This window comes from Deinococcus aestuarii, assembly GCF_018863415.1.
In the GTDB taxonomy this organism is placed as follows: domain Bacteria; phylum Deinococcota; class Deinococci; order Deinococcales; family Deinococcaceae; genus Deinococcus; species Deinococcus aestuarii.
Window position 1 is genome coordinate 137,501 of sequence record NZ_JAHKSN010000004.1, and the last position, 111,046, is coordinate 248,546.

Annotated in this window: 108 protein-coding genes, 3 tRNA genes and 1 pseudogene (2 of these 112 cut by a window edge); 56 read left to right on the forward strand and 56 right to left on the reverse strand. The window is 71.5% G+C overall.

What is annotated here, in order from left to right:
• Positions 1-407, forward strand: the final stretch of a protein-coding gene (locus tag IC605_RS07970) for an asparaginase (protein ID WP_216321422.1). 616 nt of this gene lie to the left of the window's left edge; 407 of the gene's 1,023 nt are visible here — the last part of the coding sequence; its start codon lies beyond the left edge, outside the window; its stop codon occupies positions 405-407.
• Between the two features lie 60 nt (positions 408-467).
• Here IC605_RS07970 and IC605_RS07975 read toward each other — a convergent pair whose 3' ends face one another.
• On the reverse strand, positions 468-2,573 hold the full coding sequence (locus tag IC605_RS07975) for a S9 family peptidase (RefSeq protein WP_216321425.1): 2,106 nt from the start codon (positions 2,571-2,573) through the stop codon (positions 468-470).
• A gap of 34 nt (positions 2,574-2,607) precedes the next feature.
• Between IC605_RS07975 and IC605_RS07980 the strand changes: the two genes are divergently transcribed.
• Positions 2,608-3,651, forward strand: coding sequence for a serine hydrolase domain-containing protein (locus IC605_RS07980; RefSeq protein WP_216321428.1), 1,044 nt, complete (start codon positions 2,608-2,610; stop codon positions 3,649-3,651).
• A 28-nt stretch (positions 3,652-3,679) separates the two neighbouring features.
• Here IC605_RS07980 and IC605_RS07985 read toward each other — a convergent pair whose 3' ends face one another.
• Genes IC605_RS07985 through IC605_RS07995 form a run of 3 tightly spaced genes read right to left on the reverse strand, consistent with a single transcriptional unit; the run spans position 3,680 to position 8,838 of the window.
• Positions 3,680-4,762, reverse strand: a complete 1,083-nt coding sequence (locus IC605_RS07985) for a hypothetical protein (protein WP_216321431.1) — start codon at positions 4,760-4,762, stop codon at positions 3,680-3,682.
• Between the two features lie 40 nt (positions 4,763-4,802).
• Positions 4,803-7,619, reverse strand: a complete 2,817-nt coding sequence (locus IC605_RS07990; RefSeq protein ID WP_216321434.1) for an LPS-assembly protein LptD — start codon at positions 7,617-7,619, stop codon at positions 4,803-4,805.
• Positions 7,609-8,838 (reverse strand): SpoIID/LytB domain-containing protein, encoded by a 1,230-nt coding sequence (locus IC605_RS07995; RefSeq protein WP_216321464.1) that lies wholly within the window; start codon positions 8,836-8,838, stop codon positions 7,609-7,611. Before IC605_RS07995 ends, IC605_RS07990 begins: the two co-directional genes overlap by 11 nt.
• A gap of 121 nt (positions 8,839-8,959) precedes the next feature.
• On the opposite strand from IC605_RS07995, the gene IC605_RS08000 reads away from it, so the two are divergent.
• Positions 8,960-10,126 carry an FAD-dependent oxidoreductase gene (locus IC605_RS08000; RefSeq protein ID WP_425514221.1) on the forward strand — a complete coding sequence of 389 codons (1,167 nt, stop codon included), beginning with the start codon at positions 8,960-8,962 and terminating at the stop codon, positions 10,124-10,126.
• Between the two features lie 13 nt (positions 10,127-10,139).
• Here IC605_RS08000 and IC605_RS08005 read toward each other — a convergent pair whose 3' ends face one another.
• Complete coding sequence (locus tag IC605_RS08005) at positions 10,140-10,664, reverse strand: GNAT family N-acetyltransferase (RefSeq protein WP_216321470.1); 525 nt, start codon at positions 10,662-10,664, stop codon at positions 10,140-10,142.
• A 130-nt stretch (positions 10,665-10,794) separates the two neighbouring features.
• Between IC605_RS08005 and lipB the strand changes: the two genes are divergently transcribed.
• Together lipB and lipA are read left to right on the forward strand one after the other, a co-directional pair.
• Positions 10,795-11,514, forward strand: a complete 720-nt coding sequence (gene lipB, locus IC605_RS08010) for a lipoyl(octanoyl) transferase LipB (RefSeq protein WP_343216541.1) — start codon at positions 10,795-10,797, stop codon at positions 11,512-11,514.
• On the forward strand, positions 11,511-12,491 hold the full coding sequence (gene lipA / locus IC605_RS08015; protein ID WP_216321475.1) for a lipoyl synthase: 981 nt from the start codon (positions 11,511-11,513) through the stop codon (positions 12,489-12,491). The genes lipB and lipA overlap by 4 nt, the downstream gene beginning before the upstream one ends.
• Before the next feature lie 49 nt (positions 12,492-12,540).
• Here lipA and IC605_RS08020 read toward each other — a convergent pair whose 3' ends face one another.
• Positions 12,541-13,095 carry a chloramphenicol phosphotransferase CPT family protein gene (locus tag IC605_RS08020; RefSeq protein WP_216321478.1) on the reverse strand — a complete coding sequence of 185 codons (555 nt, stop codon included), beginning with the start codon at positions 13,093-13,095 and terminating at the stop codon, positions 12,541-12,543.
• Between the two features lie 125 nt (positions 13,096-13,220).
• Here IC605_RS08020 and IC605_RS08025 point away from each other — a divergent pair, with 125 nt between their 5' ends.
• Positions 13,221-14,102, forward strand: coding sequence for an N-acetylglucosamine kinase (locus tag IC605_RS08025; protein ID WP_216321482.1), 882 nt, complete (start codon positions 13,221-13,223; stop codon positions 14,100-14,102).
• A gap of 38 nt (positions 14,103-14,140) precedes the next feature.
• On the opposite strand, the gene zapE is transcribed toward IC605_RS08025, so the two are convergent.
• Both zapE and IC605_RS08035 read right to left on the reverse strand, forming a co-directional pair.
• A complete protein-coding gene (gene zapE, locus IC605_RS08030) occupies positions 14,141-15,148 on the reverse strand; it encodes a cell division protein ZapE (RefSeq protein ID WP_216321485.1) in 1,008 nt (335 codons plus the stop codon).
• 48 nt (positions 15,149-15,196) lie between these two features.
• Entirely contained in the window at positions 15,197-15,898 is a 702-nt protein-coding gene (locus tag IC605_RS08035) for a S4 domain-containing protein (RefSeq protein ID WP_216321488.1), read from the reverse strand.
• Positions 15,899-16,053: 155 nt separating this feature from the next.
• Here IC605_RS08035 and IC605_RS08040 point away from each other — a divergent pair, with 155 nt between their 5' ends.
• From IC605_RS08040 to IC605_RS08055, 4 genes are all read left to right on the forward strand, one after another.
• Positions 16,054-16,488, forward strand: a complete 435-nt coding sequence (locus IC605_RS08040; protein ID WP_216321490.1) for a DUF3197 domain-containing protein — start codon at positions 16,054-16,056, stop codon at positions 16,486-16,488.
• A gap of 209 nt (positions 16,489-16,697) precedes the next feature.
• Positions 16,698-19,364, forward strand: coding sequence for a sensor domain-containing protein (locus tag IC605_RS25030; RefSeq protein WP_281416235.1), 2,667 nt, complete (start codon positions 16,698-16,700; stop codon positions 19,362-19,364).
• 28 nt (positions 19,365-19,392) lie between these two features.
• On the forward strand, positions 19,393-20,109 hold the full coding sequence (gene rlmB / locus IC605_RS08050) for a 23S rRNA (guanosine(2251)-2'-O)-methyltransferase RlmB (protein WP_216321494.1): 717 nt from the start codon (positions 19,393-19,395) through the stop codon (positions 20,107-20,109).
• Positions 20,106-21,008, forward strand: coding sequence for an aldose 1-epimerase (locus IC605_RS08055; protein ID WP_216321497.1), 903 nt, complete (start codon positions 20,106-20,108; stop codon positions 21,006-21,008). Before rlmB ends, IC605_RS08055 begins: the two co-directional genes overlap by 4 nt.
• 11 nt (positions 21,009-21,019) lie before the next feature.
• Here IC605_RS08055 and IC605_RS08060 read toward each other — a convergent pair whose 3' ends face one another.
• Positions 21,020-21,232 (reverse strand): hypothetical protein, encoded by a 213-nt coding sequence (locus IC605_RS08060; protein ID WP_216321499.1) that lies wholly within the window; start codon positions 21,230-21,232, stop codon positions 21,020-21,022.
• Between the two features lie 74 nt (positions 21,233-21,306).
• Entirely contained in the window at positions 21,307-22,389 is a 1,083-nt protein-coding gene (locus IC605_RS08065) for a S1C family serine protease (protein ID WP_343216542.1), read from the reverse strand.
• Between the two features lie 81 nt (positions 22,390-22,470).
• On the opposite strand from IC605_RS08065, the gene IC605_RS08070 reads away from it, so the two are divergent.
• From IC605_RS08070 to thyX, 3 genes are all read left to right on the forward strand, one after another.
• Complete coding sequence (locus IC605_RS08070) at positions 22,471-22,956, forward strand: EVE domain-containing protein (RefSeq protein ID WP_216321869.1); 486 nt, start codon at positions 22,471-22,473, stop codon at positions 22,954-22,956.
• Positions 22,940-23,434, forward strand: a complete 495-nt coding sequence (locus IC605_RS08075; protein WP_216321506.1) for a GNAT family N-acetyltransferase — start codon at positions 22,940-22,942, stop codon at positions 23,432-23,434. Before IC605_RS08070 ends, IC605_RS08075 begins: the two co-directional genes overlap by 17 nt.
• Positions 23,435-23,655: 221 nt before the next feature.
• Positions 23,656-24,360 carry an FAD-dependent thymidylate synthase gene (thyX, locus tag IC605_RS08080; RefSeq protein WP_216321510.1) on the forward strand — a complete coding sequence of 235 codons (705 nt, stop codon included), beginning with the start codon at positions 23,656-23,658 and terminating at the stop codon, positions 24,358-24,360.
• Here the strand turns inward: thyX and IC605_RS08085 are convergent.
• Positions 24,357-24,890, reverse strand: coding sequence for a 2'-5' RNA ligase family protein (locus IC605_RS08085; RefSeq protein WP_216321513.1), 534 nt, complete (start codon positions 24,888-24,890; stop codon positions 24,357-24,359). The two genes, thyX and IC605_RS08085, sit on opposite strands and share 4 nt — an antisense overlap.
• A 138-nt stretch (positions 24,891-25,028) precedes the next feature.
• On the opposite strand from IC605_RS08085, the gene gcvT reads away from it, so the two are divergent.
• The 3 genes from gcvT to gcvP all read left to right on the forward strand — a co-directional run bounded on the left by gcvT (position 25,029) and on the right by gcvP (position 29,591).
• Positions 25,029-26,099: a glycine cleavage system aminomethyltransferase GcvT gene (gene gcvT, locus IC605_RS08090; RefSeq protein WP_216321515.1), complete on the forward strand. Its 1,071-nt coding sequence runs from the start codon at positions 25,029-25,031 to the stop codon at positions 26,097-26,099.
• Between the two features lie 114 nt (positions 26,100-26,213).
• Positions 26,214-26,576 (forward strand): glycine cleavage system protein GcvH, encoded by a 363-nt coding sequence (gcvH, locus tag IC605_RS08095; protein WP_216321517.1) that lies wholly within the window; start codon positions 26,214-26,216, stop codon positions 26,574-26,576.
• A gap of 162 nt (positions 26,577-26,738) precedes the next feature.
• On the forward strand, positions 26,739-29,591 hold the full coding sequence (gene gcvP / locus IC605_RS08100; RefSeq protein WP_216321519.1) for an aminomethyl-transferring glycine dehydrogenase: 2,853 nt from the start codon (positions 26,739-26,741) through the stop codon (positions 29,589-29,591).
• 68 nt (positions 29,592-29,659) lie between these two features.
• Here gcvP and IC605_RS08105 read toward each other — a convergent pair whose 3' ends face one another.
• The 6 genes from IC605_RS08105 to IC605_RS08130 form a co-directional block, all read right to left on the reverse strand.
• Positions 29,660-30,472 carry a phospholipase D-like domain-containing protein gene (locus tag IC605_RS08105; protein WP_216321521.1) on the reverse strand — a complete coding sequence of 271 codons (813 nt, stop codon included), beginning with the start codon at positions 30,470-30,472 and terminating at the stop codon, positions 29,660-29,662.
• A 286-nt stretch (positions 30,473-30,758) separates the two neighbouring features.
• Entirely contained in the window at positions 30,759-31,169 is a 411-nt protein-coding gene (vapC, locus tag IC605_RS08110) for a type II toxin-antitoxin system tRNA(fMet)-specific endonuclease VapC (protein ID WP_343216543.1), read from the reverse strand.
• Positions 31,170-31,171: 2 nt separating this feature from the next.
• Complete coding sequence (locus IC605_RS08115) at positions 31,172-31,417, reverse strand: antitoxin (protein WP_216321523.1); 246 nt, start codon at positions 31,415-31,417, stop codon at positions 31,172-31,174.
• 104 nt (positions 31,418-31,521) lie between these two features.
• A complete protein-coding gene (locus tag IC605_RS08120) occupies positions 31,522-31,761 on the reverse strand; it encodes a YlcI/YnfO family protein (protein WP_216321525.1) in 240 nt (79 codons plus the stop codon).
• 32 nt (positions 31,762-31,793) lie between these two features.
• Complete coding sequence (locus IC605_RS08125; protein WP_216321527.1) at positions 31,794-32,243, reverse strand: nucleotidyltransferase; 450 nt, start codon at positions 32,241-32,243, stop codon at positions 31,794-31,796.
• A 243-nt stretch (positions 32,244-32,486) separates the two neighbouring features.
• Positions 32,487-32,966 carry a hypothetical protein gene (locus IC605_RS08130; protein WP_216321530.1) on the reverse strand — a complete coding sequence of 160 codons (480 nt, stop codon included), beginning with the start codon at positions 32,964-32,966 and terminating at the stop codon, positions 32,487-32,489.
• Positions 32,967-33,123: 157 nt separating this feature from the next.
• Here IC605_RS08130 and IC605_RS08135 point away from each other — a divergent pair, with 157 nt between their 5' ends.
• Positions 33,124-33,381, forward strand: a complete 258-nt coding sequence (locus IC605_RS08135; protein WP_216321533.1) for a hypothetical protein — start codon at positions 33,124-33,126, stop codon at positions 33,379-33,381.
• Here IC605_RS08135 and IC605_RS08140 read toward each other — a convergent pair.
• Positions 33,378-33,812 (reverse strand): hypothetical protein, encoded by a 435-nt coding sequence (locus tag IC605_RS08140; protein ID WP_216321536.1) that lies wholly within the window; start codon positions 33,810-33,812, stop codon positions 33,378-33,380. The two genes, IC605_RS08135 and IC605_RS08140, sit on opposite strands and share 4 nt — an antisense overlap.
• Before the next feature lie 393 nt (positions 33,813-34,205).
• Here IC605_RS08140 and rnr point away from each other — a divergent pair, with 393 nt between their 5' ends.
• Positions 34,206-38,099, forward strand: coding sequence for a ribonuclease R (gene rnr, locus IC605_RS08145; RefSeq protein ID WP_246580564.1), 3,894 nt, complete (start codon positions 34,206-34,208; stop codon positions 38,097-38,099).
• Positions 38,100-38,360: 261 nt separating this feature from the next.
• On the opposite strand, the gene IC605_RS08150 is transcribed toward rnr, so the two are convergent.
• The 3 genes from IC605_RS08150 to IC605_RS08160 all read right to left on the reverse strand — a co-directional run bounded on the left by IC605_RS08150 (position 38,361) and on the right by IC605_RS08160 (position 41,574).
• The gene (locus IC605_RS08150) at positions 38,361-39,464 is read right to left on the reverse strand and encodes an App1 family protein phosphatidate phosphatase (RefSeq protein WP_216321539.1); all 1,104 of its coding nucleotides are present in this window, start codon (positions 39,462-39,464) and stop codon (positions 38,361-38,363) included.
• Positions 39,465-39,565: 101 nt separating this feature from the next.
• Entirely contained in the window at positions 39,566-40,894 is a 1,329-nt protein-coding gene (locus IC605_RS08155) for a sensor histidine kinase (RefSeq protein WP_246580565.1), read from the reverse strand.
• Entirely contained in the window at positions 40,891-41,574 is a 684-nt protein-coding gene (locus IC605_RS08160) for a response regulator transcription factor (protein ID WP_216321542.1), read from the reverse strand. Before IC605_RS08160 ends, IC605_RS08155 begins: the two co-directional genes overlap by 4 nt.
• Positions 41,575-41,738: 164 nt before the next feature.
• On the opposite strand from IC605_RS08160, the gene IC605_RS08165 reads away from it, so the two are divergent.
• A complete protein-coding gene (locus IC605_RS08165; RefSeq protein WP_216321545.1) occupies positions 41,739-43,160 on the forward strand; it encodes a TolC family protein in 1,422 nt (473 codons plus the stop codon).
• Positions 43,157-44,188 carry a TolC family protein gene (locus IC605_RS08170; protein ID WP_216321548.1) on the forward strand — a complete coding sequence of 344 codons (1,032 nt, stop codon included), beginning with the start codon at positions 43,157-43,159 and terminating at the stop codon, positions 44,186-44,188. Before IC605_RS08165 ends, IC605_RS08170 begins: the two co-directional genes overlap by 4 nt.
• A 55-nt stretch (positions 44,189-44,243) precedes the next feature.
• Here the strand turns inward: IC605_RS08170 and IC605_RS08175 are convergent, their stop codons facing one another.
• From IC605_RS08175 to dnaJ, 3 genes are all read right to left on the reverse strand, one after another.
• Positions 44,244-44,399, reverse strand: a complete 156-nt coding sequence (locus tag IC605_RS08175) for a hypothetical protein (protein WP_216321551.1) — start codon at positions 44,397-44,399, stop codon at positions 44,244-44,246.
• Positions 44,400-44,409: 10 nt separating this feature from the next.
• Positions 44,410-45,408: a ribose-phosphate diphosphokinase gene (locus IC605_RS08180; RefSeq protein WP_216321554.1), complete on the reverse strand. Its 999-nt coding sequence runs from the start codon at positions 45,406-45,408 to the stop codon at positions 44,410-44,412.
• A 209-nt stretch (positions 45,409-45,617) separates the two neighbouring features.
• On the reverse strand, positions 45,618-46,742 hold the full coding sequence (gene dnaJ / locus IC605_RS08185) for a molecular chaperone DnaJ (protein ID WP_216321830.1): 1,125 nt from the start codon (positions 46,740-46,742) through the stop codon (positions 45,618-45,620).
• 140 nt (positions 46,743-46,882) lie between these two features.
• On the opposite strand from dnaJ, the gene IC605_RS08190 reads away from it, so the two are divergent.
• Positions 46,883-47,020 carry a hypothetical protein gene (locus IC605_RS08190; protein WP_216321557.1) on the forward strand — a complete coding sequence of 46 codons (138 nt, stop codon included), beginning with the start codon at positions 46,883-46,885 and terminating at the stop codon, positions 47,018-47,020.
• Between the two features lie 13 nt (positions 47,021-47,033).
• Positions 47,034-47,450, forward strand: a complete 417-nt coding sequence (locus IC605_RS08195; RefSeq protein WP_216321561.1) for a uracil-DNA glycosylase — start codon at positions 47,034-47,036, stop codon at positions 47,448-47,450.
• A gap of 4 nt (positions 47,451-47,454) precedes the next feature.
• Here the strand turns inward: IC605_RS08195 and IC605_RS08200 are convergent, their stop codons facing one another.
• The gene (locus IC605_RS08200) at positions 47,455-48,615 is read right to left on the reverse strand and encodes a S8 family serine peptidase (RefSeq protein WP_216321833.1); all 1,161 of its coding nucleotides are present in this window, start codon (positions 48,613-48,615) and stop codon (positions 47,455-47,457) included.
• Between the two features lie 146 nt (positions 48,616-48,761).
• Here IC605_RS08200 and IC605_RS08205 point away from each other — a divergent pair, with 146 nt between their 5' ends.
• Complete coding sequence (locus IC605_RS08205; protein ID WP_216321563.1) at positions 48,762-49,535, forward strand: SDR family NAD(P)-dependent oxidoreductase; 774 nt, start codon at positions 48,762-48,764, stop codon at positions 49,533-49,535.
• A gap of 351 nt (positions 49,536-49,886) precedes the next feature.
• Here the strand turns inward: IC605_RS08205 and IC605_RS08210 are convergent, their stop codons facing one another.
• On the reverse strand, positions 49,887-51,353 hold the full coding sequence (locus IC605_RS08210) for a hypothetical protein (RefSeq protein WP_216321566.1): 1,467 nt from the start codon (positions 51,351-51,353) through the stop codon (positions 49,887-49,889).
• Between the two features lie 145 nt (positions 51,354-51,498).
• Between IC605_RS08210 and IC605_RS08215 the strand changes: the two genes are divergently transcribed.
• Both IC605_RS08215 and IC605_RS08220 read left to right on the forward strand, forming a co-directional pair.
• Positions 51,499-51,810, forward strand: coding sequence for a non-heme iron oxygenase ferredoxin subunit (locus tag IC605_RS08215; RefSeq protein WP_216321567.1), 312 nt, complete (start codon positions 51,499-51,501; stop codon positions 51,808-51,810).
• 5 nt (positions 51,811-51,815) lie between these two features.
• Positions 51,816-52,667: a hypothetical protein gene (locus IC605_RS08220; RefSeq protein WP_246580566.1), complete on the forward strand. Its 852-nt coding sequence runs from the start codon at positions 51,816-51,818 to the stop codon at positions 52,665-52,667.
• Positions 52,668-52,684: 17 nt separating this feature from the next.
• On the opposite strand, the gene IC605_RS08225 is transcribed toward IC605_RS08220, so the two are convergent.
• The 4 genes from IC605_RS08225 to IC605_RS08240 all read right to left on the reverse strand — a co-directional run bounded on the left by IC605_RS08225 (position 52,685) and on the right by IC605_RS08240 (position 55,069).
• Positions 52,685-52,855 (reverse strand): hypothetical protein, encoded by a 171-nt coding sequence (locus IC605_RS08225; protein ID WP_180970016.1) that lies wholly within the window; start codon positions 52,853-52,855, stop codon positions 52,685-52,687.
• Between the two features lie 83 nt (positions 52,856-52,938).
• On the reverse strand, positions 52,939-53,565 hold the full coding sequence (gene mqnB, locus IC605_RS08230; protein ID WP_216321568.1) for a futalosine hydrolase: 627 nt from the start codon (positions 53,563-53,565) through the stop codon (positions 52,939-52,941).
• 26 nt (positions 53,566-53,591) lie between these two features.
• Entirely contained in the window at positions 53,592-54,236 is a 645-nt protein-coding gene (pdxH, locus tag IC605_RS08235) for a pyridoxamine 5'-phosphate oxidase (protein ID WP_216321570.1), read from the reverse strand.
• Complete coding sequence (locus IC605_RS08240; RefSeq protein WP_216321572.1) at positions 54,233-55,069, reverse strand: DNA-formamidopyrimidine glycosylase; 837 nt, start codon at positions 55,067-55,069, stop codon at positions 54,233-54,235. Before IC605_RS08240 ends, pdxH begins: the two co-directional genes overlap by 4 nt.
• Positions 55,070-55,145: 76 nt before the next feature.
• On the opposite strand from IC605_RS08240, the gene IC605_RS08245 reads away from it, so the two are divergent.
• Positions 55,146-55,781 carry a pyroglutamyl-peptidase I gene (locus IC605_RS08245; protein ID WP_216321574.1) on the forward strand — a complete coding sequence of 212 codons (636 nt, stop codon included), beginning with the start codon at positions 55,146-55,148 and terminating at the stop codon, positions 55,779-55,781.
• A 177-nt stretch (positions 55,782-55,958) separates the two neighbouring features.
• Here the strand turns inward: IC605_RS08245 and IC605_RS08250 are convergent, their stop codons facing one another.
• From IC605_RS08250 to IC605_RS08305, 12 genes and pseudogenes are all read right to left on the reverse strand, one after another.
• Positions 55,959-56,216 carry a hypothetical protein gene (locus IC605_RS08250; RefSeq protein ID WP_216321576.1) on the reverse strand — a complete coding sequence of 86 codons (258 nt, stop codon included), beginning with the start codon at positions 56,214-56,216 and terminating at the stop codon, positions 55,959-55,961.
• Positions 56,213-58,345: a polyphosphate kinase 1 gene (ppk1, locus tag IC605_RS08255; RefSeq protein ID WP_216321578.1), complete on the reverse strand. Its 2,133-nt coding sequence runs from the start codon at positions 58,343-58,345 to the stop codon at positions 56,213-56,215. The genes IC605_RS08250 and ppk1 overlap by 4 nt, the downstream gene beginning before the upstream one ends.
• 146 nt (positions 58,346-58,491) lie before the next feature.
• Entirely contained in the window at positions 58,492-59,736 is a 1,245-nt protein-coding gene (gene fabF / locus IC605_RS08260) for a beta-ketoacyl-ACP synthase II (protein WP_216321580.1), read from the reverse strand.
• 107 nt (positions 59,737-59,843) lie between these two features.
• Positions 59,844-60,074, reverse strand: coding sequence for an acyl carrier protein (acpP, locus tag IC605_RS08265; RefSeq protein WP_216321582.1), 231 nt, complete (start codon positions 60,072-60,074; stop codon positions 59,844-59,846).
• Positions 60,075-60,529: 455 nt separating this feature from the next.
• Positions 60,530-60,727, reverse strand: coding sequence for a DUF3027 domain-containing protein (locus IC605_RS25540; RefSeq protein ID WP_216321584.1), 198 nt, complete (start codon positions 60,725-60,727; stop codon positions 60,530-60,532).
• Between the two features lie 70 nt (positions 60,728-60,797).
• Positions 60,798-61,544 carry a 3-oxoacyl-[acyl-carrier-protein] reductase gene (gene fabG, locus IC605_RS08275; protein WP_216321586.1) on the reverse strand — a complete coding sequence of 249 codons (747 nt, stop codon included), beginning with the start codon at positions 61,542-61,544 and terminating at the stop codon, positions 60,798-60,800.
• A complete protein-coding gene (locus IC605_RS08280) occupies positions 61,541-62,083 on the reverse strand; it encodes a DinB family protein (RefSeq protein ID WP_216321587.1) in 543 nt (180 codons plus the stop codon). Before IC605_RS08280 ends, fabG begins: the two co-directional genes overlap by 4 nt.
• A complete protein-coding gene (gene fabD, locus IC605_RS08285) occupies positions 62,080-62,976 on the reverse strand; it encodes an ACP S-malonyltransferase (RefSeq protein WP_216321589.1) in 897 nt (298 codons plus the stop codon). Before fabD ends, IC605_RS08280 begins: the two co-directional genes overlap by 4 nt.
• Complete coding sequence (locus IC605_RS08290; RefSeq protein ID WP_216321592.1) at positions 62,973-64,022, reverse strand: beta-ketoacyl-ACP synthase III; 1,050 nt, start codon at positions 64,020-64,022, stop codon at positions 62,973-62,975. Before IC605_RS08290 ends, fabD begins: the two co-directional genes overlap by 4 nt.
• Positions 64,023-64,499: 477 nt before the next feature.
• Positions 64,500-65,745, reverse strand: a pseudogene (tig, locus tag IC605_RS08295) (trigger factor); the annotation flags it as partial.
• Between the two features lie 234 nt (positions 65,746-65,979).
• A tRNA-Leu gene (locus IC605_RS08300) sits at positions 65,980-66,065 on the reverse strand.
• Positions 66,066-66,127: 62 nt separating this feature from the next.
• Positions 66,128-66,204: transfer RNA gene (locus IC605_RS08305), tRNA-His, on the reverse strand.
• Positions 66,205-66,342: 138 nt separating this feature from the next.
• Between IC605_RS08305 and IC605_RS08310 the strand changes: the two genes are divergently transcribed.
• From IC605_RS08310 to IC605_RS08325, 4 genes are all read left to right on the forward strand, one after another.
• On the forward strand, positions 66,343-67,485 hold the full coding sequence (locus tag IC605_RS08310; protein WP_216321596.1) for an acyl-CoA dehydrogenase family protein: 1,143 nt from the start codon (positions 66,343-66,345) through the stop codon (positions 67,483-67,485).
• Between the two features lie 506 nt (positions 67,486-67,991).
• Complete coding sequence (gene lon, locus IC605_RS08315; protein ID WP_216321598.1) at positions 67,992-70,457, forward strand: endopeptidase La; 2,466 nt, start codon at positions 67,992-67,994, stop codon at positions 70,455-70,457.
• Positions 70,458-70,576: 119 nt separating this feature from the next.
• Positions 70,577-71,104 carry a YqgE/AlgH family protein gene (locus tag IC605_RS08320; protein WP_216321600.1) on the forward strand — a complete coding sequence of 176 codons (528 nt, stop codon included), beginning with the start codon at positions 70,577-70,579 and terminating at the stop codon, positions 71,102-71,104.
• Positions 71,105-71,184: 80 nt separating this feature from the next.
• A tRNA-Asn gene (locus tag IC605_RS08325) sits at positions 71,185-71,259 on the forward strand.
• Between the two features lie 144 nt (positions 71,260-71,403).
• Here the strand turns inward: IC605_RS08325 and IC605_RS08330 are convergent.
• Positions 71,404-71,634 carry a hypothetical protein gene (locus IC605_RS08330; RefSeq protein ID WP_216321602.1) on the reverse strand — a complete coding sequence of 77 codons (231 nt, stop codon included), beginning with the start codon at positions 71,632-71,634 and terminating at the stop codon, positions 71,404-71,406.
• A gap of 138 nt (positions 71,635-71,772) precedes the next feature.
• Here IC605_RS08330 and IC605_RS08335 point away from each other — a divergent pair, with 138 nt between their 5' ends.
• On the forward strand, positions 71,773-72,948 hold the full coding sequence (locus IC605_RS08335) for an aminotransferase class I/II-fold pyridoxal phosphate-dependent enzyme (protein WP_216321604.1): 1,176 nt from the start codon (positions 71,773-71,775) through the stop codon (positions 72,946-72,948).
• Between the two features lie 90 nt (positions 72,949-73,038).
• Here IC605_RS08335 and acs read toward each other — a convergent pair whose 3' ends face one another.
• The 3 genes from acs to IC605_RS08350 form a co-directional block, all read right to left on the reverse strand.
• Entirely contained in the window at positions 73,039-75,006 is a 1,968-nt protein-coding gene (gene acs / locus IC605_RS08340) for an acetate--CoA ligase (RefSeq protein ID WP_216321607.1), read from the reverse strand.
• A 216-nt stretch (positions 75,007-75,222) separates the two neighbouring features.
• A complete protein-coding gene (locus IC605_RS08345; RefSeq protein WP_216321609.1) occupies positions 75,223-76,815 on the reverse strand; it encodes a solute symporter family protein in 1,593 nt (530 codons plus the stop codon).
• The gene (locus tag IC605_RS08350; RefSeq protein ID WP_216321611.1) at positions 76,812-77,111 is read right to left on the reverse strand and encodes a DUF485 domain-containing protein; all 300 of its coding nucleotides are present in this window, start codon (positions 77,109-77,111) and stop codon (positions 76,812-76,814) included. The genes IC605_RS08345 and IC605_RS08350 overlap by 4 nt, the downstream gene beginning before the upstream one ends.
• A 233-nt stretch (positions 77,112-77,344) precedes the next feature.
• Here IC605_RS08350 and moaA point away from each other — a divergent pair, with 233 nt between their 5' ends.
• The 4 genes from moaA to IC605_RS08370 all read left to right on the forward strand — a co-directional run bounded on the left by moaA (position 77,345) and on the right by IC605_RS08370 (position 81,609).
• The gene (moaA, locus tag IC605_RS08355) at positions 77,345-78,364 is read left to right on the forward strand and encodes a GTP 3',8-cyclase MoaA (RefSeq protein WP_246580568.1); all 1,020 of its coding nucleotides are present in this window, start codon (positions 77,345-77,347) and stop codon (positions 78,362-78,364) included.
• A 148-nt stretch (positions 78,365-78,512) separates the two neighbouring features.
• Positions 78,513-79,205 carry a GntR family transcriptional regulator gene (locus IC605_RS08360; protein WP_216321614.1) on the forward strand — a complete coding sequence of 231 codons (693 nt, stop codon included), beginning with the start codon at positions 78,513-78,515 and terminating at the stop codon, positions 79,203-79,205.
• Positions 79,206-79,370: 165 nt separating this feature from the next.
• A complete protein-coding gene (locus tag IC605_RS08365; RefSeq protein ID WP_216321618.1) occupies positions 79,371-79,994 on the forward strand; it encodes a TetR/AcrR family transcriptional regulator in 624 nt (207 codons plus the stop codon).
• Between the two features lie 136 nt (positions 79,995-80,130).
• Positions 80,131-81,609 (forward strand): ATP cone domain-containing protein, encoded by a 1,479-nt coding sequence (locus tag IC605_RS08370; RefSeq protein WP_246580569.1) that lies wholly within the window; start codon positions 80,131-80,133, stop codon positions 81,607-81,609.
• A gap of 10 nt (positions 81,610-81,619) precedes the next feature.
• Here IC605_RS08370 and IC605_RS08375 read toward each other — a convergent pair whose 3' ends face one another.
• The 5 genes from IC605_RS08375 to IC605_RS08395 form a co-directional block, all read right to left on the reverse strand.
• On the reverse strand, positions 81,620-84,481 hold the full coding sequence (locus IC605_RS08375) for a transglutaminaseTgpA domain-containing protein (protein WP_343216545.1): 2,862 nt from the start codon (positions 84,479-84,481) through the stop codon (positions 81,620-81,622).
• A gap of 6 nt (positions 84,482-84,487) precedes the next feature.
• A complete protein-coding gene (locus IC605_RS08380) occupies positions 84,488-85,456 on the reverse strand; it encodes an AAA family ATPase (protein ID WP_216321625.1) in 969 nt (322 codons plus the stop codon).
• A 10-nt stretch (positions 85,457-85,466) separates the two neighbouring features.
• On the reverse strand, positions 85,467-85,799 hold the full coding sequence (locus IC605_RS08385; RefSeq protein WP_216321854.1) for a VanZ family protein: 333 nt from the start codon (positions 85,797-85,799) through the stop codon (positions 85,467-85,469).
• Between the two features lie 44 nt (positions 85,800-85,843).
• Entirely contained in the window at positions 85,844-86,275 is a 432-nt protein-coding gene (locus tag IC605_RS08390) for a VOC family protein (protein WP_216321628.1), read from the reverse strand.
• A 93-nt stretch (positions 86,276-86,368) separates the two neighbouring features.
• On the reverse strand, positions 86,369-87,874 hold the full coding sequence (locus tag IC605_RS08395; RefSeq protein ID WP_216321648.1) for a sensor domain-containing diguanylate cyclase: 1,506 nt from the start codon (positions 87,872-87,874) through the stop codon (positions 86,369-86,371).
• Positions 87,875-87,981: 107 nt separating this feature from the next.
• Between IC605_RS08395 and plsY the strand changes: the two genes are divergently transcribed.
• The 4 genes from plsY to IC605_RS08415 all read left to right on the forward strand — a co-directional run bounded on the left by plsY (position 87,982) and on the right by IC605_RS08415 (position 91,205).
• On the forward strand, positions 87,982-88,575 hold the full coding sequence (plsY, locus tag IC605_RS08400; RefSeq protein ID WP_216321651.1) for a glycerol-3-phosphate 1-O-acyltransferase PlsY: 594 nt from the start codon (positions 87,982-87,984) through the stop codon (positions 88,573-88,575).
• A 113-nt stretch (positions 88,576-88,688) separates the two neighbouring features.
• Complete coding sequence (locus IC605_RS08405; RefSeq protein WP_216321655.1) at positions 88,689-88,991, forward strand: hypothetical protein; 303 nt, start codon at positions 88,689-88,691, stop codon at positions 88,989-88,991.
• A gap of 476 nt (positions 88,992-89,467) precedes the next feature.
• Complete coding sequence (locus IC605_RS08410) at positions 89,468-90,487, forward strand: aspartate-semialdehyde dehydrogenase (RefSeq protein ID WP_216321665.1); 1,020 nt, start codon at positions 89,468-89,470, stop codon at positions 90,485-90,487.
• Between the two features lie 70 nt (positions 90,488-90,557).
• Positions 90,558-91,205 (forward strand): rhomboid family intramembrane serine protease, encoded by a 648-nt coding sequence (locus IC605_RS08415; RefSeq protein ID WP_343216546.1) that lies wholly within the window; start codon positions 90,558-90,560, stop codon positions 91,203-91,205.
• 4 nt (positions 91,206-91,209) lie between these two features.
• Here the strand turns inward: IC605_RS08415 and IC605_RS08420 are convergent, their stop codons facing one another.
• The 4 genes from IC605_RS08420 to IC605_RS08435 form a co-directional block, all read right to left on the reverse strand.
• Positions 91,210-91,833 carry a VOC family protein gene (locus tag IC605_RS08420; RefSeq protein WP_216321670.1) on the reverse strand — a complete coding sequence of 208 codons (624 nt, stop codon included), beginning with the start codon at positions 91,831-91,833 and terminating at the stop codon, positions 91,210-91,212.
• Between the two features lie 22 nt (positions 91,834-91,855).
• Entirely contained in the window at positions 91,856-93,121 is a 1,266-nt protein-coding gene (locus IC605_RS08425) for an NAD(P)/FAD-dependent oxidoreductase (RefSeq protein WP_216321672.1), read from the reverse strand.
• A 30-nt stretch (positions 93,122-93,151) separates the two neighbouring features.
• Positions 93,152-93,541, reverse strand: coding sequence for a hypothetical protein (locus tag IC605_RS08430; protein WP_216321676.1), 390 nt, complete (start codon positions 93,539-93,541; stop codon positions 93,152-93,154).
• Positions 93,542-93,904: 363 nt separating this feature from the next.
• A complete protein-coding gene (locus IC605_RS08435; protein WP_216321679.1) occupies positions 93,905-95,137 on the reverse strand; it encodes a class I SAM-dependent RNA methyltransferase in 1,233 nt (410 codons plus the stop codon).
• 139 nt (positions 95,138-95,276) lie between these two features.
• On the opposite strand from IC605_RS08435, the gene IC605_RS08440 reads away from it, so the two are divergent.
• The 12 genes from IC605_RS08440 to IC605_RS08495 all read left to right on the forward strand — a co-directional run bounded on the left by IC605_RS08440 (position 95,277) and on the right by IC605_RS08495 (position 104,672).
• Positions 95,277-96,434: an AI-2E family transporter gene (locus IC605_RS08440; protein WP_216321682.1), complete on the forward strand. Its 1,158-nt coding sequence runs from the start codon at positions 95,277-95,279 to the stop codon at positions 96,432-96,434.
• A 79-nt stretch (positions 96,435-96,513) separates the two neighbouring features.
• Positions 96,514-97,203 carry an SMI1/KNR4 family protein gene (locus IC605_RS08445; RefSeq protein ID WP_216321685.1) on the forward strand — a complete coding sequence of 230 codons (690 nt, stop codon included), beginning with the start codon at positions 96,514-96,516 and terminating at the stop codon, positions 97,201-97,203.
• Between the two features lie 107 nt (positions 97,204-97,310).
• Positions 97,311-97,979, forward strand: a complete 669-nt coding sequence (locus IC605_RS08450; protein WP_216321688.1) for an SMI1/KNR4 family protein — start codon at positions 97,311-97,313, stop codon at positions 97,977-97,979.
• Positions 97,980-98,030: 51 nt separating this feature from the next.
• A complete protein-coding gene (mqnE, locus tag IC605_RS08455) occupies positions 98,031-99,161 on the forward strand; it encodes an aminofutalosine synthase MqnE (protein WP_216321692.1) in 1,131 nt (376 codons plus the stop codon).
• A gap of 14 nt (positions 99,162-99,175) precedes the next feature.
• Complete coding sequence (locus tag IC605_RS08460) at positions 99,176-99,493, forward strand: nuclear transport factor 2 family protein (RefSeq protein WP_216321695.1); 318 nt, start codon at positions 99,176-99,178, stop codon at positions 99,491-99,493.
• 52 nt (positions 99,494-99,545) lie between these two features.
• Positions 99,546-99,962 (forward strand): OsmC family protein, encoded by a 417-nt coding sequence (locus IC605_RS08465; RefSeq protein ID WP_216321698.1) that lies wholly within the window; start codon positions 99,546-99,548, stop codon positions 99,960-99,962.
• Between the two features lie 37 nt (positions 99,963-99,999).
• Entirely contained in the window at positions 100,000-100,470 is a 471-nt protein-coding gene (locus IC605_RS08470; protein WP_216321701.1) for a hypothetical protein, read from the forward strand.
• Positions 100,471-100,475: 5 nt separating this feature from the next.
• Complete coding sequence (locus IC605_RS08475) at positions 100,476-101,339, forward strand: menaquinone biosynthetic enzyme MqnA/MqnD family protein (RefSeq protein WP_216321704.1); 864 nt, start codon at positions 100,476-100,478, stop codon at positions 101,337-101,339.
• A 46-nt stretch (positions 101,340-101,385) separates the two neighbouring features.
• Positions 101,386-102,621 (forward strand): NupC/NupG family nucleoside CNT transporter, encoded by a 1,236-nt coding sequence (locus IC605_RS08480; RefSeq protein WP_216321706.1) that lies wholly within the window; start codon positions 101,386-101,388, stop codon positions 102,619-102,621.
• A 48-nt stretch (positions 102,622-102,669) separates the two neighbouring features.
• A complete protein-coding gene (locus tag IC605_RS08485) occupies positions 102,670-103,029 on the forward strand; it encodes a hypothetical protein (RefSeq protein WP_216321708.1) in 360 nt (119 codons plus the stop codon).
• Positions 103,019-103,414: an MGMT family protein gene (locus IC605_RS08490; protein ID WP_343216547.1), complete on the forward strand. Its 396-nt coding sequence runs from the start codon at positions 103,019-103,021 to the stop codon at positions 103,412-103,414. The genes IC605_RS08485 and IC605_RS08490 overlap by 11 nt, the downstream gene beginning before the upstream one ends.
• A gap of 436 nt (positions 103,415-103,850) precedes the next feature.
• Entirely contained in the window at positions 103,851-104,672 is an 822-nt protein-coding gene (locus IC605_RS08495) for a hypothetical protein (RefSeq protein ID WP_216321710.1), read from the forward strand.
• A gap of 339 nt (positions 104,673-105,011) precedes the next feature.
• On the opposite strand, the gene IC605_RS08500 is transcribed toward IC605_RS08495, so the two are convergent.
• Positions 105,012-105,797: an enoyl-CoA hydratase-related protein gene (locus IC605_RS08500; RefSeq protein ID WP_216321712.1), complete on the reverse strand. Its 786-nt coding sequence runs from the start codon at positions 105,795-105,797 to the stop codon at positions 105,012-105,014.
• A gap of 49 nt (positions 105,798-105,846) precedes the next feature.
• Between IC605_RS08500 and IC605_RS08505 the strand changes: the two genes are divergently transcribed.
• The 5 genes from IC605_RS08505 to IC605_RS08525 all read left to right on the forward strand — a co-directional run.
• Complete coding sequence (locus IC605_RS08505; protein ID WP_216321714.1) at positions 105,847-106,269, forward strand: RuvX/YqgF family protein; 423 nt, start codon at positions 105,847-105,849, stop codon at positions 106,267-106,269.
• A 298-nt stretch (positions 106,270-106,567) separates the two neighbouring features.
• Positions 106,568-108,256 carry a long-chain fatty acid--CoA ligase gene (locus IC605_RS08510; protein WP_216321715.1) on the forward strand — a complete coding sequence of 563 codons (1,689 nt, stop codon included), beginning with the start codon at positions 106,568-106,570 and terminating at the stop codon, positions 108,254-108,256.
• A 128-nt stretch (positions 108,257-108,384) separates the two neighbouring features.
• Complete coding sequence (locus IC605_RS08515; RefSeq protein ID WP_216321718.1) at positions 108,385-109,395, forward strand: alpha/beta hydrolase; 1,011 nt, start codon at positions 108,385-108,387, stop codon at positions 109,393-109,395.
• A gap of 53 nt (positions 109,396-109,448) precedes the next feature.
• A complete protein-coding gene (locus IC605_RS08520) occupies positions 109,449-110,516 on the forward strand; it encodes a peptidase C39 family protein (RefSeq protein WP_216321722.1) in 1,068 nt (355 codons plus the stop codon).
• A 4-nt stretch (positions 110,517-110,520) separates the two neighbouring features.
• Positions 110,521-111,046: the 5' portion of a hypothetical protein gene (locus tag IC605_RS08525; RefSeq protein WP_216321725.1), read on the forward strand. Its footprint extends 260 nt past the window's final position; 526 of the gene's 786 nt are visible here — the first part of the coding sequence; it begins with the start codon at positions 110,521-110,523; its stop codon lies off the right edge, out of view.

Consider the following 111,046-nt stretch of genomic DNA (forward strand, 5'->3'; position numbering starts at 1 on the left):
TCGCGCGGCTGGCGGCTCCCACGGGTGACCTCGCCCCCGCCCTGGAGCGCGTCTTTCAGGCCATGCGGTCGCATCCCTTCCTGATCGCGGGCACCGGGCGGCTCGACACCACCCTGATGCCCCTCGTCCCCGGTCTCGCCGCCAAGATGGGCGCGGAGGCGTTCTACGGGCTGGCGCTGCGGGAGACGCCACGCGGGCCCCTGGGCATCGCCTTCAAGATCATGGACGGCGGCGAACGGGCCCGCCCCCACGTCACGCTCGCCGTGCTGCGGGAGTTGGGCGTGCCCGTCACGGAGGAGCTGCGCGCCCTCGCCCCCACCACCCTGCATAACTGGGCGGGGCGGGAGGTGGGGGCGGTGGGAGTGGAGCTGGGCCTGGAGTGGGCGGAGCGGAACCCGGCTGGATAATTTGACACGGACCGTATAAGACGCTATCTTCTTTCCATCACCGCCCGAGAGGCGGCTTTTTTATTGCCTCTCCTCCCCCACGTCCTGCGTCCCTCGCCCCACCTCCCCCAACCTCCCCTCCACCGCCGCCAGCGCGAAGGCGTATTCCTCGGCCTCCTCGTTCAGGGCGTCGTAGCGCCCGCTGGAGCCGCCGTGTCCGGCGCCGAAGTTGGTCTTGAGGACCAGGACGCCGCTGCCGGGGGCGGCCAGGTCGCGCAACCGGGCGACGTACTTGGCGGGCTCCCAGTAGGCGACGCGGGGGTCGTTCAGGCCGGTCGAGACGAAGAGGTGGGGGTAGGTTCCGGGCACGAGGTTGTCGTAGGGGCTGTATCCCCGCATGGTGGCGTAGGCGTCCGGATCCCCCGGGTTGCCCCACTCGTCGTACTCGCCCGTCGTGAGGGGGATGGAGGCGTCGAGCATGGTGGAGAGCACGTCCACGAAGGGCACCCCCACGAAGGCGGCGCGGAAGAGCCCCGGGCGCAGGTTGACGGCGGCGGCGGTGAGCAGTCCCCCCGCGCTGCTGCCCATCGCCACGAGGTCGCTCGCCACGCCCTCCGCCTTCAGGTGTTCGGCGGCGGCCAGAAAATCGGTGAAGGTGTTCATCTTGTGTCCCAGCCGCCCGGCGTCGTACCAGCGGCGACCCAGCTCGGACCCGCCCCGGATGTGCGCGATGGCCCAGACCCAGCCCCGGTCGAGCAGCGGGAGGCGCGTCGGGCGGAACTCGGGGTCGGTGGGGTAGCCGTAGCTGCCGTAGCCGTACAGCAGCGTGGGAGCGGGCAGGCCGGTGTCGCGGCGCCGCACGAGGCTGACGGGCACGCGCTCGCCGTCGGGTGCGGTCCCCCAGCTCTGCTCGGCCACGTACCGCGCCGGGTCGTAGTTCGGGACGGGCGTCGCCTTGACGAGCGTGGTCTCCAGGGTGTTCAGGTCGAGGTCGCGGTCTTCGGCGGGCCGGGTCAGGCTGGTGTAGGCGATGCGAGCCGCAGCCGTGCCGAAGACGTGGTTCGGGCCGATGCGGACGGTGTAGCTCGCCTCAGAGAACTCCACGCGGCGGGCCTCGCCGTACCCTCCGGCCATCCTGGGCAGCACCCACAGCCGCGTGAAGCCGCTCTGACGACCCGACACGAGCAGGTGCGAGGCGAACAGATGCATCCCGGTCAGGTAACGCGCCGGGTCGTGGGACAGCACGCCCCCGGCGTCCTCCCAGGTCAGGCCCTCCCTCTTCGGCAACCGCACCAGCCGGAACTCGGTCGCGCCCCCCTGGTTGGTGAGGGCGAGCCAGTGATCGCCGCCGTCCGTCACCGCGTATTCGACGCCGCGCTCGCGGGGCAGGATCACCCGTGGTCGTCCCCCAGGCTCGCGCACGTCCAGGTCGTGCCACTCGGCCGTGACCCCGGCCCCGCTGACGACGAGCAGGGTTTCGCCGTTCTCGGAGAGGTGGGCCACCGCGCGGAAGGTGGGGTCGTTCTCCTGATACAGCAGCTCGTCGGCGTCCTGGGGCCCGCCGAGGGTGTGTCTCCAGAGTTCGGAGGGCCGCTGCGTCCCGTCGTCCCGGCCATAGAAGAGGTGCGAGCCGTCCGCGCCCCAGTCGAGCGTCCAGCCGTTCACGCCGGTCAGCGGCGGCTCGGCCAGTTCACCCGTCTGGGTGTCCAGCACGCGCAGCTCGAACACCTCCTGCCCGGTCACGTCGAGGAGGTAGGCCCAGAGGCGCCCGTCGGGGCTGGGGCGGGCCGCGTACACCCAGACGTTGGCGTGGCCCTCGCGCTCGGCGAGGAGGTTGAGGTCGAGGAGGACCTTTGCCCCACCCCCGGACACGGGGCGGCGCAGGAGGAGGGGGTGGGCCCGGCCCTCCTCGGTGCGGGTGAGGTAGAGCCAGTCGCCCTCGCGCACGGGGGCGCCCTCGTCGCGCTCCTGCACGTGCGAGAGGAGGTCCTGGGAGAGGGCCCGCTGCATCTCCCGCAGGGGCGCCATCACCTCACCCAGATGGGCGTTCTCGGCGTTCAGGTACGCCCGCACCTCGGGGTCGGCCCTGCCCTGGGTCTTGAGCCAGTGGTAGCTGTCCGGGCGGTCCTCGCCGTGCAGGGAATGCGTGACGGGCTTCTTCGCGGCGCGGGGCGGGGTGGGGGCCATGCCCGAGCGTATCAGGGGGCGCTACCCTGACCCCATGTTCCGCCGAGACCCCGTGCGCCAGGCCCTGCGAGAGGTGGGAGACGTGCTCGGGAGGGACCTGCACAGACCGCTTCCCCTCGTGCGCGCGGCCCTGCGGCGGGGCGGGGTGATCGGCGCGGCGCGGGGCGGGCGGGCCGTCCTGGTCGGTCTCGGCGGTGTGCCCCGGGAGGGCGTCTTCGAGCTGGCGAGCGTGACCAAGCCCTTTACCGCCGCGCTGGCGGACGCGCTCGCGGGCTCGGGGCGGGTGGAGTGGGACGCGCCCCTCGCCCGGCTGGGCGGTCCCTTTCGCCCCTTCCCCGCCTTCGTGACCCCGCGCGCCCTGGCGACCCACACGGCGGGACTCCCCCCCCACCCGGCCCGCGCGGTGGTCACGACCTTCACCCGCTTTCAGGACCCCTACGGCGGCATGAGCGCCGCGGGCGCCCTGGCGAGCGCGCGGCGCTGGGCGAACCGGCGGGCGGCGGGCCGCTTCGCCTACTCGAACCTGGGGGTGGGCGTGCTCGCCCTCGCCCTCGCGCACGCCGCGGGCGAGGATGTGGACGCCCCGGGCTTCGGTCGTGCCCTGGCAAGGCACGTCACCGGGCCGCTGGGGCTGGCGGACGTGTCCCTCACGCCCACCCCCACCCGGCTCGTCACGCCGACCGCCACCCTCTTCGGCGAGGGGGTCACGGGCTTCGGGCCGCTGGCCGGGGCTGGGGGCCTGTTCGGGACGGCGGCGGACCTGCTCTCTTTTGCGGCGGCACACCTGGAGGGTCGGGCGGGGGAGGCGTGGCAGGCCGTCATCCACCCCCCCGGCCTCCCCCCCCACCGGACGGGCGTGGCCCCCGGCTGGTTCGAGACGCGCGGCGTGTGGTGGCACGACGGGGTGGCGCGCGGCACCCGCACGGCCCTGGGAATGCGGGCCGCCGACGGGGCGGCTGTCGTCCTCCTGGCGAGGGGCGGCCTGCCGCTGGTCGGCCTGCGGGGGGCGGTTCCGGCGGCGCTGCTGGCGCTGCTGGGAGCAGGGGATGAGGCGTCAGGTCTCGGGGGTGAGAAATGAGGCCTCGGCGTTTGCCAATTCCCGGTCCCTAGTTCCCGACCCCTCCCTCCGGCGGCACCAGCCACGTCACCGCCCGCGCGTCGCTTAGCCCGCCGAGGAGCCCGGTGGGGTTCCAGTTGCCCTGCTGGAGGCCGAACACCGTGTCGTAGCGCGTCAGGTCGGTGCGGGTCAGGGCGTAGAGGTTGCCGTCGATGCCGAAGGACACGTCGCGCAGCTCGGCGACGCTCGCGACGACGGCGGCGCTCGTGCGGGTGCCGTCCCACAGGCGCAGGGGCTCGCTGCTGTTGCCGCTGAGGGTGGTGTCGCGCCACGCGGCGATCAGGTTGGCCGCGCCGCCCGTGCTCGCACTCGTCCAGAGGCGGTCCACCCGCCCCGCCCCGAAAGCGCCCAGGGTCGCCGCCGCGTTGGGCACGCCCACGTCGGTCAGCGGCTGGATGCCCGTGTCGGTCGCGGCGTAGAGCACCCCCCCGAAGGGCGCGAGGTCGCGGATGACGGGGGTGGTGAGGGGGGTGCTGGCGACCGCGACGAGATCCCCGGTGTTCTCCTGAGCGACGCGGATCGTCTCGCTGCCGCCGCCGAGCGCGGGCCGGGCGACGACGGCCCGGTCGCCGATCACGGCGATGCTGGTGCGGGGCGTCTCCGGGGTGAAGACCACGACGGTGAGCACGGGCAGGTTCGCCGTCCAGACGATTGAGCCGCCCTGGCGGTACAGGGCAAGTTGCTGCCGACCGTTGCAGTCGCTCAGGGTGAGCAGCCGGTCGCGGGCCGCGCTGACGGCCGTGCTCGTCAGGCAGACGGGCGTGAAGGGCGGGGGCGCGAAGGGCACCGGGTTGGCGAGGTTCACGTCGCGGCTCTCGATCCCCGCGCTGCGGGTGAGCGCCACCCGCGTGCCGCCGGGCAGCGTGTCGAGGGTGACGCCCCGGTTGTCACCTAGGGGAACGCTCACGTCGGCGGCGCTGCCGTCGGGGGTGACGGTGCGCAGGGTCGCGCCCCCGCCTTCGAGCACCGCGAGGCGCAGGGCGGGCGGCACCTCCTCGGTCCCGGTGCAGGCGGCGAGGAGACCGGGCAGGAGCAGGGCCAGGGCGAGCGGGCGCGGGGGGAGTGCAGTCATGGTCGGGGCCTCCTTGGGATGATGCTGGGGGGGGGACCGCTCAGGGCAGCAGCGGGAGGCTCAGGCCGTCCTCGCCGTAGTTGAAGAGGGGATAGGCGGTGCTGCCCGGCAGGCCGATGGCGAGGCGGTAGCGCCGGACGCTGAGGTCGATCTCCGCCTGGAGGGCCCAGCAGCAGCGGTCGATGGTCAGCCCGATCACGGGCGTGAAGTTCCAGGGGCCCACCCGCTCGCCCCCCTGCCACACGACCGTCTGGCGCAGGCTGGCCGTGAGGTAGGCCCCCGGCCTCGGCCCGTTGCCCAGCGCCACGCCGACGCGAACGGGGTCGAGGACGAGGGTGTCGGTCGCAACGTCGTCCGGAAAGGTTCCGCTGCGGGTGCGGGTGTACACCACCCGGCCCGAGAGCGCCGCCCGCGAGCCGAACTGCCACGCGGCGTTGAGGTCGGCGCGGGAGAACTCGGTGCGCGGCTGGTCGAGGCCCGGCGTGTTCAGCACGGCGGCCACGGCGAGGCTCTGGCCGGGGCGGGTGGCGCGCAGGGTGCCCGTCACGCCCGGGCGCGTCCAGCCCTGGCGCCGGAAGTCGTAGGGGCCGCCGTAGGTGAGCTGCCAGTTCGTCGCCCGCCCCGCCGCCGTGCCCACGCTGAAGGTGACCGTCCCGCTCTCGCGCGCCGTCTCCGGCTGGTCGAGCAGCAGGTCGTGGGCGGTCGAGAGGGTGTAGTCCCCGCGCCACGTCAGCGCGTAACTCCCGGTCAGGCGCGAGGTCAACAGGTCGAGGTTCTCGCGCGCCGTGACGCCGACCGGGTTGAGCACCGTGTCGAAGGTCGTCGCCGCGCTCGCCTCGAAGCCCACCGCGCGCAGGCGGGGCGTGGCGACGTCGTGGGTGGCGTACACGCTGAAGTTGTTCGTGCGGATGTCGCCCGTGACGGTCGCGCGCACGGTGAAGGGGTCGTAGCCCCCGGTGCGGGTGTAGCTCCCGTTCGCCGTGAGGGTGAGGTTCGGCGCGGGCCAGCGGCTGGAGCGCGTCGCCGTCTCCGGGCGGGCGGGCACGGCCGGGCCCGTGGGGGTGGCGGGCCGGGCGGGTGCCGCGGGCGTGACCGTCACCCGGCCCGAGTTCGGGTCGCCCAGGGTGACGTTGAAGTTCGTGCTCTCCAGCTCGCCCGTGCCGAAGTGGTACGCGAGGTTGTAGGTCAGGCTCACGGGCGGGCGGTTCACCCCGAGGCGAAAGGTGGCCGGAAGCTGCCCCGACGAGTCCGGCGGCAGGATCAGGTCGCGGGTGTACGTCGCGCTGAAGGTCGTGTCCCTCACCGGCACGGTGTTCAGCAGGAGGGTCAGGGGCGCGCTCAGGCGGCGGCCCGCCACCGCGTCGAAGGCGAAGGGGCTCGTCCCCTCGATGCGGATGTAGGCGTAGCTCACCCCGAAGGTGTTCGTCTCGTTGAAGCGCTGGGTGATGGTCCCGCCCGCCTCCAGGTTCACCGTCCGCGCGCCCGTGCCGTAGTAGCGCCCGGTGAAGGTGTTGCGCAGGCTGAGGTCGGCATTGCGCCACGGGCTCGCCGTGAAGCTGATCGCGTGCGTCTCCTCCAGCCGGGTGGTCGAGATGTTGATTCCCTGCGAGGTCGCGCTGCGCGAGAGGGGGTTGCTCTGCCCGGTGTAGCGCCCCGCCGAGACCCGGAAGTCCGCGCTCAGGCCCCCCAGCGTGACCGGCTTGGGGTCGACCACGAGTTCGGGCTGCCGCAGCGGCGTGGTGAGTGCCGTGGTGGGCTCCGGGCCGTAGCGGTCCACGTAGTTGAGCTGGGCCGAGAAGAGGGGGTACTCGACCTGCGCCCCGAAGTTCACCCGCGTCACGCCGCGCTCGGGGTCGGTCTCACTGCGCCCGATGTCGCGCCGCACGACGTTGAGCGAGTAGTCGAGGTCGCGCACCGCCAGGGTGAGGGGCACCCGGCCCCGCGCGGTGAGGTCGAGGTCGAGGTCGTAGCCGACCCGCTGGGTGCCGTCCGCCGCGAAGGGCCTGGGCAGGGCGAGGGTGTAGAGGTTGATCCGGTCCACGAAGGGCAGCGGCGCGTAGGAGCGCAGGCTCACCCCGGCGCCGATGCTGGGGTCGCGGTTCTCGTAGTAGCGCAGCAGGGTGGTGCCCAGGGTGCTGGTGCCCACGCTGAAGGGGAGGTCGGCCTCGATGCTCAGCCCGTCCGGGGCGCCGTTGCCGACGACGAGCCGGGGCTGGCGCTCGGGATCGTTCAGGGGCAGCACCACGACGGGGAGATACAGCACCGGGAAGTCGGCGAGGAGGAGCTGCGCCCGGTAGGCGACGAGGCGGTCTCCCGGGTACACGATCAGCCGCTCGGCGCGGAAGGCGTAGTCGTTGGGCGTCCGCCCGCACTTGGCGCAGGGGGTGAAGTACCCCTGGGTGGCCCGCAGTTGGCCGGGCACCCGCTCGACCTGCCCGCCGCGAATCTCCAGGTCCGCGTCGCTGATGATGACGTCCTCGCCCGTGAGCTGCTCCTGCCCGAGGTCCACCACGAGGTCCTCGCCCGTGAGGGTCTGCCCGTCGCTCGCGGTGCGGTACATCGCCGCCCCGACGAGGGTCAGGGTGCGCCGGGTGCGGTTGTACTCCACGCGCGTGGCCCGCACCACGTCGTCGTCCACCCGCAGCTCGACCGGGTTGCCCTCGCCCCCGCCGATGATCACGATCTCCTGGTCGTCCAGGCGGCGCAGTTCGAGCGTCTGCGCCTGCACGATCCGCACGGTGCGCGCCTCGGCACTCCCCAGCGCAGCCGCCCCGGCGAGCGCGGTGAGAAGGCCGAGGGCCCCGCGCCGCAGCCGTCTCCCTCCGCGCCGGACGAGGTGCTGGGCCCTACTCGACATGGGCCACGTTCAGCGCGAACACCCCGGTCGAGGGCCGGGGGTCAATCCCGGCGAGGACGGGCCGCGTCTCCCGCCCACCCGCGAGCAGGCCCAGGGTCGTGCCGGGGTAGTAGAAGCCCAGAATCTGCGGGTGGGTCATCCCCTGGCGCGCGAGGCCCAGCGCCCCGTACTGCGAGAGGCCCACCCCGTGCCCGGCCCCGAAGCCCTCGACGACGAGGGGCGTGCCGGGGCCGACCGGGCCGCCGAGGGTCGCCCGGCTGCTCGTCCCTCCGAGCGCGCGGACGAAGCCCCCCGCGTTCGCCCCGGAGAGCAGGGCCGTGCCCCCCGTGCCCGTGAGGGTGATCTCCTGTGCCCGGCCCGACACGCTCGCGCGGGTGACCCGCACCGAGGTCAGGGCGCCCACCTGCACCCCGTAGCGGGCGGCGACCTCCTGCACGCGGGCGGCGGCGACCTCTAGCCGCCAGCGCGAGCGCGGCCCGCCCGCCGAGTAGGGGTCGGCGCGGGCGATCAGGTACGGCAGGTCGCGGCCCCAGACCTCCGCGCTCGACGCGGTGAAGCCCCCCGAGTCGCTGGAGAAGTAGGTGCTCGCGGGCCGGCCGTCAAAGGCGACGACCTCCCCGGCGGTCGCCCGGATCGCCGCGTCGGTGTTCGCGCGCTCGGCGCCCACGCCCCGGTAGACCTGGCAGCTCTCGGTGGCGCAGGTGTCGTAAGGCAGGGCCGGGTTCACCCGCGCGGCCACGTAGGTGCGCGCGATCACCGCCTGGGCGGCGAGGGCGGCGGCGGGCCAGGAAGGGGGCATCTCGGCGGGGACGACCCCGCGCAGGTAGTCCTCCACGTCGAGGACGTTGATCCCCTGCACCGCGCCGCGCTCGGCCCGCAGCAGCACCCCGCCCCGGTACGCCCGCCCGCCGATCTCCACGACGCTGCCCGGCGCGGGCGGCAGGTAGAGGGACGCGCTGCCCGCGTCCGCCCCGTTGAGGGTGAGGCTCGCGCCCCGCACGCCGACGGTCCACACGCTCGGGGAAGGCGCCGGGGCGGCGACCTCGGGCGCGGGCACCGGGGAGACGGGGGTCAGGCCCAGGCCGGGGGGGGTGACCGGGGGAGCCGGGGCCGGGGTGGGCACGCGCACGTCAAGCTGCGGGCCGCTCGAGACCAGCACCCTCACATTCAGCGCCCCCGCGCCCGAACCGAGCGCCAGCGCAAGCATCAAAAACCGCATCTGCCCCGCGAGTATAAGCGGCCTCCTCTGTACCCGGTCTGACAGGACCGTGAGAGGCGGCACATCTTCCGAAACGGCCCAGGACGGCACGGTCGGGCGCCGCCGGGGCATCATGAGGGCCATGAGCACGGGACGGGGGGGGGCGGGGCGCGTGTGGGCCCACGTCGGGCAGGCCTTCGCGGAGACGGACTACGACGTGGTGGTTCTCGGCGCGGGGCGGATGGGCACGGCCTGCGCCCTGTTCCTGCGGCGGCTCGCCCCGGGCCTGCGCCTCCTGCTCGTCGAGCGCGGCGGCCTTCCCAACGAGGAGGGGGCGACAATCCTCGCGCCGGGGGTCTGGACCACCCTGGGCGTGCCGCCGGGCCGGGGGGGCGAGGCGCGGTGGGGGCGGGCCTTCCTCGCGGGCGGACTCGGGGACGCGCCCTTCCAGCCCCGGCCGCTGCTCGACCTCCACGCCCACGCGGTCCCGGGCGCAAGGTCCACCACCGGCACCCTGACCCGCTTCCCGGAAGCCGCCGCCCTGGTCCTCCCCACCGCCCTCCCCTTCGCGCGGGTGGACGAGGAGGCCGCGACCTACCGCCCCGGCCCGGTCGCCCTCGCCTGCGGGCAGGGCGCCGTGCGGGCGGGGGCCGACCTGCTGCTCAACACCCACGCGCACCTGATCCCCGGCGGTGTCCGCCTCGACCGCCTGACCGTGACGAATACGCACGAGGTCGTCACCCACGAGACGCGCGAGGTGCGGGCGGGCGGGGTGGTCGTGGCGCTGGGCGCCGACGGTCCGCCCGCCGTCGAGCATGACCTCGGGGCGCACACCGCGCACGGGCGCGCGTACCGGCAGACGCCCCGGCTGAACGTCCCCAGCGATGACCGGACCCCCACCCTGCGCGCGGGCGGGCTGACCCTGCGCCCGGTGGGCGGCGGCTTCACCCTGATCCCGCCGGTCCACCACCGCGACCCGCAGGGCTACAGCCCGGCCGGGGGGCGGCTGACCGGCGTGCCCGTCGGCGTGCGGCGCGAGACGCTGGAGGACCTGATCGCCCTGATGGACGCGCTGCCGCCCCTCGCCACGGGGGCGCTGGAGGTGGGCCGCAGCCTCGCCGACGTGCCCGGAGCGTGGCTCGCGCTGCCGGGGGGACGGGCCGACGCTCCCCCCCTGCACGAGGAGGTCGCGCCCGGCGTCCACCTTCTCCTGGGCGGCCCGCTCGCGGACACGCTGGGGCTGGCGGTGGCCTACGACCTCGCGGCGCAGGTGGCGGGGGTGGAGGGGCGGCCGTGGGAGGGGGGGTGAGCTGGCCTTCCCGTCACAGCTCGATCCAGTACCGCCGGATGGGCTTGTCGTGGAAGTCCAGCACGAACTCCCCCTCCAGCGCCCCACCGTTCGCCTCGATGACGCGGCGGGAGGCGAGGTTGTCGGCGTCACAGGTGACGAGTACCCGGGTCAGGCCCAGCTCGCGGGCGCGGTCCAGCGCGAGCCGCAGCATCAGGGTGGCGTGCCCCTGCCGCCGCGCGGAGGGGCGCACCTCGTAGCCGATATGCCCGCCGAACTCCCGCAGCCGCCCGCCCAGGCGGTGGCGGATGCTGAGGCGGCCCAGGTACGTCTCCCCCTCCACCAGCCAGAGGACTTCCGAGTTCACGAACCCCTCCGGCGGGACGTTCGGCGGCTCGAAGCGGCGCAGGTGGGTCAGGAAGGTGCCGAAGTCGGCCTCCAGATCGTCTACCGACCAGGTGAGGGTGTCTCCCAAGCCGCTCCCGCTCGCCTGGGCTTCCCTTACCGCCTGGGTGAAGCTGGTTTTGTACCTCTCCGATGGGCGGACGAGTTCAGGCATGGCCCAGGGTAATCAGCCGCGCCCGCTTCAACTCCGCACATCCACATTCACCACCCACCGTGGTCAATCCCCCCGCCAATCTCGCCTCCGGGCACCTTGGCTCCCCAAGGGGGGGCGTACAATCCGGGGCGTGAGAGACGTTCCCTTCGACGTGCTGGACCTGGGGGTGCTTCCCTACCGGGAGGCGTGGGACGTGCAGCATGACGTTCACGCGCGGGTGGCAGGAGGCGGGCGGCCCACCCTGCTCCTCGTCGAGCATCCGCCCGTGCTCACCCTGGGCCGCAAGGCGAAGGAGGGCACCAACATCGTTGTGACGCGCGACTACCTCGCCGCGCAGGGGATCGAGGTGCTGGAGGTCGAGCGCGGCGGCGACGTGACGTACCACGGGCCCGGCCAGCTTGTCGCCTACGCGATCTTCCCGGTGGGGAGGCGGGTGCAGGACTTCCTGCGGCTCCTCGAACGGGCGGTGATCGTGACGCTGCACGACCTCGGCCTGCCCGACGCGCGGCCCAACCCCGGTTACGCGGGCGTGTACGTGGACCCTAGAACGGTCAACGGGCGCGAGTACGAGCAGAAGATCGCCTCCTTCGGGGTGGCGGTGCAGCGGAACGTGGCCCTGCACGGTCTGGCGCTGAACGTCACCACCAACCTCGGGCACTTCGACCTGATCGTGCCCTGCGGCCTGAGCGGAACCCAGATGACGAGCGTGGAGCGGGAGTACGAGCTGCGCGGCATCGAGCGGACGGCGAGCATGGCTGAGGCGAGAAAGGCCCTTACTCGCGCCTTCCACACTACCTTCGAGAATTACGACTGGACGCTGCCGGAGCTGGCGGCGGGGAGAGGGACATGACCCAGCAGGAACCCAGGTTCATCAAGAACGGCATCTACCGCAAGGACTCCGTGCCCGTGCGCGAGAAGAAGCCCGAGTGGTTGAAAGTCACCATCCCCACCGGGCAGGTCTTCGGCGAGGTCCGCAAGATCGTCAAGGAACACCGCCTGCACACCGTCTGCGAGGAGGCGATGTGCCCCAACATCGGCGAGTGCTGGTCGCGCGGCACCGCCACCTTCATGCTGATGGGCCACATCTGCACCCGCGCCTGCCGCTTCTGCGCGGTGGATACGGGTAATCCGATGGGCAAGCTCGATCTGGACGAACCCGCGGGCGTGGCCGACTCGGTGCGCCTGATGGGCCTGAAGTACGTCGTGCTGACGAGTGTGGACCGCGACGACCTGCCCGACGGCGGCGCGTACCACTTCGCCAAGACGGTGCAGGCGATCAAGCGGGTGAACCCGGAAACGCGCGTGGAGGCCCTGACCCCCGACTTCGGCGGCAATGGGCACTGCGTGGACCTCGTGCTGGAGAGCGGCGTGGACGTGTACGCGCAGAACCTGGAGACGGTGCGGCGCCTGACCCACCCGGTGCGCGACATCCGCGCGGGCTACGACCGGACGCTGGGGGTCCTCGCGCACGCCAAGAAGAGCCGCCCCGACGTGATCACCAAGACCTCGATCATGCTGGGCCTGGGCGAGACGCGCGAGGAGATTCGGGAGGCGATGGAGGACTGCCGGGCGCACGGGGTGGACGTGATCACCTTCGGGCAGTACCTCCGCCCGACCATGCATCACCTCCCCGTCGAACGGTACGTCACCCCCGCCGAGTTCGATGAAATCCGGGAGGAGGGCCTGAGCCTGGGCTTCCTGGAGGTCGTCTCCGGCCCGCTCGTCCGCTCCTCGTACAAAGCCGAGCAGATCGTGATGGACAAGCCGAGCGGGTTGCCCGAGCATCTGGCGCACCTGGACGGGAGCGAGCAGCTCAGCCTGATCTGAGGGGGAGGCATTGAAGGGGCCGGGGCGTGGAGCTTCGGCCCTTCGCCGTTTACCGCTGCGTCATCCGGTCAAAAGCGCTGGGCCGCCGCCTTTCCTGCCAGGCGTGGACCACCCTTCGCACGTTCCGGTCGAGCGGGTCGGTCGAGTCGATCTCCAGGTCGTACTCCCCGAAGGTGTGGACGGTCTCGAAGTCGCGCCGGGTATCGCCCACGCGGCGGTCTCCACGGGCGAGTTCGCGCCGTTCCAGTTCGGGCAGCGGGCAGTGCAGGCCCACGAAGAACACGTCGAAGGGCGAGAGCAATTCCAGCAGGCGGTCCATCTGCTCACGCGACTCGACAATGAGGTCGACGACGAGGTTGTTTCCCGCCGACAGCAGCGCGGGGAGGCAGCGGTAAAACCCCTCGAAGACCTGAGGACGCAGGGTCGCCCAGGCGAACACGCCGCCAGCGTCGGGGCGTCTCGGCAAAACGTCTGTGGTGAACAGAAAGAAGTCGAGGGAGAAGAACAGGAACGGCACGTCCAGCCTCTCCCGCACGTCGCGGCAGAGGGTCGACTTTCCGGCGCTCGATGCTCCGCCCACGAGGATCAGTTGACCTGCCGACATGCGCCCTCCCAATCGGGAGAGAATCGCGCAGTTCGTCCGCCCCGACAAGGGGCACGGAACCCCGGTTTTGCGCCTAAGCTTGGGGGGAAGATGCAGCTCCCCGTTCCACCTCCCGAAGGCCGCCCGTGATCCTCAGCATCGACATGGGGGCGAGCGGCACCAAGTGGGCGCTGTACACCGGGAGCGGGACGGCGGTTGCGGACGGTCGCCTGCGGCCCCTGACCGGCCACCTCTCGGCCCCGGAGGCGCGGCGGGAGATGACGGCGGCCCTCGCCGAGCTGCGCGCCGCCCTGCCGGTGGAGCCGTGTGCCGTGGTCGCGGGGGTGACAGGCCTCCAGACCGAGTTCCGACCCGGGCTGCAACAGGAATTGGGAAGCCTCTTTCGCCTGCCCCCCGAGCGGCTCCTCGTGACCGACGACCTGCACCTCGCCTACGCGGCCCACTTCACGCCGGGGGCGGGCACGCTCGTCTATGCCGGGACGGGCGCCGTCGCCTACCACCGCACCGAGGGGGGGGAGGTCGTGCGCGCGGGCGGGTACGGCTACCTGATCGACGACCTCGGCGGCGCCTTCTGGCAGGGGCAGGTCGGTCTGCGGCGGGTGCTGCGCCAGCGCGAGGCCGGGCAGCCCGAGACCCGGCTCGCCCGACACGTCTTCGGGGCGCTCGGCACCCGCGAGTGGGGGGAGATCCGCTCGCTGATCTACGGGGAAGGTCGCGCCGCCGTCGCCCGCCTCGCCCCCGCCGTGTACGAGGCCGCCCGGCAGGAGGACCCCGACGCCCTCGCCATCCAGCGCCGCGCGGGGCAGGAACTCGCCCGGCTCGCCGAGGTGGTCCTGGGCCGCACCGGGCGGAACGCGCTCGCCACGGCGGGAGGGGCCTTCAATCCCCTCGTGCGGGAGGCCTTTCACGCCGGGCTCGCGCCGGGTGCGGTCACCGTCGTTCCCAGCGTGCCGCCCGTCTCCGGCGGCTTCACCCTGGGCCTGCCGCTGCTCGCCCCGCGCCCCTGACCCTCACAGCGGTGGCCGGACAGAGCGAGCAACCGCGATCAGAGCGCGGCCCGCGCCTCGCGCAGCAGCTCGGAGAGGCGGCTGAGGCAGCGGCTGTACTTCTTGGCGTAGGCGCCGTGGCGGTACGTCTCGCTGAAGAGACTTCCCAGCGGCGCCCCCGTGAAGGCGGCGGGCAGCCCGAGGTCGTAGAGCTTGTCGACGAAGTGCACGAAGCGCAGGGCGACGTTCTGGTCGGGCATGGGGGCGAGGTCGGTGACGCCGAGGGCGCCCACCCCCGCGAGCAGCTTGGCGAAGCGGCTGGGGTGCACGTCGAGGAGGTGGCGGTTGAGGTCCCGGTGCGAGGCGACGGCGAGGGTCGCCCCGGGCTGCCGCGCCCGCCACGCGGCGAACTCGCCGGGAGTGAGGGGCCCTTCCGGGGCCGTGCCGCGCTGGCGGTAGTCGGGGCCGTCTACCCGGTGCGTCTCGAAGCGGTCGGCGATCCCCTGAATCTGGCGCTGGAAGTCGGCGGCGTTGAAGCGGCCCTGCCCGAGCGCGCCGGGCTCGGTGTTGCTCGTGGCGACCACGCTCGTGCCCCCCGGCATGAGCTGGCCCAGGAAGGTGTTCGCCATGTGCGTGTTGCCGGGGTCGTCAAGCTCGAACTCGTCGATCAGCAGCAGGTCGTGCCCCCCGAAGGCCTCGACGGCGCGGCCCATCCCGAGCGACCCGATCACGTACATCAGGTCCTGGAAGCTCATCAGGGCGCGCGTGCCCTCGGCGGCGTGATAGGCGCTGGCGAGCAGGTGCGTCTTCCCCACCCCGAAGCCCCCGTCGAGGTAGATGCCCCGCCCCTCGGGCTTGGCACGCCGGAAGAGGCGGAAGCCGCCGGGCCGCACCTGCGCCCCCTTGAGAAACGCCTGAAGGCTCGCGCGCGCCTGCGCCTGGCTGGCGTACTCGGGGTTGGGGCGGTAGGTCTCGAAGCGCACGTCCTGAAAGCGGGCGCTGGGAGCGAGGCCCGCCGTGAGTTCCTCGGGCGTGAGGGTGGGTTTGCGGGCGAGGAGGTCGATCACGGGGCAGGGTCTCTCAGGGCGCGGGGGGAGGAGGGAAGCTGGCGGCGCCTAGCGGTGAATCTCCAGCTCCACCTTCACGTTGCCGCGCCGGGTCTCGTTCACCACGCGCTTGAAGTCGATGCGCCCGATGCCGTCGGCGCTGAGGCTGTCGCCCTCGCGGATCTCGCTGCTCGCGCGGGCCACCTGGCCGTTGAGGCGCACCTTGCCGCCGTCGATGCCCTGCTGGAAGTACGCGCGGCTCACCCCGAAGCCCTTGGCGCCCACCACGTCCACCCGCATCGACGGCACGACGACCTCGCGCGTCTTGCTGCCCCGGCCCGCCGTCTCACCCACCTCCTCGGCCTCGACCTCGCGGCCCCCGAGCTCGGTGAGGGCGGCGAGCGTCTGGGCCGCCTTGCCCGTCGCGGCGACGAGAAAGGAGCCGCCGCGTTCCTCGCGCAGGTCGCCGAGCTGGTCTTCCGGCAGTTCGAGTCGGCGCAGGTGCACGGCGAAGTCCTGAAGGTCCCAGGGGGGACCGCCCTCGCCCGGGGTCACCCGCAGGACGGTCACGCCCGAGTCCACCTCGGGGATGTGGGCGGGATGGAGGGTGAGGATCACCCGGCGGGCGTCGGGGAAGCCGCCCCCGATGACGTACCGCACCTCGTCGTCCTGGAGGGCGCGGCGGTCGAGGTCGTCGCCGTCGAGGAAGGGGGTGCGCACCACGCGCCCGCCGCGCGCCTGCGCCACCAGGGTGGGGAGCTTCTGCTTCATGGGGGGCAGGATAGCGCCCGGGGGAGGGTGACCTGTGGCTTGTCGCTCGGAGGAGCAGGGCGAGGGGCAGCCTCGGCGGGACCCATCTCGCCTGCCCCCACCTCCCCCACACGCCACAGGCGACAAGCCCCCTTCCCCGCCCTACACTGGCCCCCATGCAGATCGCTGACCCGCTCGGGGTGCCCGGGGCCCCGCTGGAGACGTTGCAGGCCGTCCTCACGCACCTGGAGGGGGCCAACCTGACGGGCGGGCGGCTGATTCTGGTGCGTGACCGCCAGGGCAACCGGGGGGAGGCGCGCTACGGCGCCGTGGTGACCCTCGGGGGGCAGGCGGTCGTGGCCGCCCCCGCCTTCGGGCCGCACTACGGCCGGGCGGGCGCGCAGGCCCTCGCCGAGCTGACCCGCTGGGCGGGCGAGCGGGGCCTCCCCGTGCGCGAGACGGCGGTGAATCCGGCGGACCTCGTGCGCGTCCTCGCCGAGCCGGGCGCGGACGAGATCGCGCGCATCGTCGCGGCGAGCAATCCCAGCGACCCCGCGATCTACACGGCCCTGCCCCCCCGGCGCCCCGCAGAGGACGACTGGGAGGCGTAGCCGGGTCTCCTCCACCCCACCCCCCACCTCCATGAAGGGTGGGGGGTTTTTGGCGCCGGGAGCGGGATTTTCTCCTTGGGGATGGGATTTGCACGGGGAACGTAAGAGTCGGCGTGGCACGCTGCGGGCACGACGAGCGAGGGCCGCCGCCAGGCCGCGCGCCCTCCGGACCTGCCCCAACCCACGCCCAGGAGACCCCACCCCTTCCCATGAACATGTCCAGCCACACCCGTCCGGCCCCGACCCCGACCCTTCACACCGCCCTGCGCGAGGTGCTGCGCCTGTACGCGCCCGGCGCGACACTGCTCACGGCGCTGGAGGGCGAGGTGCTGCGCGTGGGGGCGCAGGGCGTCGAGCGCGAGGCGGGCGGCGAACTCGTGCCGCCCGACGCGTGGCTGGAGGGGGGCGAGCTGACGTGGCTCACGCGGGGGGGCACCCTGCTGGGCCTGATGTGGTGCGAGGGGGCAGCGCCGCCCGCGGACGTGGCCGACCTCCTGACGCTGCTGCTCGGGGCGGCGCGCGGGGACGGGGCCGGGCGCGAGGCCGACGTGCTCGTCACCCAGTTCCCGCTGCCCGCCGCGTGGCTGCGCGCCGACCTCACCTTCCGGCAGGTGAGCCGCCCCTTCCTCGAACTGCTCGGCTTAAGCGACGCGCAGGTGCTGAGTCGCCCCCTCAAGGACCTGCTGCCGGGGATGCCCGCCCTCGCGGCGGGGCTCGCGCAGGCGGCGGCGGGCCGCACGGTGTGCCTGCCCGACGAGCCGCTGCCGGTGACGCCGGGGGACGGGCCCGTGTGGGTGCGCGGCGAGGCGCGGCCCTCCTTCGGCGGGGCGGGGGCGGGGGTGCTGTGGACCCTGCGCGACGTGACCGCCGAACACCGCCAGGCGGAGCTGCTGGGGGCCCTGCTGGGCGGTCACACCACCCCCGCCGCGCTCCTGACGACCGCGGGCACGGTGCTCCACGCGAGCCCCGGCTGGCACGACCTGTTGCCCGGCGCGGCCCTGCCCAGGTCGCCGCTGTGGGCCTGCTTCCCGGAAACGGCCCCCGAGACGCTGCAAGACCTCGTGCGTGAGGCGGCGCAGGGCGGCCCCGCCCGGGCGCGGGTGCCCCTGGGGGCGGGGGGCAGCGTCACCCTGAGCGTGCGGCCGGTCACGGCGCGGGAAGGCGCCGACCCCCTGCTCGTGGTGGAGGCCGGGACGGGGACGGGCCCCGGCGCCCCGGGGGACGGGTGGGGCGCCCCCGCCGCGCAGGTGCTGGCCCTCGGCGACCACGCGGCCCTGCTCGTGGACCCCGCGGGCCGCACCCAGCTCGTCAGCGAGCGGGCGGCGGACCTCCTCGGACTGGAGGCCTCCCGGCTGCTCGGCGTGCCCCTCTCGCGGGCGCTCCCCGACCTCGGGGTGCGGCTGCACACCCCGGCGGGCTCTCCCCTCGCCTTCCCCGACCTGCGCGCGGAGAGCCTGACTTTCCCGCTGGAGACCGAACTCCTGCTCGTGCGCCCGGACGGCGGCGGGCGGCACCTGGAGGTGCGCGGCACCCTCCTCCCGGGAGACGCCCCCGGCGGGCGGCCCGGCCTGCTCCTCACCCTGCGCGACGTGTCGGCGCTGCGCCACGCCCAGGCGCGGTTGCGGCACGGGGCCCGCCACGACCCCCTGACCGGGCTGCTCAACCGCGCCGGGCTGCGCGAGGCCCTGGTGCAGGGGGCGCCGGGCACCGTCTTGTGCCTCGACCTCGACGGCTTCGGGGCCCTGAACGCCGCGCTGGGCCGCACCGCCTGCGATCACCTCCTGATCGGGGTGTCGGCCCGGCTCGGCGACCTCGCCGACGCGCGCGGCGGGCGGGCGGCGCGGCTGGGCGACGACGCCTTCGCCCTCTTCCTGCCGCACTCGGGCCCCCCGGAGGCGGCCGGGGCGCTGACGGCGGCGGTGCGGGCGGCCTTCACGGCTCCCGTGCGCGCCGGGCGTCAGGCCGTGCCCCTCACCTTCGCGCTCGGCGTGGCCCCGGTGGGGCTGGGCACGGACGGCGCGGCCCTCGCGGACGCCGAGATCGCCCTCGCCCACGCCCGGGGCCGGGGCCGCGCCCAGGCGAGCACCTTCGGCCCCGGCCTGCGCGAGGAGGTCGCCGACCCCTTCCGGCTGGAGGAAGCCTTGAGGGGGGCGCTGAGCGGGGAGGGCGAGGGGCCCACCCTGCACTACCAGCCCGTCTTGCACCTCGCCAGCGGGCGGGTGATCGGCGCCGAGGCCCTGCTGCGCTGGACGCACCCCGCTCTGGGCGAGCTGCCCCCCGCCCAGGTCCTGCCGCTCGCCGCCCGCGCCGGGCTGATGGCCCCGCTCGCCGGGTGGGTGCTGCGCCGGGCGGTGGAGGAGGGCCGCGCGTGGCGGGAGGCCCATCCGGGGCTGCGCCTGAGCGTGAACCTCAGCCTGGGGGGCCGGTGGTGCCCGACCGACCCCGGCGAGCTGCTGCCCTTCCTGGCCGAGCACGGCTCACCCGACGTGGAGGTCGGCGCGGGGTGCCTCCTCGACCCCGGCGAGGGCACGCTCGACCTCCTCGGCGCCCTGCGGGCGCGCGGCGCGCGGCTGTGGGTGGACGACTTCGGCGAGGGCACGACCAGCCTGAGCGCCCTGAGCCGCCACCCGCTCACCGGGATCAAGCTCCACCCCAACCTTACCGCCCGGCTGCCTGACGACCCGCGCGGCGTCACCCTGGTGGAGGCGACCCTCGACCTCGCCCGGCGGCTGGGGTGGCAGGTCACGGCGGTGGGCGTGGAAACCGCCGCCGGGCTCGACCTGCTGCGGGGCCTCGGCTGCGACGCGGTGCAGGGGCACGCGGTCTGCCCGCCCCTCGACCCCGGGGCGTTCGGGGCGTGGCTGCAAGGCCGCTAGACCGGACCCCGCCCGCTAGACTGCGCCCATGTTGCTTTACGGGCGGAATCCGGTGCTGGAGGCCCTGCAAGGCGGGCGGGTGACGGAGGTGCTCGTGGCGCGCGGGGTCGAGGACGCGTTCGTGCGCGACCTCAAGGCCTTTGACGTGCGGGTGCGCTTCGCCCCGCGCATCGAACTCGACCAGATCGCGGGGACCACCCAGCATCAGGGCGTGATCGCCGAGGTCGAGGACCTCGCCTGGGCCACGGTGGACGACATCCTCGACCGGGCCGAGTCGCGCGGGGAAGACCTGCTGATCGTGCTGCTGGACGGCATCACCGATCCCCGCAACTTCGGGGCGATCATCCGCTCGGCGGAGGTGCTCGGCGCGCACGGGGTCGTCGTGGAGGAACGCCGCAGCGCCCCCCTGAGCCCGGTCGTCGCCAAGGCGGCGGCGGGGGCCACGAGTTACCTCCCCGTCGCCCAGACGAAGAACCTGCCGCGGCTGATCGACGGGCTCAAGGAGAGCGGCGTGTGGGTCTACGGCGCGGCGGGCGAGGCGGCCCAGGACCTCGGGCGCACCGACCTGCGCGGCAAGGTCGCCCTGGTGATCGGCGCGGAGGGCGAGGGCCTGCGCCGCCTGGTCCGCGAGAAGTGCGACGCCCTGGTCCGCATCCCCACCCGGGGCCGGGTGCAGAGCCTCAACGCCTCCGTCGCGGCGGGCATCCTGCTGTACGAGGTCGCGCGGGCGAGGGGGGAGTCGTGACACACCGAATCGAGACCGTCTCCAGCGAGGCGATGACCCTGGACATCCTCCCCAACCTCGGCGCGAGCGTGCTGGGGCTACGGGCCGCCTCGGGCCGTCCGGTGATGCGCGCGGTGGACCCGGAAAGCGTGGAGACGAGCAGCCAGTGCGCCTGCTTCACCCTCCTCCCCTATTCCAACCGCATCCGGGACGCGCGCTTCACCTTCGGGGGGCGAGAGGTCCAGCTCCGCGTCACGACGAAGGACGGCCTCACCCAGCACGGCGACGTGCGGAACCGTCCGTGGCAGGTCACCCGCGTCTCGGACGCTCAGCTCCGCTGCGACTTCGACAGCCGGGCCTTTCCCGACGTGAACTGGCCCTGGGCCTTTACCGCCCGCGTCGAGTACGTGCTCCACGGCCCTCACCTCGACCTGGGCGTGACGCTGACGAACGCCGATACCGCCGAGATGCCCGCCGGGCTGGGCCTGCACCCCTACTTCGCCCGGCGGCAGGACGGGGAGGACCCGCGGCTCACCTTCGACGCTCCACTCACCTACGAGACCGACGGGCGCAGCCTGCCCACCGGCCCCGCGCGCCCGGTGCGGCCCGGGGAGGACTACCGCATGGGAAGCGTCGTCGGCGAGCGGCAGGTGGACCGGGTGTATACCGCCTGGGACGGCGTGGCGCGGCTCGACTGGGCGGAGCGGTCGCTGATCCTCACCGCCGACGCCGTGTATTCACACCTCGTCGTGTTCACCGCGCCCGACGGCAGCCTCGCCCTGGAGCCCGTTTCACACGCGACGGACGCCTTCAACCTCGCCGCACGGGGGGTGGGCGGTACGGACATGCGGACGCTCGCCCCCGGGCAGAGTCTGGCGGGGGCGGCGAGGATCACGCTGGAGGGGGACTGGTCGTGCTGATGGCGCTGGGCCTACGCCGTGGCGAGCAGGGCGCCCGCGTGGTCGCGCAGCTCGAAGGCTCCCTGGGGACGGCCGGAGAGCCAGCGCAGGGCTTCGAGGAGGTCGTCGGACTCGTGGACGACCTCGGGGCCGCCCGCGCCCTGCCAGAGGACCCGGTAGGCGTGGGGGGTGGTGGGCGGCATCCAGCGCTCGCCGCCGTCTTCTTTCACGAAGGCGCGTGACATGGATGCAGGGTAAGGCGGGCAGGTGAGGCGACGGCTCCCGGCACGGCGCCGCCGCGCTTAGTCTCCCTTCAGGCTCATTCCCGCAGGTCGGGCACGCTGCGCTTGGCGACGAGGGTGATCGTGGTCTCGCGGGCCTCGCCGTCGCGGACGTAGCCCAGCGAGATGGTGTCTCCCACCTGCGCGCGGCGGATGGCGGTGATCACCTCGTCGGCGTTGCGGGTGCGCGCGCCGTCCACGGTGGTGATGATGTCGCCGAGCGCCGCGAGGTTCCCGTTCGTGTCGAGCGCCGAGCCGCGCAGCCCGGCGGCGGCGGCGGGGCTGCCCCGCGCCACCCGCGAGACGACGGCCCCGGCGGGGTTCGTGAAGCCGCTGTGGTTGAGGTCGAAGACCAGCCCCACCACCGGCACGTCGCGCTGCTCGCCCCTCCTGAGGGCCTCGATCAGCCGGTTGCCCTCGGTGACGGGCACGGCGTAGCTCGCGCGGGTCTGGTTGCTCTCGTCGAGCCGGATGTAGCTCACCACGCCAATGGCCTGCCCGTTGCCGTCGATCACCGGGCCGCCGCTGTCGCCGGGCGCCAGGGGCGCCGTCATCTCCAGCGTGCCCTGCGGGAAGTCGGCCCGCCCCGCCTGGGCCGAGAGGCTCAGCAGTTGCCCCCGGCGCGGTTGCAGGAAGTCGCCGCCGCTGTTGCCGATGGCGAGCACCGTCTCGCCGACGCGCGGCGGGCGGGTGGCGAGGTTGAGGACCGGGAAGGGCCCGCGCCCCTGCACCGTCAGCAGGGCCACGTCCGCCTGCGCGTCGTAGGCCGTGAGCCGGGCCCGGTACGTGCGGCCCGAGAGGGTGCGAATCTGGAAGAGTTGCCCGCTGGAGACCACGTGGTACGCGGTGAGCACCTGCCCGTCCGGGGAGATGAAAAAGCCCGTGCCCAGCCCCGCTTCCCGTGTGCTGGGGTCAACGCTCTCGACCTGCACGGTCGCGGGGCGCGAGCGCTCGAACAGCGCGCGGGTCTCCTCGGGCAGCGCGTTCGGCAGCGTCCGTGAGACGGCGGGCGGGGTGGACGGCGCGGCGGTCCCGACCCCCGGCAGGCTCAGGCGTTCCGGCAGCAGGTAGGCCGCCAGCGCGAGCAGCAGCAGCACGGGAAGCCAGGGCAGGGGGCGCACGGGCCCATGGTAGAGCGCCCCGGGCACGCACAGGGTGCGGGAAGGCACGGAAGGTGGGTGGCGGGCGTTACCCTTCTGTGCGTGCGGTACTGGCTGCTCAAATCCGAGCCGGATGTCTTCGGCTTCCATGACCTCCTGCGGGCGGGCCGCGAGCCCTGGAACGGCGTCCGCAATTACCAGGCACGCAACTTCCTGCGCGAGATGCGCCCCGGCGACCTCTGCCTCTTCTACCATTCGGGGGCGAAACCCACCGGCGTGGCGGGCGTCGCGCGGGTGGCGCGGGAGGCGTACCCGGACAATCTGCAATTCGACCCGGGAAGCCCCTCTTTCGATCCCGGATCGACCCCGGACAATCCGCGCTGGAGCATGGTGGACGTGGAGCCCGTCCTAGCCTTGCCCGGGGTCGTGACCCTCGACACGCTCCGCACGCTGCCCGAGTGGCAGGACTCGCCGCTCCTGCGCAGGGGCACGCGCCTGAGCGTCCTCCCGGTCACGCCCGAGCAGTTCGGGGCGGTGCTGACGGCGGCGGGGCGGGGCCCGGAGGACATCCATGCCCGTCACCTTTGAACCGCTCACGCCCGAGCACCTGCGGCTGCTCCACCGCTGGTTGCGAGAACCTCACGTCCGCGCGTTCTGGGACGACGGCGAGCGGACGGGAGAGGCGGTGCGGGCCCACTCCTTCCAACCGGGCCGGGACGTTCCGGGCTTCGTCTTCGGGGTGGACGGCCAGAGGGCAGGCTTCATCCAGCGCGAGCGCGTCACGCCAGACCACCCGTTCGGACCCTGGAGGCACCCGGAGGGCGAGACCTGGGGCGTCGATCTGTTCATCGGCGAGCCCGACCTGACCGGGCGGGGGCTGGGGCCCGAGATCATCTGGGCCTTCCTTGCTCACCTCCGGGCGGAGCGTCCGGAAACCCGGCGGGTGCTGATCGACCCCGATCCCGCCAACGTCCGGGCCGTCCGTGCCTATGCCCGGGTCGGCTTTCTCCCGCTGGGCGAGGTGGACGGCACGCGGCTCATGGGGTTGGGCCTGCCTGATCCCTGAGCGCGCGGCGTGTCCTGGGGAGTCACGCCCCAGTCACCCGCCCGCAAGCACACTGCGGGCATGGACCTCCCCCTCGCCGCCCTCGTGATCGTCCTCTCCCTGCTGCTCCTGAGCCGACGGGACGCGCCCCAGCCCGAGCGAATGGCCGCACGGGAACGGCGCCGCTGACCCGCCTGGACCGCGCTCTCCGAACCTCCGCGCAGGACGTTAAGCTGGCCGGGATGACCGTCTCCACCTCCACACCGCTGACCCTCTTCCCCCTCGGCGACGGCATAGGCAGCGTCAGCCTCGTGCAGCACGTCGGCGACGATAAAATGATCGTCAACGCGGCCAGGGTAAGTTTCGGTGGAGACAACAGCAAGCCGCTCGATGTCCGCGACGAGAAACTCATTCGCTATCTGCTCACTCATCACCACGGCAGCCCCTTCGAACATAACCTGATCACCTTCAAAGTCGTGTGCCCAATTTTTGTGGACAGGCAGATGGTACGCCATAGAGTCGGAGTTTCAAAAAATGAGGTGTCGGGAAGATATGTGGAGTTGCAGGAACGGAACTTCACGCCCCCCTCTTTCCGTAAGCAGGCCCCCAGCAACCGTCAGGCGTCGGTCGAGGATGACGGCACGCTCGATCAGGAGGCGGCGGCCCGTATCTGGGTGGAGGCGTGGAGGAACGCCTTCGGCGCCTATCAGGAGTTGCTGCATCTGGGCGTGACGCGGGAGCAGGCGCGCGGGGTGTTGCCGCTGTCGCTGTACACCGAATCGTATTACACCTTCAATGTGCGCTCCCTCCTGCACTTCCTCGAACTGCGGGACCACGAGGGTGCCCAGTATGAAACCCGCCTCTTCGCGCGGGCGATGGCGGAGCTGGCCGAGCCTTTCTTTCCCGTCACCTTCCGCGAGTGGAGGGAGTTGCACGCGCAGGGTTAATCTAAGAGCGGCCAAGCCTCCAACGGCACGTACAGCCCACCGGGTCCGGGCTTGCGCATCAGCCACACTTCCCGCGCGGTGAAGGTGAGGGGCGTCGTGTCCAGGTCGGCAAAGGTCGCCCGAGCCTCCTGCAACACGGTGGACACGTCCACCCCGCGCCGCCCCAGCACGAGGGTGAGGTGAGGCGTCATGTGCGGTCCCTCGTAGCCGAAACGGTAGGCCGGGCGCAGGGCGTCGAGAAGCCGGAGGTGCAGGGCGACCGCATCCGGCGAGTGGACCCGGAGGTAGACGGCGCCGCGGTTCGCAAAGACCCGCGCGCCCTCGATGCTCAGGGTGACGGGTGGGTGGGCCGCCACCGCCCCCCGCGCGGAGTCCGCCCAGGAAAGGTCGGGACTCAGGCCGCTCCGGGCTTTGACGGTGACATGTGGGGTGCTTTCTCGCATCCTCAACCCGGCGCGAAACTCCTCGACACGGGCCGCGAGGTCGGGCGGCGCAAGGAGGCCGACGAGGAAGGACGGCGAGTTAGCCACGGCGCCTCAGCACGCCGTCCCGCACCCGCAAAAAGCCTTGTGGGAAGGCACTTTCAGCCTGGACCATAGGTCAGCTTACCTCGCCTCGCGTCCAGCCCCACCGGACGCAGTGGCCTCATGGTCCAGTAAAGTTCAGGGGTGACCCAGGCCACCGAGACAGCGTTGAAGCGGACGCCCCTGCACGCCGCCCACCTGCGCGCGGGTGCCCGCATGGTGCCCTTCGGCGGGTGGGAGATGCCCGTGCAGTACGCGGGCGTCAAGGCCGAGCACGACGCGGTGAGAAGTCGCGCGGGCGTGTTCGACGTGTCGCACATGGGCGAGTTCCGCGTCTCCGGGCCCGATGCCGAACGGTTCCTCCAGCACGTCACCACGAACGACGTCATGAAACTCAAACCCGGACGTGCCCAGTACAACTGGCTGCCGAACGAGACGGGCGGGCTGGTGGACGACATCTACATCTACCGGGTCGGGGAGCAGGAGTTCCTGCTGGTGGTGAATGCGTCGAACATCGGCAAGGACTGGGCTCACCTGCAAACGCAGGCGGCGGGCTACGACGTGCGGCTCACCGACGAAAGCGACCGCTGGGGCCTCCTCGCCGTGCAGGGACCGCAGGCGGAGGCGCTGCTGCAACCGCACATCAGAGTAGACCTCGCCGCGAAGAAGAAGAACGCCTACTTCCCCGCCGAACTCTTCGGCTTCGATGTCCATCTCGCCCGTACCGGCTACACGGGCGAGGACGGCTTCGAGGTGTTCACCGACGCCAGCGAGGCCGAGACGATCTGGGACAAGCTGCTCGCGGTCGGCTTCACCCCGGCTGGCCTTGGCGCCCGCGACACCCTGCGGCTGGAGGCGGGCTTTCCCCTCTACGGCCACGAGTTCGCCGAGGACCTCCACCCCCTCGCCAGCACCTACTCCTGGGTGGTGAAGGACAAGGCGCACCTGGGCCGCGAGCACATCAGCCTCGCGCCGCCCGTTCGCCTGATCGGCCTCGCCCTGGAGCGGGTGCCCGTCCGCGAGGGCTACCCGGTCCTCCTGAACGGCGAGCCCGTCGGCCACGTCACCAGCGGCACGAGCAGCCCGACCCTCGGCCACCCCATCGCGATGGCGCTCGTGCGCGGGGACGCCAGCACCGCCGACGCCTACGAGGTGGAGGTGCGCGGGAAGGCGCATCCGGCGCGGCGGGTGGAGTTGCCCTTCTACCGGAGGTAGGCGGTACGCGGTGCGCAGGACGCGGGAAGAGACCCCGACACTGCGGACCGCGCACCACGTCCTGCGTCCCCAACCGCACACATCTCACCCCCCGAATCGAGGACAATACCCCCCATGCAGACGCCCACCGAACTGAAGTACGCCAAAACCCACGAGTGGCTGGGGGACGACGGCACCGTCGGCATCTCCGACTTCGCGCAGGACCAGCTCGGCGACGTGGTGTACGTCGAACTCCCCGAGGTGGGCCGCGCCGTGACGGCGGGCGAGTCGGTCGCCGTGGTCGAGAGCGTCAAGACCGCCTCCGACATCTACGCCCCGGCGAGCGGCACCATCGTCGCCGTCAACGACGCCCTGAGTGGCAGCCCCGAACTCGTCAACAGCGGTCCCTACGAGGACGGCTGGCTCTTCCGCATCGAGAACCCCGAACCCGCCGACGACCTGCTGAGCGCCGAAGAGTACGCGGCAAGCGCGCAGTAAGGGGAGGAGAGGGCGGGAGCGATTGCTTGGTCGCCCCCTCACCCCCAGCCCCTCTCCCACGGGGGGAGAGGGGAGTAAAACATCTTTTCTCCCTCTCCCCCCGTGGGAGAGGGCCGGGGTGAGGGGGCGTGTGACCAGCCCAACCGCCCCCAAGGAGCCCCCATGCGCCCCCTGACCGACCTCCTCCAGACGAACGACTTCACCACCCGCCACATCGGCCCCACCGACGCCGAACAGGCCGAGATGCTGGCCGAACTCGGCGTCTCCAGCCTCGACGAACTCACCGAGACGACGCTTCCCGAGTCCATCCGTTTCACGGGTGAGCTGAACGTGGGCGGCCCCGTGACGGAAGCGCAGGCCCTCGCCGACCTAAAGGCCGTCGCCTCCAAGAACAAGGTCTTCCGCTCGTACATCGGCATGGGCTACTACGGGACGAACGTGCCCGGCGTGATTGGGCGCAACATGCTGGAAAACCCCGGCTGGTACACCGCCTACACGCCCTACCAGGCCGAGATTTCGCAGGGCCGCCTGGAGATGCTGCTCAACTTCCAGCAGATGGTCATGGACCTGACGGGGATGCCCGTCTCCAACGCCTCCCTGCTGGACGAGGCCACCGCCGCCGCCGAGGCGATGACGCTGGCGAAGCGGCAGGCCAAGAGCAAGGGCAGCGTCTTCTTCGTGGCGCACGACGTTCACCCCCAGACCCTTGATGTGATCCGCACCCGCGCCGAGTATTTCGGGTACGAGGTCGTGGTGGGCGATCCGGCGGGCGAGTTGCCGGAGGGGACCTTCGGGGCGCTCGTGCAGTACCCGGGCACCTACGGCGACCTGCGCAACCTCTCCCCCATCGCCGAGAAGGTCCACGCGGCTCAGGGCGCCTTGATCGTGGCGACCGACCTGCTGGCCTGCGCACTGATCAAGCCGCCCGGCGAGCAGGGGGCGGATATCGTGATCGGCAGCGCCCAGCGGTTCGGGGTGCCGATGGGCTTTGGCGGGCCGCACGCGGCGTTCCTGGCCTGCCGCAGCGAGTACCAGCGGTCCATGCCGGGCCGCGTGGTCGGCGTCAGCAAGGATGCCCGGGGAAAGACCGCCCTGCGGATGGCGATGCAGACGCGCGAGCAGCACATCCGCCGTGAGAAGGCCACTTCCAACATCTGCACGGCGCAGGCGCTGCTGGCGAACATGGCCGCCGCCTATGCCGTGTACCACGGGCCGGAGGGGATTCGGACGATTGCGGAGCGGGTGCAGCGGTTGACGGGAATTCTGCACAAGGCGCTTAGCGAGGGCGGGTATTTCCTGCAAGAGACCTTCTTCGACACGATCCCCTTCCGTGGCGATATCGGCTTCATCCGCCCCCGCGCCGAAGCGAAGGGCCTCAACTTCCGGTACGAGGGCGAGGACTGCATCACGGTCAGCCTCGACGAGACCGTCACTGTGGACGACCTCGCGGATATTGTTGAGGTCATCACCGGGCAGCGGGTGGACGTGCTCGCCCTCGACGCCAAGGCGACCGACGGCATCCCCACCGACCTCAAGCGCACCTCCCCCTACCTCACGCACCCGGTCTTCAATACGCATCACAGCGAGTCGGCCATGCTGCGGTACCTCAAGGGGCTGGAGAACAAGGATTACAGCCTCGTCCACGGCATGATTCCGCTCGGCTCCTGCACGATGAAGCTGAACGCCACGACGGAGATGGTTCCGGTGACGTGGCCCGAGTTCGGCAACCTGCACCCCTTTGCGCCCGCCGACCAGACGCAGGGGTACGCGCAGATGCTCGCCGAGCTGGAGGCGTGGCTGGCCGACATCACCGGGTACGACGCCGTGAGCCTCCAGCCCAACAGCGGCGCGCAGGGCGAGTACGCGGGGCTGCTGACCATCCGCAAGTACCACGAGAGCCGGGGCGAGGCCCACCGCACCGTCTGCCTGATCCCCGCCTCCGCGCACGGCACCAACCCCGCCAGCGCCGCCATGCTGGGAATGCAGGTTGTGGTGGTGAAGACCGACGCGAGCGGCAACATCGACCTGGACGACCTCAAGGCGAAAGCGGAGCAGTACAGCGAGCGGCTGGGCGCCCTGATGATCACCTACCCCAGCACGCACGGCGTCTACGAGGAACACGTCACGGAAGTCTGCGAGCTGATCCACGCGCACGGCGGGCAGGTGTACCTGGACGGGGCGAACATGAACGCGATGGTGGGCCTTGCCAAGCCGGGGCTGATCGGTTCGGACGTGTCGCACCTCAACCTGCACAAGACCTTCGCCATCCCGCACGGCGGCGGCGGGCCGGGCATGGGGCCCATCGGGGTCAAGGCGCACCTCGCGCCGTTCCTGCCGAACCACGACGTTCGCCCGGTCAGCGAGAGCCACACCGGGGCCGTCAGCGCCGCGCCCTTCGGCAGCGCGAGCATCCTGCCCATCTCGTACCTGTACATCCGGCTGCTGGGGCCTGCTGGGCTGAAGAAGGCCACCCAGGTCGCGCTGCTGAACGCCAACTACATCGCGCACAAGCTGGGCGGCGCGTACCCCGTCCTGTACACGGGCATGAACGGGCGGGTGGCGCACGAGTGCATCCTCGACCTTCGCCCGCTGAAGGCGGCCACGGGCATCACCGAGGAGGACGTGGCGAAGCGGCTGATGGACTACGGCTTCCACGCCCCCACCATGAGCTTTCCCGTTCCCGGCACCCTGATGATCGAGCCCACCGAGAGCGAGCCGAAGGCCGAACTCGACCGCTTCGTGGCTGCCATGCTGGGCATCCGCCGCGAGATTCAGGAGGTCGAAGACGGCTTACTCACCGCCGAGGACAGCCCGCTGAGGCACGCGCCGCACACGCAGGAAGATCTCGTGAGCCCGGAGTGGGAGCGCGCCTACAGCCGCGAGACCGCTGCCTTCCCCACGCCCGCGCAGAAAGCCTGGAAATGCTGGCCCGCCGTGAACCGGGTGGACAACGTGTACGGCGACAGGAACTTCGTGTGCTCCTGCCCGCCGGTGGAGGAGTGGGTAGGGGTTTGAGGGGAAGATAGAAACGAAAGGACGTTCAATAGGGGCGTCCTCTTATTTTAAAACCAATTACTTGAAATCTAAAAGGGTAGTGGAAAACACTCGGAGGCCGTAGTACCTGTTTGATACTGTAACCAATTTGTGGAAAAGTACTGATTATTGTCCCTCATCACCTCATACGGTTGAAGTGATACCCGAGGCTTTTCAGACGGAGGCCTACCAACACCGGAGACCTTGTTAAAAGCGTTCATAGATAGGTTGGTCGAGCCCTCTATCATTACTATGCCGTCTATTATTATTATTTTTGAGTGGTTGTTGTCAATGGTCCCTCTATCATCCTGGACAATAATAGAGAAATTGTCTGATCTTGGCAGACTATCTACCAAAGCTCTAGTGTAGGAATCCAAGGGACGCCCTACAATCCCCCTTACCGCAGTCCTTTTAGAGGCTATATGCAGTGCGGTGATGAAAGTTGAATCTATATTATATGACATAAAGTGGATGAACTTTCTTGATGCCCCAATCAACTCTATGAGCAGAGCCAACGGCTCGTATTGAGATTTCTGTGGCGGCGTATAAGGCGGAAAGTTGCTTGCTATCGATATCAATTCGTGGAAATCCTTATAACTCCCTAGCCTCAGTTCCTTAGACCAGATTTCTCTCTCTTCCCTAGTGATTTCTAAATCACATACACTACACACCCAGCTCCAATCATCCCCCCTGTTGACGGTTCTCATCAGGAAACTTCTAACATTATCGTTTACCGTCAATACCTTTTGTTGGTACGGCAGGTCGCCAAAAGTGCCATGCGAAGCAACATGAAGCGCTTTACACCGTGGACAAATATAGGCCGGAGGACGCCAAGCAAGGAAGCTCAGGAGGTCAATAGACATATGCTCCTATGATAAGCCATAAACAAAGCTCTACGTGGGCAGCGCAAGCTGGGAGAATTTGCCCCCTGTAGCGACGAAGCGTCAGACTCCTTATCTAGCAAAGCCAAGAACGATTTTCAGTGCCAGGGACTACGCGAGCACGCAGACCCTCCACTATCCCCTTCGTTCAACTCCTACTCCCCACCTTCCTCCTGCTTTTGCAGGCGCTGCCGCTTGTGGTCGAAGGTGGGGGCGGCGGGGGGGTGGGGGTTGGCTTGGGGGGTCGTCGGTCGGGGCGGCCCCTTCGTCATTCTGGGAACCAGTTCTCGACCCTCAACCCTGGCACGCGCCTGAACTCCCCCTCGTTGTTGGTCACGAGCGTCACGTCCGCGCTGAGGGCATGGACGGCGATCAGCAGGTCGAGCGGGCCGATGGGCTTGCCAGTCGCCTGCAATCCCGCCCTGATTTCTCCGTACATCCAGGCGGCAGCGTCGTCGTAGGGGACGGTCACGAGGTCCAGCAGGAACTCTTCCAGAGCTTCGCGGGTGCCGCGGCGAGTACTCTTCGCCACTCCAAAGGCCAACTCCGCCACAGTGACGCTGCTGACGGCGATGTTGCCGATCTGGTAACGCCGGAATATCTGCGCGACGTGGGGCGGGTTCCTGTTGATGATGTAAATGCAGGTGTTGGTATCGAGGAAGTACAGGGGAGCGGCCACGCTTAGAGGTCGCCCCAGTCGCGTTCCTGCTGCTCACCCTGGTCCCGCTCGATCTGGAAGCCGTCGAACTTTTCCAGGCTGGCGAGCAAGTTCTTCCACCCGTTGTTCTGTGGAAGCAGCAACACGCCGTCACCCACGCGCTTGATGATGACCTCCTCGCCCTCGAAGCGGTACTCCTTGGGCAACCGGACAGCCTGGCTGCGCCCCGTTTGAAAAAGTTTCGCGGTGTCGTACTTGGCCCTGGTCATGCTCCACCCCCTGATAGGTATCAGGAGTATATACCGGGACGTGCCCTCACCTCTGGTTCTCCCTCACAGGGCGGCAGGAACGGGGCGGCCCCCTCATTGCCGGGTTAGGGAAGGCGGTCGGCGAGGTCGGGCTCGGCATCGGGCACGAGGGACAGGGCCGCGTCGAACTTCTCCCAACTGCCTCTCGCGGCGCGTTCCCTCAGGTAGTCCTCGGTCAGCAGGGCGCTCACCTTCTCCGCTACGGCGGTGGAGATGAGCTGATTCACGCTCACGCCTTCCTGCTTGGCAAGGTCCTTCAGGCGCTTGTGCAGACTGTCGGGCAAACGGACGCTCAGTGTGCTCACGGTGGGCCTCCCAGCAGGGTCAGGAATTGGAATCAGGACTCGGGTGGAAGCTCACTCAAATCGCCCAAATCCTTGGGCCTGCCGCTGGCCGCCTTGTTCTGCCGAAGGTGGCGCAAGCTGATGACAGGGATGGTCAGGCCGTCCACCTCCATCTGCTCCCGCTCGGCGTGGGCCTCCTCGAAAGTCACGCCGCTGATCTGATTCAAAACCTCTAGCCGCAGAGGTGGCACACCCATCCGCAATACCTTTCCGGGCTGCACCAGATCGGCAGTCATGCTCGTCAGACCAAAATCGTGGAAGGCGGCAACGAGGCGGGCGGCGTTCTCAGGGGACAGGGAGATAAACACATCCATGTCACCCGTCGCCCGGACGTACCCGTACAGGTTCACCGCGTAACCGCCAATCATCAGGTACTCAACTCCATGCTGGTTCAACAACGTCAAGAACTCGTTGAAGTCGGGCGGTAAGCGGATCGTAGCCATAATGAATCTGCCTCAACAATTCCAATGCTTCTAGCCGCTCAGCGGGCGTGCGGGTCAGCCAATACGCAAGCTCGTTGCCCTGATCGTCCAAGCTGCCGACTTCCAGGGCCTGACGGTTCATCCTGGTATCACGAAGGGTCATGGGGCATTTTAGCCTGCCTTGTACTTCGGCTCTCGCCCGAGTTCACCTCTACTGACAGCAAGAAGGCCGCCCCCACGAGCGGCCCTTTCCATCCCCAACACTTACAGCCCCGGAATCGGCACCGCCACTGGGCGAATCCTCTGGCCCTGGCCCTCGGCGGCGTTCAACAGCCGGTTTGTCGAGACGTTGAGGTTCTGGATGCCCTGCTCGTCGAAGCGGCCCCGCTTCAGGTTGTCGCCCACCTGGGTCAGCGACTTCTGGTAACCCGGCAGCAGGGAGCCGATGCGCGCCAGGAAGGGGTCCTGGGTGTTGCGGGTCAGCCGGATCGCCGAGTTGACCTGATAGGCGGCGAAGCCCAGCGCCAGCCCCGCCTTGACGATGGCGGAGCGCTGGCCCGGGGCGCCCGCCTGGAACTTGTACTCGCGGTAGGGTCGCAGCACCCAGGTGTTGAAGGCGTAGTACGCGGCGCCGAGGTGGAAGAGGAACCGGGCCTTCTCCCAGGCGGTGGCCTGCGCCTGCTGGGCCGGGGCGGCCACCAGCAGGGTTCCGGCGAGGATCAGGGACTTGCGCGCTTTGCTCACGCGCGAGAGTTTCCCGGCCCGGGGGCGGCGGCGGATGAGCCCGGGGTAGAGGGGGACTTGGGGAAGCCCGGAGACCCAACGCCCCTTGCCTCGCCTCTCAAGAACCGGGCACCCACCGGGGCGACAATCTGGGAAACCACCCGGGAGGACGAAACCCATGACCGACGACCGCCGAGATACCTACAACACGCCCGTAGACACCGAGGGCACGACCGGCGAGGGCGGCAACGACCTGGCGGACGAGCCCGGCAACAACGCTGCCCCAAGCCTCGACACCACGCTCGACACCTCCCGCACCGGGGGGATGGGCGGCATGGCGGGCACGCTGGGGATGGACGGCGGCGGGGGCAACACTGACTCCACCGACACGGACATGGCGGGCGACAACCGGACCACCGACGTGACCGACCTCTAGCTCTCGCCGCGCTCGGGGCGGATTCTCCACGCCTGCCGGGCCACCAGGGCGACGAGCACCACGCCGATGAGATGGCCGGGGGGATGTTGGGCGGCGAAGGCGAAGGCGAGGTCGGCGACGGCAATCGACACCGACAGGATGAATCCGGCCAGCGGCACGCGGCTCTCGTGCGGGGTGTCGTACATGGCGATGCGGGGCTGGGGATCGCCCATCGCGTCGCGGGCCTCGGCGTAGCGGATCAGGGTCAGGACGCCGTACACGAGGAGCAGCCCGGCGAGAAGGATCAGGATCAGGCCCTCGTAGCGCCCGGCGGAGGCGTAGTCGAGCGCCCCGAACGTGAAGTGCCACAGGGACGCGGAGATGGACAGCAGCGCCAGGCCCAGCATGGCGGGCGTGCTGTAGTTGGGGGGCGCACCGAGCGGCGAGGCCATAGGGTGACCCTTACGGTAAGCCCGACCGGGGGGCACGAAACGTGGGGGCGGCTGGAAAAGGCGGGCGGCCCCCCACCCCTTCCTCTAAATGTTCGCCCGCGTATCCGGAGGTATGGGCGCGCGTGGTAGACTCCTCTTGCTGCCGGGCGACAGGACAGCGCCCCCACCTTTCCCCTCTCCCCTTGTGAGCAGGCGGGCGGGCTGGGCGCCGCCCGAGACACGCGACTTTCCCCGACCCGTGGGTGAGAGGCACGCCGGGAGTGACCGTTTTCGCCGCGACCCTGCAAGGGTGCAAAGAGGCAACCCGCAGAGGCCTGCGCGACCCCATCCAGAAACGGTGACTTTCTGCGTCCTACACGAGAACATCCCACGGGGGTCCTGACCAGGTGAGGAATGCCGAGAGCGAAACAGGAGCGTACGGCGCCAGGCGACCAGAGCGTTCGCGCCGACTCCGAACAACAGCAGAGCACCGCCCCCCGGGCCGGACGTGGCCGCAAGCAGGCCGTCCAGCCCACCGAAACCCCGACCCCGGAGCCGGAGGCCGTGATCCCCGCCCCGAAACGTGGCCGTGGCCGTCAGACGCCCGCCGCGAACGACAACAACGACAACACCGCCGCGCAGCCCGAAACCCCCGCGCCCAGGCCCCAGCGGGGCAGGCGCGCCGCCCAGCCTGAGCCCACCCCGGTCGTGACGGCGGCCGCGACTCCGGGTGAGCCCACGCCCAAGCCCCGCCGTGGCCGCAAGGCGCGTGCGGAGGATCAGCTCGCCGACGCCGCTTCCCCCGAGGGAGGGATCGCCGAGCCCGTCCCCGTCGAGACCGCGCCTGTGGAGACGGCCCCCGTCGAGATCACCCCGACCGAGGACGCGGCGGCGGTCACCACGGCGGAACCCGTCGAGGTGGCCGCCGAACCCGCCCCCGTGGCGCAACCCCCCAACCGCCGGGGCCGCAAGGCGAAAGCCGCCACCGAGCCCGAAGCTCAGCCGGAAGCCGTCGCCTCACCTGCCGTAGAAACCGCCGGAGCGCCCAGGAACCGGCGCGGACGCCAGGCGAAGGCCCAGCCCGTCGCCGAAGCCGAGCCCGCGGCGGACGGGGGACAGGCCGAGCCGGAACAGGCCACCGAGCCCGTCCTGCTCGAAGTGCCCCGCACCCGCCGGGGCCGCAAGCCGAAGGTCGTCACCCCCGTTGCCGAACGGCCGCAGACGGCCAGCCCGGAGGACCTTCCCCTCACCGAGGTGCTGGGCGGCGTGGAGCCCGTGGCGGTCGAGGACCCCGACCCCGCCGGGGAGGCCCCCCAGACCGCGCTGGCCGTCGCCCCGGACGGCGGGCAACCTCTCCCCCTCGTGGATCACCCTGCCCTGGAGGGCGACGGGGAAGAGGGCGAGTTTCCAGGTGAGCTCCACGCCAGCCCGTCCGCCGGACAGACCGGGGCCACCCAGGCCGAGGACGACCTCGGCGCCGACGGCCAGCCCCACCCCGCCCGCGACCTCGTGGTGGCGCAGCTTCGCAAGGTGGGGCGGCCCATCCACGTCCGCGACCTGGAGCGCACCTTTACCCGGCAGACCATGAACCGTCTGGGCGGCGACTGGCGCGATCTGGAGACGATGCTGGAGGAACTGGTCCAGACGGGCGAGGTCATCCGCACCCGGCGGCGTACCTACGGCCTGCCCGAGGCGATGAACCTCGTGCGGGGGCGCTTCCAGGCGTCGGCGGCGGGCTTCGGCTTCGTGGTGCCGGATTCGGGCGGCGAGGACTTCTACGTCGCCCCCGAGAACACGATGGAGGCCTGGAACGGCGATATCGTGCTCGTGCGGATGGAGGGCCGGGGCGACACCGGACGCGGCGGCCAGGGTCCCCGCCGGGGCCAGCGCGGCGACGGCAGCCCGCGCGCCTCGGTGGTCCGGATCGTGCAGCGGGCGTACAAGCAGCTCGTGGGCAGCCTGGAATTCAGCAAGGGCCACCCCATCCTCAAGCCCGACGACCACCGCGCCCGGCACCGCATCCTGCTGCTGCCGGAGGGAATCGAGGGCCTCCAGAGCGGTGCCCGCGTCGTCACCGCCCTCTTCTGGCCCGAGCACACCGGCGAGGACGAGGTGTTCGGGCAGGTCACCCGCGTCCTCGGCGCGGAGGACGACCCCGAGACCGAGACGGAAGCCGTGATCGTCAAGTACGGGCTGCGCGGCGAGTTCCCGGATGAGGTCCTGGCCGAGGCGAATGCCATCCCGACCGAGCTTCCCGCCGAGGCGCTGGTGGGCCGCCTCGACCTGCGCGACTTCAACATCTTCACGGTGGACGGACGCGACGCCAAGGACTTCGACGACGCCATTCACATCCAGCCGACCCCCGGGGGCACCTTCGTGGTGGGCGTCCACATCGCGGACGTGAGCCACTACGTGCGCGAGGGCACCCCGCTCGACAAGGAGGCCTACGCCCGCGCGACGAGCGTGTACCTTCCCGGCCGGGTCCTGCCCATGCTCCCCGAACACCTCAGCAACGGGGTGTGCAGCCTCGTCCCGCATGAGGACCGGCTGACGATGACGGCGCTCGTCGAACTCTCCGCCGAGGGCGACATCCTCGACGTGCGGCTCACGCCGAGCGTGATTCGGAGCAAGGCGCGGCTCACCTACGACGAGGTGCAGGCGTACTCGGAGGCGACCTCCACCCTGCCCGACCACGCGCGGCACCTGGAGGGGGACCTCCACCTGCTGCTCAAGATCACCTCCAAGCTGCGCCAGAAGCGGCTGCGCGAGGGGTCCCTCGACTTCAAGCTGCGCGAGGTCAAGGTGGACGTGGGGCCCGGCGGGCGGATGGAACTCATCCCCATCCGCGAGGAGACGGCGCGCGGGATGATCGAGGACCTGATGCTGCTCGCCAACAAGGTGGTCGCCCGCTCCCTGATCGAGCGCGAGGTTCCGGCCCTCTTCCGCATCCACGAGGAACCGACCCTCCAGAAGTTTCAGGACGTGACGAACGCGCTGGGGCGCCTGGGTGTCTCCTTCCCGGGCGGGGAGCCGACCCCGCAGGCGTACCAGGCGGTCTTGAAGGGAGTGCGGGGCACGCCGCGCGAGAGCGTGGTGAATACCCTGCTCCTGCGCTCGATGCAGCAGGCGAAGTACGCGGGCGAGAACCTGGGGCACTTCGGCCTCGCCTTCCGCGAGTACCTGCACTTCACGTCGCCGATCCGGCGCTACCCGGACCTGCTGGTCCACCGGGTGCTCAAGGGCGTGCTGGCGGGGGACCTGACGGCCTCCTCACGGGGGACCCACGACCTGCGGGGCAGACTGCCGGGGATGGGCGAGCACACGTCCGAGCGCGAGCGTTCCGCCGCCGAGGCCGAGCGTGACCTCACGAAGTACTACCAGGCGAAGTGGGCGCAGGAGCACCTCGGCGAGACCTTTCCCGGCAACGTGTCGGGCGTGGTGGCGAGCGGGCTGTTCGTGGCGCTGGACAACGGCGTCGAGGGCAAGCTGCACATCTCGAACCTCGACGACGACTACTACATCTACCTGGAGGACGCCCAGATTCTGCGGGGACGCTCGAACGGGCGCACCTTCCGGCTCGGGGACGCCCTCACCGTGACCATCAGCCAGGTAAACCCCCTGGCCCGGCAAATCGATTTCACCCAGGAGACCGCTATGGACGGCGACACCCCCGTCCGGCCCCGCGCCCGCAGGCGTGAGGACCGGGAAGCAGAGAAGCGCGAGAAGTTGCAGTCGGTCAGCACGGCCGCCCCCCGCAAGTTCACCCTCGACGAACCCCAACCTGCCACCCCGGCGACCCCGGCCCGCGCGGACGGCGGACGCGGGCGCGGTCAGGGACGCGACGGGCAGGGACAGGGCCGCGAGGGGGGCGGGCGTGACTCCGGCAGCCGTCCCCCCATGCGCCCGAGCAGCCAGGGCGGCGGCTACAAGCGGCGCGTGATCACGCTGGAGCGCCCCCGCAACGAGCACCTGCGGCCCGTGAACATCACCGTGCAGCGCATGTACTTCGGCGACTGGACGGTGGAGAACATGCCGCCCGACGAGGGCCAGGGCGCAGGGGGCGGCGGACGCGGCTTCGACCGCAGTGACCGGGGCGGGCGCGGCCAGGGCTTCTCACGCGGCGGGAGTGACCGGGGCGCGGTGCCCAGCCTGAACGGGCGTCAGGGCGGAGGCCGCCCGCCCCGTCCGCAACCTCAGCAGGCTCAGGCCACCCCTCAGGGAAGCGGCGGGCAGGGCGGCAGTGACGCCGAGGCCCAGCGTCGCCGCCGCCGCCGGGGCCGCCGGGGTGGGAACGGCGGGCAGGGGTAAGGCGAGGGAGGTTTATTCAACGGGGCGGGTCAGGGGGGAACCTCTGGCTCGCCTTTTTGGTTGAGGGTGGGGCCGCGCAGGCATAAAAACTCCTCCCCTTGACTCGTAGAGCTGCTGGCAGAGGGGGGAGGCCGGGTGGGGGTGAAGCGGGCAGGGCGCCACAAGGCCAGCAGGAAGGGGAAGGCATCTTCTTGTCGGTAGAAGTGGTCACACGCCCCCTCACCCCGGCCCTCTCCCGCAGGGGGAGAGGGAGAAAAACTTTTACGTCTCGTACGTCCGGGCCACGCTTGTCAGGACGCTCCGCAACTCGCCCGGCGTGATCAGGCCCATCGCCATCGCGTGGCTGGCGGCGTTCAGGCTGTCGGCGGCGAGCACGAGGTCCACGCCCGCCTTGCGAACCTCCTCGCGGAGTTTCATGACGCCCTCGTCACGCATGGCTTCCGTCACGTCGCGGATGTAGACGGCGAGGACGCGGCCCGGGTGGCGGCGCACGACCTCGGCGTAGATTTCGGGGTCCTTCTCGCCGCTGTCGCCGACGAGGACGAAACTCAGGCCCGGGAAGCGGGCGAAGATGCGCTCGATCACGCCGTGCTTGTAGCCGCCGTGCCCGGCGAGCAGGTCAAAGCCCCAGTTGCGCAGGAAGATCGGCCCGAGCGGGATGCGGCGGTAGTCGAGGAACTGCCACAGCAGGTCGAAGAAGTTCCAGGGGCTGCTCGACACGTAGAAGATCGGGTTGCGCGCCTCGCCGTCGCGGGTCAGCGCCCGGTACAGCGCCCCGACGCCGGGAAAGGGCAACCGGGTGCGCGCGTTGCCCGTCAGGCTGGTGGCGAGCATCCGGGGCAGGCTGGTCACGTCCGACTGGATCACGGTGTCGTCGAGGTCGCTGATGATGCCGAAGCGGGCCCCCGCCACGACCTGCGCGCGGGCACGGGTGGTGCCGGGGCGGCCCTCGATGCTGAGCTGCGCCTCGTGCCAGCCGTCGGCGAAGGGCAGGCTCTCCCCCGGGGGGGTAAAGGTCAGGGTGAAGTAGCCGTCGGCGTCGCTCACGCCGCTCGTCACGGCACCCCCCAGGCTTCCAGTCACCCGCACGCCCGAGACCTCGCGGGAGAGCAGGCGGCGCAAGACGTTGCGGAAGTTGCGCCAGCGGGGATCGCCCCTCTTGGGGGGCGCGACCATGCGGGGCAGCAGCACCCGGCCCGTCAGTTCCACCCCCTGGGGGGTGCCCCAGCCCACGTAGGGCTGCAAGATGAGCTTGCCGCGCGCCCGGCGGGGCTGCACGTAGCCGCTGACCGCGTGGTCGAGGGCCGTCAGCCCCCGCTCCAGCGCGGGTTGAATCGCCTTGAATGCGGTCTTGGCGCCTAGCATCTGGGCGTCAGTCTACGCACCGCAGGCGGGGACCGGAGTGGGGCGGGCTGAAGGGAACGCTGAGGGATGGCCCCCACCGCCTGGGCGACGCAGGGGGCGGGCTACCCGTCACGCCGCAGCGGCAGCACGACAGTGAACCTGGCCCCACCGAGGGGGGACGCGCCCGTGCTCGCCTGTCCGCCGTGGGCGAGGGTCAGCGCCCGCACGATGGCGAGCCCCAGGCCGCTGCCCCCCGTGTCCCGCGCCCGGCTCTCGTCCAGCCGCGTGAAGCGCGTGAACACCTGCTCGCGGCTCTCCTCCGGGATGCCGGGCCCGTCGTCGTCCACATGCAATCGGGCCGCTGTCCCGTCCACTTCCACACACACGGCCACCTCAGACCGGGCGTGCCGCAGGGCGTTCTCCACGAGGTTCGCCGCCACCTGCCGCATCCGGTCCGGGTCAGCTATAAGGAGGGCAGGTTGACTCTGAAGAGTGAGCGTCACGCCCCGCGCCCCCGCCCGGTCCCCGAGGTCGCGCACCACCTGTCCGGCGAGGTCCGAAAGATCCACCTCCCGCGTGTGCAGGCCCAGCCGCCCCGCGTCCGCCAGGGTCAGCGTCCGCAGGTCCCCGACCAGCCGGGTCAGGAGCTGCGTCTGGGTGCTCAGCAACGCGACCTGCCCGGGTTCGAGCGGGTACACCCCGTCCTCCAGCGCGTCGAGGCGGGCCTGCATGATGGCGATGGGGGTGCGCAGCTCGTGGGCGATGTCGGCGACCGCCTGCTGGCGCTCGCGTTCCAGGGTCTGGAGGCTCTGGGCCATCTCGTTGAAGGTGCGGGCGAGGTCGGCCACCTCGCGCTCGCCGGTCAGGACGGGGGCGCGGGCGGCGAGGTCTCCCCCGGCCAGCCGTGCGGCGGCCTGCGAGACGGCGGTGACGGGCCGCGCCACCCGCCGCGCGAGGAGCAACCCCAGCGTGGCCGCGACCAGGGCCGCGAGGAGCCCCGCCTGCACCAGGCTCGTCTGCACGTCGCGCACGAAGTCCTGAGAGCGGGGGTTGAGGACGGCGGGAAAGGCTCGCTCCGGGCGGCGGCCCGGTTCCTCCTCGCGGCGCCCGTCCGTGACCGTGACCACCCCGCCGCCCGGCAGGGTGACCGTGCCGCTGACGCCCGGGCTCGACTGGCCGGGCGGCAGGCTCGCCTGGTCCGCGTCGCCGAGGCGAATCTCGGGGACGGGCGGGTTGGGGGCGAGCTGCTGCCCCAGCCGCTCGGCCTCCTGGCGGGCACGCAGGTAGGCCTGCACCTCGGGGGGCAGCCGGGCCACCTCGCGCCGCACGGCGAGGTTGGAAAACAGAAACATCCCCCCCACCGCCAGCCCCACCACGAGCAGCATGGCGAGCAGCAGGGTGACGGCCAGGCTCGGCCCCCGCCACCCGGAGCCCGGGGAGGAAGGGTTCAAACGCCCGCCTCCAGGCGGTAACCCACCCCCCGCACGGTGTGCAGCAGCCCCCCCGCCTGCGCCGCGTCGAGCTTGCGCCGCACCGACGCCAGGTGAGCGTCCACCACCCGCTCCAGCGCCTCCGACTCCGGCAGGGCGGCGGCGAGCAGCTCCTCGCGCGTGAAGGCCCGCCCCGGCACCTGCGCCAGATGCGCCAGCAGCCGGAACTCCGCCGGGGTCAGGCCCAGGGGCTGCCCGTTCACCCGCGCCACCACCGCCCGGCGGTCCACCTCCAAAGGACCCACCCGCAGCGGGCGCTCGTGGTCGTCCAGCACCGCGCTCACCCGCCGGAGCACCGCCTTGACGCGCGCCATCACCTCGCGGGGGCGGAAGGGCTTGACCACGTAGTCGTCGGCGCCGAGTTCCAGGCCGACGATCTGGTCACTCTCCTCGGCGCGGGCGGTCACCAGGATGACGGGGGTGGAGCCGTCAGCGCGCACGGTCTTGAGGACATCGAGACCGCTTCTGCCCGGCAGCATGATGTCGAGCAGGATCAGGTCGGGGCTGGCGGCGCGGTAGACGGTGAGGGCCGCGTTCCCGTCGGCGGCGCGTTCGGTGCGGTAGCCTTCCTGCCGGGCGTAGGCTTCGAGCACCTCCGCGAGCTGGGGTTCGTCCTCCACGATCAGGATCAGCGCACTCATGATCGTATGGTAAGTGCCCCCGGCGAAGGTTGTGCGAACGCGCCGCCCCTGCCCCGGGGGACTCCGGGCGGCGCAAAGGCGTCTGGCGGCCCGTCCGGGCGTCTTCGACAAACCTTCAAAAAAGGTGAGCGCGCCGTTCGCGGACTCGGGTCAGGCTGGGGGACATGACCTCCTCCTCTTCCCCGCCTGCCCGCGCCCCCAGCTCGCGCCTCCTGCTGACGCTCGCGCTCACCCTCGGTGTGGGCGGCGCCCAGGCGCAGACGGCCAGCCCCACGCCCTCGACGCCGACCTCCACGACGGCCGCGCCCTCGACGCTGACGCTGGAGGGGGCGCTCGCGCGGCTGGCGCAGGCCCCCAGCGTGACCCAGGCGCAGCTCAGCGTGCAGGTCGCCCAGCAGAACCTGGGCGCCGCCCGCAGCGCCCTGGGCCTGAGCGTCAGCGTCACCGGCACCACGGGCTACACGGGCCCCTCCACGACCACGACCGACGAGGGCACCACCTCCACCGCAGGCAGCCTGGGGGGCAGCGTCGGCGTGCAGGCGAGCCTGGGCCTGCTGCCCTGGTCGAGCGGACAAGGCAGCCTGCGCATCGCCCAGCGCAGCCTCACCCTCGCCCAGGCCAACCTCCAGGCCGCCCAGGCGAGTGCGCGCCTGAACGTCTACGTGCAGTACCTCGCCGCCGTCGTGGCGCAGCGCGACGTGACCCTCGCCCAGAACACCCTCACCCTGCGCCAGCGCCAACTCCAGATCGCGCAGACCCAGCGTGCCCAGAACAACGCCACCCAGGAGAGCGTGCTCACCGCGCAGGCCAACGTGCAGCTCGCCCAGGCGGCCCTGCTCGAAGCCCGCAGCGACCTGGAGGTGGCCCGGCTGAACCTCGCAGCGGTCCTCGGCCAGAGCCTGACCACGGTCACGTTCAGCACCCAGCCCGCAAGCAGCTTCACCCTGCCCGACCTGAATGCCCTCGTCACCCGCGCCCGCACGACGACGGTGGACGTGATCGAGGCGCAAAACACCCTCGCCGCCGCCCAGGAGACGCTCGAGGAGCAGCAGCGCGACCAGCGGCTGCCCGACCTGACCGCCAGCCTGCGCTACGGGCCCGCGAGCAGCGGCGGCGTGAGCGCCAGCGTGGACGTGAAGGAGGGCAACGCGGGCGTCGGCTACAGCGTGCCCTTTGGCGGCAGCGGGAGCGGCGCGAGCAACCGGGTGGTCGCCAGCGTGACGGGCAGCTACGTGGTGTACTCGCCCGCCCTGCGCGCCCAGATTTCGGCGGCGCAGGCCAACGTCACCCAGGCGCAGCTCACCCTGAGTGTGGCCCAGCAGAACGCGGAGCTAAACGTCCGCACCCTCTACAGCACCGCCCAGACGAACCTCACGGCCCTGGGATCCAGCGCCACCCAGGTCGAGGTCGCGCAGGCCACCCTCAGCGCCGCGCGGGCCCGCCTCGCCGCCGGGACGGGCACCGCCGACGCCGTGACGAGCGCCCAGATCGCTCTCGCCCAGGCGCAGCGGAACCTGGTGCAGGCGCGCGCCACGGCGCAGCTCGCCCTGATCCGACTCCAGAACGCCGCCGGAGGCCCCCAGTGAACCGTGCCCTCGCCCTGTCCGCCGCGCTGCTGCTCCCGGCGGCAACGGCCCAGTCCGCCCTCACGCTCACCCGCGCCGTACAGTCCGCCCTCGCGGGTGGCACCGACGTCCGCACCGCCCAGGCCAACCTCGACAAGGCCACCGCCACCAACAAGGCCGCCCAGGCCGACCCCAGCACCCTCGCCGCCGCCAAGCTCTCCGCCCAGAACACCCAGGCGCTCGCCCGGGTCGGGCTCCGGGCCGCCCGGCTCTCCACGCTTCAGAGCACCGTCAACGCCTACACGGCGCTGCTGGAAGCACAGGAGAACGTCGAACTCCAGGCCCTCCAGGTGCAGGTCGACCAGAAGGCCCTCCAGGTCGCGCGGGTCAAGCTCAGCGTGAGCAACGCCACCCCCCTCGACGTGCAGCGCGCCCAGAACACCCTGGCGGGCAGCACCGAGGACCTCGCCGACGCCCGCGCCCAGGTCAACCTCGCCTCCGCCCGCCTCGCCACCCTGACGGGGCTTTCCGGCGGTGTGCGGGCAGCGGGACCGCCGAACGTCCCCCCCCTCAAGACCAGCCTCGCCTCGCTGCGCACCGGGCTCAACACGAACCTGACGGGGGTGGTGAGCGCCGGGCAGGCGGTCTCCGAGGCGCAACTGGCCGTCCGGTTGGCGGACAACGACTTCACCCCGGCGCGCACGCTGGCCGACGCGCGCACCACCCTGGCGAACGCCGGGCGGAGCCTCGACGCGGCGCAGAAGAACGCCCAGACGACGCTGGCGGGCGCGTACCAGACGGCCCAGAACGCGGCGGCGCAGCTTGGGGTGGCGCAAAGCCGCGAGGCCGCCGCGCAGAGGAGCTACACCCAGGACGCGGCGCGGCTCAGGAGCGGGACGATCAGCGCGGTGACGCTTCAGGAGACGCAACTCGCGCTCAAGCAGGCCCGCTTCGCCCGCCTCCAGGCGCAGGACGCGGTGCTCGAAGCCCTCGCCGCCCTCTCCGTCGCCGCCGGACAGAACCTCTCCGGCCTCGGCGGCACGCTCTAGCCGAAGGAAAGGGGGCGGGGAGGCCAGCGCGTCCGGCCTCCCCGCCCCCTTCCGTCTATCCGAGGCCCGGCAGGACCCACCTGATCAGGCTCAGCGTTCCGAGGATCAGGGCCCGGGCGCGGGCGAGCGCCCCGGCCCAGGGCGTCCCCCTGACCGCCCACCATAGACCGAACCCGGCGGCGACGGCCTGCCAGAATGTCAGCGCCCGCACCCTCCGGCCCTCACTCGAAGAGGGTGCTCACGCTCTGACCGACGTGGATATTGGTGATGGCGTCGGCGAAGAGGGGGGCGACGTCGAGGACGGCGAGCTTGCCGTTCGAGGCGGCGATCTTCTCCGGCGAGACGTAGACGGTGTTCGTGCTGGCGACCTGGGTCACGTCGAGGGCGGCGATGCGCTCGATGGCGGGGCCGGTGTACACGCCGTGGGTGACGGCGACGTACACGTCCCGGGCACCGAGGCTGCGGGCGATGTTCACCGTCTCGACGAGGCTCCCGGCGGTGCTGATCTCGTCGTCCACGATAAAAACCGTCTTGCCCTCCACGTCGCCGATCAATGCGCGGGGGCGGACCTCGGTGTCGGAAAGCCTTTCTTTGTCGATCATGGCGAGGCCGGAATTCAATCGGCGGGCGATCTGCGAGGCCCGCTTGATGCTGCCCGCGTCGGGGGCGAGCACCACGCCCTCGTGGGCGTTCGGGACGCAGGAGCGGAAGTGTGCGCTGAGCACCCGGTCGGCGGAGAGGTGATCGACGGGCACCTTGAAAAAGCCGTGGACCTGCGGCGAGTGCAGGGTCATGGTGAGCACGCGGTCCGCGCCCGCCTCCTGAAGGATGTCGGCGACCAGCCGCCCGGCGATGGAGATGCGCGGGCTGTCCTTTTTGTCGCTGCGGGCGTAGGAGAAGTACGGGATCACGGCCGTGACCCGCCCCGCCGAGGCGCTCTTGGCCGCGTCTATCAGGAGCAGCAGTTCCATGATCGAGTCGCTGACGGGGGTGGAAAAGGTCTGCACGATGAACACGTCCCCCTCGCGCAGCGACTCCTCGTAATGGACGATCAGGTTGTCGTTCGTGAACTTCTCGGTCTTGCTGTGGCCGAGCGGCACGCCGAGGTTGTCGCAGATCGCCTGCGCGAGGGGGCAGTTGCTCTGGCCCGAAAAGACGAGCAGCGGCTGGCGGCGGCTGGAGGCCAGCCGCTCGGAAGGGGCGCGGTGGGGCACGGTCACGGTGGGGAAACCTCCGGGAAAGGGGAGCGGGGGCCGGGCAAGACCACCGGGAAGGAAAAACTCAGCGTTGCAAACGTCCGCAGGAAGCATACCCGGACTGTCAGGGACCTTACAGCCCCGGGCTCGTCCCCCGTCCGGGAACAACGGTTCCCCCAAAGAAGAGAGGCGCGGCCTCCCTCGCCACGCCCCTCCCCCGTCCTCCGGAGCCCTCAGTCGCCCCGGAAGATCTTGCCCACCTTGTCGAAAAAGCCCTCGCGGTGCTCGGCCACCTCGTCGCCCACCGCGCGGGCGTAGGCGTGCAGGGCTTCTCTCGCCTCGGCGTTGAGTTGCCCTGGCCTGGGCACCGTGACCTCGTACTCGACGATCAGGTCGCCCGTCCCGGCGCCCTGGAGGCGCGGGAGCCCCTGGCCGCGCAGGCGGTGGAGTTCGCCGTGCCCGGTGCCGGGCTTGACCTCCACGGTCTGCGGGCCGTCCAGCGTGGGCACCGTGACCTCACCGCCGAGGGCCGCCTTGGCGAAGCCGATCTTCGCCGTGTGGATCAGGTGTTCCTGCTCGCGGCGCAGCTCGGGGTGGGGTTCCATCTCGATGTGGACGTAGAGGTCGCCGTTGCCGCCGGGCCCCTCGTTCCCCTTGCCCGCCACCCGGATGCGGTAGCCCTCGTCGATGCCGCGCGGGAGCTTGACCTTCACCGTCTCGGCCCCCAGGGTCCGGCCCCGGCCCTTGCACACCGTGCAGGGGTCCTGAATGAGCTGGCCCTCGCCCCGGCAGGTCGGGCAGGGCTGCTGGGTCTCGACCACCCCGAAGATCGTCCGGGCCTGGGCGCGGACCGCCCCCACCCCGCCGCAGGTCGAGCAGGTCTTCGGCGGCTTGCCGCCCGGCTCGGTGCGGCTGCCGTGGCAGTGCTCGCAGCCCGTCAGGCGGTCCACCTCGACCTCGATCTCCTCGCCCGCGCGGGCCTGGAGCAGGGTGACCCGCGCCTCGGTCTCGATGTCGTCCCCGCGCGCCGGACCCCGGCGGCCCCCGCGACCGCCCACGCCGCCGAAGAGCTGCTCGAAGATGTCCATCGGGTCGAAGCCGACGCCGCCCATCCCGCCGAAGGGGTCGCCGCCGGGACCGGTTCCCATCCCCGGCGCGCTGCCGAAGCGGTCGAAGTGCGCCCGCTTCTCGGGGTCGCTCAGCACGGCGTAGGCCTCGTTGATGCGCGCGAACTGCTCGGCGGCCCCCTCCTCCTTGTTGCGGTCGGGGTGGTACTTGAGGGCCAGCTTGCGGTACGCGCTCTTGATCTCGTCGGCGCTCGCCGCCCTGGCGACGCCCAGCAGTTCGTAGTAGTCCATAGGTTTGTTGTCGCCGGACACGCAGCACCCGGCCTCCACTCCCCAGGTTAACATGACCGGACTCAAGAAACGTGGGTGTCCTAGAAGTGTGGGGGGGAAGCCGGGGGCCGCCGGGCGGGCCGAGCGGGTACGCTGGGGGCATGATCACCTACCGGCGGCAAAACGCCCTGACCCCCGAGAAGGACGCCGAGATCACCGTGAACCTCACGCCGCTGCTGCTGTTCGCCGTGGGCTTCGTGGTCGTGCGCGCCGTGCTGCGCAGCGTGCGGGCGAATTAGGTCCCCGCCTTCCATGAGCGACCCTTCCGGGCAGTTCAAGAGCCTCAGCAGCGGGCGCCTGGTCGTCCCGGGCTGGACGGGCCTCATCCCCGGCCTGCCCGACGCCGTGGAGATTGGGTTCGACCTCGGCCCGCACGACCTCACCCGCGAGTATGCCTGTCTGCTCGTGGAGTACTGGGCGACCCCCGAGGACCTGACCCTCCAGAGCGTCCTGCCCGTGCGGGCCTTCGCCGCCGCGCCGGAGGGCTGGTGCGTGTTCGTGCCCGCGCGGGGCCGCGTGCTCGTGCGCGCCCTCGACCCGCAGCCCAACCCGCCCGCGCTGGCGAGCCACTGGCTGAACATCGACCCGCGCACGCCCGAGGGGACGGTGGTGACGGTGGCGGTGAGCCTGCCCCTCTCCCCCGGGCGGAACCCGTTGCCCGGCGGCTGAGGACCTACCGCGCCCGCGCCGCCGCCAGCGAGGAGCGCACCGCCGCCTCGGCGTTGAGGGTGCCGACGCCGCAGGTCTTGCGGGGGTCGAGGGGGTCGCAGCGTCCGCCCGGAAAGGGGGTGGCGGTGCGGGTGAGGAGCTCGCGCACCCCGGCGGGGCTCAGGCCCGGCTTCAGGCCGAAGAGGAGGCTGGCGACCCCCGCCACCTGGGGGGCCGCGAAACTCGTGCCGTCGGGATCGCGCTCGCCACCGGGGCCGCTGACGCTGCTCGCCACGACGCCGTGGCCGGGCTCCCCACCGGGCGCGGCGAGGGCCACGCTGGCGCCCCAGTTCGCGTAGGCGGGCCGCTGTCCCGTCACGGTCACGCTCGTCACCGTCAGGACGTTCCGGCATCCGGCGGGCGTGTAGCCCCGCGCGTCCGCCCCGTCGTTCGCCGCCCCCGCCACCACGAGCGCTCCCCGCGCGGTCACGGCGTCGAGGGCCGCCTGGACGCGGGGGTCGCACCCGGTCAGCGGAACGAAGTCGGCGAAGAGGCTGAGGTTGAGCACCCGCGCCGGGTTGGGGTTGGCGGGCACGCCGGAGACCGGGAGGCCCGCCGCCCAGCGCAGGGCGTCCGCGAGGTCCTGGGGGTCGATCAGGCCGTCCACCCCCGCCACCCGCACCTGCACGATCCGGGCCTGCGGGTTGAGGCCCGCCATCCCGCGCCCGTCGTGCGCCGCCGCGATCAGGTTGGCGACGACCTCGGCGTGGTAGGCGAACGGGCCCGCCCCGCTCGCGTCGCGGTCGCGCCCGTCGCCGTCCCCGGAGCGCGCGGGGTCGGACACGAAGTCGTACCCGTTCACCAGCCGCCCGGCGAGTTCGGGGCTCCGGACGAAGCCGGTATCGAGCACCGCGACCGTGACCGGGGCGCCCCGCCGACCCCCCAGCAGCGCCCACGCGCCCGACGCCCGGATCGCCTCCAGGTTCCACTGCCGCGCGAACAGAGGATCGGCGGGGCGGTAGAGCGTGGGGACCACTGGGGAGGTCGTGGGCGGGGCCGTGAGGGGCAGGAGCGGTGGGGCGGGCGGTGCGGGGGTGGGGACGGGCTGGAGTTCAGGCAGGCTTGTCGCGCCGGGAGAGAGAGGCAGGGCGGGAATCGGGACGACCCGGGGCGCGGCGGCGGCCATCCCCACCAGGGCGCCCGTCAGCAGCAGGGAGCGCAGAAAGGTCACCCGCCCAGTCTGGCGCGGGGCGCTGACCCGGGGCTGAGAGCGGGATGGTCCCGGGCGGGGAAAGCGGGTGTGTCCCCCCGCCCACCGCGTACCATCCTCCCATGACCTCGACCCAGGCAAGGCGGCAAGTCGTCATCCTCACGGGCGCGTCGAGCGGCATCGGGCGGGCGACGGCGGAGGAACTCGCCCGGCGCGGGCACACGCTCGTCCTCGCCGCCCGGCGCGAAGGCACCCTGGCGGCCCTGGCACGCGAACTCGACCCCAGCGGCTCGCGGGTGCTGGCCGTGCCCACCGACGTGACCGACGCCGCCTCCCGCCGCGCGCTGGTCGAGACGGCGCGGGAGCGTTGCGGCCCCATCGACGTGCTGATCAACAACGCGGGCGTGACCGTCGAGCGCGGCTGGTGGTGGGACGACCCCGACCCCCTGCGGGTGCTGCGGGTGAATCTGGAGTCCCCCATCGAACTCACCCGGCTGGTGCTGCCTGAGATGCGCTCGCGGGGATCGGGCCACATCGTCAACATCGGCTCGGTGGCGGGGCGGGCGGCCACCAACGGCCTCTACTCGGCGAGCAAGTTCGGCCTGCGCGGCTTCTCGCTGGCCCTGCGCCGCGAACTTCTGGGCACGGGCGTCACCGTCAGCCTGATCGCCCCCGGCTTCGTCCGCAGCGAGATGACCCGCGCCGCCCGCCTCCCCATGCCCGGCCCGGGGGTCGTCGCCCGCGCCGTCGCCGACGTGCTGGAGCGTCCCCGGCGCGAGGTGATCGTCCCGCGCGTCTACCGCCCCCTCGCCTTCCTCGACCACGCCCTGCCCGGGGTGGGGGACTGGGTGGTGCGGCGGATCATCCGGCGGCGGTACGCGCACGGGGAGGGGTAGGGGAGGAGCGCGGGGGGTGTGGGGCGGTGAGGGGCGCCGGGGGGACGCTTCGTTCACCCCCTCCCAGCCTCCCCCACAAGGGGGGAGGAGCTAGAAGAGCGGGAGCCTTTGCTCTTTTCAAACCGTCTATCTGGACGCCCCATGAGTAGCCTTGACTGAACGGTCCTGGCCCACAGCCACGTCGGCTCGCGCAGCGAGACGGTGGGCCCGCGACTGGGACGCAACAAGATCAAACATTCCATCCGGAAAAACCCGACCACCCGCGCCGTCCGTGTGTCCTTGCCGAGCGCAGCGGAAAGCTCCCCCTGCCCCCTCTGGGGGGAGGGGGCTGGGGGGTGGGGGCAAGCCGAATCAAGACACCCGGCCCCCCACCCCTCGCCGCCCCACCAACAGCAGCCCCAGCGTCCCCCCCGCCAGCAGCGTGAGCAAGAGCCCCGCGTGCCCCACCGCCAGAAACGCGAGCGGCACGAGCGCGGCCACCACCAGCGGCACCACATACCTCCGCCCCAGCGTCGCCACCCCGAACGCCACCCCCACCCCCGACCCCAGCGGCAGGGCGACGAGCGGCGGCAGGTAGGCGGTCAGCACGCCCCCCAGCGTGAACCCCACCGCCAACCCCAGCACCGCCCCCGCCAGCGGCAAGGGCGCGATCACCCGCTGGCGCTGCCACGCCCACGCCAGAACGAGCAGCGGCGCGAGCAGCAGGGCCAGCGGCGCCACGAACCCGACCTTGGCGAGCGTCTCCCTCACGCTCCCCTGCGCGAAGACGACGGCGACGTTTTGCGCGGTGATCACGTCCTCCAGCCGCCAGCGCAGCGTGCGAGGGTGGCCCAGCCCGTCCCGCGAGAGGTCCGTGGGAAAGAGGCTGTAGCGCTCGAACTTCGCGGGCCGGTCGGCCGTGACGGTGAGGTCGAGGTTGCGCAGCGGCTCGCGGCGGTCGGCGAGGCGGTAGCTCCAGCCGCGCGAGCCCTGGTGGCGGTAGGCGACGTTCACCCGCACCGTCTGCCCGGCGCCGACCAAACCCTCCCAGACGCTGCCCTCCCGCAGGTCGCTCGCCCGGTAGCCCCGCCCGTTCACGGTGAGGCGAAACCCGCTCAGGGTGCCGCTCCCCTCGGGCAGGGGAAAGACGAAACGCGCGGTGACGGGTTCGGTGCGCGGGTTGGTGAAGGTGTAGTCGGCGGAAAAGGCCGCGTTGTAGTACGTGCCGCGCCCGCCCACCGGGTCCACGAAGCGCAGGTCGGCGGTGACCCGGCTGGTGTCCAGACCCAGGGGCGATTCGGTCTGGAGGGTCACGTCTCGCGAGTAGACGAGGGTGCGCCCCCGCCGGGTGAAGCCCTCCCGGATGTCCTGCACGGTCAGGCCGGGCGTGCCCACGAGGTAGGGCAGCAGGGTCTCCCACCCGCCGTTCAGTTGCAGCCGCGCGTACACGTCGGCGGGCAGGACCAGGGTGCGGGTGTACGTCCGGGCGTCGAGCAGGCTCACGCGTGGGGAAGTCTGCACGGTCTGCCCCCCGTCCGGGTCGGCGGCGTTCGCGTACCGGGCACTTTGCCCCGCCCCCAGCCGCGCGTCCACCGCCCGCCGCGTGACGTGCAGCGCGAGGGCGCCCACGCCGACCGCCAGCGCCACGACTACCCAGCGCCCGAGGGCAGGCCCCCGCGCCCCCACCCACCCCAGCCCCGCCCGAAAGCGCTCGCGGTCGAGCAGCCCGACGAGCAGGAGCGCCACCAGGGCCGCCCCCAGCACGAGGGCCAGCGGCACGGCGAGACCGGCCAGCCGGGAGAGGGCGTCTACGAGGGCCTTGAGCGCGGTCTGAACCATCGGGACCTCCAGGGGATGTCAAGCAGGGGACTCAAGAGAGTCCATAGCTCATGAGGAGCCTCTTGCTCATCCCACCAAAGGAGGAGGTGGCCTCTTTCCCCCCGGCGCACGGCGCCCGCTCCCCCGTCCCGCTAGACTCGGCCCGATGAGCAAACGGGTGAGGGTCGGCGCGGAGGCGGAGTTGCCGGAGGGCAGCCAGACGGAGGTGCAGGTGGACGGCGTGGGCGTGCTGGTGGTGCGGCACGGGGGCGCGTTCTATGCCCTGCGGAACAACTGCACCCACCAGAACTACCCGCTGCTGGGCGGCGAGGTGAGCCTGGGCCGGATCACCTGCGAGAAGCACGGGGCCAAATTCGAGCTCGCCACCGGCAAGGCCAAGACTCTGCCCGCCGTCAAGCCGGTGCGGATCTACGGCACGGTCGTCGAAGGCGGCGACGTGTACGTGCTGCCCCTCTGAACCTCATGGCCGGGTCCGTGGAGGTGCTGGGCATCCCCGTCGCGCCGGGGTTACTGGGCGCGTGGGCCGGATGGCTCGCCCCGGCGCGGCAGCCCTTTTTCCTGACGGCGGCGGAAGCACAGAAATTTGGGGTGGAGACGCTTCCCCGCGCGGAGGTCAGGCTCACGCCCGAGGCCCGCGACACCTTCCACACGTGGAGCGTTCCCCCCGAGGCCGACCGGATCGCGTGGCTGGGCGGTGACGACTGGAGGGGCCTGTCGCCCGCCTCCCGCCGCGCCCTGCTGCGGGCCCAGGTGCGGCACAGGCGGGGCGGGGTGGCGCGGACGCGGGACTTCGCGGACCTCCTCCCCGGCCTGGAGGGGACGCGGTTCGTGTGGTGGCCCGCCCTGGTCTCGCCCGCCGTGTTGGCGCGGGTGGTGTCGCTGGACACGCTCGCCTGCCGCCGCGCCGAGGTTCCCGCCGAGGTGTGGAGCGCCGCCCTTCCCCTTCTGCCCGGCGCCCGCGAGCTGGCGGGCACCTTCCCGCACGCGAGCGGCCCGAACTGCTTCGGCACGGTCATGGGGGCGGCGGGCGTGCCGGAGGCGGAGCGCGAGTGGATGCAGCGCGGGCCCTTCGAGGCGTTTCTGGCGGGGCGCACCCGGCGCGGCGGGAGCGACGATCTTCCGGGGACGGTCCTCGTCTGGCGGGACGCCTCGGGTGGGGTGCAGCACGCGGCGGTCACCCTCGGCGGCGGCTGGGCGCTGCACAAGCCCTCGCAGTCCTGGATGACGCCGCGCGTGGTGCTTCCCGCCCGCGAGCTGATCGGCTACAGCCGCACGCGCGGCTGGCGCCTGCACCGTGCCCGGCTCCGGGGGTGACGCTGCCCCGGCGAGGCCTACTTGCCCCGCTTGGTCAGCCGCCAGAGCGTCACGCCGTTCGTGACGAAGAGCAGCCCGCACAGCAGGGCGAAGGGCACGTTTCCCTGCTGCACGAAGCGGATCGCCAGGATGCCCCACCCGCACATCAGGGCCACCACCAGCCACACGCGAAATTTGGGGGCGTTCACGGGCGGCTCCGCGAGGACAGGGGGGACGACTTCATATCCGCAGGGTAACGCGGCGGCGGTGAGGGGCGGACCCGGGCGGAGAATCAGAGGCTTAACAGTCCCTCCAGCCCGCGCCGGGTGGCCGCCAGCGCCTCCCCGATCCGCCACGCGCCCCGATCACGCGGGCCGACGGGGTTGCTGACCCCCCGCACTTCGAGGGCCGGAACGCCCGCCAACCGCGCCGCGTGCGCCACCCCCGCCCCCTCCATCCCCTCGGTGAGGGCACCGGGATAATGCCGGGCGAGGGCGTGGGCCCGCTCGGCACTCCCCGTCACCGTGCTCAGCGTGAGGGTGGGGCCACAGGGGGCACCGATCCTCCGGGCGAGGTCCGCCGCCCCATCCCAGGCTGGGAAGACTCCGGGGTGAGGCTCGTCGGGCAACACGGACAGCCCCAGCGCCGCGAGGTCGAGAAAGTCCGCCCCGTCCCAAGCCCCCAGGTCGGCCTGCACGATCACGCCCGACACGGCGAGGTCACCGGGGCCCAGGCCGCTGCCCGGGTACGCCCCGCCGATCCCCGCGCTGACGGCGAGGTCGAACCCTTCCGTCAGCAACGCGCGCTGGGTGGCGAGTGCCGCCGCGACCGGGCCCACCCCGCTCACGACCACGCGGGCGGGGAGGTCGGCGAGGCGGGCGGCCTCCCCGGCGGTCGCCACGACGACGAGGACCCTCATGGGCTCGGGCGAGCGTGGCCCTCCCCTCACGGCATCAGCCGCTCGACCCGCCATCCCTCCCCCTCACGGGTGTAGCGGAAGCGGTCGTGCATGCGGTTCGGCCTTCCCTGCCAGAACTCCCACTCCCGGACCTGCACCCGGTAGCCGCCCCAGAAGTCGGGCTTGGGCACGGGCGTCCCCTCGGGGAAGCGGGCGTGCAACCCGGCGAGTTTGGCCTCCAGCGCGTCGCGTTTCGGGGTGGGCGCACTCTGCGGGTTGCTCGCGTGCGCGGCGAGCTGGCTCTCGCGGGGCCGGGCGTGGAAGTAGGCGGTGCTCTCCTCCTCGCTCACCCGCTCGACCCGCCCGTAGGCGCGCACCTGCCGCTCGTGCTCGGCCCAGTGGAAGAGGAGTTCGGCCTGCGGGTTGGCCTCCAGGTCACGCCCCTTGTGCGAGTCGTAGTTCGTGTAGAAGGTCAGCCCGCGTTCGTCCGCCCCCCGCAGCAGGACCGTCCGCACGCCCGGACGACCCGCCGCGTCCGCCGTGGCGAGGCTGAGGGCGTAGGGCTCGCGCAAACCGTCACGCAGGGCCTCGTCCAGCCAGGTTTGAAACTGGGCGAGGGGGTCGGGGTTGAGGTCCGAGCGGCGCAGTTCGGCGCGGGTGTACGACAGGCGCAGTCCGGTGAGGTCGGTCATTGTTCATCCTCGCGCAGCTTCTGGCAGTGCGGGCAAAGATGCGTTCCCCGCTGGGCGAACACGATCTTCCGGATCGGCGTGCCGCAGCGCGGGCAGGGCTTCCCCGTCTGCCCGTAGACGACGTGGCGGCCCTGAAACGCTCCCGGTTCCCCGTCGTGCTGGCGGTAGTTGCCCAGCCCGTCCCCGAGGGAACTGCCGCCCGCCTCCACTGCCTCGTGCATCACCTCGCGGACCGCCTGGTAGAGGCGCCCGGCCTCCTCGCGGGTCAGGCGGGTCTGGGCGGGGTGAATCCGCGCCCGCCACAGGCTCTCGTCCGCGTAGATGTTGCCCACGCCGCTCACGGGTTTTTGCGAGAGGAGCCAGGGCTTCACCGCCCCGCACGTGGCGGCAAGGCGGGCGAACTCCTCTTCCCAGAAGTCGTCCGAGAGCGGCTCCGGCCCCATCCCCGTGAGGGTCGGCATCCCCCCGTACTCCCCGGCGGGCACGACCGCCATCTTGCCGAAGCGGCGGGGGTCGTGAAAGTAGAGCTTCCCGGCGTCCGTCTCGACGGTCACGCGGGTGTGCGGCCCCTCCTCCAGCCGGAAGCCGCCCGTCATCCCCAGGTGGACGATGAAGTCGAGGTCGTGGGGACCTTCCTCCAGCGCGTCCGCCGCCGTGAGGTGCAGCATCAGGTACTTGCCCCGGCGCGACAGGCCGCTGACCCGCCGCCCGTGCGCGAGGTGGGTGTCGCGGTAGCGGTGCGGCGCGTCGTGCGTGACGCTGAGGATGGTGCGCCCCGCGAGCAGCGGCTCGATCTTGCGGCGCGTGGTCTCGACCTCGGGGAGTTCCGGCACACGGGGAGGATAGCGGGCGGGGCAGGGGGTGAACCGTGGCGCAAAGTCGGAGGTCTCCCGTCCTATCCTCCACCCCATGCCCACGCTCCTCCTCACCGGCTTCGAGCCCTTCCACACCCACCCGACCAACCCCAGCGCGCAGGCGGCGGGGGCGCTGAACGGGCAGACGGTGGGCGGGGCGCGGGTCGTCTCGGCGCTCTTGCCCGTCGAGCCGCATGCGGCGGCAGACACCCTGCGTTCCCTGCTGGACACCCACCGGCCGGACGCCGTGCTGCTGACGGGGCTTGCGGCGGGCCGTCCGCATGTGACGGTCGAGCGGGTGGCCCTGAACGTCATGGACTTCAACATCCCGGACAACGCCGGGCGGGTGTACCGCGACCACCCGGCCCACACGGACGCGGGCGCTCCCTCCGCCTACCTCAGCACCCTGCCCCTGCGCGCCATTGTGGACGCCTGGAAGGAGGCCGACCTTCCCGGCGGCATCAGCAACACCGCCGGGCTGTACGTCTGCAACTTCGTGCTCTACCACGCCCTCGACTGTCTCAGCCGCTCGGGACGTGCCGCGGTGCCCTGCGGCTTCCTGCACGTCCCCGCCAATGCTGAGGTCGCCCTCGCCGTCCCGGAGGACCGCCCTCCCCTGCCCTACCTGCCGCAGGACGAGATCACGCGGGCGGTGCGGGTGGCGCTGGAGGTGGTGGGACGCGGGTTGTAGGGTGTGGGAAAAGAAGGACCGCCCCATCTCACCCCATCAAGGAGACGGCATTTCTTCTTTTCTCCTCCCTTTTGAGGGGGGACTCGTAGAGCTGCTTGCAGAGGCCGGGTGGGGGTGAACGGGCAGGGCCACCCAGCAACCTAGCCCTCCCACTCCCTTTGCTCTCCCACACCGCCCCTACGGAAAGGGCGCCTTCCCCACCACCCAGCCCCCCTCCGGCCCCCCCGCCCAGTGCCACTCGCCGGGGGCGTCCGGCTTCTGCGAAAGAGCGGCTTTGACCGCCTCCAGCGGCACACGCCGCGCAAACCGGGTGCGGGCGTGCCACTCGGCCAGGGCGTGACTGGGATCACCCGGACGCAAGCCCCGCAGCGCCACGTGTGCGCGGTTCACGGCGAGGTCGAAGAGGGCGTCGGGCGCGGCGGCGGGCACCCTCACCCGGGGTGGCGGGCCTCCGCGAAGGCCTGCTGGGCGCTGAAGTCGCCGACGAGCTTCTGGTACACGCCGTCCACGCCGAGTTCCCACGAGCCGCGCTGGTCGGCCCACTCGGTATCGAGCAGCCGCAGGAGCTGGTCGCGGTGGCGGTCGTCGAGGACGGGGGCGACCACCTCCACCCGGCGGTCGAGGTTGCGGCTCATCCAGTCGGCGCTCCCGAAGTAGACCTCCGGGCTTCCCGCGTTGCCGAAGGCGAAGATGCGCGCGTGCTCCAGATACCGCCCGAGGAGGCTGTGCACCCGCACCGTCTCCGAAAGGCCAGGAACGCCGGGCCGCAGGCAGCACACGCCCCGGACGATCAGTTCGACCCGCACGCCCCCCCTTGACGCGCGGTACAGCGCGTCGATCAGGGCGGGGTCGGTGAGCTGGTTGACTTTGACCCGCGCCCAGGCCTCGTGCCCGTCCTGCGCGTGCTCCACCTCGCGGTCGAGGAGGGCCTCGAAGCCGCTGCGGGCGGTGTCGGGCGCCACGAGCAGGCGGCTGTACCCCGCCTCCGCGTACCCGGTGAGGTGGTTGAATAGCTCCGCCGCGTCCGCCCCGAGGTCGGGGTCCGCCGAGAGCAGGCTGAGGTCGGTGTAGAGCCGCGCCGTCTTGGGGTTGTAGTTCCCGGTGCCGATGTGGACGTACCGCCGCAGCCCCCCCTCCTCGCGCCGGACGACGAGGGTCACCTTGGCGTGGGTCTTGAGGCCCGCCATGCCGTAGACGACGTGCGCGCCCGCGCGTTCGAGCTTCCTCGCCCACGAGATGTTGCGCTGCTCGTCGAAGCGGGCCTTGAGTTCGATCAGGGCCACGACCTGCTTGCCGTTCTCGGCGGCGGTGCGCAGGGCGCCGAGGAGTCGGGGATCGTCCCCGGTGCGGTAGAGCGTCTGCTTGATGGCGAGGACCTGGGGGTCGCGCGAGGCCTCCTCCAGGAAGTTCAGGACGTTCGTGAAGCCGTCGTAGGGGTGGTGAAGCACCACGTCGCCGTGATGCAGGGTGGCGAAGATGCCGTCGTCGTCGTCCCCGTCGAGGTCCGGCACGGCGGGCACGTAGGGCGGGAAGGAGAGGTCGGGCCGCTGGGCGGGGAAGCCCATCAGGTCGGCGGTCCCCAGCGGCCCGTCGAGGAGGAAGATGTCCTCGGGCGCGAGCCCCAGCCGCTCTTGCAGGAAGGTGACGATCCCGGGCGGCGTGTCCCCCATGACCTCCAACCGCACCGCCGAGCCGAAGCGCCGCCGCCGCAGCCCGTCCTCGATGGTGGCGAGGAGGTCCTCGGCTTCCTCCTCCTCGAACTCGTAGTCGGTGTTGCGCGTCACCCGGAAGACGTGCGCGGCCGTCACCGTCCGGCCCTTGAAGAGGTCGCCGAGGTGCGCGGCGATCACGTCTTCGAGCAGCAGCAGCGCGTCCCCCACGGGCACGACGCGCGGCAGCACGCCGACGGGCACCTTCACCCGCGCGAAGTCCGGCTCCTCGCCCTCCCCGGAATCGAGGAGCACCGCGAGGTTGAGGCTGAGGTTGCTCAGGTACGGAAAGGGGTGGCTGGGGTCCACCACGAGCGGGGTGAGCACGGGCTGAATCTGCGAGAGGTAGTGCTCGCGCAGCGCCGCCCGCGCCCGCTTGCCGAGGTCGGCCACCCGCACGAGGCGCACCCCGTGGGCGGCGAGAACCTTGAGGGTCGCCCGGGCCGCCCGCTCGATCTCGCGCAGCATGGTGTGGGTCCGCTCGCGCACGAGCCGCAGGGTCTCGCGCGGCTGGAGCCCGTCGGGGCTGGGCGTGCTGACGCCCGCCGCGATCTGGCGGTGGACGCCCGCCACGCGCACCATGAAGAACTCGTCGAGGTTGCTGCCGCAGATCGCCGCGTATTTGAGCCGCTCCAGCGCGGGGTTGCGCTCGTCGCGCGCCTCGGCGAGCACCCGCTCGTTGAAGGCGAGCCAGGAGAGTTCGCGGTTGAGAAAGGTGCTCTCCGGGTTGGCGACCGTGCTCAGCGTGCGCGGCGCCCCACCCGTGACCTCCTGGCGCGCGGCCCTGCGCGGGCGTCTCGGGGGGGCGGGCGGCTCCGGGGAGGTGGCAACGGGCTTCTCGGCGCGCACGGTCATGCCCCAGAGTAATGAACCCGGCGCAAGCCCAGCGAAAGACCAGCGACATTGAGAGGAGACGATGAAGGCCAAAACGGCAGTCCTCTCAGCAAAAGAGGGCGGGCCCCGGTCATCTCACGCCCGCCGGGGCCCGCCGCCTTCCGGGATCAGACCCGCCTGAACAGCAGCGCGGCGTTCTGTCCCCCGAAGGCGAAGGAGTTGCTCAGCGCGTACTCCACCTGCACCTCGCGCGCCCCCTCAGGGATGTAGTCGAGGTCCAGGGCCGGGTCGGGGTCGGTGAGGTTGATGGTGGGCGGCAAGATGCCGTCCTGGAGGGCCTGCGCGACCGCGATGGCCTCGACGGCCCCGGCGGCCCCGAGGAGGTGCCCGGTCATCGACTTGGTGGAGCTGATGGCGAGGTTGTGCGCGTGCTCGCCGAAGACGTGCTTGATGCCCTGCGTCTCGTGCAGGTCGTTGAAGTGGGTGCTCGTCCCGTGGGCGTTGACGTACCCCACCTCGTCCGGGTTCACGCCCGCCGTGGCGAGGGCCATGCGCATGGCAACCTGCGCCCCGCGGCCTTCGGGGGCGGGCATGGTGATGTGGTGCGCGTCCGCGCTCGTGCCGTACCCGACGATCTCGGCGTAGATGGTGGCACCCCGGGCTTTTGCCTTCTCGTACTCCTCCAGAACGAGGACGCCCGCCCCCTCCCCGAGCACGAAGCCGTCGCGGCTGGCGGAGAAGGGGCGGCTGGCCTTTTCCGGCTCGTCGTTGCGGGTGGACAGGGCCTTCATGTTGGAAAAGCCCCCGATGGCGATGGGCGTGACCGACGCCTCGGCGCCGCCCGCGAGCATCACGTCGGCGAGGCCGAGTTGGATGTAACGCGCGGCGTCCCCGACGGCCCCGGTGCCGGTCGCGCAGGCGGTGACGACGGTGCTGCTCGGCCCGGTCGCGCCGTAGCGCATCGCCACGTGCCCGGTCGCCATGTTGGCGATCATCATGGGGATGAACATGGGGCTGATGCGCCCGGGGCCGCGCGCGTGCAGCACGCCCGCCTGCTCCTCGAAGGTCTTCACCCCGCCGATGCCGCTGCCGATGATCGTCCCGGAGCGCTCGCCGCTCAGGTCCTCTTCCGAAAGGCCGCTGTCGCGCCGGGCGAGTTCCGCCGCCACCAGCGCGAGCTGCACATAACGGTCGAGCTTGCGCGCCTCGCGGGGGTCCACGAATTCGTCGAGGTCGTCGTCCACCTGCCCCGCGATCTTGCTCGCCACGTTCGAGGTGTCGAAGCGGTCGATGGGCCCGATGCCGCTCCTGCCCGCCCGCTGCGCCCCCGCGAACGCCTGCGCCCCCATCCCGATGGGCGTGACCGGGCCCACGCCCGTGATCACCACCCGCTTGAGTCCCGTCACGCTCATGTCTTCCCTCCCGTGAGAACCGCTCTCCCCTTCAAAGAGAGCCGGGTGGGCCCACGGTCTCCCCCGCGCCCACCCGGCTCCCGGTTGCTCCCTTCCGGGCGCTTGTGTTACTGCTTGGAGCCGATGTAATCGACGGCGGCCTGCACGGTGCGAATCCCCTCGGCGTCCTCGTCGCTGATGCTGACGCCGAAACGGTCCTCCAGACCCATGATCAGCTCGACGGTCTCCAGGCTGTCGGCCCCCAGGTCCTCCACGAAACGGGCCTCCGGGGTCACCTTGTCCGCGTCCACGCCGAGTTTCTCGACGATCACATCCTTCACGTCCTCAAATGTTGCCATGCTTACATACCTCCTTGGTCTGAAGTCTGCGCCAGTCTACACGCGGCGTCCGCAGATGCGAAAAAGCCTGGACGGGGTTCAAGCTCGTCGGCGGGCAAAAAGAAAGCCCCCCAGGTTCCCAGGGGGCGTCCAGCCAGACTCAGGCTTCAGGGGGCGAGAGGGCTTACTTCAGGGCTTGAATGAGGTGCGCAAGGGCGGTGATCAGGCCCGTGACAGCACCGAGGATCGTGAGAACCTCAGCCGTCTTTGGACGCCTTTTCTTCCGCTTCTCGCGCGTGGTAGGATGCTTCTTGCGTGGAGTACGCATAGCACCCACCCCCTTTCCGCGCCCGGAGCCGCATACTCCGGGCGCTTTCGCGTGGAGTATGGCCCCTCTCGGTTGTTCCCCTTGTCATGAAGCCCGCCCTAACAGGACATGGGCAGTATAAGCGAGCGGTGCGTGGGTGGAGCAAACCTCAGCGGTCTGCCGTCTCGACGTGGTGCTCACAGCCGTCGCGCTCGAACATTGCCCGCCTATCCATTGCCGAGAGAGCGTTCGTACAAACGCCCCAGTCTGAGGCGAACTTGCCCGTCAACTCGACGTAATAGATGCAGTTCCAGCACTGCGGATGCGGCTCCTCCCTCTGCGCGTCGTCGTATTGGTATCCGCTCAATCCAACGCCGATGCGTCTCCTTGAAGTGGGCCGAGTTCCAAGCCAAGCAGTGCCGCTTCTCCGCCATACCTCAGTGCGGGTACAGTCCCCCGTCTACCCCGATGACCTGCCCCGTGATGTACCCGGCGGCGTCGGAGGCCAGGAACGCCACGAGGGCGGCAACTTCCTCGGGCTGGCCGAAGCGGCCCAGCGGAATACCGCCCAGGTACGTCTTCTGTACGTCCCCCGGCAGCCCCGCCGTCATGTCCGACTCGATGAAGCCGGGGGCCACCGCGTTCACGGTGATGCCGCGCCCGCCGTACTCCTTGGCGAGGGCCTTGGTCAGGCCGATCAGCCCGGCCTTGCTGGCGACGTAGTTGGCCTGCCCGGGGTTGCCCATCAGGCCGACGACCGAAGCGATGTTGACGATGCGGCCCGAGCGTGCGCGCATCATGTGCTTCAAGGCGGCGCGGCTGGCGGCGAAGGCGCTGCCCAGGTTGGTGTCGAGAACCGCGTCCCAGTCCTCGTCCTTCATGCGGATGGCAAGGGTGTCCCGCGTGATCCCGGCGTTGTTCACGAGCACGTCGAGACGCCCCATCTCCTTGATCACGGTCTCGACGAGCGTGCTCGCGTTGGCGGGCGTGGAGAGGTCGGCACCGAAGACCTGCGCGGGCACGCCGAGGGCGCGGATGTCCCCCGCCACGCGCTCGGCCTCCGCCTGATTCCTGCCGTAATGCACGGCCACGCCGAAGCCCGACCCGGCGAGCGAGAGGGCCATCGCGCGGCCCAGACCCCGGCTGGAGCCGGTGACGAGGGCGACTTTCCGGGGTTGGGTCATGCCTGCTCCAGACGGGTCTTCACGCCGCCGAGGTGGTGGCGGTTGTGGTAGAGGGTGAAGAGCAGCATCTCCCGCACGCTGAGTTCCCCGAGGACGGGGTGCGTCAGGGCGAAGCGGTCGAGGTCGGCGTCGGTCCAGCCCGCGAGCGCCGCGCGGACGGCGGCGGTGGCCTGCGCGTACTCCTCGACGAGGGTGGCCTGGTCGCCCTGGGGATCGGGCACGTAACGGCCCGAGGCCTTGGCGCCGCCCGCCAGCGCGTCGCGGTACTGGTCGCGGATGTCGAGGTAGGAGCGGGAGGCCCGCCCCACCCCCCGCCGCCCGAGTCGGTCGCGCGGAATCTGGAGGGCCTGGGCGACCGGCGCGTTCGAGAGGCTCAGGTGGTGGAGGTGGTGGGCCGGGGACCAGTCCTGGGCCGAGCCGCGCGAGAACTCCTCGGCGGGCAGCTTGCGGCAATAGGTCACCACCTCCCCCTGCATCTGGGCGAGCGCCTGGAGGAGTTCTTGGCGGGTGTGGGCCGTCTGAGCTTGCAGCGTGGTCATCCGAGATCGCCCGATTGTCCCACGTTCAGGGTCCGGGCGTCCGGCAGGATGCGTCTGACGAGGCCCGTCAGCACCGTGCCGGGGCCGAACTCGATGAAGGTGTCCGCCCCAAGCGCCGCGAGCCGCCGCACCGTCTCCACCCAGCGCACGCTCCCCGTGATCTGCCGCGCGAGCAGGTCCGGCAGCGTGGCGGGATCGCTGTTCGGCTCGGCGGTCACGTTCGCCACGACGGGAAAGGCGAAGGGACCGAAGGAGGTCGCCCGCAGGTCCGGGGTCAGGGCGTCCCGGGCGGGCCCCATCAGCGCGCAGTGGAAGGGCGCACTCACCTTGAGGGGAATGACCTTCAGGCCCCGGCCCTTGAGTTCGGCGGCGGCGGCGTCCACGGCGGCCTTCTCCCCGGAGATGACGGTCTGGGTCGGCGCGTTGAAGTTGGCGGGCTGCACGACGCCCTCCAGCCCGGCGCAGACCTCGCGCACCACGTCCGGGTCGCCCATCACGGCGCTCATGGCCCCGACTCCGACGGGCACGGCCTGCTGCATCAGTTCGCCGCGCCGCCGGGTCAGCCGCAGGGCGTCCGCGAGCCCCAGCGTCCCGGCGGCGACGAGGGCGCTGTACTCGCCCAACGAGTGTCCGGCGGCGAAGGCGGGGGTCAGACCCGTTCTCGCCTGCCACGCCCGGTAGGCCGCGACCGACGCGGCCACGAGCGCGGGCTGCTGGTTGGCGGTGAGGGTCAGCGCCTCCGGCGGCCCGGTCTCGATCAGGGCGCGCAGACCGGGGAGGGTCCGCTCGGCCTCCGCGTACACGGCCTCGGCCTCGGGGAAGGCGGCGGTGAGGTCGGCCCCCATGCCGACGGCGTGCGAGCCCTGGCCGGGGAAGAGGGCGGCGACCCTCACACGCCCACCGCTTCGCGCTCCGCCCGCGCCCCGAGGCTGGGGGCCCCGCCCCACCACCTCAGGGTGCCCGCCGCCCAGCTCAGGCCCCCGCCGAACGCGACGAGGAGGAGCTGCTGCCCGTCCCGGATGCGCCCGTCGTCGAGGGCCTCGCGCAGGGCGAGGGGCACGGTGGCGCTCGACGTGTTGCCGTAGCGGTCGAGGTTGACGACCGTCTTGCTCAGGGGCATCCCCACCCGCTCGCAGGCCGCCTCGATGATGCGGATATTGGCCTGATGCGGGATCAGCCAGTCCACGTCCGCGCTGCTCAGGCCCGTCCGGGCGAGGACCTCGTTGCCGCTGTCGCCGAGCACGCGCACGGCGAACTTGAAGACCTCGCGGCCGTTCATCCCGACCGCCTCGCCCATCTCGAAACCGCCGGGGAGCCGGGGCGCGGCGCAGCGCAGGTAGAGGCTGGAGCCGCCCGCGCCGTCGGCCCCGAGCACGAAGTTCTGGAAGCCGTAGCCCTCCGGCACCGGCCCCACGACCGCCGCGCCGCCCCCGTCCCCGAAGAGGATGGCGGTGTTGCGGTCATTCTGGTCCACGATCTTGGAGAGGGCCTCGGCACCCACCACGAGCACCCGCCGCGCCGTGCCCGCCAGGATCAGGCCCTGCGCCACGCTCAGGCCGTACACGAAACCGCTGCACGCCGTCGAGAGGTCGAAGGCGGCGGCCCCGGTCAGCCCCACCTGCATGGCGATGAGGGCCGCCGTCGAGGGCATCAGGGCGTCGGGGCTCACCGTCGCGCAGATCACGGCGTCTACCTCGCGTAAGGCGTCCGGATCACGCGCGAGCAGGTCGCGCACGGCGCCCACCCCCACGTCCGAGGTGTACTCGTCGGCCTCCGTGAAGCGGCGCTCGCGGATGCCCGTGCGGCTCTCGATCCACTCGGCGCTCGTGTCCATCCGCGCCTCGAAATCCGTATTCGTGACGACCCTGGGCGGCGCGTACGTGCCGAGGGCCGTGATGCCGAGGCTGGGGCGGGTGCCGGGGGCCGGGGAGGCGGTCATGCGCGAACCGTATCATTCTTTGAACAGGCGTTCAAGGAATTGCGGAACTCGGTTCAGGGGGTCTCATCTGAAACGGAGGAGGGACACGTCCCGGCGGACATGCCCCTCCCCTGGCCCTGCGGGCGTGGACGGACTACTCGGTGCGCTGCTCCTGGGTCTGCTCTCCAGGTTGCGGCTCGCCGGTGGCGTCCTGGGCGTCGGCCTGCGCGGCAGACGCCTGCTCGTCGGTCGCGTCCGGCTGCTCGGTCACCATCTCCTGCGCGCCGGGCTGGGCCGACTCGGCGGAGTCGCTGCTGACCGTCCCCTCCGTCGTCTGTGCGGCGTTCTCCCCCTGGGTTCCGTCCGTGTCCGTGCCGCTGGCGGACGGTTCCTGGGTCGAGGTGCTCTCCTGCCCGGCCTCGGCCTGCTCCGTGCCCTGGTCGCCGCTGGCCTCCTGCGCCGTGGCCGCTTCGCTCTGGACACCCTCGCTGGCCGTCGCCGCCGTCTGGGCGCCGCCCAGTTGCGCGAGCGCCTGCTGGAGGCCCTTCTCGCGGGTCAGGCTGACGAGGTAGCCGTTGAGGCCGTTCGGCCCGAGCTGGGTGCGAAGCTGCTGAAGGGTCAGGCCGTTGCTCTGGGCCAGCGCGTTCAGGGAGGCGTCGAACTCGGCCTGGGTGACCTGCACCTTCAGGTCCTCGGCGAGCTGTTCCAGCGCGAGGTCACGGCGAACGCGGGCCTCGGCGTTCTTCGTCAGGTCGCCCATGAATTCGTCGAGCTTGCCCTGCTCCTGCATGAAGGTCTCGTACTCGCCCCACTTCACGCCCTGGCGGCCCAGGTCGTCCTGAATCTCTTCGAGCATCGCCTCACGGCGGCGGTCGATCAGCGCGCGGGGAATCTCGACCCCCATTGCCTCCACCAGCCCCGTCACGAACTCCTCGCGGCGGGCGGCGTCCCCCTCCTGGCGGGCGCGGCGCTCCAGCTCGGCGCGCAGGTCGGTGCGCAGGCGCTCCAGCGAGTCGAAGTTCAGCGACTTGGCGAAGTCGTCGTTCAGCTCCTGAAGCTGCTTGGTCTGCACGCCCTGCACCCGCACCCGGACACTGTGCTCGGGGTGCTCGTGGTCGCCGTGGCTATGGGCGGGGACGGTGATCTCCACCTCGTCGCCCACGTTCTTGCCGAGCAGGGCTTCACGCACGTGCGGCTCGGCCACGTCGAGGTAGACGGGGTAGGTGCCGCCCTCCTCGCCGAGTTCCTCGATGGTGACCTGATCGGTCGCCTCGATGGGACGCTCGGCGGCCTGGAAGGTCGCGTTGCGCTCTTGGAGGTCGGCGAGCGTGCGGCCCAACACCTCGTCGGTGATCTCGGGGGACGCCGCCGTGAGCTGCACGCCCCTCCAGTCGCCCAGGGTGACTTCCGGGTACGTCTCGCCGTTCACCGTGAAGTCGAAGCCCTGCCCGCTCGCCAGCGCGCCCGGGTCGATCTGCGCGTCCACGAGGTTGAGCCCGAGTTCGCGGGCGGCCTGCGGGTAGTGCGACTGGAGGAGGCGCTCACGGACCTCCTGCTCGACGTAGCCCTTGCCCACGCGGTTTTCGAGCACCTTGCGCGGCGCCTTGCCGGGCCGGAAGCCGGGCACGCGCACGTCGCGCGCGAGCCCCGCCCAGACCTGCTCGTAGGCGCGGTTCACCTCGGCGGCGGGCACCGCGACCCGGAATTGCACCTTGTTGCCTTCACGACTGATCAGCTCTGCCATACGTCTCCCATCCTGGCGCCCCCGTTCCCGCCCCGCTTCTCGTGCGGGGTGCGGGTGGGGCGGGTCCTCTCATGTGCCTGTGCCGCGCTCGCGCCCCCATCCCGAGTCGGAGCCGGGGCGCGCGACATGCCGCCGCGCATCATAAAGCCTGGGGCGCCGGGTGCGCGACTGCCCCTGGCCTCCTCCGACCGGAACGCAAAAAAGAGGACGGCCCGACAAGAGCCGCCTCATGTGTGGTGCGAGGAAAGGGACTTGAACCCTCACTCCCTACGGGAACCAGATCCTAAGTCTGGTGCGTCTACCAGTTCCGCCATCCCCGCCCACGTCATTCGCCTTCAAAGGAGAACCCCGGCCTCCACGCAGGGCGGGGACCGGGGCAGCTTGGGGTGGATTATGGGACTTGAACCCACGGCCTCCGCTTCCACAGAGCGGCGCTCTAACCAACTGAGCTAAACCCACCGCGCACCTTTGCAGGCCCACACATCTTAGAGGGGGGGAGGCGGGGTGTCAATTGGTCCTGAGAGCAGGCCGAAGGGCTTACGTTCTTCCCCCTTTCCACACCCCAGGGCGTCTCCCGGCGCTACCCTGTTCCCACCTATGGAATTCAATCTGCCCGAGGACCTGCGGGACGTGCAGGCAACCGTCCGCGACTTCATGCTGACCGTCGTCGAGCCGCGCGCCCATGAGATCGAGGAGACGAACCGCGTGCCCGCCGAGCTGATGCGCGGGGCCGCCGACCTGGGCCTCTTCGGCCTGAGCATCCCCGAGGAGTACGGCGGGGTGGGGCTGGGCGCGCTGGGCCGCTGCGCCGTGTACGAGGCGCTGGGGCAGGGGCACATGGGCTTCGGCGGGGTGATCAGCGCCCACGCCTCCATCGGCACGAGCGGGCTGGTCAAGCTGGGGAGCGAGGAGCAGAAGCGGCGTTTCCTCCCCCGCATGGCGAGCGGCGAGTGCATCGCGGGCTTCGCCATCACCGAGCCCAGCAGCGGGTCGGACGCGGCGAACATCCGCACGAGGGCCGAGAAGAGGGGCGACTGCTACGTCCTGAACGGCACGAAGCATTACATCTCCAATGCTCCCATCGCGGGAGTCCTGACCGTCATCGCCATCACCGACCCCTCGAAGGGCACGCGCGGCATGAGTGCCTTCCTGGTCGAGCCGCAGAACACGCCCGGGGTGAAGATCGGCAAGATCGACGAGAAGATGGGTCAGAAGGGCTCCCTCTCCGCCGAGGTTATCTTCGAGGACGCCGAGATTCCCGAAGGGAACCTGCTCGGCCCCGAGCACCTGGGCTACCGCGAGGCGCTGGGCATCCTGACGAACGGGCGGGTCGGGATCGCCGCGCGCTCGACCGGGGCCATGCAGCGTCTCCTCGACCTCTCGGTCGCTCATGCCAAGACCCGCGAGCAGTTCGGCCAGCCCATCGCCGAGTTCCAGGCCGTGCAGTTCATGCTCGCGGAGATGGAGGTTGCCATCCAGACGAGCCGCCTGCTGTGGCAGAAGGTGGCGTGGATGGTGGATGGGGGCCAGGACGTGCGCCGCATGGCCTCGGTGGCGAAGTACCACGCGACCGAGATGCTCTCCCAGGTCGCCGACAAGGCCGTGCAGGTCGCGGGCGGCATGGGCTACATGAAGGACTCGCCCGTCGAGCGCTACTACCGCGACCAGAGGTTGCTGCGGATTTACGAGGGCACCAGCGAGATTCAGAAGCTGATCATCGCGCGGGATTTGTTGGCGTAGGCAGTCCGGCCCTGACCTGTAGCTCTTGCCAGCAGGGGCTGATCGATGTGGCAAGACTCCCAGGAGGAGATTAGGTCATCTCCCTCTGCGACGACTGCGAGTCCGTCTGGTACGAGCGAAGGCAGTTGGGGTCAAGCCCTTCCAGTCCCCTCTACGCCGAATTCGGACAGCCATGCTTGCCCGAGAACTGTGAGCTGTTGACCGGTCTCAAAAAGTTGTGAAGCATCCGAGACTTAGGCAGGCCGATGATAAAAGTTGGCCTGCCTGGGATGGTACCGTTCCCCATCCCCCTCAACGCTAAACGTTCCGTCAGCTTCCCGAACCGCCCGGATCATCCTGCCGGGCGTAGGGTTTTCTTGTGCTGGACGCGCTGTAGACCGTTCGGTGGGGCACAGGGCCGCGCTTGCCACTCCCCCCGAAAGTTGATATAGTTGCACTCAAGTTTCCTGGCATTTCCAGCGCCAGAAGCTCCGCCGCAGGACCGCTCTAGGGCGAAAGGAGCCTTCATGCCCACCGAGAACCAACCCACCCCGCTGCCCGCCAACGTGCCCGTGTGCCCGGTGCGCGGCAGCGTGATTTACCCGACGATGGTGCAGCACATCGACGCCAGCCGCGCCGTCTCCATCCAGGCCATCGAGGCGGCGATGCAGGGCGAGAAGGTCATATTGATCGTCTCCCAGCGCGACAAGGACGTGGACGACCCGCAGGGCAGCGACCTCTACGACGTGGGCACCGCCTGCAACGTGCTGCGCGTGCGCAAGAACCCCGACGGCACCGTGCAGATGCTGGTGGCCGCCGTGTCGCGTGCCCGCGTGACGCGCTACACCCGGGGCGACTACCTCAAAGCCGACATCGTGGCGCTGCCGACCGAGACGGGCGATCCGGTCGAACTCCAGGCGCTGACCCGCGAGCTGCGCGAGAAGTTCGAGGTCGTGGCTGCGGGCGGCAAGGTGAGCGCCGAGAGCGTCCAGGCCATCCAGGGCAAGGACAACCCCGGCGAGATGGCCGACCACATCGCCTTCAACCTCGACTTCAAGCTGGAGGACAAGCAGGCGATCCTGGAGGCGACCCGCGTGACCGACCGCATCCGCCGGGTGCTGACGCTCCTCGACACCGAGCAGGAAGTCCAGGCCGTCCAGGCCCGCATCCGCGCCCAGGTCAAGGAGGAGATCGACAAGAACCAGCGCGAGTACTACCTGCGCGAGCAGATGAAGGTCATCCAGAAGGAACTCCAGGGCGGTGAGGACGGCGAGGAGGGCGACGAGGCCGAAGTCTTCCGCGCCAAGATCGACGCGCTGGGCCTGAAGCCCGAGGTGAAAAAGGAGATCGACCGCGAGGTGGGCCGCCTGGGCCGGATGCACCCCGACGCCGCCGAGGCGTCCGTCATCCGCACCTACCTCACCTGGATCACTGAACTCCCCTGGAACGTTCGCAGCGAGGACCGCCTCGACGTGCCCGAGGCCGCCAAGATTCTCGACGACGACCACTACGGCCTGGAGAAGGTCAAGGACCGCGTGCTGGAATTCCTGGCGGTGCGCCGTCTGCGCAAGGAGCGGGCCGAGCGCGGCGAGATCGACGCCGCCGAGGTGAACAAGGGGCCGATCCTGGTGTTCACGGGCCCTCCCGGCGTCGGCAAGACGAGCATCGCGCAGAGCATCGCCAAGGCGCTGGGGCGCAAGTACGTCCGCATCGCCCTGGGCGGAGCGCGGGACGAGTCGGACATCCGCGGCCACCGCCGCACCTACATCGGCGCGATGCCGGGCCGTCTGGTTCAGGGGATGCGTACGGCGGGCACCAAGAACCCGGTGATCCTGCTCGACGAGGTGGACAAGCTGGGATCGAGCTACCAGGGGGACCCCTCCAGCGCGCTCCTCGAAGTGCTTGACCCGGCGCAGAACCAGCATTTCACCGACCACTACCTGGGCGTTCCCTTTGACCTCTCGGAAGTTATGTTCATCGCCACGGCGAACTACCCCGAGCAGATTCCGGCCGCGCTGATGGACCGCATGGAGGTCATCGACTTCTCCAGCTACATCGAGCAGGAGAAGCTGGAGATTGCCAAGCGCTACCTGCTGCCCCGCCAGCTCGTGCAGAACGGGCTCAAGGAGAACCAGATCAGCTTCACGGACGCGGCGCTCGAGCGGCTGATCAGCCACTACACGCGGGAGGCGGGCGTGCGCAACCTGGAGCGCGAGATCGGCACGGTGGCCCGCAAGGTGGCCCGCCGCATCGCCACCGGGGAGGTCAAGCGGGTCAAGGTGACCGACAAGGAACTCGACCGCTACCTCGGCCAGAGCCGCTACCAGCCCGAGTCGGAGGCGCGCGAGGACATGGTGGGGGTCAGCACCGGGATGTTCTACACGCCGGTCGGCGGCGACATCCTCTTCGTGGAGACCTCGGTGATGCCCGGCAAGGGCGGGTTGGTCCTCACCGGCCAGCTCGGCGACGTGATGAAGGAGTCGGCCCGCGCCGCCCTGACGTACGCCAAGAGCAACGCCGACCGGTTCCACCTCGACCGCGAGAAGATCGACAACTCCGAAATCCACATCCACGTTCCGGCGGGGGCGATCCCCAAGGAGGGCCCCAGTGCGGGCGGCGCCATCGCCACCAGCCTGATCTCGGCCCTGAGCGGCGTCCCGGCGCGGCGTGACGTGGCGATGACGGGCGAGATGACGTTGACGGGCCGTTACCTGCCCATCGGCGGCCTCAAGGAGAAGGTGCTGGGTGCGCGGCGCGCGGGCATCCGCCACATCATCATGCCCAAGGCGAACGAGGCCGACCTGCGGGACATCCCGCTGCACCTGCGCTCCTCGATGCGCTTTCACCCCTGCGAGACGGTGGACGAGGTGCTGGACGTGGCGCTCGTCGGTGGGCTGGCGGCGCTGGAGCGCGGCACGGACGCCCCTGTGGAGATGACGCCACCCGCTCCCAAGCGTCGGTCCACCCGGCGGGCGCCCGGCGCGAGCGCGTAAGAAGAAACCTCTCCCGCCCTCCTCCGGCCCGTGTGCTGGGGGAGGGTTTTCAGTTCCCTCGGCTCACGCCCGGTTAACCCTCCGGGGCTCCCTGCCCGTCAGCGTTTATCCTGTCCCCGATGCCTGCGCCGCTGACGTTTCTGGTCGCCAGCCCCCACCTGCACGGGTTCTTCGAGGGCGCGGTGATCTTGCTGCTGGAGCACGACGAGAAGGGCGCGATGGGTCTGGTCGTCACCTCGCCCCTGCGGCAGACGGTGCAAGAACTCCTCCCGGACGTGCCCGGAGGCGAGGCGGGAAGCGCATGGTCGGGCGGCCCGGTGGACCCCACGGTGGGGTGGTGCCTGTACCGTGAGTCCACGAATCTCCCCGGGGAGGTCCGCCTCGCCCCCGGCCTGTTGGTCACGAGTAGCCTCGACGTGCTGCGGGCAGTGATGGCGAGCGGGCAGACCTTCATGCTGCTGCTGGGCTACGCGGGGTGGGCGGCGGGCCAGCTCACCGAGGAGGCGCGCGAGGGCACCTGGCTGTGGGTCGAGCAGGACACCCCCGACCTCCTCTGGAAAGTCTCTGCTGGCGAGCGCTGGCAGGCCGCACTCGACCACCTCGGCGTGAATCCGGGCACGATCATGCCGGGGGGAGCACAGGCGTAGGCGTTCTCCGGCGCTTGCAGGATCAGGCGGGGCCATGCTACTATCCCTCTCGCGCCGGAAACGGCTCGCCACCACGGTCTTCGGCAGTAGCTCAGTGGCAGAGCGTCCGACTGTTAATCGGATGGTCGTAGGTTCGACCCCTACCTGCCGAGCCAACAGAAAGCCCCCGCCCAGCGCGGGGGTTTTGTCTTTGGAAACCGCGAGACGGCGGGTGGCAGGCCATCGGACGGGGGCCCGGAGCACCCCGCGCTCGTCCTCTCGCTCCGGACTTTCTGGCGAGGGGCTCGCGCACCGGGTGTTTAGTCTGCCGCCTCCTGGGCCTGGACCTCGGACCTGACCAGGGGCTCGGAGGAGATATAGCCGATGGTGCGCCAGGGAATTTCCACTTCGGCGCCGGCCGCGTGCAGGGTAAAGGGCGTCAGGGGGAGGACGGCCTGGTTCAGCGTCCGGCTCAGGCGATTTTTCTGGGCCGGAGTCAAGGTGGTGGTGATTACGTCGCCGTTACACAGGTGCAGCTTTACGCTCAGCATCTCGCCTCCGGTGGGGAAGTCCCGACGGTGAATTGTGGGACTGTCTTCAGCATAAATTCACTGTCTTACCGGCTTCTTTCAACGTCCCCATCTCCGGGGTGACCGGGCAGGAAAGCGGAGAGTGTTAGCCTGCCGGGTATGTGGGCTTCGAAACGGGCGGGGGCCGTGCCGGGCAGCGTGTTCGCGCTGATGGACGCGGCCAAGGGGCGGGCGCGAGCGGCGGGCCTGGACGTGATCGACCTCAGCATCGGTTCCAGCGACCAGCCGCCCCCGGAGGCCGCGCTGGAGGCCCTGCGGGAGGCCACGCGCGACCCCGCCACCTACCGCTACCCCCTCTTCAGCGACACGGCGCCCCTGCGTGAAGCGGCGGCGACGTACCTGACAGGGCGCTTCGGGGTGCGGGTGGACATGGACCGGGAGGTGCTGCCCCTGATCGGCGCGCAGGAAGGGCTGGCCCACCTGCTGCTGGCGGTGACCGACCCCGGCGACACCGTGCTCCTGCCCGACCCCTGCTACCCGCCGTACCTGGGCGCGGTGGCGGTCGCGGGGCTCAACGTGGTCACCCTGCCGCTGCTCCCCGAGCGGGGCTTCCTGCCCGACCTGGACGCCGTGCCGAACGAGGTATGGCCCCGCGTCCTGCTCCTGAACTACCCCAACAACCCCACCTCGGCGGTGGCGGACGCGGCCTTTTTCCGGCAGGCCGCCGCGTGGTGTCGCTCGCGGGGCACCCTGCTCGTCCACGACCACCCCTACGCCGAGCTGACGTTCGGGGGCTACCGGGCGCCGAGTGCCCTGGAGGCCGGGCTGGATGGGGTGGTGGAGTTGCACTCGCTCTCCAAGACGCACCACCTGGGCGGCTTCCGGATCGGCTTCGCGGCAGGGGATGCGGACGCGCTGGCGGCCCTGGCGCGGGTGAAGGGTGCCGTCGATTTCCACGCCTACCTGGGTATCCAGCGGGCAGCGGCGGTCGCCCTGGGCCTGCCGGACGAGGTGGGACGGGCGGGGGCGCGGGCGTTCGAGGCGCGGCGCGACGCCCTCGTCCCGGCCCTGCGGGGGCTCGGGTGGGAGGTCGCGCTCCCACAGGCGAGCATGTACGCCTGGGCGCGGGTGCCCGGGATGACCGACAGCGTGGCCTACGCCGTGCGCGCGGCTGAAGAGACGGGCGTGGCGTTCAGCCCCGGCCGCGCCTTCGGGGCGCGGGGCGAGGGCTTCGTGCGCTTCGCGCTCGTGCAGCCGCCGGGGGTGCTGGTGGAGGCGGCGCGGCGGCTGGGCCGCGTGCCCGTGCAGGAAGCCCGCGAAGCCATCACCCGCTGATCCGGGAAAAAGAAGGGGCGTCCAACCGTCCTCCCGGCAGACGCCCTCTCCCCTCTTTTCCTCCACGCCACAGGCCGCTCGCCCCCCGCCTCACACCGCCTGCGTCGCCGCCAGCCGGTCGAGCACCGAGGGGTCTTCCAGCGTGCTCGTGTCCCCCTGAATCTCCTTCCCGGCGGCGATCTGGCGCAGGAAGCGGCGCATGATCTTGCCGCTGCGGGTCTTGGGCAGGGCGTCGGCGATGATGATCGCGTCGGGGCGGGCCAGGGCGCCGATCTCCTTGGAGACGTGCGCGCGCAGGGCCCCCGGATCAACCGTGTGCCCGGCCTGGGGGAGCACGAAGGCCACCACGCACTCGCCCTTCACGTCGTCGGGTTTGCCGACCACGGCGGCCTCGGCGATGCTGGGGTGGGCGACGAGCGCCGACTCGATCTCCATCGTGCCCAGGCGGTGCCCGGAGACGTTGAGCACGTCGTCCACCCGGCCCACCACCGTGATGTAGCCGTCCTGATCGCGGCGCGCACCGTCCCCGGCGAAGTACACGTGCGGAATCTCGCCCCAGTAGCTCTTGCGGTAGCGCTCGTCGTCGCCGTACACGGTCCGCAGCATCGAGGGCCAGGGCCGCTTGATCACCAGCAGGCCGCCGTCGTCCGGTCCCAGCTCCTCGCCCGCGTGGGTCATGATCGCGGGCTCGACGCCGAACATCGGCAGGCCCGCGCTGCCGGGCTTGCTGGGATGGGCGCCGGGCAGGGTCGTCAGCATGATCGAGCCCGTCTCCGTCTGCCACCACGTGTCCACCACCGGGCAGCGCTCGCCACCGATCACCCGGTAGTACCACATCCACGCCTCGGGGTTGATGGGCTCCCCCACCGAGCCGAGGAGGCGCAGGCTGCTCAGGTCGTAGCGGGACGGAATTTCATCACCCTGCCGCATGAAGGAGCGGATCGCCGTCGGCGCGGTGTAGAGGATCGTCACCCGGTGCTTCTGGACGACCTCCCAGAAGCGGCCCCAGTCGGGGTGGTTGGGGGCCCCCTCGTACAGCACGACCGTCGCCCCGTTGAGGAGGGGCCCGTACACGCTATAGGAGTGCCCCGTCACCCAGCCCACGTCGGCGGTACACCAGTACACGTCGTCGTCGCGCAGGTCGAACACGGTCTGGGTCGTCAGGTAGGTGCCCACCATGTAGCCGCCCGTGGTGTGCTGCACGCCCTTGGGTTTGCCGGTACTCCCCGAGGTGTAGAGGATGAAGAGGGGATGCTCGGAGTCGAGCGCCGCGGCCTCGTGCTCCTCGCTCGCCGAGCCCACCACGTCGTGCCACCACACGTCGCGGCCCTCCTGCATGGGGGCGTCGCAGTCGGCCCGGCAGACGACGACGATCTTCTCCAGGCTCGGAGTGTTCTCGGCGGCCCGGTCCGCGTTCTCCTTGAGCCGCACGAGCTGTCCCCGGCGCTGTCCCGCGTCGGCGGTGATCAGGACCTTGCTCTGGGCGTCGTTGATGCGGTCGGAAAGGGCACTCACCGAGAAGCCGCCGAAGACGACGCTGTGGACGGCCCCGATGCGGGCGCAGGCGAGCATGGCAATGGCCGCCTCGGGGATCAGCGGCAGGTAGAGGGTCACCCGGTCGCCCGGCTCCACACCCAGGGAGGTCAGGGCATTCGCCGCCTTCTTCACCTCGCGCAGGAGTTCGGAATAGGTATAGGTGCGGACCTGAGTGTCTTCACCCTCCCAGACAATCGCGGTCTTGTCGCCCAGGCCCCGCTCCACATTGCGGTCGAGGGCGTTGTAGGCGATGTTCGTCCGCCCGCCGACGAACCACCGGGCGTGGGGGTCCTGCCAGTCGAGCACCTGATCCCAGCGGCGCATCCAGCTCAGCTCGTCCGCCACCTCGCCCCAGAAGCCGTCGGGGTCGTCGAGGCTGCGGCGGTAGCGCTCCTCGTACTGCTCGCGGGAGACGCGGGCCCGCGCGGCGAACTCCTCGCTGGGCGGAATGACGCGGCTCTCGTGCAGCATCGCGTCGATGTGGTCGGACGGGGTGGGCCGGGACAGGGCGGGATCGGTCATGCGGGAAACCTCCGGGAGTGCGGCGCCCTCGGTGCGCCTCTGGAGCGGGCGCGGCGGGTTGTGGGTGCGCCTACTGTACCGCCGCCGGGACGGGGAGGCGCATGTCGTTACGGGAGGGGTACTGAACTGGGTCCAAGCTGCTTTCGCCCGCTCCCGGAGAGCGAAACCCCCGACCACACCGGGCCGGGGGCTGACTGCTGACCGCTGGAAGCTCCCTCAGTCGTGCGCCGCGACCGTCCCGTCCACGCCCGCCCCGGTGTAGGCGCGGAACTGCATCTCCTCGAAGGCCTGCTCCGCGCCCTCGTTGCGGCGGGCGGCCCCCACCATCGTCCCCAGGACGGCGAAGAGGAATCCGGCGGGGATGGAGACGATGCCGGGGTTTTCCAGCGGGAAGATCGGGGCGGCCTGGACGAGGTGGCGGCCCGTGGTCTTCGTGGGCGGGTCGATGCCCCGGATGTTGGGGCTCACGGCGATCAAGGCGAGGCAGGTCAGGATGCCGCCCACGATGCCCCAGATCGCGCCCGTGGCGTTAAATCTCCGCCAGAAGAGGGTGAAGAGGATCACCGGCAGGTTGGAACTCGCCGCGATGGCGAACGCGAGCGCCACCAGAAAGGCCACGTTCTGCGTCTGGGCCGCGAGGCCGAGCAGGATGGCGATTACGCCGACGCCGACGGTGGCGAGGCGGGCCACCCGAAATTCCTCGCGCTCGGTCGCCTGCCCCCCCCGGATCACGCCCTTGTAGATGTCGTGGGTAAAGGACGTGCTCGCCGCGATGGTCAGCCCCGCCACGACCGCCAGGATGGTCGCAAAGGCCACGGCGGTCACGAAGGCGAGGCCGAACTCGCCGCCCACCGTGCCCGCCCCGCCGAAGAGGGACTGCGCGAGCAGGGGTGCGGCCATGTTGCCCGCCGCGTTCTCCCGGACGATAGTCTCCCGCCCGACGAGCACGTTCGCCGCGTTGCCCATGAAGGCCGTCATCACGTAGAAGGCGCCGATCAATACCATCGCCCACACCACGCTCTTGCGGGCGTCCTGCGCGGTGGGCACGGTGTAGAAGCGCACCAGGATGTGCGGCAGCCCGGCGGTGCCCAGCACCAGCGCGAGGCACAGCGAGATCAGGTCGATGGGGTTAGTGTACTTCACGCCCGCGCCCAGGAACGCCGCGCCGTTGCGCTGCTCGACCACGCCCAGCAGGTTGGAAAAGCTCCAGCCGAAGCGGTTCAGGATCAGGACCGTCATCACGATGGTGGCGAACATCAGCAGCACGGCCTTGATGATCTGCACCCAGGTCGTGGCGAGCATCCCGCCCACCACCACGTAGATGATCATCAGCACGCCGACGAGCGGGATGGCGAGGCTGGCCCCGATCACGCCGCCCGAGAGCAGGCTGATGAGCGACCCGGCACCGACGACCTGCGCGATCATGTAAAAGGTGCTCACGACGATGGTGCTGATCGCCGCGTAGGTCCGCACCCGCTGGTCTTTCAGGCGGTAGACGAGCATGTCGGCGAGCGTGTACTTGCCGAGGTTGCGCAGGGGCTCGGCCACGATGAAGAGCACGGTCAGGTAGGCGATGAACCACCCCACCGAGTACATGAAGCCGTCGTAGCCGTTCAGGGCGATCAGGCCGGTGATACCCAGGAAGCTCGCCGCGCTCATGTAGTCCCCGGCGATGGCGATGCCGTTTTGCGGGGCGCTGATCCGCCCGCCCGCCACGTAGAAGTCCGAGGCGCTGGTGTTCCGTTTGCTCGCCCAGAAGGTGATCCCCAGGGTGACGGCGACGATGAGGGCCGCGAGGAGGAAGGTCATCCCCGGGCCTCCAGCGCCAGGCGGTCGAAGGTGCGGGCTTTGACCACATAGATCGCGGCCATGATCCAGCCCATCGCGAACTCCAGAAAGGCGAACACGTACCCGAAGGTCACGTTCCCGAATACCTTCGTCGCCATCAGCGGCTTGTTGTACCCCGCCAGGATGGGCAGCATGAAGTACAGCACCAGAAACGTGACCGTCATGATCACGGTAAAGCGGTTGCGCTCGGCCACCAGCCGCGCGTAGGCGGCGTTGCGGACGAGCGGCGAGCCGGACTGCAAACGGGATACGGTCATGCGGGCCTCCTGGGGCGGGGGGCGGGGAGCACGAGGGTCGGCGGGGCGCTTCGGGCGCACAGACAGATTGAAGGTTGTCCCAAAGATTAGGGCGCCATTAACCCAATAGCAATGGACCGGGTTCAAAAAGGACGTTCCTGCGGGCGGAACAGCGGGGCCTGGGCGCCCGCCGGGTTGGGGACAGCGTGAGCCCGGCCCCAACCCCCGCCCGCGTACCCGTTATGGTGGGGGAGATGCTCCTCGACCGGCTGAATCGGCCCCTGCGTGACCTGCGCGTCAGCGTGACCGACCGCTGCAACCTGCGCTGCACGTACTGTATGCCCGCCGAGGTCTTCGGCCCGGGCTATGCCTTTTTGCCCAGGACCGAGCTGCTGAGCTTCGAGGAGATCGAGCGTTTGAGCCGGGTCTTCGTGGAGCTGGGCGTGCGCAAGCTGCGGATCACCGGGGGCGAACCTCTCCTCAGGCGCGACCTGCCGGAGCTGATCGGGCGGCTGACCCGCCTGGAGGGGGTGGAGGACGTGGCCCTCACCACCAACGGGCTGCTGCTCCCCCGCCTCGCCGCCGACCTCAAGGCGGCGGGCCTGAAGCGGGTCACGGTCAGCATCGACAGCCTCGACCCGGAGGTGTTCGGGCGCATGAACGGGCTCGGCGTCCACCCACAGCGGGTGCTCGACGGCATCGAGGCGGCGCTGGCGGCGGGCCTAGGCGTGAAGGTGAATACGGTCGTGCAGCGCGGGGTGAACGACGAGGGGCTGCGGAAGCTCTGGCTGGCCCTGCGCGAGGGGGCGGTCGTGCGCTTCATCGAGTTCATGGACGTGGGCAACCACAACGGGTGGAACATGGAGTCGGTGGTGCCCTCGCGCGAGGTGCTGGCCCGCCTGAGTGCGGACGGCACAGGGGCGGAATTCCGGCCCGTGAATCCCAACTACCGGGGCGAGGTCGCCGAGCGGCACGTGGATGAGGGCGGACACGAGGTCGGGCTGATCTCCTCGGTCACGGCCCCCTTCTGCGGGGACTGCTCGCGGGCGCGGCTCTCGGCGGTCGGCGTGCTGTACACCTGCCTCTTCGCGGGCGCGGGCACCGACTTGCGTGCGCCCCTGCGTGCGGGCGCGGGCGACGACGGGCTGCGCGACCTGATCGCGGGCGTGTGGCGTGAGCGCCGCGACCGCTACAGCGAGGAACGCGGCGAGGCCACCCCTGCCGGGGAGAAGGGCCCCGCACGCAAGATCGAGATGTCGCACATCGGGGGCTGAGGGTGCCGTCCCTCGGGAGCAGCCCCCGACCCGCCGGGTTGTTGTCCTGGGGTGGGTGACAGGCCGTCCAGCCTTGTGTACTTAGGACACCAACCCTAAGATGAGGTTGTATAGCCGCGCGTCTTCATGGCGGCCCCTGGAGGGATGCATGGCGAAGTACCCGCTGATCAAGACCACCCTGAAAGACCGGCTGCTGGGTGGGCACTACCCGGAGGGGCTGCCCCTTCCCAGCGAGCCGCAACTCGCGCGCGAATTCGAGGTCTCGCGCATGACGGCCCGGCGCGCCATCGACGAACTCGAACGCGAGGGGTACGTCTACCGGGTGCAGGGGGCGGGCACCTTCCCGACCGGCAAACGCTTTCGCCAGGGCATGTTCCGGGTGCGGCCCTTCAAGGAGTGGGCCCGGCACCCCGAGCACCGCACGACCGTCTTGCGCGCCATGCAGATCGACGCCACCCCCGAGATCGCCATCGTCCTCCAGCTTCAGCCCGGCGACCCGGTGATCTTCGTCCACCGCCTGCGCACGGCGGGCGACGAGTCCCTCGTGATCGAAAAGCGCTACATCAACGCCCGCCTCGCCCCCGGCCTGATGGAGCACAACCTCGGCGCCGAGAGCGTCCACGAGGTCATGGTCTCGATGGGCGTGCCCCTCACCCGCGTCGAGCAGAACCTGGAGGCCGTCAACCTCCGCCAGGAGGAGGCCGACCTGCTGCGCGTGCCGCTGGGCACCGCCGCCTTCCTCCTGAGACGCACGACCTACAGCGGTCCCAAGCGCGTCTCCTACGTCAATTACTGGGTGCGGGGCGACCGGTACGCGTTTCAGGACAGCTTCGAGCCGTAGGGGCGGTGAGAAGAGGCTGGCGCCTGCGCGTTCCGGCCCTTTTCTTGTTCCACTTACCACCACCGACCCGCCACCGACCGCGCCTGGCCCGGTGTAGACACCCTCTCCCGCCTTCATGTTTGACGGGGTGCAATTTTGGACTCCAGGCGCTATATGTGAGGGATCATGGATTCTTCCTCACTCCGGGAGCGTCAGAAGGAGCGCCGCCGCGCGCGGATCTACAACGTCGCCCTGGAGTTGTTCAAGCGGGGGGGGTTTCAGGCGACGACGGCGACCGACATCGCCAAGGCGAGCAACGTGTCGCGCGGGACGTTTTTCAACTACTACCCCTACAAGGAGGCGGTGCTCCTCGACTACGGCAGCGAGGTCATGGACCGCCTGCGCGACCAGGCCGAGGCCCGGCTCTCGGAGGGCACGCCGCCCCTGACCGTCCTGTACGAGATCTGGGACCAGCTTGCCGAGGAAAACGGGCGGGAGCGCGACCTCTTTCCGCCGCTGGCGTACGAGGTGATGAATCCCAACCCGGAACGGGCCAGGACCGCGTACCAGGCGCTGCCGCTGAGCAAGGTGATCGAGCTGATCTTGCGGCCGCTGCACCAGGCCGGGCAGATTCGCACCGACATGAGCCTCCAGCGCATCAGCAACCTGATCGCCGACACGTACCTGATGGTCGCCCTGCGCTGGAGCGCGTACGGCACCGACCGCACCTTGCAGGAGGAGACGCGGCTGGCCCTCAGCCTGCTGCTGGAGGGGGCGCTGCGGCGCGAGCCCACGGGGCGGACGAGCTAGGAACACCCCCTCCGGCCCCCTCGCCCCGGTCGTCCCACACGCGGAATGGGAGGGGCCCCAAATCCCCACCTTTGCGCTGTGCCGCCCGCCCGGGCCGCGTAGAATGCCCTCCGATTTCCCCGGAGGTCTCCCCGCCTTGACGCAGCCCGAACTCACCGTCGGTTCCCCCCGCCACCACTGGCCCTTCAGCCGGGGGCTGGTGGTGGAGTCGCTGGTGAACGCGGGGGCGAGTGCGCCCACGGCGGCGGCGGTGGCGCGGCGGGTGGAAGGGCAGCTCCGCTTTTCAAAGCGGTCACCGGTCAGCCCCGGGGAATTGCAGGCCCTGATGGTCGAGGTGGCGCGCGACGTGGCGGGCGACGAGGTGGCGCGCGCCGCCGAGCGGCAGACCCCGGCCTTCGTGGACATCCTGGTGAGGGCCAAGAAGGGCACGCTCCCCTTCAGCCGGGGGGTGCTCGCCCGCACGCTGGAGGACACCGGCCTCTCGCCGCGTGACGCCTACGCGGTGGCGAGCGCGGTGGACGTGGAGTTGCGGCAGTCGGGCGTGCGCGACCTCGGGGTGGAGGCCCTCGACGCCCTCACCGAGCGGACCCTCGCCGAGCGGTACGGGGAGCACCTGCGGCTGACGTACCGCTTCCTCAAGCGCAACCGCGGAAGGCTCGGCGTGGTGAGCGCGGGGGGGGGCACGCCGAGCCCCTTCAGCAAGGGCATCCTGGTGCAGTCGCTCCTGGCGGCGGGGGTGGCGCCCGACGTGGCGCGCAAGGTGGCCCGCGTGACCCAGCGCGACCTGCGCGGCAGCGAGGACCGGGTGGTGACCCGCCGCGCCATCCGCGAGAAGGTGGAAGCCCTGCTGCGCGACGAGGTGGGGCCGGACGTGAGCGCGCGCTACCGCCTGCTGCGGGTGATCCGCCGCCCGCCCCGGCCCCTGGTCGTGCTGCTGGGCGGCGTGAGCGGCACGGGCAAGAGCTACCTCGCCGCCGAGATCGCGTACCGGCTGGGGATCACGCGGGTGGTGAGCACCGACTCGATCCGTCAGGTCATGCGGGCGATGGTCTCCCCCGCCCTGGTGCCCACCCTGCACGCGAGCACCTTCAACGCCTGGGAGGCGCTGATCCCGCCCGGCGAGCCCCGGCCCGAACACCCCACCGAGGGGGCGCTGCTGGCGGGCTTCCGCGATCAGGTCGGGCAGGTGAACGTGGGGCTGGGGGCGGTGGTGCGCCGCTCGGTCGAGGAGGGCGCGAGCGTGGTGCTGGAGGGGGTCCACCTCGTGCCCGGCTACCTGCGGGCGGAGGCCTACGCGGGGGCCATCGTCGTGCCCATGCTCGTGGTGTTGCGAGGCGAGGACGAGCACCGCCGCCACTTCGAGTCGCGCGACCGGGAGACGGCGGCGAGTCGGCCCCTGCACCGCTACATGACCTACTTCCGCGAGATTCGCACCATGCAGCGTTTTCTGGAGGACCTCGCCGCCCGCGAGGACGTGCCCCTGCTCGACGCCCTGACCCTCGACGAGAGCGCCGATCAGGCCGTGGACGTGGTGCTGCGGCGGGTGATGGCGGCGCTGACCCCGGTCGAGCGCGCGGCCCTGCTGGGCGATGAGGACAAGGCGGCGGGACGGTAGGGGCCGGGCCTCAGCGCCGCACCCGCCGCACCGCCGCGCGCAGCTCGCCCAGGGCCGCCGACCCGGAGCCGGGGGCGTAGCGCGCCGCGTGGTAGGCGTGAACGGCGATTCGGATAGCGTCGGCCTGGGTAGGCCGCTCCAGGCTGGCCCGCGCGGCGTACGCGCCCGCCGTCTCACCCGGCGCACGCGGCAACCGCAGGCGGCGGGCGAGGTCGTCGAGGAGCCGGGCGGCGGGGTCGGCGAGGCGGGGGCGCCGGGTCAGCAGGGCGGGCAGCAGGGCGAGCGCGAGGAGCCCACCGGCGAGGGCCAGGTAGGGCATCCCGCCGACCCGCCCGGCCCCCACGCGGTCCAGGAGACTGCGTTGCCGGGCCCCGTCGTACCCGGCGACCCAGGCGTTCCAGCGGGTTTGCAGGGCGTCGAGATGCAGCGCGGCTCGGCGCAGGGGCGTCGGCGGGGGCGCGGCGCGGGCGGTGGGCGAGGTCAGGGCGGTGGCGAGCCCGGCGCTCACCCGGGCGGGGGCGACGGCGGCGGTGGGGTCCACCCGCACCCAGCCACGAGCAGGCAGCCACACCTCGGTCCAGGCGTGGGCGTCTTGCGCCCGCACGATCAGGGAGCCGCTGAGCGGGTTGACCTCGCCGCCCTGGTAGCCGCCCACGATCCGGGCGGGCAGCCCCGCCGCCCGCATCAGGAACGCGAAGGCCGAGGCGTAGTGCTCGCAAAAACCCCGCCGGGTGCCGAAGAGGAAGGCGTCCACCCGGTCCTGCTCCGGCAGGGTGGGGGGGTCGAGGGTGTAGGTGAAGCCGCCCGCGCGCAGGAATCCCAGCCCGGCCTCCACCCGGGCCTCAGGAGGCAACGCCTGCCAGCGGGACGCGAGGGCGCGGGCGCGTGGGCTCTCCCCGGTCGGCAGCCGCAGGTCGAATTCCAGCCGCTCCGAGTTCTCGGCCACCCCCAGGCGCGCGGCGCGGCTCTGGAAGGCGTAGCGGGTGCGGGTCGCCGGGGGGCGGGGCGTGACGGCCTGGAAGGCGTTCGTCAGGAACGTCCCCGGCGGCAGGACGGTGGGCACGTCGAGCGCGGGGAGCCAGGGCCGGGCGCCGGGTTCCAGGGTGAGGGTGTACGCCAGGGTGGGCCCGCCCACCTCCACGCTGGGGGAAGGGCCGCGCAGCCGGACCTGGGTCCAGTTCACCCCGTCGTAGGCCTCGTAGACGGGGCCGCGCCAGTAGCGCTCGTCGGGCGGGGGCAGGGCGCCCCCGAAGTCCGCCCGGAAGGCGACCGCGCGGCTCTGGGCGAGCGAGCCGAACTCGCCCGCGCTGATCCGGTCGGCGAGGCCGGTCTGGGCGCCCGCCTGCACCGGAAGCTGCCACAGGGGACCGTCGGGGCGGGGAAAGAGCAGGAAGAGGGCCAGGGTCAGCGGCGTGGCCCGCAGGCCGAGGCTGGCCGCCACGCGCAGGGGGGAAGGGGACGCCCCGGCGGGGGGCAGCGTCCAGCCGCCCAGCGCCGCGAGGAGCAGCAGCACGCTCAGGACCGCGTGCGCCGCCGCAAGGGGACCCTGCCCGAAGAAGAAGTGGGTCAGCGTGACGAACACGCCGAGGAGGGCGAGGAGCCGCGCGTCCCTCACCGTGCGGGTCTCCGCCGCCTTGAGCGCGACGAGCAGGGCCAGGAACGCCGTGCCCGCGTCCCGCCCGAGCAGGGTTCCGTACCCGCTCTGAAGCAGGGCCGCCGACCCCACCGCCGCGAGGGCGAGCAGCGGGGCGGGCGGCGCGATCAATCGGCCGCGCCAGCGGGGCAGGGTGCGCGCCGCGCTGTAGCCCAGCACCCCCGCCATCAGCAGCGTGACCCACCCCGGCTGCCGCAGGACGGCGGGCGCGAGGGCTACCGCGAGGGCGAACAGGGTGAGCCGCAGCGGCCCGCCCGGCAGGGGAACCCCGGCTCCGGCCCGCCGTCCCTTCGCGGGAACGGGTGGGATCGGCGGATGCAGGGCCAGGGCCGTCCGCGCCGCCCGCGCGTGCGCCTCCCCCCGGCCGACGGGCAGGGCCGCGCCGGGCAGCGTCAGCCCGAAGGGGAGGTCCTCCCGACGGGCCGCTCCCACCCACGCCGCGAGGCGCGAGAGCCGGGCCTCCGTGTCGCCCAGCGCCGCCGTGTCGGCCCAGTCGAACACCCGCGCCGACGTGGCGGGCGTGTCCGTCTCGCGGGTGAGGAGGGCGCCCGTGCGGGCCGCGTGCCGCCACGACACCTGCCGGGGCGAGTCGCCGGGGACGTAGGCGCGCAGGCCGCTGAAGTCCTCGTGGCCGGGTGCGCGGCGTCCGCCCTCCCCTTCCCCGGCGGCCAGACGTGAAGGGGGCAGAGGAGCGCCCGCCTCCGGGAAGGGAAACACGACGGGCCCATCCGGCCTCGGCAGCGGGCGGGTGACCTCCCACAGCCCGAGGGGGTCGAGGGCGACCACCCGGGGCCGCGGGAGGACAAGCCGACCACGCACCGGGGCGGGCACGGGGAGGGAGACGGTCACCCGCCCCCCCGCCGGGACGTGCGCCCGGGCCTCCGGCGTGCCCCGCCCGCCGACCCGCAGCGCCGCCGCGCAGTCAGGCCCCGCGCTCGTCAGCGTGGCCGTGAAGGGCACCGTCGTCCCGGCGACGGCCTCGGGAGGAGGCGTCAAGGTTCCGCCCAGCGCCCGGCCCGCGCGGCTCGCCTGCGTGGCCGTGACCACCCACACCCCGCCGAGGAGGAACGTCACGGCGTAGCCCAGGCTGAGGGCGTAGTTGATGCAGCCCACCAGCGTGAGCAGGATCAGCCCCAGGAAGGCGAGGCCCAGCCGGGTGGGGCGCAATCGGCCCGCCGGACCCACGCCGCCTTCACCCGAAGCGCGAGGTTCACCCACGACGGCTCAGGGAATCGGCGTGTCGGCGAGGACGCGGGCGAGCACGTCCCCCACCCGGGCGCCGGGGTCGCGGGGCGGCAGACGGTGGGCGCCGAGGGCCGGGAACACGGCCTGCACGTCCTCGGGGAGGACCATCCGCCGCCCCGCCAGAAAGGCCCAGGCGCGGGCGGCCCCGAGCAGGCCCAGCAGGGCGCGGGGGCTGAGCCCGGCGGCGAGCGCGGGGTGACCCCGGGTCGCGCGGGCGAGCAGTTGCAGGTAGTCGAGGAGCGGGGGCGCGGCGTACACCCCGTCCACCTCGCGCTGGGCGGCGAGCAGGGCCTCGAGGCCCAGCATGGCGGGGAGGTCACGCACGGCCCCCGCCCGGCCCCCCGTCTCCAGCAGGGTGCGCTCGGCGCGGGGGTCGGGGTAGCCCAGCGTGACGGTGAGGAGGAAGCGGTCGAGCTGCGCTTCCGGCAGCGGCGAGGTGCCCACGAAGGCGGAAGGGTTCTGGGTGGCGATCACGAAGAAGGGCTCGGGGAGGGGTCTGGTCACCCCGCCCTCGCTGACCTGACGCTCCTCCATCGCCTCCAGCAGGGCGCCCTGCGTCTTGGGGGTCGCGCGGTTGATCTCGTCGGCGAGGAGCACCTGTGAGAAGACCGGGCCGGGCTGGTAGCGGAAGGCCCCCTCCCGCGCGTCCCAGATGCTCACGCCGAGGAGGTCGGCGGGCAGCAGGTCGGCGGTGAACTGCACCCGCCGGAACTCCAGCCCCAGGACGCGGGCCAGCGCGTGCGCGAGCGTGGTTTTGCCCACCCCCGGCTGGTCCTCGATGAGCAGGTGACCGCGCGCGAGCAGGCACGCCAGGGCGAGGCGGACCTGCCCGGACTTCCCGAGGATCACCCGGTCGAGCGCGTCCAGGGCTGAAGTCACGGCCCCCGCGCTCCCCGGCGGGGCGCTCCCGGCGCTCGGGGAGGGGGCGGAGGGCACGGCGCGCGTCATGCGGCCCACCCTAACGGGAGGGGTCTGACAGAACTGGGACAGGGGCGGGGCGTTCCCTCCCCCGCCCGCGCAGGGCCAGCCACGCCCCCACCCACGCGCCCAGCACGTCGAACACCCAGTCGGTGGGCCCCGCCTCGCGGCCCGGCACGAAGGCCTGGTGAACCTCGTCGAGCGCCCCGAACCACGCGGCGACCACCAGGGCGAGCCCGCGCCGCCCCGTCGCCCGGGCGAGGCAAAAACTCAGCGCCAGGTACGCCGTGAAGTGCGCCGCCCAGTCGCGCGGGTGCGGCAGGGGCGGGCCGGGCGTGTCGGGCGACGAGCTGAGCCACCAGATCGCGCCCATGATCAGGAGGGCGGGGAGCCACCACAGGGGTCTGGCCCGGTGCCTCACCCTCCCTGCCCCCCGTGCCCCCCGGCGGGATGCTCGACGAGTTCGATCAGGGTGCCCGCCCCCCACTTCGGGTGGAGAAAGGCCACCCGCGTCCCTGCCCGGCCCGGCGTCGGCGCGTCCGAGAGGAAGCGGGCGCCCGCCCCCCGCAGTCTTTCCATCTCGGCCTCCAGGTCCGCCACGCGGTAGGCGGTGTGGTGCAGCCCCGGCCCGCGCCGCTCCAGGAAGACGGCCACCGGGCTGTCCGGGCGGGTGGGCGCGAGGAGTTCCACCAGGCTCTCCCCCACCACGAAGGCGCGCACGATCACCCCCTGGGAGGTGACCTCCTCGTCGGGACCCTCGGGAGTCAGGCCCAGGGCGAGGTAGGGGGCGCCCCCCGAGTCGAGGTCGGGCGTGGCGATGGCGACGTGATCGAGGCGCAGGGCGGTCATGCCCCGCAGGGTAGCGGGCCGGGGGGACGGCGCACGAGGGGACCGGGCCTCTTCCCCCGCCGGGGGACGGTCCCGGGGCGGGGGAGGGACGGCTCAGCCCTCCTGCCCTTCCCGGGCGCGCACCCGCTCGCGCTTGTGGGCGTACATCCGCAAGTCGGCGGTCCGCAGGGCGGCGGTGGAGTCGGGGGCGTCGTCGGGGACCCCCGCCACCCCCACCGAGGCGTCGGCGGGGTAGCCCAGGGCGCGGACGTGCCCGGCGGCCTCCTCCACGAGCGCGGCGAGCTGGCGGCGGGCCGCCGGGGGGTCCCCCGGCGCCACCCGCAGCAGGGCGTACTCGTCGCCCCCCAGGCGGTAGGCGCTCACCCCGGGGGCGCGCAGGGCGAGGGCGAAGGCGCGCAGCAGGTCGTCGCCGCTCGCGTGGCCCTGGGAGTCGTTCACCCGCTTCATGCCGTCGAGGTCCACCACCGCGAGGACGTACCCGGCGCCCGTCTCCGCGTGCAGCCCGGTGGCCTCGTCGAGCGCCTCGTCGAGGGCGCGGCGGTTGCCCAGGCCGGTGAGTTTGTCGGTCAGCGCCGCGCGTTCGAGTTCGCGGACGTGTTCGGCGCGCTCCAGGGCCACGCCCACGCTGCGGACCGCCGCCTCCAGCAGCCCGCGCTCGTCGGCTGTCCAGGCCGACGGTTCACCCAGCCGGGCGAGCGCGAGCACGTAGGGGTGGCCGCCCTGGCCCTCCCGCAGGTACAGCCACGCGGCGCTGCGCAGGCCCGCCGCGAACAGGTGCGGGAGGGTGGTCGGGGCGGCGCAGGTGTCCACGAAGACGTGCTCACGCTGGCGAAGGGCCGCCCACAGGGCCGTGCCCTCCAGGGTGACGGGCTCGCGCATCACCGCCCGGTAGCCCTCGCCGCGCGGCCCGGCGTGGTCGCGCAGCACCTCGGGGCCCCCCGGCGTGAGGCGCAGCAGGCCCGACCAGTCGAGCCGCATCCGCTCGTGCAAGAGGGCCAGGGCCTGCTCGGCCGTCTCCTCGGGGGCCAGGTCCTCGTGCATGAGTTCGGCCAGGTCGCGCAGGGTGCGGGCGTGGTCGCGGGCGCGGGTGAGTTCCCGGGCGCTCAGCCGCAGGTCGAGCTCGTCGATCACCAGGGCGGCGAGCGTGCGCAGGACCTCGCGCTCACGCTGCCCCAGCGAGCGCACCCGGGTGTCGAACACGCACAGGGTCCCGACCGCCTCTCCCCCGGCGGTGACGAGCGGGGCGCCCGCGTACATCCGCACGCCGACCGGGGAGTCCGGCCCGACCTCCGGGTGGTGGGCAAAGCGCGGGTCGGCGGCGAGGTCCTCGATCACGACCACGCCCGGCGCGAGCACCGTCAGCGAGCAGGGCACCTCCCCCCGGGGCAGGACCAGCCCGGTGAGGTCGGGGCCGTGGCTCGCCACCGTGAACTGCCAGTCCTCGCCCAGGAAATTCACGACGGCGCAGGGCGTGCCCAGCACCTGCGCGGCCAGGGCCGTGATCCGGTCGAAGGCCTCCCCCGGAAGCGCGCCGAGACTCAGGTACGCGTGCAGGGCGGCGAGCCGCTCAGAGTCCGGGGGCGGGGGGGACGTGGGCACCCGGTTACCCTAGCGGCCCGGACCGGCCCCACACGTGACAAAACCCCACCCCTTCCCTTCAGAGTCGGCCCCCTCCGATGGGCCGGGGCCCGCGTACAATCGGGGCCGTGATCCTCACGACCGTCCTCGCCCTGGCCCTCTCGTATCTGCTCGGCTCGGTTCCGGCCGCCGCGTGGGTCGCCCGGGCGCGCGGGGTGGACATCCGTCAGGTCGGCAGCGGCAACAGCGGCGCCACGAACGTCCTGCGCGCCCTCGGCCCCGGCCCGGCGCTGCTCGTTGCCCTCTTCGACATCCTCAAGGGGGCGCTGGCCGTGTGGCTGGGAAGCGCCCTCGGCCTGGGCCCCTTTCCCGCCACCCTCTGCGGGGTCGCCGCCGTCCTGGGGCACAACTTCAGCCCCTTTCTGGGCTGGCGCGGCGGCAAGGGAGTCGCCACCAGCTTCGGCGTGATCACCGCCGCCGCCCCGGTGGCCGGGCTGGGCGTCTTCGTGATCGGGGTCGCGGCCATCTTGCTGACCCGCTTCGTCTCCGCCGGAAGCATCCTCGGCGCCGTCGCCGCCGTCTTGCTCACCCTGGTCACCGCCCAGCCCGTGTGGCTCATCCTGATCGTCACCGCCCTCACCGCCCTGCTCGTGTGGCAGCACCGCGAGAACATCCGCCGTCTCCAGGCCGGCAACGAGCGCCGTCTGGGCGAGCCGAAATAGACAAAGTGTCCTTGCGACCGGGCCTGGCGGGGGCACACGCGCTATCCTGGGGGGGTCACCCCAACCCACAAGCCCGGACGGGGAGACTCAGCCCGTTCGGCCCGGAGCCAGTCATGCCCGTCAGGATTCGGATTTACGGCAAAGAGGCCACCTTCTCGCGGGGCTGCTGGAGTTGCGAGGACGACACCCTCCAGGCCATGCTCGAAGCCCTCGCCGACCCCCGCGCCCTTACCCAGGAGCAGGAGCGAACCCACGCCCTCTACGCCGCCGGACGCTTCGGCGGAATGATCGCCAGCGAGGCCGGAGACTGGGCCCCCGCCCCCCACCCCGAAGCCGAGATCAAGATCACCGACTTCGCCCCCGCGCAACAGCCCGAGCGGGCGGGGTGGCTGTCGTTCCTCAGAAAGAAACGGTGATCTCAGGTCGGCATCCCCGAGAGCGCGGGCCTTGCCTAACAGCCAAGAGGAGTACGCCCAGCGCGAGGCGGAAGTCGTCCGACGGCTGGACGACCTGCGACCGTCCCTGCCTGCCGACGGGGTGCGGCAGGTCGAACATTCGCTTTGAGATGGCGTGTGAGGTTCTGGGCCTGAGCGAGATGGAAGCCCGGCTCCGGCTGGACGCTGACGAACAGGCCCGCTTCCTGCGGGTCGGGCCCTTGGCCTGAACTGGGAGATCGTCTGTGATCCGGACTTCTGGCAAAACCTCCTCACGGGGATGATGAACCAGGACACTCTAGAAACGACGTCCCCTAGCCCGCCCCTTGACCCCCCGCCCCCCGCCCGTTACCTTGCCCCCATGCGCCGCCACACGACCACCACTCCGTGAGGGCGGCCTGACTGACAGCCGCCCGCGAAAGCCGCGTGGCGGAGTTTTTCTTTTGGAGGAGGCCAGGATGCGCGTAGCGATTGTGGGGGCGACGGGGGCGGTCGGACACGAACTCTTGAGGGTGCTGGAAAACAGCACGCTGCACTTCGACGAGTTGCAGCTCTACGCCAGCCCGCGCTCGGCGGGGACGACCCTGCCCTTTAACGGCGAGGAGCTGACGGTGCGCGCCACGCCGGAAGGGGCCATCGACGCCGACCTGATCCTGGCCTCGGCGGGGGGTTCGATCAGCAAGGCCCTCGCCCCGGCGTGGGTGGCGGGCGGGGCGCTGGTGATCGACAACTCCAGCGCCTTCCGCTACGACCCGGAGGTGCCCCTCGTGGTGCCCGAGGTGAACGGCGAGGCGGCGCTGGGCCACAAGGGCATCATCGCCAACCCGAACTGCACGACGGCGGTCGCGGTGGTCGCGGTGGCGCCGCTGCACCGGGCCTTCGGCGTGAAGCGCATGATCGTGAGCACCTACCAGGCGACGAGCGGCGCGGGGCAAAAGGGCATCGAGGAGCTGCTGACCCAGACGCACCGGGTCCTGCACGACCAGCCTGCGCAGGCGCAGGTCTTCGCGCACCCCATTCCCTTCAACGTGATCCCGCACATCGACGCCTTTCAGGACAACGGGTACACCAAGGAGGAGATGAAGGTCGCCTGGGAGACACGCAAGATCATCGGCGACGACTCCATCCGGGTCAGTTGCACGGCGGTCCGCATCCCCACCCTGCGGACGCACTCCGAGGCGATCACCCTGGAGCTGGAACGCCCCGCCACCCCCGAGGAGGCGCGCGAGCTGCTGCGTCAGGCGGCAGGGGTCGAGGTGCGCGACGATCCAGGGGCGAGGCTCTACCCCATGCCCCTCACGGCCAGCGGCAAGTACGACGTGGAGGTGGGGCGCATCCGCGCCTCGCTGGTGTTCGACGGCGGCCTCGACCTCTTCGTCGCGGGCGACCAGCTTCTGAAAGGGGCCGCGCTGAACGCCGTGCAGATCGCCGAGTATTTGCAGGAGAAGGGGGCGCTGAAGGGCAGGGTCGCGGGCTGAGGACATGAACGCCGGGGCCACTGGGAGAACACCCCCGGTGGCCCTCCCGTTTTGGGGGCAGACTGGAGGGGTGCGCGCTCCCGCTCCCCGCCGTCCCGGACCCGACCGACCACGCCGGGGGTCGCAACCCGTCCTCGCCGCCCTGCTGACCCTCGTCCTGGTCGGCGGCGTGTGGGCGCAGGAGATCCTCGACCAGTTCGCGTTCGGCGGGGCGCTCGACGGGTACGGCATCCTCCCGCGCGACCCGGGCAGCGTGACGCACGTGCTCACCGCGCCCTTCTTGCACGGCGGCTTCGCTCACCTGATCGCCAACACGGTGCCGCTGGCCGTCCTCGCCTTCATGAGCGCCCTGCGGGGCGTGGGGCGCTTCCTGGTGGCGACCCTGGTGATCGTCGTCGTGGGCGGGTTTCTGGTGTGGCTGCTGGGACGCGGGGGCAGCCTGCACCTGGGGGCCTCGGCGCTCGTGTTCGGCTACCTCGCCTACCTGATCGGGGTGGGGTGGTGGGAGCGGACGCCGGGCGCCGTCGTCGTCGCGCTCGTCGCGGTGTTCCTGTACGGCGGGGCGATCTGGGGGGTGCTGCCGACGAATCCCCTCATCTCCTGGGAGGCGCACCTCTTCGGCTTCGTGGCGGGGCTGCTCGCGGCGGCGCTGCTGCACCGGAAGCGTCCGGCGCGGGGGGGTCAGGAGGGGATGTCCTCGCCGCACTCCAGGTGGTGAATCCTCACAGCGTGATCGGCCCCTCCGGCGTCTCCAGCATCGCCTGAAGTTCGGGCTGCGGGGCCTCGTAGACCTCGACCTCGCCCACGAAGTTCAGGGCGTCCAGCACGGCGCGCAGCCCGTCCGGGTCGGGGGTGCCCAGGCGCAGGGTGAGGAGGCGGACTCCCGCGTCAGGCAGTCGAGCAGGCGGGGGCGGCGTGTGCCAGCGGATCAGGCTGGGGCGCACCCCGCCGCCCGGCAGCGAGCCGTCTTCCGGCACCGTCAGCGTCCAGCGGTTCTCGCCGCGCGCGAGGTCGAGGGGCTCTCCGAACGGGCCGAGGTCGAGGCCGTCCAGGTCCGGCACCCGCGCGACCCAGTGGATGAGGAGGGGACCGTCCTCCAGCCGCCCGCGCAGCTCGGGGGTGTCCAGGCCGAACCAGCGCGGGCGGCTGGGCGCGGGCGCGGGCGGGTCGACGGCGATGACCTCCAGATACGCCGCGCCGCCGAGGGAGAGCAGGACGTTGTGGGTGCCGAACCGCTCGTGCTCGCCCCCGGGCTGCGTGGGCACGTTCAGGCGCCCCTCCAGCCACGCGCGGCCCTCTTCGAGGGTGCGGGCGGCGACGACGAGGTGGTCGAGGTGGGCGGGCATGGCAGACAGGATAGGTCCGCGCTCACGCCCCCCGTGGACGGCTCATCCCCGCCAGGTCGCCGAGGAGGATGGCGGCGGCCTTCTCCCCGCTCTCCACCGCGCCCTGGATGCTGCTCGACGAGGTGACCTCCGAGGCCAGCAGCACGCCGGGGAGGCGGGTGGCGTGCCCGGCGAGGGTGGCGGCGTATTCCGGGGGCTGGGGATACTGGGCGTGGGGAAGGCGCTCGACGTGCAGGGTGCGGAGGTGAGCGGCCCCCGCCCCGTACCACCGCCCGAGTTCCCCGCGCACCCGGGCGTCGAGGGAAGGGTCGTCGAGGTCAGGCAGCCCAAGGACGGTCACGGCGAGGAGGTGCTGGCCCCCCGGCGCCCGGCCCGGGACCGCGTTGCTGAGCCACTGGGCGTTGTTGATCAGCCCGCCCTCCGCATTCAGGAGCAGGCGGGGCTGGCGGTCGATCTGGACGGAAGAGGCGTAGTACAGGTACGTGCTGCCGAGACTCCCGCGTGAGACGGGCTCCCCGAGGAGCTGTTGAGCCGTGTCCGGGTCGGTGGCGACGATCACGTGCCGGGCATCGATCTCCCCGGCGGAGGTCGCGGCGGACACATGGCCGCCCGGCTGAGGAACGAGCCGCGTGACCCGCACGCCCGCCCTCACGTCCACATCCCGAGCGAGCTGTTCCGACAGGGCGCCGATGCCCGCCCGGGGCAGGGCCGCGCCGCCGTCCATCAGCATCCGGAAGTAGTAGCGGAAGAGCCGCGCGCTGGTGTGCAGGTCGCGCCGCAAGAAGATGCCCCCGAAGAAGGGCCGGAAGAAGCGGTCGAGGGTCGCCTCGGTGAAGCCCTGGCGCCGCAGGTAACTCTCGGTCGTCTCGTCCGGGCCGCTCAGCAGCGTATGGGCGGCGGGCGAGCGCAACCGGGCCGCGAGCCCCGCCACCCGCAGCTTGTCCGCGAGGGGCAGCGCCGGGGTGCTCAGGGTGCTCGGCAGCCCGCCGGGGTCGCGCAGGGGGTCGCCCACCACGTCCGCGCGCGCTCCCCGGCGGATGACGGCGGCGGGCGGGATGGGCACGAGGTCGAGGGCCTCCAGGTCGAGGTGCCGTTTCACCGCCGGGTAGGCCGGGAAGAGCACCTGATACCCGGCCTCCAGGGTGAAGCCCTCCACCACCCGGGAACGGACGCGCCCGCCCACCGCGTCCGCCGCCTCCAGCACGCGCACCCGGCGCCCCGCCCGGGTCAGGACCCGCGCCGCCGTCAGGCCCGCGAGCCCGCCGCCCACCACCAGAACGTCCAGCATCCCAGGAGCCTAGCAGGGTCAATGGGGGACTCAGGGCGAGCGGCCCGTGGCGAGCGTTCGCCCCCCCGGGTCGGCCACGTCGAAGGCGTAGGCGTCCGCGCCGAGCTGGCGCCAGTTCACCCGCAGGTCGAGGCACGAGTCGGGCAGGGTCACGAGCCGCGCCGGGGGGTAGGCGCCCCCGCCCTGCCGGGTCGTCTCCAGAAAGCGGGCGAGGTCTTGCGCGCAATTCTGGGCGGCGGCGCGCAAGACCACCTCCCCCGCCCGGGCCGGGTCCTGCGCGCGCCCCTCCCGCCGCAGCGCCTCGACCTGGGCCTCCAGCCGGGCCACCCTCGCCTGAAGCCGGGCGTTCTCCGCGCGCGCCTCGCGGTCCTGGCAGCTGCACAGCAGCACGGCGAGCAGGAGGGGCGCGGCACGGTTCACGGGGGAAGGCTAACGCGGGGAGGCCAGCGGGATATGAACGCACGGGACAGATCGCGGCAAGGCCCGTGCGGAGGGGGGGTGGCGCCCGACCACACGCGGCAACGTCACGGAGGACGGCTCCAGAGCGTTCGGCACCGGAACGCTGTCGTGCCGAGCGCGAGCGATGTAGCCCGGCGTGGCGTGCGAGCCCCTTCGCTCGCTCAGCGTGACAGGTCCTTTTCTGTCCCCTGCTCCGCAAGGCCCTCCAAGAGAGAGATCAGGTCAGGCCGCCCCGGGAAAGCTCCGATGGAACACCCGGCGGGTCCCCTCACCCGGCCCCGCTGCGCCCGTCTTCGGGTCGGGCCGAGCCTGTTGCCCGGTGCCTCAGCGTTCGAGGACGCTCAGGACCTCCACGTGGCTCGTCTGGGGATAGAAGTCGTGCGGGGTCACGGAGCCGAGCTTCCACCCGCGCCGGGTGAGGTCGCCCACGTCGCGCGCCCAGGTGGCGGGGTCGCAGCTCACGTACACGAGGCGGTCGGCGGTGCTCGCGTGGATGTGCCCGCGCGCCTCCTCGTCGAGTCCCGCGCGCGGCGGGTCCACCACGATCACGTCGGTGCCGAGGTCGGAAAGCCGCGCCGCGTCCCCCGCCCGGAAGGTCACGTTGCGCTCCCCGCTTTCCGCCACGTCCTGCCGCCCGCGCGACAGGGCCTCGGGGGCGGTGTCGAGGACCGTCACCCGGTCGAAGGCGGGCGCGAGGTGACGCCCGATGGCCCCGGCGCCGCCGTAGAGGTCCACCGCGTGCGTGCCCTTCCCGGCCAGCTCCGCGGCGCGCAGGTACGCCAGCCCCGCCGCCTCGGGGTTCACCTGCGCGAAGCCCGTCGCCGACACGCTGACCTGCACCCGCCCGAACTGCTCCCGAATCTCGCCCTCGCCCGCGATCAGCCGCACCCCCGCCCCGAAGCGCCGCTCGGAGGGCTGGGCGAGGCTCACGCCGACCACCCCGGCGTCCATCAGGTGATCGGACGCGCGCAGGAAGACCCTGGGCTCCCCCGGCCCGATCAGCGCGGCGACGACCTCCCCCGTCAGGCGGCTCGCGCGGAAGGCCACCTCGGTCGCGGGGTCGAGCCGCCCCGGGTCGATGCGGTCCATGACGGCCTGGATCGCCTCCATCACGAGGGGGTCCTGGCCGACAACCTGGGGCTCCTTGCCCCGGCGCTCGCGGTAGGCGAGGCCCTGCGGCGTGACGAGGTACTGGGCCGTATTGCGGTAGTGCCACTCGCGCGGGCTGGGCACCGTCTCTCCCACGGGGGCGCGCAGCTTGGCGATGCGGCTCAGGGCCTCCTCCACGAAGCCGCGCTTGAAGCGGAGCTGGGCGGCGTAGGCGGCGTGGGCGAGGTCCACGGTGGGAAGCCGCTGGGCCTCCACCCGGTCGGGGCTCTCGCGCAAGACCTCGCGGGTGACTCCCTGGCGCACGCCCCGGCCCGCGCGCAGCGAGGCGCGCACCCGCTCGCCCGGCAGCGCCCCGCGCACGAGCACCACGCCGGAGTCGTCCCGGGAAAGGCCCAGCCCTCCGGCGACGAGTTTCTCGATGTCCAGCGTGATCAGGGGGTCAGGCATACGGGGGACAGGGTAGCGCGGCGGGGGCCCCAGAAAGGGACGTGCCGTCATCAGGAACGACCCGGAAGGCTCGTCTTCGTCCGGGCAAGTGGTCTAGTGTCTGAGGAGGCGCCCCCCACCCTCACCGCGAGGAGCAGCTATGAACCCGAACCGAACCGTGCCGCAGCTTCTGGCGGACCTGTGGACGAGACCGCAGGTGCGGCTCCTCGTCTACCTGGGGCTCGCCGCCCTGGCGTTCCTCCTGGCCCGCAGCCTCTCGGGCGTCCTCGTCACGGTCGCCGTCGCCTACGGCCTGGCCTACCTCGCCAACCCCGCGCTGACCTGGCTGGAACGGCGCGGCCTGGCCCGGGGCTGGGGCGTGCTGCTGCTCACCCTGCTGGTGTTCGTCGTCGTGACCCTGCTGTTCTGGCGCCTGGCGTCCCAGGTCACGAGCTTTGTCTCCAGCCTGCCCGCCCTCGCCGACCGCGTGACCGCCCTGCTCGACCGGGCGCTCGACAACCCCAACCCCGACCCCGGCATCGACCAGCTCCAGCACCGCCTCGCCGAGTACGTGCAGACCCGCGCCCAGGCCCTCGCCCGCGACGTCGGCCCCCTCTTCGACCGCCTGCTCTCCTCCAGCCCCGCCGTGCTGGCCGGCTGGCTGAACGGGCTGGGGCGGGCCGGCCTCCTGCTGACCCTGACCCTGTACTTTGCCCTCGACTACCGCCGGGTCAGCCGCGGGCTGCTCTCGGTCTTTCCGCGTGACTGGCAGCCCGCCGTGGAACGGCTTTCCGAGGACGTGAGCGTCTCCTTCGGCCGGGCCATCCGGGGCAACCTCCTCGTGGGGCTGAGTGTCGGGGCGCTCGCCGCGCTGGGATTGCTGCTGCTGAACGTGCCCACCCCGCTGGTGCTGGGGCTCTTTACCGCCGCGATGTGGCTGGTGCCCTACGTGGGCATCCTGATCGCGGTGGTCCCGGCGCTGCTCCAGGCGATCCCGCTGGGCACGACGGCGGTGGTGCTCGTGGCGGTGCTGTATTTCGTCCTCAACCAGGTCGGCGGCAACCTGCTCAGCCCGCTGATCATGGGCCGCACCATCCAGATTCCCCCCTCGGCGCTGATGGTCGCCGTCTTGATCGGGCTGTCCGTCGGCGGGGCGCTGGGGGCGTTTCTCGCCAGCCCCGTCGCCCTGCTCGTCTACCGCTGGGGAACGCGCTACTGGCTCACCAGCCGCGCGTATCAGGGCAAGACGGGCCAGCGAGGGCAGATGGAGGAAGAATTGGGCCAGGTTGCCGATGTCGGGAGGGTGTCCAAACGCTAGGGTCGGCGGGAGATGGCCCCAGCACCGTCCGCGCCGTGATGCAGGTGCCGCGCACCGTCGGGCAGGCTAACTTGGGGGCGTGAGCCCCGATCTGCCCACCACCCTCGCCCGTCTGGACGCGTGGCTGGCCGAACACGTTCCCGCCATCCACGCCACCCTGCGCCCCGGCGCGCCGGACGCCGAACTGGACGCGCTCGAAACCCTCACCCGCCTGGAACTGCCCGAATCCTTCCGCACCCTCTACCGCTGGCACGACGGGCAGGAGCGCGCGGGGGCAGGCTTCGCGCTGGGGCTGGAGTTCCTGCCGCTGGAGGGCGTGGGGCGCGAGTGGGAGACGTGGCAGAAGATTGGGGAGGATCAGGCGGGGGCGAACGACGAGACGCCCTACGGGTCGTACGCGCCGGGAGCCGTCCAGGCCGCCTACACGACGCCCGGCTGGCTCGGCTTTCTCGTGGACGGCGGCGGAAATTCCGTTGGGCTGGATTTCAACCCCGGCCCCAGGGGGACGGTCGGGCAGGTCATCACCTTCGGGCGCGATGAGGTGAAAAAACGGGTGTTGGCCGCCTCCCTGGAGGGGTTCCTGGGTCAGTACCTGGACCGGCTGGAGTCCGGGAAAGCCACGGTCAAGGCGCTGCGAGGGTTCGGCGGCGAGAGGTGGGCGGTCGAGCTGGACAACGGGCGCGTCTCCTGGTCAGGCCTGTTTGCCCTGTATCCCGGCTTCGGCCCACGCTGGGAGCAGGAGCAGCACAAGCGGAAGCGAAGGCGTTGAACCTCCCGGGACATTTCCCTCCCCGGCCTTTCGTGAAAACGGAGAGTGGTCGAGGTGCCAAGGCAAATGTGGTTCCCGCCCGGTACCGCACGGATTAGGTTGCTGGGATGACCTCCGACCTTCCCGCCGTTCTCGCCCGCCTCGACGCCTGGCTGGCCGCGCATGTCCCGGCCATTCACGCCACCCTGCGCCCCGGTGCTTCAGACACAGAGTTGGACGCCCTGGAACCTCTCGTGGGGCAGAAGCTGCCGGAGTCGTTCCGAACCCTCTACCGCTGGCACGACGGGGAGCAATTAGTTGTCAGAGGCGTGTTCAGCCTCGCTTTCCTTCCGCTCGCTCAGATCCAGTTCGATTGGGAAACGTGGCAGGACATTGGGAAGAATTTTCCGGAGATGAATCAAGAGATCAATTCGGCGTCCCACCCTACGGGTTCCATTCGTGAGGCCTACACGACTCCGGGCTGGTTGGGTTTTCTGTCAGACCTGAGTGGGAACTCAGTAGGACTCGACTTTAACCCCGGTCCAGCGGGCAAACTTGGGCAAGTCATCACCTTTGGACGAGACCAAGAGTACAAGTACGTGCTGGCCGAGAGCTTGGAAGCCTTTCTCCGGGAGTACCTAACCCGACTGGAGGCTGGGCAAGTGCAGATCGTGAACCGGGAAGCTGAATCGTTTCTGTACCTGCTCGACGCGGACGGGAGGAGTTCGGAAAGTCACCGCCAGCTCACCGACCTCTACCCCGGCTTCGGTGCCGCCCCCGCCCGCCGATCCCGCTGATTTCCGTCCCAGGGACACTTCCCTCCCCCCGCCCGGCGTATCCTGCCCCTCATGAAGTGGTTGCGCGACCCCCAGCTCGTCCCCATCGCACAGAAGGTGGAGGCGGGTGAACGCCTGACCTTCGCCGAGGGCCTGAGCCTGTACCACACCCGCGACCTCAGCGCCCTGATGCGCCTGGCGAACCTGCAAAAGGAGCGGCTGCACGGCGACAAGGTGTATTTCGTCCACTCCATGCGCCTGGAGTTCACCAACATCTGCTACGTGGGCTGCACCTTCTGCGCCTTCGCCGCCCGCAAGGGCGAGGAGCGGGCGTGGGACTACTCGCCGGACGACGTGGTGGAGCAGGTCCGGCGCCGTTACCTCCCCGGCATCACCGAGCTGCACATGAGCAGCGGGCACCATCCCAACCACCCGTGGGAGTATTACCCGCAGATGGTGCACAGGCTCCGCGAGGCCTTCCCCGAGCTTCAGGTCAAGGCGTTCACCGCCGCCGAGATCGAGCACCTTTCCAAGATCAGCAAGAAGCCCACCCTGGAGGTTCTGCGCGAGTTGCAGGCGGCGGGGTTGAGCGCGATGCCGGGGGGCGGCGCGGAAATCTTCGCCGACCGGGTGCGGCGGCAGGTGGCGAAGAACAAGGTGAAGGCCGAGAAGTGGCTCCAGATTCACCGCGAGGCGCACTCGCTGGGGATGCGGACGAACGCGACCATGCTCTACGGCCACATCGAGACGCTGGAGGAGCGGCTGGATCACATGCACCGCCTGCGCGACCTTCAGGACGAGACGGGCGGCTTCCACGCCTTCATCCCCCTCGCCTTCCAGCCGCTCGGGAACACGCTGGCGCAGAACCTCGGCAAGACGGACTTCACGACCGGGCTGGACGACCTGCGAAACCTCGCCGTCGCCCGGCTCTACCTCGACAACTTCCCGCACGTCAAGGGCTACTGGGTGATGATCGGCTCCGAACTCACCCAGGTCAGCCTCGACTGGGGCGTCTCCGACATCGACGGCACCATTCAGGAGGAGCACATCGCGCACGCGGCGGGGGCGACCTCCCCGATGGCGCTCTCCCAGGCGGGCATGGTGAAGATGATCCGGCGGGCCGGACGCCTTCCCGTGCTGCGCGACGCCTACTACAACGAACTCGAAGTCTTCCCGCCCACCCCTGCGGAGGCGGCGGACTGAGCCCCCTTGACGACGTGTTGAGCCTCGACGACGCCTGGAACGCGGCGTATCACCGCAAGGACGCGGCGGCTCTGGCGAGGGTGCTCGCCGACGACTGGCTGGCCTTCTTTCCAGACGGGCGGGTGGTCTTCAGGGCCGAGTTGCTCGCCCAGATGCCGCGTAACCCCGACGCAGCCCTGATGTTCGAGCGCCACGCGGCCCGCGTGTTCGGCGACGCGGCGGTCACGCGCGGCACCCTGTACGCGAACGGCGAGCGGGTGCAGAGCTTCCTGCGGGTGTACGCGCGGCGGGAAGGCGAGTGGCGGGCGGTGAGCGTGCAGGTGGTGCCGTGAAGTCGTCACCCGGGGTCGGGCTCCTCAGTCTCACCGGAGGGGAAGGTGTCCTATGAAGATCAGCGCCCGTGTGCAAAGCAGCGAAGGCCAGCACCACGTCACGCTGCGGACCGGCGACCACAGCCACGCCCTGACCATTGCACCCCGGCCCACCGGATTCGGCTCCAGCGCGAACGGCGGAGAACTGCTGTTTCTGGCGCTGGCGACCTGCTACTGCAACGACGTGTACCGCGAGGCGGCCAAACGGGGGCTGCGGGTTCGGCGGGTGGACGTCGAGGTCGAGGGCGAGTTCGGAGCCGAGGGCGAACCGGCCCGGAACGTGACCTACCACGTCCGGGTGGCGGCCGACGCGAGTGAGGTAGAACTCCGGGCGCTCCTGAGCCACACCGACCGGGTGGCCGAGATTCAGAACACGCTCAGGACCGGAGTGCCCGTGACCCTGGGCACTGTCGAGGTGGTGGACGTGTGAAGAGCAAGTGGTGGAGCGTGAGCGTGCAGGTGGTGCCGTGACCTACACGCGAGAGGACTTGATTCGCTCTTACCTGGATGCAGAGCGGTACAAGTCAGCGGAAGGTGTGTTGGCTGAAGACACCCAAGGGTTTACGGCAAGCCTCCAACGAGCCTTTCAAGTGTCTCTCAATTCTCTGGAGAATAAAAACTTTTCTGACCCTCTTTGGCCCCTGGCCCTCGTGTTTCAACAAGGCGTTGGAGCCATCCAGGCACAGGAAAGCGGAATTCTCGAAGGAGGTCTTTTGCTCAGTAAGCTAGAGACACTTGGGACAGGAGGACAGAGGGTGCTAGAGCAGTACATCTCTCTGGGACAGGCAAGGTACGAGGTCACGCAACAAGCATTGAGCTTGCTTACGGCTGTCGTTGAGGCAGTTTGGCCGGATGCCCCGAAAACCGTGACCTCTGAAGACTTACTTCGCCTTGGCTTCGACGATTCGCAGCGCCCCGATCCCGTGGATTATTGGTAACCCGTATGACCTACCGCGCAGGCTGGATTCACTACACCAACGTCGCCCCCATCCTCGATTCGCTCGTGCTGCCGCCGGGCGTGACGGCGGTGACGGGCGTGCCGACCGAGATGAACGCGGCGCTCCTGGAGGGGCGGGTGGACATCGCCAACATCAGCGCGGTGGAGTTCATCCGGCACGCGGACCGGCTGGAGGCGCTGCCCGACTTCTCCGTGGCGGTGCTGGGGCCGGTGTACTCGGTGAACCTCTTCCACACGGTGCCCCTCGAACGGCTGCGGCGGGTGGCGCTGACCCGGCAGAGCGCGATGAGCGTGGCGCTGCTGGAGGTGCTGCTGGCGGCCCGGGGCCTGAGCCCCACCCTGGAGCGGGCGGAGGGGGAGGCCGAGGACCTGCTCGCCTCGGGGTACGACGGGGTACTGCGGATCGGGGACAGCGCCCTGCGCGAGTGGTACCGGGTGGTGGGGCCGCTGACCCCGGAGACGACGATGACCACCCTGCCCCACACGGCGCGCGGCATCACGGTGACCGACCTCGCCGAGGAGTGGTTTCGCCTCACCGGGCACCCCTTCGTGTTCGCGGTGTGGGCGTACCGCCGTGAAGCGCCGCCCCCCGCCACCCTCGTCCAGGCGATGCGGGAGGCGCGGCGGGAGGGCATCGGCCACCTCGCGGACGTGGCGCGGCGGCACGCCCAGAAACTGGGGCTGCCGGAGCGGGTGGTGCAGCACTACCTGTGGAACTTCCGCTATCACTTAGAGGCGCCCGACCGCCTGGGCCTGCACGAATTCGCCGCCCAGGCCGTCCCCGGACACGCGCCGCTGCGTTTCGGCCCGAGGCCGGGCACGCCCACCCCTTCTGGAGCCGCGCCTTAACCCGGGGGGTCAGGCGACGCTCACCCGGGGTCCGTAGCGTGGCGCCATGACGGACGTTCTCTGGGGGCTGGGCGGCATGGCCGTGCTGCTGGGGCTGGCGCTGGCGCTCAGCGCGGACCGCCGGGCGGTGAACTGGCGGACGGTGGGGCTGGCGCTGGCCCTGCAAGTCGCCTTCGCCCTGATGGTGCTGCGCTGGCCGCTGAGGCGTCAGGCGCTCGACACGGTGTCGGGGGGCGTGCAGGCGGTGGTGAACAACGCCCAGCAGGGGATCAACTTCGTGTTCGGGAACCTGACGAACGGGGCCCTGACGGGGGTGGGCTTCGTCTTCGCCTTCAACGTGCTGCCGATCATCGTGTTCTTCAGCGCATTGATCGCCGTGCTCTACCACCTCGGGGTGATGCAGGCGGTCGTGCGGGTGCTCGGCGGCGGGCTGAGCCGTCTGCTGGGCACCCGCCGGGGAGAGAGCCTCTCGGCCACCGCGAACATCTTCGTGGGGCAGACCGAGGCGCCCCTGGTCGTGCGGCCCTTCATCGGGCGCATGACCCGCTCGGAACTGTTCGCGGTCATGGTGGGCGGGCTCGCCAGCGTGGCGGGGAGCGTTCTCGTGGGCTACTCGCTGCTGGGGGTGCGGCTCGACTACCTGATCGCGGCGTCGTTCATGGCGGCCCCGGCGGGCCTGTTGATGGCGAAGCTGATCCTGCCCGAGCGCGACACCCCGCAGGACTACAAGGGCGAGGTCCCCGAGGACCCGGAGGGAAGGCCCGTCAACGTGATCGACGCGGCGGCACGCGGGGCGGGCGACGGGCTGCGGCTGGCCCTGAACGTCGGCGCCATGCTGATCGCCTTTATCGGCCTGATCGCGCTGCTCAACGCCCTCTTCGGCTGGGTGGGCGGGCTCTTCGGGGCGCCGGGGCTGAGCCTCCAGGGCCTGCTGGGGTGGGTCTTCGCGCCGCTCGCCTTCGTGATGGGCGTCCCGTGGGAGAGTGCGCCGACGGCGGGGAGCTTCATCGGACAGAAGCTCGTCACGAACGAGTTCGTGGCCTTCGTCGAGTTTGCCGGGAGGCTGCGGGCCGGGGGCGTCTCGCCCAAGGTCGAGGCGATCATCACCTTCGCCCTGTGCGGCTTCGCCAACCTGTCGAGCCTCGCCATCCTGCTCGGCGGCCTGGGGGGCATCGCGCCCTCACGCCGCGCCGACATCGCCGCGCTCGGCCTGCGGGCGGTCGCGGCGGGCACGCTGGCGAACCTCCTGAGCGGCACCCTGGCGGGAATGCTGGTGGGTTGAGGGCCGGACACGACACGTCCTGTCGTCTTTGGCGGGTACGCTGGAGCCATGACCAAGGTGCTGGCCGGGAAACTGGCGGCGGTGGGGGCGAACGGCCGCGTCAACGACGTGCTGTGCGCGCCCCTCTCCGTCCTCTACGACGACATGCGGGAGGACCTGGCGCGGGCGACGGGCGGAACGACGCTGGAGACGGCGATCAACGCGAAGGGGACGGGCAACCTTTCCCACCCCGGCGCCGCGCCGTTCGTCCCCCACAGGCTGATCCACGACGCGCACCACCGGGGGCAGGCGCTCCCCGCCCTCAAGGTGGGCGGCTTCCCCCTCTCCTGCGGACTCGTAGAGCTGCTCCGCAGAGCTGTTCCAGTCCCCGGCGAGGACGCGCTGTGGGGGCCGCTGCGTGGCGAGTGACGTGCCCGGCGAGGGGACGGAGGCGAACTTCCGGCAGCAGGTCCTGGCCCTCGTGGCGCGGATTCCGCCGGGACGGGTGATGACCTACGGGCAACTCGCGCTCCTGGCGGGGAGGCCTGGGCCGGGCGGGGCGCGGCTGGCGGGCTTTGTCATGGGCAGCCTCGCGGGAAAGGTGCAGACGGGCGAGGAGGCCCTCCCCTGGCAGCGGGTGATCAACGCCCAGGGCCGCGTGAGCACCCACAAGCTGGGGTTCGGCGACGTGCAGGAGCGGCTGCTGGAGGCCGAGGGGGTGACCTTCGACGAGGCCGGACGCTGCGACCTCGCCCGGTTGCAGTGGTGGCCGGAGGAGGAGGGCCGGGACGCGCCCCCGGACGCCCTGCTCTGACCCGGGAGAGCCTCTGTCCCCTCGTGCGCGCGGCAGACGCCCTGCACGGTTGGCGTGACCCCGCGCCGGGCAGGTGCGGCTCCCGCGATCACTGGTCGGCCCGGGGCCCGCGGAGGGGGTCCGGCCCACCCTGCTCGCGGCGACCGGGAACCCCATGTGGCGGCTGCGGCGGCTGGCACGGGACCCGGGGGCGGAGGATGCGCTGCGGCCCCTGCCTCACGACCCGCGGTGGCGCGTGCGCGAGGCCGCCCGCCGAGCCCCGCAGGCCCGCCACGGAGGCGGCGCCCGACCTGGTGAAGGCCGTGCAGTTGGGCCCGGCCCGCACGTGATCGCGGCGGGGGACCGGCTGCGCGCGCCCATCTCCCTGGAGGTTTGGTGAGCATCGGAACTCCGCGGGAGAGAAACGTCCCCGGAGGCGCGGCGTATCCTGATCAGCATGAAGCGAACGAGGACGAACCGTTGGGTGGCGGGCGACGTGATGTCGTGGGCGCTGGGCGTGACGCTCGGCCTGATCCTGGGGGTGGCGATGCTCATCATCCTGCCGCGCCTCGGGCAGGCGCAGGGCGAGGCGGCCCCCTCCGCCGAGGGCACCATCGCCGCCCCCGCGGGCGAGACGGCGGGCGAGGCGGGCACCGAGGGGGGCGGCGGCACGGGGAGCGCCCAGGGCACCGGGACCGCGGGCGGTGGAGCCGGGACCGCGCAGGGGACGCAGGGCGGCGAGGGCGCCACCCCCGGCGGAACCGGGCAGGCCGCACAGGGCGAGGGGGGCGGCGCGGCAGCCACCCAGGGCGGCGAGCAGGGCGCCGCGAACGGCGCGTCGGGCACGGCGGCGACCGGGGGCGGGGGTGCTCAGGGCGCCGAGGCCGGGGAAGTGGGCGACCAGGGCACGGCCCCCAACGGCACCCCCGAGGGCACGGCGGGGCAGGCGTCGGGCAACCGGACGCCCGGGGCCACGGGCGCGGCGGGCGAGAGCGACACCGAGTCCAGCGGCACCCCCGACACCCGCTCGGTCGCCGAGCAGACCGGCACGGGCGCCACGGTGGCCCCGACGGGCGACTCGGGCTCGGACGTGGCGCGCGCCGAGGGCACGGCGGACGACGTGAACTCCTTCGCCCCCACCCAGGGCGCGGGCCTGACCGACCCCGGCGAGGTCGTGGACAGCAATCCAGCCACCACCGGCGAGGGCGGCCTGGAGAACAACCCCGCCGAGGTCGGCGGCACCCCCGAGTCCACACCCGCGCAAAACGGCGGCAACTGAGCCCCCTCTCCAACGCGCCGCCTCGCCGAATCGGCTGGGCGGCGTTTCCTTGCCCCTCCTCTTGCACGTTCACCGTGGGGACGCCCGACCGGGCCGGATGTGGGGGAGGGGCAGGGACGGCAATAAAAAAGCCGCCTCTCGGGCGGTGATGAGGAAAAGATAGCGCGGGATGCAGGGGTTGTCAAGTTATGCACGCGGGGTTTGTGGAGCGGGCGAGGGGGTGGACTCCAGCCGTCCCTCGCCGACGCCCGAACAAGACGGACAGGACATTTCGGCGAGGCTTAGACGCCTGACCTGCCCACCCCGTCGGCCACAGGCCACCCTCCAGGTCGGTCCCCCTCACCCCTCCCGCACGAAGTCCGGCGCCCGCTTCTCCTTGAAGGCGCGCACGCCCTCCTCGTGTTCCCAGTGGTCCCCGGCGAGCTGCTGAAGTTCGGCCTCCCGGTCGAGCGCCTCCTCCAGGGTGCTCGTCACGGCAAAGTTGAGCGCCTGCTTGGTGAGTCCCAGGGCGTTGGCGGGCCGCGCCGCCAGCCGCTCGGCATAGGCCTGCACCTCGTCGGCAAAGGTCTCGTCGGGGTAGACGTGCTCACACAGGCCCAGCCGCAGCCCGTCCTCCGCTCCCACGCGCCCCGCGAGGGCCATCAGCTCGAAGGCGCGGTGGGGACCGACGAGACGCGGCAGGAACCACGTGCTCCCCGAATCCGGCACGAGGGCGATGTTGGAAAAGACCTCGATCAGGCTCGCCGACCCCGCCCAGAGCCGAATATCGCCGGAGAGCGCCAGGCTCGCCCCCGCCCCCGCCGCCACGCCGTTCACGGCGGTGATGACGGGCTTGCTCAGCCCCCGGATGGTGCGGATCAGGGGGTTGTAGGTCGCCCGCAGGTGCTCGGTGAAGGTCATGTCGCGCCCCGACACGTCGCCCAAATCCTGCCCGGCGCAAAAGCCCCGCCCCGCCCCCGTGATCACCACGACGCGCACGGCAGGATCGGCGCCTGCGATCTTCAGCTCCTCGGTCAGGGTGAGGAGCAGGGTGTCGTTCGCCGCGTTGAGGCGGTCCGGACGGTTGAGGGTGAGGGTGCGCACACCCGCGCGGGTCTGGGCGAGGATCACAGGTTGGGCCGTCATGGGGGCCAGCCTACCCGAGAAGCCTCCCCCCTTCGCTACACTCGCCCCCATGACCGAACCGCCCGCCTCCCCCGCCCCCGCCCCCGTCGTCCTCGCGCTCGACGTGAGCAAGAGCCGCATCGGGTTCGCGGTGAGCGCCGGGCGGCTGGCCTTCGGGCGGGGCAGCGTGGACCGGAGGCGGCTGCCCCTCGACCTCAAGGCGGTGCGGCTCAAGGTCGAGGAGACGGGCGCGGGGACGCTCCTGCTCGGCCTGCCGCTGCGCACGGACGGGGCGCACAGCCCCTCGGCGGACCGGGTGCGCGCCTTCGGCAGAATCCTGGCCGAGCAGGGCTACCGGGTCGAGTACCAGGACGAACGCTTCACCACCCGCCGCGCCCGCGCGCTGGGCGCCTCCGACGAGGACGAGGCGGCGGCGGTGCAGATTCTGGAACTGTACCTGATGGGCCAGGACCGGGAGCACCCACCGGAGTGACGCGGGCCGGGTACGCTGGGGCATGGGTCACCACTCGGGGAGGCGGGCGTGGTTGCGGCGGTTCCTGGCGTGGGTGGGGAACTCCCCCGGCCGTATCCCGCCGTGCCCACGACGACGAGGAGGGGGACGACGGCCCCGGGGTGACCGTCCCGGCGGGGCCGCCCCGGGAGCGGGACCCGGTGGCGGGCCGGGGTTGATTGGACTCGGTTCAGCCTGCCGCTAGAATGCCGCCCGTACGGAAGGCAGGACTTCGGCGCCCGCGCCCAGAGCGGACGGCGCCGTTTCTCGGAGGTCAGGTATGCAAGGCAACATGATGGACGTTCCGCTCACGGTCCCCTTCCTGCTGGAGCGGGCGCGCACGATCTTCGCCGGGCGGGAGGTCGTGAGCCTGCTGCCGGGCGGGCGCGACGAGGCGGGCCAGCCCATCCCGCGCAAGCACCGCACGACCTACGGCGAGGTCGCCGACCGGGCGCTGCGGCTCGCGGCGGGGTTGCAGGGGCTCGGCCTGCAACCGGGCGACCGGGTGGCGACCCTGGCCGTGAACTCCTACCGCCACCTGGAGGCGTACCTGGGCGTGCCGAGCGGCGGCTTCGTGATCCACACGGTCAACATCCGCCTGCACGCCGAGCAGATCGCCTGGATTCTGGGCCACGCGGAAGACCGGGTGCTGATCGTCGAGAACGTCTTCGCGGGGTTGATCCCGGCCCTGCGCGCCGCGTGCCCGAAGATCGAGCACGTGTTCGTGCTGGGGCCGACGCCCGATCCCGTGGAGGGCGCCGAGGACTACGACGCCTGGGTGATGGGACAAGAACCGTTGAGCCGGTATCCCCAGATCAGCGAAACGGACGCGGCGGGGATGTGCTACACCAGCGGCACGACCGGGAATCCCAAGGGCGTGGTGTACACCCACCGCTCGACCATCCTGCACTCGCTCGCCTCCGCGCCCAAGGACATGCTGAACGTGGGCGAGAGCGACACGGTGCTGCCCATCGTGCCCATGTTCCACGTCAACGCCTGGGGCCTGCCGTACACCTGCGCGATGTACGGGTCCAAGCAGGTCTTCGCCGGGGTCTTCAGCGACGGGCGCAACGTGGCGGGGCTGTTGCAAGACGAGGAGGTCACGATCACGGCGGGCGTGCCGACGATCTGGATGGGCCTCCTCGCCGAACTCGACCGCGCGAAGGCCGAGGGCCACCCCTACGACCTGCACCGCCTGGAGCGGCTGGTGGTGGGCGGCAGCGCGGCGCCCGAGAGCCTGATCCGCGCCTTCGAGGACCGCCACGACCTCTCGCTCGCCCACGCCTGGGGCATGACCGAGACGCACCCGCTGGGCACCGCGAGCAAGGTCCCCGCCGGGATGGACGAGCGCAGCGACGAGGGCTACGCCCTGCGCGCCAAGCAGGGCCGACCGGCGCCCCTCGTGTTCCTCGACATCCTGAGCGAGGACGGCGAGCGCCTTCCCCACGACGGCAAGACGATGGGGCGCCTCGTCGCGCGCGGGCCCTGGATCGCCTCGGGGTACTTCAAGGGCGAGGGCGGGGGCAACTTCTTCGAGATGGATGGCGAACTGTGGTTCGACACCGGGGACATCGCCACGCTCGACGAACGGGGCTTCATGCACATCCAGGACCGGGCCAAGGACCTGATCAAGTCGGGCGGCGAGTGGATCAGCTCGGTGGACTTGGAGAACGCGATCATGGCCCACCCCGCCGTCGCCCAGTGCGCGGTAATCGCCATGGACGACCCCAAGTGGGACGAGCGGCCCCTGGCGGTCGTGGTCACGCGCCCCGGCATGTCGGTCACCCACGAGGAGATCGTGGGCTTCCTCGCCCCGAAGTTCGCCAAGTGGTGGCTTCCCGACGCGACCGCCGTCGCCGAGAGCATCCCCATCGGCGCGACGGGCAAGTTCCTCAAGCGCGAATTGCGCGAGCAGTACCGGGGCTACGGGAACGCGCAGAAGCCGGGCGGGCCAAGCACCGGGGACTGAGCGGCACGCCCGACACCATGCCGAGGGCCGGGGCGTCATCCCGTGAGGGGGGTGACGCCCCGGCCCTTTGCCGCGCCCCCCGGCGAAGGCTGGCCGGGGGCGGGCGCTCTCCCCCTACAATCCCCCCTATGGCCGTTTCCGTGCAGGGCACCCGCGTCACCTTCACCCCCCCGCCCGGCGCCGTGGGCTTGGTCGGCGACTTCACCGACTGGCGCAAGAAACCCGCCCTGCCCGTGGTGGACGGTGGGCCGATGACCCTGACGCTCCCGCGCGGGGCCTGGGTCGAGTACGCCTGGCTCGACGCGGCGGGCGAACCCTTCGCCGACCCCGACAACCCCCAGCGGTCCCTGAACCCCTGGTGGCCCTACCCCCGCGCCGTGGTCGTCGGCGAGTACGCCCGTCATCCCCTCTGGCAAGGACCCGACGCGGTGCACCAGGGCACCACCCACCGCCTGAGCTGGCCCGGCACCGTCTTCCCCGGCACCCGCCGCGCCATCGTCCACACGCCGCACGGACATGATCCGAGTGTCCCCACCCCCGTGTACTACGTGCAGGACGGGGTGGCCTTCTACCGCACGGGACGGCTGGGCGAGGTGATGGACCGGGCGGTGGAGCGGGGGCTGGCGTCAGGGGCCGTCCTCGTCTTCGTGGAGCCGGGGGACCGCAGCGAGGAGTATTACCTCAATGGCCGTTACCTGGACTTCCTGCAAGGCGAGGTCTTCCCGCGCGTGGAGGGCGAGTACGCCACCGTCTCCGAGCGGGGGCTGTGGGGCGCGAGCCTGGGCGGGCTGATCTCCCTGTACCTGGGCAGCGCACACCCCGACCTCTTCCGGCGGGTGGTGAGCCACTCGGGGGCCTTGATCGCCCGGCCCGGCGCAACGTACGCGGACGGCGTGATCGACACGACCACGGCGGGCGAGTGGCTGCGGGAGCGGCTGGAGGCGGAGTTGCCCCGCCACCTGCGGCTCAGTCTGGACACGGGCACCCTGGAGTGGCTGACCGGGCCGAACCGCCGCATGGCCGCCCTCCTCGCCGACGCCGGGATCGAGCACCAGTACCGGGAGTATCCCGGCGGCCACAACTGGGTGACGTGGCGGGGGGCGTTGCCGGAGGCGTTCCTGTTCATGCAGGGGGGGTGAGGGGACGCCGACTCACCCGCTCACCCCCCTCCACACGTCACAATCTCCCGCATATGCGCTCACCTCTCTTACTGGCGCTGCTCCTCGCGGGCGGCGCGGAGGCCCTCACGATGACGTACCCCAACTCCACCACCGTCCTCCACGAGCGCGCGGGCGACTGGGCCACGGCCGAGCGGCGCGGGGTGGAGGTCCGCGGCGACCTCCTCACCCTCGCTCCCGGCGCGGCCACGGGCACGCTGACGGGGGCGCCGCTGGGGGTCGCCCCCTTCGACGAACTCGTGCCGTCGTGGAACGCGGTGACGCCGGGCGGGGGCAGCGTGAGCGTCGAGGTGCGGGCGCAGACGGGGAGCGGGTGGAGCCGCTGGTTTTCCTTCGGCACCTGGAGCAGCGCTGAAGGGCGCACCAGCCTGAACGGGCAGAGGGACGGCGCGGGGCAGGTGCTGACGGACACCCTGCGGCTGGCGGCCAGGGCGGGCGCCTACCAGTACCGGGTGACCTTGCGGGGGGCGGGGACGGGGGTGCGCCTCCTCGCCTTCAACACGAGTGACCGCGCGAAACGGGCGGCGGGGCTGGGACAGCCGGGCGACCGCCGCGCCTGGGGCAAGGTGAACGACGTGCCCCGGCGCTCGCAGATGCTCTACGAAGGCGGCGGCGAGGTGTGGTGCAGCCCGACGAGCGTCTCGATGATCCTCGCCGGGCACGGGGTAAACGTCACGGTGCCCCAGGCCGCGAAGGGCACCTACGACCGCGCCTACGAGGGCACCGGCAACTGGCCCTTCAACACCGCCTACGCGGGGGCGCTGGGCCTGCGCGCCTTCGTCACCCGACTGCCCAGCCTCGCGGAGGCCGAGCGGTACACGGCGGCGGGGATGCCGCTGGCGGTCAGCCTGGGGTGGAAGAAGGGCGAGTTGCCCGGCGCGCCCCTGAGCTACAGCGACGGGCACCTGATGGTCCTGGTGGGCTTCGACCCGGCGGGGAACCCGGTGCTCAACGACCCCGCCGCCCCCACCGACGCGGGCGTGCGCCGGACCTACCCGCGCGCGGCCTTCGAGCGGCTGTGGCTCACCCACAGCGGGGGGCTGGGGTACGTGATCGCGCCGCCCGGGGCGCCGTTGCCCTGATCCCATGAACTTCCCTACCACCTGCCCCGAGTGTGCGCGCGAGGTGCCCGCCGAGTTCGCGGACAGCCTGATCCACGACCTGACGTGTCCGGCCTGCAAGGCGCGCTACGTCGTCTTCGTCCGTAAGCAGAAGTTCGAGGTGCTCTTCGACCTGGGCACCCGGGCCTTGCTGGAGGGCTACGCGCGGGAGGCGGTGGCCTCTTTCGCGGCGGCGCTCGAACGTTTTTTCGAGTTCTACGTCCGGGCGTACGCGCTGGAGCGGGCGGCGGACGCGGCGCTGGACTTCGAGGACGCCCTCTCGGCCCTCGACGGCACCTGGCGCCACGTGGCGAGCCAGTCCGAGCGGCAACTGGGGATGGTCGCCCTCGCCTACCTGCTGCGCGAGGGCCGTTCACCCGACTTCCTGACGCCGGGGGCGCTCGGCAGCGATTTCCGCAACCGGGTGATCCACCGGGGCGCCCTGCCGCGCCGCGAGGAGGTCGAGGCGTACGCGGCGCGGGTCTTCGGGCTGATCGACCGCCTGCTCACCG

Excerpts from the sequence above, each read along its gene's own strand:
- IC605_RS07975 (WP_216321425.1), bottom strand. The coding sequence starts at position 2,573 with ATGGCCCCCACCCCGCCCCGCGCCGCGAAGAAGCCCGTCACGCATTCC.
- IC605_RS07980 (WP_216321428.1), top strand. The coding sequence starts at position 2,608 with ATGTTCCGCCGAGACCCCGTGCGCCAGGCCCTGCGAGAGGTGGGAGAC.
- IC605_RS07985 (WP_216321431.1), bottom strand. The coding sequence starts at position 4,762 with ATGACTGCACTCCCCCCGCGCCCGCTCGCCCTGGCCCTGCTCCTGCCC.
- IC605_RS07990 (WP_216321434.1), bottom strand. The coding sequence starts at position 7,619 with ATGTCGAGTAGGGCCCAGCACCTCGTCCGGCGCGGAGGGAGACGGCTG.
- IC605_RS07995 (WP_216321464.1), bottom strand. The coding sequence starts at position 8,838 with ATGCGGTTTTTGATGCTTGCGCTGGCGCTCGGTTCGGGCGCGGGGGCG.
- IC605_RS08000 (WP_425514221.1), top strand. The coding sequence starts at position 8,960 with ATGAGCACGGGACGGGGGGGGGCGGGGCGCGTGTGGGCCCACGTCGGG.
- IC605_RS08005 (WP_216321470.1), bottom strand. The coding sequence starts at position 10,664 with ATGCCTGAACTCGTCCGCCCATCGGAGAGGTACAAAACCAGCTTCACC.
- lipA (WP_216321475.1), top strand. The coding sequence starts at position 11,511 with ATGACCCAGCAGGAACCCAGGTTCATCAAGAACGGCATCTACCGCAAG.
- IC605_RS08020 (WP_216321478.1), bottom strand. The coding sequence starts at position 13,095 with ATGTCGGCAGGTCAACTGATCCTCGTGGGCGGAGCATCGAGCGCCGGA.
- IC605_RS08035 (WP_216321488.1), bottom strand. The coding sequence starts at position 15,898 with ATGAAGCAGAAGCTCCCCACCCTGGTGGCGCAGGCGCGCGGCGGGCGC.
- IC605_RS08040 (WP_216321490.1), top strand. The coding sequence starts at position 16,054 with ATGCAGATCGCTGACCCGCTCGGGGTGCCCGGGGCCCCGCTGGAGACG.
- IC605_RS25030 (WP_281416235.1), top strand. The coding sequence starts at position 16,698 with ATGAACATGTCCAGCCACACCCGTCCGGCCCCGACCCCGACCCTTCAC.
- rlmB (WP_216321494.1), top strand. The coding sequence starts at position 19,393 with ATGTTGCTTTACGGGCGGAATCCGGTGCTGGAGGCCCTGCAAGGCGGG.
- IC605_RS08060 (WP_216321499.1), bottom strand. The coding sequence starts at position 21,232 with ATGTCACGCGCCTTCGTGAAAGAAGACGGCGGCGAGCGCTGGATGCCG.
- IC605_RS08075 (WP_216321506.1), top strand. The coding sequence starts at position 22,940 with ATGCCCGTCACCTTTGAACCGCTCACGCCCGAGCACCTGCGGCTGCTC.
- thyX (WP_216321510.1), top strand. The coding sequence starts at position 23,656 with ATGACCGTCTCCACCTCCACACCGCTGACCCTCTTCCCCCTCGGCGAC.
- gcvH (WP_216321517.1), top strand. The coding sequence starts at position 26,214 with ATGCAGACGCCCACCGAACTGAAGTACGCCAAAACCCACGAGTGGCTG.
- gcvP (WP_216321519.1), top strand. The coding sequence starts at position 26,739 with ATGCGCCCCCTGACCGACCTCCTCCAGACGAACGACTTCACCACCCGC.
- IC605_RS08105 (WP_216321521.1), bottom strand. The coding sequence starts at position 30,472 with ATGTCTATTGACCTCCTGAGCTTCCTTGCTTGGCGTCCTCCGGCCTAT.
- IC605_RS08115 (WP_216321523.1), bottom strand. The coding sequence starts at position 31,417 with ATGACCAGGGCCAAGTACGACACCGCGAAACTTTTTCAAACGGGGCGC.
- IC605_RS08125 (WP_216321527.1), bottom strand. The coding sequence starts at position 32,243 with ATGGCTACGATCCGCTTACCGCCCGACTTCAACGAGTTCTTGACGTTG.
- IC605_RS08135 (WP_216321533.1), top strand. The coding sequence starts at position 33,124 with ATGACCGACGACCGCCGAGATACCTACAACACGCCCGTAGACACCGAG.
- IC605_RS08140 (WP_216321536.1), bottom strand. The coding sequence starts at position 33,812 with ATGGCCTCGCCGCTCGGTGCGCCCCCCAACTACAGCACGCCCGCCATG.
- rnr (WP_246580564.1), top strand. The coding sequence starts at position 34,206 with ATGCCGAGAGCGAAACAGGAGCGTACGGCGCCAGGCGACCAGAGCGTT.
- IC605_RS08150 (WP_216321539.1), bottom strand. The coding sequence starts at position 39,464 with ATGCTAGGCGCCAAGACCGCATTCAAGGCGATTCAACCCGCGCTGGAG.
- IC605_RS08160 (WP_216321542.1), bottom strand. The coding sequence starts at position 41,574 with ATGAGTGCGCTGATCCTGATCGTGGAGGACGAACCCCAGCTCGCGGAG.
- IC605_RS08165 (WP_216321545.1), top strand. The coding sequence starts at position 41,739 with ATGACCTCCTCCTCTTCCCCGCCTGCCCGCGCCCCCAGCTCGCGCCTC.
- dnaJ (WP_216321830.1), bottom strand. The coding sequence starts at position 46,742 with ATGGACTACTACGAACTGCTGGGCGTCGCCAGGGCGGCGAGCGCCGAC.
- IC605_RS08190 (WP_216321557.1), top strand. The coding sequence starts at position 46,883 with ATGATCACCTACCGGCGGCAAAACGCCCTGACCCCCGAGAAGGACGCC.
- IC605_RS08195 (WP_216321561.1), top strand. The coding sequence starts at position 47,034 with ATGAGCGACCCTTCCGGGCAGTTCAAGAGCCTCAGCAGCGGGCGCCTG.
- IC605_RS08200 (WP_216321833.1), bottom strand. The coding sequence starts at position 48,615 with ATGGCCGCCGCCGCGCCCCGGGTCGTCCCGATTCCCGCCCTGCCTCTC.
- IC605_RS08205 (WP_216321563.1), top strand. The coding sequence starts at position 48,762 with ATGACCTCGACCCAGGCAAGGCGGCAAGTCGTCATCCTCACGGGCGCG.
- IC605_RS08210 (WP_216321566.1), bottom strand. The coding sequence starts at position 51,353 with ATGGTTCAGACCGCGCTCAAGGCCCTCGTAGACGCCCTCTCCCGGCTG.
- IC605_RS08215 (WP_216321567.1), top strand. The coding sequence starts at position 51,499 with ATGAGCAAACGGGTGAGGGTCGGCGCGGAGGCGGAGTTGCCGGAGGGC.
- IC605_RS08220 (WP_246580566.1), top strand. The coding sequence starts at position 51,816 with ATGGCCGGGTCCGTGGAGGTGCTGGGCATCCCCGTCGCGCCGGGGTTA.
- mqnB (WP_216321568.1), bottom strand. The coding sequence starts at position 53,565 with ATGAGGGTCCTCGTCGTCGTGGCGACCGCCGGGGAGGCCGCCCGCCTC.
- pdxH (WP_216321570.1), bottom strand. The coding sequence starts at position 54,236 with ATGACCGACCTCACCGGACTGCGCCTGTCGTACACCCGCGCCGAACTG.
- IC605_RS08245 (WP_216321574.1), top strand. The coding sequence starts at position 55,146 with ATGCCCACGCTCCTCCTCACCGGCTTCGAGCCCTTCCACACCCACCCG.
- ppk1 (WP_216321578.1), bottom strand. The coding sequence starts at position 58,345 with ATGACCGTGCGCGCCGAGAAGCCCGTTGCCACCTCCCCGGAGCCGCCC.
- fabF (WP_216321580.1), bottom strand. The coding sequence starts at position 59,736 with ATGAGCGTGACGGGACTCAAGCGGGTGGTGATCACGGGCGTGGGCCCG.
- acpP (WP_216321582.1), bottom strand. The coding sequence starts at position 60,074 with ATGGCAACATTTGAGGACGTGAAGGATGTGATCGTCGAGAAACTCGGC.
- fabG (WP_216321586.1), bottom strand. The coding sequence starts at position 61,544 with ATGACCCAACCCCGGAAAGTCGCCCTCGTCACCGGCTCCAGCCGGGGT.
- IC605_RS08280 (WP_216321587.1), bottom strand. The coding sequence starts at position 62,083 with ATGACCACGCTGCAAGCTCAGACGGCCCACACCCGCCAAGAACTCCTC.
- IC605_RS08290 (WP_216321592.1), bottom strand. The coding sequence starts at position 64,022 with ATGACCGCCTCCCCGGCCCCCGGCACCCGCCCCAGCCTCGGCATCACG.
- IC605_RS08310 (WP_216321596.1), top strand. The coding sequence starts at position 66,343 with ATGGAATTCAATCTGCCCGAGGACCTGCGGGACGTGCAGGCAACCGTC.
- lon (WP_216321598.1), top strand. The coding sequence starts at position 67,992 with ATGCCCACCGAGAACCAACCCACCCCGCTGCCCGCCAACGTGCCCGTG.
- IC605_RS08320 (WP_216321600.1), top strand. The coding sequence starts at position 70,577 with ATGCCTGCGCCGCTGACGTTTCTGGTCGCCAGCCCCCACCTGCACGGG.
- IC605_RS08330 (WP_216321602.1), bottom strand. The coding sequence starts at position 71,634 with ATGCTGAGCGTAAAGCTGCACCTGTGTAACGGCGACGTAATCACCACC.
- IC605_RS08335 (WP_216321604.1), top strand. The coding sequence starts at position 71,773 with ATGTGGGCTTCGAAACGGGCGGGGGCCGTGCCGGGCAGCGTGTTCGCG.
- acs (WP_216321607.1), bottom strand. The coding sequence starts at position 75,006 with ATGACCGATCCCGCCCTGTCCCGGCCCACCCCGTCCGACCACATCGAC.
- IC605_RS08345 (WP_216321609.1), bottom strand. The coding sequence starts at position 76,815 with ATGACCTTCCTCCTCGCGGCCCTCATCGTCGCCGTCACCCTGGGGATC.
- IC605_RS08350 (WP_216321611.1), bottom strand. The coding sequence starts at position 77,111 with ATGACCGTATCCCGTTTGCAGTCCGGCTCGCCGCTCGTCCGCAACGCC.
- moaA (WP_246580568.1), top strand. The coding sequence starts at position 77,345 with ATGCTCCTCGACCGGCTGAATCGGCCCCTGCGTGACCTGCGCGTCAGC.
- IC605_RS08360 (WP_216321614.1), top strand. The coding sequence starts at position 78,513 with ATGGCGAAGTACCCGCTGATCAAGACCACCCTGAAAGACCGGCTGCTG.
- IC605_RS08365 (WP_216321618.1), top strand. The coding sequence starts at position 79,371 with ATGGATTCTTCCTCACTCCGGGAGCGTCAGAAGGAGCGCCGCCGCGCG.
- IC605_RS08380 (WP_216321625.1), bottom strand. The coding sequence starts at position 85,456 with ATGACGCGCGCCGTGCCCTCCGCCCCCTCCCCGAGCGCCGGGAGCGCC.
- IC605_RS08385 (WP_216321854.1), bottom strand. The coding sequence starts at position 85,799 with ATGGGCGCGATCTGGTGGCTCAGCTCGTCGCCCGACACGCCCGGCCCG.
- IC605_RS08390 (WP_216321628.1), bottom strand. The coding sequence starts at position 86,275 with ATGACCGCCCTGCGCCTCGATCACGTCGCCATCGCCACGCCCGACCTC.
- IC605_RS08405 (WP_216321655.1), top strand. The coding sequence starts at position 88,689 with ATGCCCGTCAGGATTCGGATTTACGGCAAAGAGGCCACCTTCTCGCGG.
- IC605_RS08410 (WP_216321665.1), top strand. The coding sequence starts at position 89,468 with ATGCGCGTAGCGATTGTGGGGGCGACGGGGGCGGTCGGACACGAACTC.
- IC605_RS08420 (WP_216321670.1), bottom strand. The coding sequence starts at position 91,833 with ATGCCCGCCCACCTCGACCACCTCGTCGTCGCCGCCCGCACCCTCGAA.
- IC605_RS08425 (WP_216321672.1), bottom strand. The coding sequence starts at position 93,121 with ATGCTGGACGTTCTGGTGGTGGGCGGCGGGCTCGCGGGCCTGACGGCG.
- IC605_RS08435 (WP_216321679.1), bottom strand. The coding sequence starts at position 95,137 with ATGCCTGACCCCCTGATCACGCTGGACATCGAGAAACTCGTCGCCGGA.
- IC605_RS08440 (WP_216321682.1), top strand. The coding sequence starts at position 95,277 with ATGAACCCGAACCGAACCGTGCCGCAGCTTCTGGCGGACCTGTGGACG.
- IC605_RS08450 (WP_216321688.1), top strand. The coding sequence starts at position 97,311 with ATGACCTCCGACCTTCCCGCCGTTCTCGCCCGCCTCGACGCCTGGCTG.
- mqnE (WP_216321692.1), top strand. The coding sequence starts at position 98,031 with ATGAAGTGGTTGCGCGACCCCCAGCTCGTCCCCATCGCACAGAAGGTG.
- IC605_RS08465 (WP_216321698.1), top strand. The coding sequence starts at position 99,546 with ATGAAGATCAGCGCCCGTGTGCAAAGCAGCGAAGGCCAGCACCACGTC.
- IC605_RS08475 (WP_216321704.1), top strand. The coding sequence starts at position 100,476 with ATGACCTACCGCGCAGGCTGGATTCACTACACCAACGTCGCCCCCATC.
- IC605_RS08480 (WP_216321706.1), top strand. The coding sequence starts at position 101,386 with ATGACGGACGTTCTCTGGGGGCTGGGCGGCATGGCCGTGCTGCTGGGG.
- IC605_RS08485 (WP_216321708.1), top strand. The coding sequence starts at position 102,670 with ATGACCAAGGTGCTGGCCGGGAAACTGGCGGCGGTGGGGGCGAACGGC.
- IC605_RS08495 (WP_216321710.1), top strand. The coding sequence starts at position 103,851 with ATGAAGCGAACGAGGACGAACCGTTGGGTGGCGGGCGACGTGATGTCG.
- IC605_RS08500 (WP_216321712.1), bottom strand. The coding sequence starts at position 105,797 with ATGACGGCCCAACCTGTGATCCTCGCCCAGACCCGCGCGGGTGTGCGC.
- IC605_RS08505 (WP_216321714.1), top strand. The coding sequence starts at position 105,847 with ATGACCGAACCGCCCGCCTCCCCCGCCCCCGCCCCCGTCGTCCTCGCG.
- IC605_RS08510 (WP_216321715.1), top strand. The coding sequence starts at position 106,568 with ATGCAAGGCAACATGATGGACGTTCCGCTCACGGTCCCCTTCCTGCTG.
- IC605_RS08515 (WP_216321718.1), top strand. The coding sequence starts at position 108,385 with ATGGCCGTTTCCGTGCAGGGCACCCGCGTCACCTTCACCCCCCCGCCC.
- IC605_RS08520 (WP_216321722.1), top strand. The coding sequence starts at position 109,449 with ATGCGCTCACCTCTCTTACTGGCGCTGCTCCTCGCGGGCGGCGCGGAG.